The sequence below is a fragment of the Ruegeria sp. THAF33 genome, from assembly GCF_009363615.1.
In the GTDB taxonomy this organism is placed as follows: domain Bacteria; phylum Pseudomonadota; class Alphaproteobacteria; order Rhodobacterales; family Rhodobacteraceae; genus Ruegeria.
Genome location: NZ_CP045384.1, coordinates 432,501 through 541,691 on the forward strand (window position 1 = coordinate 432,501; position 109,191 = coordinate 541,691).

General features: G+C 58.3%; 127 protein-coding genes, 1 tRNA gene and 2 rRNA genes (2 of these 130 running past the window's edge). 75 read left to right on the forward strand and 55 right to left on the reverse strand.

Features of this window, described 5'->3' with window-relative positions:
* From FIU92_RS02145 to FIU92_RS02165, 5 genes are all read left to right on the forward strand, one after another.
* A 23S ribosomal RNA gene (locus FIU92_RS02145) occupies window positions 1–1,719 on the forward strand (it extends 1,147 nt beyond the left edge of the window).
* Window positions 1,720–1,905: 186 nt separating this feature from the next.
* Window positions 1,906–2,020: ribosomal RNA gene (gene rrf / locus FIU92_RS02150) — 5S ribosomal RNA — on the forward strand.
* 117 nt (window positions 2,021–2,137) lie between these two features.
* A tRNA-Met gene (locus FIU92_RS02155) sits at window positions 2,138–2,214 on the forward strand.
* A gap of 567 nt (window positions 2,215–2,781) precedes the next feature.
* On the forward strand, window positions 2,782–5,430 hold the full coding sequence (locus tag FIU92_RS02160; RefSeq protein ID WP_152456993.1) for an AsmA family protein: 2,649 nt from the start codon (window positions 2,782–2,784) through the stop codon (window positions 5,428–5,430).
* 368 nt (window positions 5,431–5,798) lie between these two features.
* Entirely contained in the window at window positions 5,799–6,398 is a 600-nt protein-coding gene (locus tag FIU92_RS02165; RefSeq protein WP_254705344.1) for a carboxymuconolactone decarboxylase family protein, read from the forward strand.
* A 127-nt stretch (window positions 6,399–6,525) separates the two neighbouring features.
* On the opposite strand, the gene FIU92_RS02170 is transcribed toward FIU92_RS02165, so the two are convergent.
* From FIU92_RS02170 to FIU92_RS02180, 3 genes are all read right to left on the reverse strand, one after another.
* The gene (locus FIU92_RS02170) at window positions 6,526–6,840 is read right to left on the reverse strand and encodes a DUF1244 domain-containing protein (RefSeq protein ID WP_152456994.1); all 315 of its coding nucleotides are present in this window, start codon (window positions 6,838–6,840) and stop codon (window positions 6,526–6,528) included.
* An 87-nt stretch (window positions 6,841–6,927) separates the two neighbouring features.
* Window positions 6,928–7,167: a DUF6868 family protein gene (locus tag FIU92_RS02175; RefSeq protein ID WP_152456995.1), complete on the reverse strand. Its 240-nt coding sequence runs from the start codon at window positions 7,165–7,167 to the stop codon at window positions 6,928–6,930.
* 87 nt (window positions 7,168–7,254) lie between these two features.
* The gene (locus FIU92_RS02180; protein WP_152456996.1) at window positions 7,255–7,992 is read right to left on the reverse strand and encodes an N-formylglutamate amidohydrolase; all 738 of its coding nucleotides are present in this window, start codon (window positions 7,990–7,992) and stop codon (window positions 7,255–7,257) included.
* A 142-nt stretch (window positions 7,993–8,134) separates the two neighbouring features.
* Between FIU92_RS02180 and pyk the strand changes: the two genes are divergently transcribed.
* A complete protein-coding gene (gene pyk / locus FIU92_RS02185; RefSeq protein WP_152456997.1) occupies window positions 8,135–9,580 on the forward strand; it encodes a pyruvate kinase in 1,446 nt (481 codons plus the stop codon).
* Window positions 9,581–9,592: 12 nt separating this feature from the next.
* Here pyk and FIU92_RS02190 read toward each other — a convergent pair whose 3' ends face one another.
* The gene (locus FIU92_RS02190; protein WP_174830357.1) at window positions 9,593–10,054 is read right to left on the reverse strand and encodes an Lrp/AsnC family transcriptional regulator; all 462 of its coding nucleotides are present in this window, start codon (window positions 10,052–10,054) and stop codon (window positions 9,593–9,595) included.
* Window positions 10,055–10,252: 198 nt separating this feature from the next.
* Between FIU92_RS02190 and FIU92_RS02195 the strand changes: the two genes are divergently transcribed.
* The 5 genes from FIU92_RS02195 (at window position 10,253) to FIU92_RS02215 (ending at window position 14,320) form a co-directional block, all read left to right on the forward strand.
* Window positions 10,253–10,690 (forward strand): universal stress protein, encoded by a 438-nt coding sequence (locus FIU92_RS02195; RefSeq protein ID WP_152456999.1) that lies wholly within the window; start codon window positions 10,253–10,255, stop codon window positions 10,688–10,690.
* A 13-nt stretch (window positions 10,691–10,703) separates the two neighbouring features.
* Complete coding sequence (locus FIU92_RS02200; protein WP_152457000.1) at window positions 10,704–12,254, forward strand: sodium:alanine symporter family protein; 1,551 nt, start codon at window positions 10,704–10,706, stop codon at window positions 12,252–12,254.
* Between the two features lie 183 nt (window positions 12,255–12,437).
* A complete protein-coding gene (rpmI, locus tag FIU92_RS02205; protein ID WP_010443552.1) occupies window positions 12,438–12,638 on the forward strand; it encodes a 50S ribosomal protein L35 in 201 nt (66 codons plus the stop codon).
* 14 nt (window positions 12,639–12,652) lie between these two features.
* Window positions 12,653–13,018, forward strand: coding sequence for a 50S ribosomal protein L20 (rplT, locus tag FIU92_RS02210; RefSeq protein ID WP_152457001.1), 366 nt, complete (start codon window positions 12,653–12,655; stop codon window positions 13,016–13,018).
* Between the two features lie 126 nt (window positions 13,019–13,144).
* Window positions 13,145–14,320 (forward strand): peptidase S41, encoded by a 1,176-nt coding sequence (locus FIU92_RS02215; RefSeq protein WP_152457002.1) that lies wholly within the window; start codon window positions 13,145–13,147, stop codon window positions 14,318–14,320.
* A 90-nt stretch (window positions 14,321–14,410) separates the two neighbouring features.
* Here FIU92_RS02215 and FIU92_RS02220 read toward each other — a convergent pair whose 3' ends face one another.
* On the reverse strand, window positions 14,411–15,802 hold the full coding sequence (locus FIU92_RS02220) for an aspartate aminotransferase family protein (RefSeq protein WP_152457003.1): 1,392 nt from the start codon (window positions 15,800–15,802) through the stop codon (window positions 14,411–14,413).
* Between the two features lie 221 nt (window positions 15,803–16,023).
* Here FIU92_RS02220 and FIU92_RS02225 point away from each other — a divergent pair, with 221 nt between their 5' ends.
* Window positions 16,024–17,652 carry an acyl-CoA synthetase gene (locus FIU92_RS02225; RefSeq protein ID WP_152457004.1) on the forward strand — a complete coding sequence of 543 codons (1,629 nt, stop codon included), beginning with the start codon at window positions 16,024–16,026 and terminating at the stop codon, window positions 17,650–17,652.
* On the opposite strand, the gene FIU92_RS02230 is transcribed toward FIU92_RS02225, so the two are convergent.
* The 8 genes from FIU92_RS02230 to hmgA form a co-directional block, all read right to left on the reverse strand.
* Window positions 17,631–17,984, reverse strand: coding sequence for a DOPA 4,5-dioxygenase family protein (locus FIU92_RS02230; protein ID WP_152457005.1), 354 nt, complete (start codon window positions 17,982–17,984; stop codon window positions 17,631–17,633). The two genes, FIU92_RS02225 and FIU92_RS02230, sit on opposite strands and share 22 nt — an antisense overlap.
* A gap of 86 nt (window positions 17,985–18,070) precedes the next feature.
* Entirely contained in the window at window positions 18,071–18,709 is a 639-nt protein-coding gene (maiA, locus tag FIU92_RS02235) for a maleylacetoacetate isomerase (protein WP_152457006.1), read from the reverse strand.
* 11 nt (window positions 18,710–18,720) lie between these two features.
* A complete protein-coding gene (locus tag FIU92_RS02240) occupies window positions 18,721–18,918 on the reverse strand; it encodes a DUF2783 domain-containing protein (RefSeq protein WP_171120365.1) in 198 nt (65 codons plus the stop codon).
* 5 nt (window positions 18,919–18,923) lie between these two features.
* A complete protein-coding gene (locus FIU92_RS02245; RefSeq protein WP_152457008.1) occupies window positions 18,924–20,534 on the reverse strand; it encodes an FAD-dependent oxidoreductase in 1,611 nt (536 codons plus the stop codon).
* Window positions 20,535–20,669: 135 nt separating this feature from the next.
* A complete protein-coding gene (locus tag FIU92_RS02250) occupies window positions 20,670–21,620 on the reverse strand; it encodes an MBL fold metallo-hydrolase (RefSeq protein WP_039541551.1) in 951 nt (316 codons plus the stop codon).
* Window positions 21,621–21,707: 87 nt separating this feature from the next.
* Window positions 21,708–22,964: a fumarylacetoacetase gene (gene fahA, locus FIU92_RS02255; RefSeq protein WP_152457009.1), complete on the reverse strand. Its 1,257-nt coding sequence runs from the start codon at window positions 22,962–22,964 to the stop codon at window positions 21,708–21,710.
* 21 nt (window positions 22,965–22,985) lie between these two features.
* Window positions 22,986–23,609, reverse strand: a complete 624-nt coding sequence (locus tag FIU92_RS02260) for a LysE family translocator (protein ID WP_152457010.1) — start codon at window positions 23,607–23,609, stop codon at window positions 22,986–22,988.
* Window positions 23,606–24,961, reverse strand: coding sequence for a homogentisate 1,2-dioxygenase (gene hmgA / locus FIU92_RS02265; protein WP_152457011.1), 1,356 nt, complete (start codon window positions 24,959–24,961; stop codon window positions 23,606–23,608). Before hmgA ends, FIU92_RS02260 begins: the two co-directional genes overlap by 4 nt.
* Before the next feature lie 57 nt (window positions 24,962–25,018).
* On the opposite strand from hmgA, the gene FIU92_RS02270 reads away from it, so the two are divergent.
* The 11 genes from FIU92_RS02270 to FIU92_RS23170 all read left to right on the forward strand — a co-directional run bounded on the left by FIU92_RS02270 (window position 25,019) and on the right by FIU92_RS23170 (window position 35,902).
* A complete protein-coding gene (locus FIU92_RS02270; protein WP_152457012.1) occupies window positions 25,019–25,471 on the forward strand; it encodes a MarR family winged helix-turn-helix transcriptional regulator in 453 nt (150 codons plus the stop codon).
* A gap of 60 nt (window positions 25,472–25,531) precedes the next feature.
* On the forward strand, window positions 25,532–26,782 hold the full coding sequence (locus tag FIU92_RS02275) for an adenylate/guanylate cyclase domain-containing protein (protein WP_152457013.1): 1,251 nt from the start codon (window positions 25,532–25,534) through the stop codon (window positions 26,780–26,782).
* A gap of 309 nt (window positions 26,783–27,091) precedes the next feature.
* Window positions 27,092–28,195 carry an MHYT domain-containing protein gene (locus FIU92_RS02280; protein ID WP_152457014.1) on the forward strand — a complete coding sequence of 368 codons (1,104 nt, stop codon included), beginning with the start codon at window positions 27,092–27,094 and terminating at the stop codon, window positions 28,193–28,195.
* 148 nt (window positions 28,196–28,343) lie between these two features.
* A complete protein-coding gene (locus FIU92_RS02285) occupies window positions 28,344–29,198 on the forward strand; it encodes a xanthine dehydrogenase family protein subunit M (protein WP_152457015.1) in 855 nt (284 codons plus the stop codon).
* A gap of 11 nt (window positions 29,199–29,209) precedes the next feature.
* The gene (locus FIU92_RS02290; protein WP_152457016.1) at window positions 29,210–29,704 is read left to right on the forward strand and encodes a (2Fe-2S)-binding protein; all 495 of its coding nucleotides are present in this window, start codon (window positions 29,210–29,212) and stop codon (window positions 29,702–29,704) included.
* Complete coding sequence (locus FIU92_RS02295; protein ID WP_152457017.1) at window positions 29,701–32,127, forward strand: aerobic carbon-monoxide dehydrogenase large subunit; 2,427 nt, start codon at window positions 29,701–29,703, stop codon at window positions 32,125–32,127. The genes FIU92_RS02290 and FIU92_RS02295 overlap by 4 nt, the downstream gene beginning before the upstream one ends.
* Window positions 32,128–32,186: 59 nt before the next feature.
* On the forward strand, window positions 32,187–33,062 hold the full coding sequence (locus tag FIU92_RS02300; RefSeq protein ID WP_152457018.1) for a MoxR family ATPase: 876 nt from the start codon (window positions 32,187–32,189) through the stop codon (window positions 33,060–33,062).
* Window positions 33,059–34,246 carry a VWA domain-containing protein gene (locus FIU92_RS02305; RefSeq protein ID WP_152457019.1) on the forward strand — a complete coding sequence of 396 codons (1,188 nt, stop codon included), beginning with the start codon at window positions 33,059–33,061 and terminating at the stop codon, window positions 34,244–34,246. Before FIU92_RS02300 ends, FIU92_RS02305 begins: the two co-directional genes overlap by 4 nt.
* A complete protein-coding gene (locus tag FIU92_RS02310) occupies window positions 34,243–35,028 on the forward strand; it encodes an XdhC family protein (RefSeq protein ID WP_152457020.1) in 786 nt (261 codons plus the stop codon). The genes FIU92_RS02305 and FIU92_RS02310 overlap by 4 nt, the downstream gene beginning before the upstream one ends.
* 103 nt (window positions 35,029–35,131) lie before the next feature.
* Window positions 35,132–35,584, forward strand: a complete 453-nt coding sequence (locus tag FIU92_RS02315) for a carbon monoxide dehydrogenase subunit G (RefSeq protein ID WP_152457021.1) — start codon at window positions 35,132–35,134, stop codon at window positions 35,582–35,584.
* 153 nt (window positions 35,585–35,737) lie between these two features.
* On the forward strand, window positions 35,738–35,902 hold the full coding sequence (locus FIU92_RS23170) for a hypothetical protein (protein WP_371419728.1): 165 nt from the start codon (window positions 35,738–35,740) through the stop codon (window positions 35,900–35,902).
* A gap of 71 nt (window positions 35,903–35,973) precedes the next feature.
* Here the strand turns inward: FIU92_RS23170 and FIU92_RS02325 are convergent, their stop codons facing one another.
* Window positions 35,974–36,783, reverse strand: a complete 810-nt coding sequence (locus FIU92_RS02325; protein WP_152457022.1) for a division plane positioning ATPase MipZ — start codon at window positions 36,781–36,783, stop codon at window positions 35,974–35,976.
* 217 nt (window positions 36,784–37,000) lie between these two features.
* Between FIU92_RS02325 and FIU92_RS02330 the strand changes: the two genes are divergently transcribed.
* Together FIU92_RS02330 and FIU92_RS02335 are read left to right on the forward strand one after the other, a co-directional pair.
* Window positions 37,001–37,888 carry an AEC family transporter gene (locus FIU92_RS02330; RefSeq protein ID WP_152457023.1) on the forward strand — a complete coding sequence of 296 codons (888 nt, stop codon included), beginning with the start codon at window positions 37,001–37,003 and terminating at the stop codon, window positions 37,886–37,888.
* 77 nt (window positions 37,889–37,965) lie between these two features.
* Window positions 37,966–39,573 carry an MFS transporter gene (locus FIU92_RS02335; protein WP_152457024.1) on the forward strand — a complete coding sequence of 536 codons (1,608 nt, stop codon included), beginning with the start codon at window positions 37,966–37,968 and terminating at the stop codon, window positions 39,571–39,573.
* Here FIU92_RS02335 and FIU92_RS02340 read toward each other — a convergent pair.
* The 3 genes from FIU92_RS02340 to rplS all read right to left on the reverse strand — a co-directional run bounded on the left by FIU92_RS02340 (window position 39,570) and on the right by rplS (window position 40,579).
* The gene (locus FIU92_RS02340) at window positions 39,570–39,797 is read right to left on the reverse strand and encodes a hypothetical protein (protein WP_152457025.1); all 228 of its coding nucleotides are present in this window, start codon (window positions 39,795–39,797) and stop codon (window positions 39,570–39,572) included. The two genes, FIU92_RS02335 and FIU92_RS02340, sit on opposite strands and share 4 nt — an antisense overlap.
* Before the next feature lie 165 nt (window positions 39,798–39,962).
* Window positions 39,963–40,184, reverse strand: a complete 222-nt coding sequence (gene rpmE / locus FIU92_RS02345) for a 50S ribosomal protein L31 (protein WP_050605278.1) — start codon at window positions 40,182–40,184, stop codon at window positions 39,963–39,965.
* Window positions 40,185–40,195: 11 nt separating this feature from the next.
* Window positions 40,196–40,579, reverse strand: a complete 384-nt coding sequence (gene rplS, locus FIU92_RS02350; RefSeq protein WP_152457026.1) for a 50S ribosomal protein L19 — start codon at window positions 40,577–40,579, stop codon at window positions 40,196–40,198.
* Between the two features lie 370 nt (window positions 40,580–40,949).
* Between rplS and FIU92_RS02355 the strand changes: the two genes are divergently transcribed.
* Window positions 40,950–41,750: a GH25 family lysozyme gene (locus FIU92_RS02355; protein WP_171120334.1), complete on the forward strand. Its 801-nt coding sequence runs from the start codon at window positions 40,950–40,952 to the stop codon at window positions 41,748–41,750.
* On the opposite strand, the gene FIU92_RS02360 is transcribed toward FIU92_RS02355, so the two are convergent.
* The 11 genes from FIU92_RS02360 to ffh all read right to left on the reverse strand — a co-directional run bounded on the left by FIU92_RS02360 (window position 41,747) and on the right by ffh (window position 49,084).
* Window positions 41,747–42,172 carry a hypothetical protein gene (locus tag FIU92_RS02360; RefSeq protein WP_117869920.1) on the reverse strand — a complete coding sequence of 142 codons (426 nt, stop codon included), beginning with the start codon at window positions 42,170–42,172 and terminating at the stop codon, window positions 41,747–41,749. The two genes, FIU92_RS02355 and FIU92_RS02360, sit on opposite strands and share 4 nt — an antisense overlap.
* Window positions 42,173–42,311: 139 nt before the next feature.
* Window positions 42,312–43,115 (reverse strand): tRNA (guanosine(37)-N1)-methyltransferase TrmD, encoded by an 804-nt coding sequence (gene trmD / locus FIU92_RS02365; protein WP_152457028.1) that lies wholly within the window; start codon window positions 43,113–43,115, stop codon window positions 42,312–42,314.
* Window positions 43,112–43,927, reverse strand: a complete 816-nt coding sequence (locus FIU92_RS02370) for a hypothetical protein (protein ID WP_152457029.1) — start codon at window positions 43,925–43,927, stop codon at window positions 43,112–43,114. Before FIU92_RS02370 ends, trmD begins: the two co-directional genes overlap by 4 nt.
* Complete coding sequence (rimM, locus tag FIU92_RS02375) at window positions 43,927–44,430, reverse strand: ribosome maturation factor RimM (RefSeq protein ID WP_152457030.1); 504 nt, start codon at window positions 44,428–44,430, stop codon at window positions 43,927–43,929. Before rimM ends, FIU92_RS02370 begins: the two co-directional genes overlap by 1 nt.
* A 148-nt stretch (window positions 44,431–44,578) precedes the next feature.
* The gene (gene bluB, locus FIU92_RS02380) at window positions 44,579–45,214 is read right to left on the reverse strand and encodes a 5,6-dimethylbenzimidazole synthase (protein WP_152457031.1); all 636 of its coding nucleotides are present in this window, start codon (window positions 45,212–45,214) and stop codon (window positions 44,579–44,581) included.
* A gap of 12 nt (window positions 45,215–45,226) precedes the next feature.
* Window positions 45,227–45,616 carry a 30S ribosomal protein S16 gene (gene rpsP / locus FIU92_RS02385; protein WP_010437590.1) on the reverse strand — a complete coding sequence of 130 codons (390 nt, stop codon included), beginning with the start codon at window positions 45,614–45,616 and terminating at the stop codon, window positions 45,227–45,229.
* Between the two features lie 40 nt (window positions 45,617–45,656).
* Window positions 45,657–45,953: a chorismate mutase gene (locus tag FIU92_RS02390; protein ID WP_152457032.1), complete on the reverse strand. Its 297-nt coding sequence runs from the start codon at window positions 45,951–45,953 to the stop codon at window positions 45,657–45,659.
* Window positions 45,950–46,489, reverse strand: coding sequence for a GNAT family N-acetyltransferase (locus FIU92_RS02395; protein ID WP_152457033.1), 540 nt, complete (start codon window positions 46,487–46,489; stop codon window positions 45,950–45,952). The genes FIU92_RS02390 and FIU92_RS02395 overlap by 4 nt, the downstream gene beginning before the upstream one ends.
* Window positions 46,486–47,037: a GNAT family N-acetyltransferase gene (locus tag FIU92_RS02400; RefSeq protein WP_152457034.1), complete on the reverse strand. Its 552-nt coding sequence runs from the start codon at window positions 47,035–47,037 to the stop codon at window positions 46,486–46,488. Before FIU92_RS02400 ends, FIU92_RS02395 begins: the two co-directional genes overlap by 4 nt.
* A complete protein-coding gene (locus FIU92_RS02405) occupies window positions 47,034–47,546 on the reverse strand; it encodes a GNAT family N-acetyltransferase (protein ID WP_152457035.1) in 513 nt (170 codons plus the stop codon). Before FIU92_RS02405 ends, FIU92_RS02400 begins: the two co-directional genes overlap by 4 nt.
* 41 nt (window positions 47,547–47,587) lie before the next feature.
* Window positions 47,588–49,084, reverse strand: a complete 1,497-nt coding sequence (gene ffh / locus FIU92_RS02410) for a signal recognition particle protein (protein ID WP_152457036.1) — start codon at window positions 49,082–49,084, stop codon at window positions 47,588–47,590.
* Between the two features lie 251 nt (window positions 49,085–49,335).
* Here ffh and FIU92_RS02415 point away from each other — a divergent pair, with 251 nt between their 5' ends.
* Window positions 49,336–50,223 (forward strand): sulfotransferase domain-containing protein, encoded by an 888-nt coding sequence (locus tag FIU92_RS02415; protein WP_152457037.1) that lies wholly within the window; start codon window positions 49,336–49,338, stop codon window positions 50,221–50,223.
* Here the strand turns inward: FIU92_RS02415 and FIU92_RS02420 are convergent.
* The gene (locus FIU92_RS02420) at window positions 50,220–50,744 is read right to left on the reverse strand and encodes a hypothetical protein (RefSeq protein WP_152457038.1); all 525 of its coding nucleotides are present in this window, start codon (window positions 50,742–50,744) and stop codon (window positions 50,220–50,222) included. The two genes, FIU92_RS02415 and FIU92_RS02420, sit on opposite strands and share 4 nt — an antisense overlap.
* Window positions 50,745–51,018: 274 nt before the next feature.
* On the opposite strand from FIU92_RS02420, the gene FIU92_RS02425 reads away from it, so the two are divergent.
* Window positions 51,019–51,549 carry a prolyl-tRNA synthetase associated domain-containing protein gene (locus FIU92_RS02425; protein ID WP_152457039.1) on the forward strand — a complete coding sequence of 177 codons (531 nt, stop codon included), beginning with the start codon at window positions 51,019–51,021 and terminating at the stop codon, window positions 51,547–51,549.
* On the opposite strand, the gene FIU92_RS02430 is transcribed toward FIU92_RS02425, so the two are convergent.
* Window positions 51,550–52,287 carry an aspartate/glutamate racemase family protein gene (locus FIU92_RS02430; RefSeq protein ID WP_152457040.1) on the reverse strand — a complete coding sequence of 246 codons (738 nt, stop codon included), beginning with the start codon at window positions 52,285–52,287 and terminating at the stop codon, window positions 51,550–51,552.
* A gap of 70 nt (window positions 52,288–52,357) precedes the next feature.
* Complete coding sequence (locus tag FIU92_RS02435) at window positions 52,358–52,939, reverse strand: FMN-dependent NADH-azoreductase (RefSeq protein WP_152457041.1); 582 nt, start codon at window positions 52,937–52,939, stop codon at window positions 52,358–52,360.
* 120 nt (window positions 52,940–53,059) lie between these two features.
* Here FIU92_RS02435 and FIU92_RS02440 point away from each other — a divergent pair, with 120 nt between their 5' ends.
* The 3 genes from FIU92_RS02440 to FIU92_RS02450 all read left to right on the forward strand — a co-directional run bounded on the left by FIU92_RS02440 (window position 53,060) and on the right by FIU92_RS02450 (window position 55,389).
* Window positions 53,060–53,938, forward strand: a complete 879-nt coding sequence (locus FIU92_RS02440) for a LysR family transcriptional regulator (protein WP_152457042.1) — start codon at window positions 53,060–53,062, stop codon at window positions 53,936–53,938.
* The gene (locus FIU92_RS02445; RefSeq protein WP_152457043.1) at window positions 53,935–54,849 is read left to right on the forward strand and encodes a DMT family transporter; all 915 of its coding nucleotides are present in this window, start codon (window positions 53,935–53,937) and stop codon (window positions 54,847–54,849) included. Before FIU92_RS02440 ends, FIU92_RS02445 begins: the two co-directional genes overlap by 4 nt.
* A 126-nt stretch (window positions 54,850–54,975) precedes the next feature.
* Window positions 54,976–55,389, forward strand: coding sequence for a universal stress protein (locus FIU92_RS02450; protein WP_152457044.1), 414 nt, complete (start codon window positions 54,976–54,978; stop codon window positions 55,387–55,389).
* Here FIU92_RS02450 and FIU92_RS02455 read toward each other — a convergent pair.
* Window positions 55,386–55,721 (reverse strand): helix-turn-helix transcriptional regulator, encoded by a 336-nt coding sequence (locus FIU92_RS02455; protein WP_152457045.1) that lies wholly within the window; start codon window positions 55,719–55,721, stop codon window positions 55,386–55,388. The genes FIU92_RS02450 and FIU92_RS02455 overlap by 4 nt on opposite strands.
* Window positions 55,722–55,952: 231 nt before the next feature.
* On the opposite strand from FIU92_RS02455, the gene FIU92_RS02460 reads away from it, so the two are divergent.
* The 6 genes from FIU92_RS02460 (at window position 55,953) to FIU92_RS02485 (ending at window position 59,558) form a co-directional block, all read left to right on the forward strand.
* Window positions 55,953–56,285: an AtpZ/AtpI family protein gene (locus tag FIU92_RS02460; protein WP_152457046.1), complete on the forward strand. Its 333-nt coding sequence runs from the start codon at window positions 55,953–55,955 to the stop codon at window positions 56,283–56,285.
* A 2-nt stretch (window positions 56,286–56,287) separates the two neighbouring features.
* The gene (locus FIU92_RS02465; protein WP_152457047.1) at window positions 56,288–57,046 is read left to right on the forward strand and encodes a F0F1 ATP synthase subunit A; all 759 of its coding nucleotides are present in this window, start codon (window positions 56,288–56,290) and stop codon (window positions 57,044–57,046) included.
* A gap of 48 nt (window positions 57,047–57,094) precedes the next feature.
* A complete protein-coding gene (locus FIU92_RS02470) occupies window positions 57,095–57,319 on the forward strand; it encodes a F0F1 ATP synthase subunit C (RefSeq protein WP_005981269.1) in 225 nt (74 codons plus the stop codon).
* Between the two features lie 86 nt (window positions 57,320–57,405).
* Window positions 57,406–57,957, forward strand: a complete 552-nt coding sequence (locus FIU92_RS02475; protein ID WP_152457048.1) for a F0F1 ATP synthase subunit B' — start codon at window positions 57,406–57,408, stop codon at window positions 57,955–57,957.
* Window positions 57,958–57,962: 5 nt separating this feature from the next.
* On the forward strand, window positions 57,963–58,523 hold the full coding sequence (locus FIU92_RS02480) for a F0F1 ATP synthase subunit B (RefSeq protein WP_152457049.1): 561 nt from the start codon (window positions 57,963–57,965) through the stop codon (window positions 58,521–58,523).
* A gap of 201 nt (window positions 58,524–58,724) precedes the next feature.
* Window positions 58,725–59,558: a hypothetical protein gene (locus FIU92_RS02485; RefSeq protein ID WP_152457050.1), complete on the forward strand. Its 834-nt coding sequence runs from the start codon at window positions 58,725–58,727 to the stop codon at window positions 59,556–59,558.
* Window positions 59,559–59,600: 42 nt separating this feature from the next.
* Here the strand turns inward: FIU92_RS02485 and FIU92_RS02490 are convergent, their stop codons facing one another.
* Window positions 59,601–60,371, reverse strand: coding sequence for a FadR/GntR family transcriptional regulator (locus tag FIU92_RS02490; RefSeq protein ID WP_152457051.1), 771 nt, complete (start codon window positions 60,369–60,371; stop codon window positions 59,601–59,603).
* A 150-nt stretch (window positions 60,372–60,521) separates the two neighbouring features.
* Between FIU92_RS02490 and FIU92_RS02495 the strand changes: the two genes are divergently transcribed.
* From FIU92_RS02495 to FIU92_RS02515, 5 genes are all read left to right on the forward strand, one after another.
* Entirely contained in the window at window positions 60,522–61,715 is a 1,194-nt protein-coding gene (locus tag FIU92_RS02495) for a PLP-dependent aminotransferase family protein (RefSeq protein WP_152457052.1), read from the forward strand.
* A 44-nt stretch (window positions 61,716–61,759) separates the two neighbouring features.
* Window positions 61,760–62,167 (forward strand): hypothetical protein, encoded by a 408-nt coding sequence (locus FIU92_RS02500; RefSeq protein WP_152457053.1) that lies wholly within the window; start codon window positions 61,760–61,762, stop codon window positions 62,165–62,167.
* A gap of 140 nt (window positions 62,168–62,307) precedes the next feature.
* A complete protein-coding gene (locus FIU92_RS02505) occupies window positions 62,308–65,763 on the forward strand; it encodes a chromosome segregation SMC family protein (protein WP_152457054.1) in 3,456 nt (1,151 codons plus the stop codon).
* Between the two features lie 53 nt (window positions 65,764–65,816).
* Window positions 65,817–66,167, forward strand: coding sequence for a hypothetical protein (locus tag FIU92_RS02510; protein ID WP_152457055.1), 351 nt, complete (start codon window positions 65,817–65,819; stop codon window positions 66,165–66,167).
* Window positions 66,168–66,302: 135 nt separating this feature from the next.
* Window positions 66,303–67,100: a class II glutamine amidotransferase gene (locus FIU92_RS02515; RefSeq protein WP_152457056.1), complete on the forward strand. Its 798-nt coding sequence runs from the start codon at window positions 66,303–66,305 to the stop codon at window positions 67,098–67,100.
* A 13-nt stretch (window positions 67,101–67,113) separates the two neighbouring features.
* On the opposite strand, the gene FIU92_RS02520 is transcribed toward FIU92_RS02515, so the two are convergent.
* From FIU92_RS02520 to cobD, 3 genes are read right to left on the reverse strand one after another with little or no spacing between them, the layout of a single operon-like run.
* Window positions 67,114–68,277 (reverse strand): lytic murein transglycosylase, encoded by a 1,164-nt coding sequence (locus tag FIU92_RS02520; protein WP_152457057.1) that lies wholly within the window; start codon window positions 68,275–68,277, stop codon window positions 67,114–67,116.
* Between the two features lie 12 nt (window positions 68,278–68,289).
* On the reverse strand, window positions 68,290–69,210 hold the full coding sequence (cbiB, locus tag FIU92_RS02525; protein WP_152457058.1) for an adenosylcobinamide-phosphate synthase CbiB: 921 nt from the start codon (window positions 69,208–69,210) through the stop codon (window positions 68,290–68,292).
* Window positions 69,207–70,172 carry a threonine-phosphate decarboxylase CobD gene (gene cobD / locus FIU92_RS02530; protein WP_152457059.1) on the reverse strand — a complete coding sequence of 322 codons (966 nt, stop codon included), beginning with the start codon at window positions 70,170–70,172 and terminating at the stop codon, window positions 69,207–69,209. Before cobD ends, cbiB begins: the two co-directional genes overlap by 4 nt.
* 185 nt (window positions 70,173–70,357) lie before the next feature.
* Between cobD and FIU92_RS02535 the strand changes: the two genes are divergently transcribed.
* On the forward strand, window positions 70,358–70,720 hold the full coding sequence (locus FIU92_RS02535) for a response regulator transcription factor (RefSeq protein ID WP_117869888.1): 363 nt from the start codon (window positions 70,358–70,360) through the stop codon (window positions 70,718–70,720).
* Here FIU92_RS02535 and FIU92_RS02540 read toward each other — a convergent pair.
* Entirely contained in the window at window positions 70,702–71,691 is a 990-nt protein-coding gene (locus tag FIU92_RS02540; RefSeq protein ID WP_152457060.1) for a glutathione S-transferase family protein, read from the reverse strand. The two genes, FIU92_RS02535 and FIU92_RS02540, sit on opposite strands and share 19 nt — an antisense overlap.
* A 213-nt stretch (window positions 71,692–71,904) precedes the next feature.
* Here FIU92_RS02540 and FIU92_RS02545 point away from each other — a divergent pair, with 213 nt between their 5' ends.
* Entirely contained in the window at window positions 71,905–72,258 is a 354-nt protein-coding gene (locus FIU92_RS02545) for a hypothetical protein (RefSeq protein ID WP_152457061.1), read from the forward strand.
* Window positions 72,259–72,423: 165 nt separating this feature from the next.
* Here the strand turns inward: FIU92_RS02545 and FIU92_RS02550 are convergent, their stop codons facing one another.
* A complete protein-coding gene (locus FIU92_RS02550; RefSeq protein WP_152457062.1) occupies window positions 72,424–73,596 on the reverse strand; it encodes a MalY/PatB family protein in 1,173 nt (390 codons plus the stop codon).
* A 94-nt stretch (window positions 73,597–73,690) separates the two neighbouring features.
* Here FIU92_RS02550 and def (FIU92_RS02555) point away from each other — a divergent pair, with 94 nt between their 5' ends.
* Genes def (FIU92_RS02555) through speB form a run of 6 tightly spaced genes read left to right on the forward strand, consistent with a single transcriptional unit; the run spans window position 73,691 to window position 76,980 of the window.
* Entirely contained in the window at window positions 73,691–74,209 is a 519-nt protein-coding gene (gene def / locus FIU92_RS02555) for a peptide deformylase (RefSeq protein WP_152457063.1), read from the forward strand.
* Window positions 74,206–74,700, forward strand: coding sequence for a peptide deformylase (gene def / locus FIU92_RS02560; protein WP_152457064.1), 495 nt, complete (start codon window positions 74,206–74,208; stop codon window positions 74,698–74,700). The genes def (FIU92_RS02555) and def (FIU92_RS02560) overlap by 4 nt, the downstream gene beginning before the upstream one ends.
* A 2-nt stretch (window positions 74,701–74,702) precedes the next feature.
* Window positions 74,703–75,617 carry a methionyl-tRNA formyltransferase gene (gene fmt, locus FIU92_RS02565; protein ID WP_152457065.1) on the forward strand — a complete coding sequence of 305 codons (915 nt, stop codon included), beginning with the start codon at window positions 74,703–74,705 and terminating at the stop codon, window positions 75,615–75,617.
* 6 nt (window positions 75,618–75,623) lie between these two features.
* The gene (locus FIU92_RS02570) at window positions 75,624–75,860 is read left to right on the forward strand and encodes a hypothetical protein (RefSeq protein WP_152457066.1); all 237 of its coding nucleotides are present in this window, start codon (window positions 75,624–75,626) and stop codon (window positions 75,858–75,860) included.
* A 1-nt stretch (window position 75,861) separates the two neighbouring features.
* Entirely contained in the window at window positions 75,862–76,098 is a 237-nt protein-coding gene (locus tag FIU92_RS02575; RefSeq protein ID WP_152457067.1) for a GlsB/YeaQ/YmgE family stress response membrane protein, read from the forward strand.
* Between the two features lie 60 nt (window positions 76,099–76,158).
* On the forward strand, window positions 76,159–76,980 hold the full coding sequence (speB, locus tag FIU92_RS02580) for an agmatinase (RefSeq protein WP_152457068.1): 822 nt from the start codon (window positions 76,159–76,161) through the stop codon (window positions 76,978–76,980).
* Window position 76,981: 1 nt separating this feature from the next.
* Here speB and FIU92_RS02585 read toward each other — a convergent pair whose 3' ends face one another.
* From FIU92_RS02585 to FIU92_RS02615, 7 genes are all read right to left on the reverse strand, one after another.
* On the reverse strand, window positions 76,982–77,584 hold the full coding sequence (locus FIU92_RS02585; RefSeq protein ID WP_152457069.1) for an alpha/beta hydrolase: 603 nt from the start codon (window positions 77,582–77,584) through the stop codon (window positions 76,982–76,984).
* Window positions 77,585–77,649: 65 nt separating this feature from the next.
* A complete protein-coding gene (locus FIU92_RS02590) occupies window positions 77,650–78,273 on the reverse strand; it encodes a trimeric intracellular cation channel family protein (RefSeq protein ID WP_152457070.1) in 624 nt (207 codons plus the stop codon).
* The gene (gene rnhA, locus FIU92_RS02595; RefSeq protein ID WP_152457071.1) at window positions 78,270–78,737 is read right to left on the reverse strand and encodes a ribonuclease HI; all 468 of its coding nucleotides are present in this window, start codon (window positions 78,735–78,737) and stop codon (window positions 78,270–78,272) included. Before rnhA ends, FIU92_RS02590 begins: the two co-directional genes overlap by 4 nt.
* Window positions 78,730–79,317 (reverse strand): class I SAM-dependent methyltransferase, encoded by a 588-nt coding sequence (locus FIU92_RS02600; protein WP_152457072.1) that lies wholly within the window; start codon window positions 79,315–79,317, stop codon window positions 78,730–78,732. Before FIU92_RS02600 ends, rnhA begins: the two co-directional genes overlap by 8 nt.
* A complete protein-coding gene (locus FIU92_RS02605; RefSeq protein ID WP_152457073.1) occupies window positions 79,314–79,766 on the reverse strand; it encodes a DUF3429 domain-containing protein in 453 nt (150 codons plus the stop codon). The genes FIU92_RS02600 and FIU92_RS02605 overlap by 4 nt, the downstream gene beginning before the upstream one ends.
* The gene (ispH, locus tag FIU92_RS02610; protein WP_152457074.1) at window positions 79,763–80,713 is read right to left on the reverse strand and encodes a 4-hydroxy-3-methylbut-2-enyl diphosphate reductase; all 951 of its coding nucleotides are present in this window, start codon (window positions 80,711–80,713) and stop codon (window positions 79,763–79,765) included. Before ispH ends, FIU92_RS02605 begins: the two co-directional genes overlap by 4 nt.
* Window positions 80,714–80,903: 190 nt before the next feature.
* Window positions 80,904–81,479 (reverse strand): NYN domain-containing protein, encoded by a 576-nt coding sequence (locus FIU92_RS02615; protein ID WP_117869875.1) that lies wholly within the window; start codon window positions 81,477–81,479, stop codon window positions 80,904–80,906.
* Between the two features lie 141 nt (window positions 81,480–81,620).
* Between FIU92_RS02615 and folK the strand changes: the two genes are divergently transcribed.
* The 11 genes from folK to FIU92_RS02670 all read left to right on the forward strand — a co-directional run bounded on the left by folK (window position 81,621) and on the right by FIU92_RS02670 (window position 89,877).
* Window positions 81,621–82,190 (forward strand): 2-amino-4-hydroxy-6-hydroxymethyldihydropteridine diphosphokinase, encoded by a 570-nt coding sequence (gene folK / locus FIU92_RS02620; protein ID WP_152457075.1) that lies wholly within the window; start codon window positions 81,621–81,623, stop codon window positions 82,188–82,190.
* Between the two features lie 94 nt (window positions 82,191–82,284).
* Complete coding sequence (gene rpoZ, locus FIU92_RS02625) at window positions 82,285–82,638, forward strand: DNA-directed RNA polymerase subunit omega (protein ID WP_117869873.1); 354 nt, start codon at window positions 82,285–82,287, stop codon at window positions 82,636–82,638.
* Between the two features lie 26 nt (window positions 82,639–82,664).
* Entirely contained in the window at window positions 82,665–84,797 is a 2,133-nt protein-coding gene (locus FIU92_RS02630; protein ID WP_152457076.1) for a bifunctional (p)ppGpp synthetase/guanosine-3',5'-bis(diphosphate) 3'-pyrophosphohydrolase, read from the forward strand.
* Between the two features lie 16 nt (window positions 84,798–84,813).
* A complete protein-coding gene (locus FIU92_RS02635; protein ID WP_152457077.1) occupies window positions 84,814–85,512 on the forward strand; it encodes a DUF2062 domain-containing protein in 699 nt (232 codons plus the stop codon).
* Window positions 85,505–86,251 (forward strand): pyridoxine 5'-phosphate synthase, encoded by a 747-nt coding sequence (locus tag FIU92_RS02640; protein ID WP_152457078.1) that lies wholly within the window; start codon window positions 85,505–85,507, stop codon window positions 86,249–86,251. The genes FIU92_RS02635 and FIU92_RS02640 overlap by 8 nt, the downstream gene beginning before the upstream one ends.
* Entirely contained in the window at window positions 86,248–86,871 is a 624-nt protein-coding gene (locus FIU92_RS02645; RefSeq protein WP_152457079.1) for a LysE family translocator, read from the forward strand. The genes FIU92_RS02640 and FIU92_RS02645 overlap by 4 nt, the downstream gene beginning before the upstream one ends.
* Window positions 86,871–87,341 carry a hypothetical protein gene (locus tag FIU92_RS02650; protein WP_152457080.1) on the forward strand — a complete coding sequence of 157 codons (471 nt, stop codon included), beginning with the start codon at window positions 86,871–86,873 and terminating at the stop codon, window positions 87,339–87,341. The genes FIU92_RS02645 and FIU92_RS02650 overlap by 1 nt, the downstream gene beginning before the upstream one ends.
* Before the next feature lie 4 nt (window positions 87,342–87,345).
* Window positions 87,346–87,765, forward strand: a complete 420-nt coding sequence (acpS, locus tag FIU92_RS02655) for a holo-ACP synthase (protein WP_152457081.1) — start codon at window positions 87,346–87,348, stop codon at window positions 87,763–87,765.
* Window positions 87,766–87,825: 60 nt separating this feature from the next.
* The gene (lepB, locus tag FIU92_RS02660) at window positions 87,826–88,665 is read left to right on the forward strand and encodes a signal peptidase I (RefSeq protein ID WP_152457082.1); all 840 of its coding nucleotides are present in this window, start codon (window positions 87,826–87,828) and stop codon (window positions 88,663–88,665) included.
* A complete protein-coding gene (rnc, locus tag FIU92_RS02665; protein ID WP_152457083.1) occupies window positions 88,662–89,354 on the forward strand; it encodes a ribonuclease III in 693 nt (230 codons plus the stop codon). Before lepB ends, rnc begins: the two co-directional genes overlap by 4 nt.
* A 4-nt stretch (window positions 89,355–89,358) precedes the next feature.
* Window positions 89,359–89,877 (forward strand): GNAT family N-acetyltransferase, encoded by a 519-nt coding sequence (locus FIU92_RS02670; RefSeq protein WP_152457084.1) that lies wholly within the window; start codon window positions 89,359–89,361, stop codon window positions 89,875–89,877.
* Window positions 89,878–89,879: 2 nt separating this feature from the next.
* On the opposite strand, the gene FIU92_RS02675 is transcribed toward FIU92_RS02670, so the two are convergent.
* Window positions 89,880–91,262 (reverse strand): multicopper oxidase family protein, encoded by a 1,383-nt coding sequence (locus tag FIU92_RS02675; protein ID WP_152457085.1) that lies wholly within the window; start codon window positions 91,260–91,262, stop codon window positions 89,880–89,882.
* Between the two features lie 159 nt (window positions 91,263–91,421).
* Here FIU92_RS02675 and era point away from each other — a divergent pair, with 159 nt between their 5' ends.
* From era to FIU92_RS02690, 3 genes are all read left to right on the forward strand, one after another.
* The gene (gene era, locus FIU92_RS02680) at window positions 91,422–92,330 is read left to right on the forward strand and encodes a GTPase Era (RefSeq protein WP_152457086.1); all 909 of its coding nucleotides are present in this window, start codon (window positions 91,422–91,424) and stop codon (window positions 92,328–92,330) included.
* Entirely contained in the window at window positions 92,327–92,656 is a 330-nt protein-coding gene (locus tag FIU92_RS02685) for a DUF1491 family protein (protein WP_152457087.1), read from the forward strand. The genes era and FIU92_RS02685 overlap by 4 nt, the downstream gene beginning before the upstream one ends.
* Before the next feature lie 110 nt (window positions 92,657–92,766).
* Window positions 92,767–93,090 carry a SemiSWEET transporter gene (locus FIU92_RS02690; RefSeq protein ID WP_152457088.1) on the forward strand — a complete coding sequence of 108 codons (324 nt, stop codon included), beginning with the start codon at window positions 92,767–92,769 and terminating at the stop codon, window positions 93,088–93,090.
* A gap of 56 nt (window positions 93,091–93,146) precedes the next feature.
* On the opposite strand, the gene FIU92_RS02695 is transcribed toward FIU92_RS02690, so the two are convergent.
* Window positions 93,147–93,518, reverse strand: a complete 372-nt coding sequence (locus tag FIU92_RS02695; RefSeq protein ID WP_254705345.1) for a VOC family protein — start codon at window positions 93,516–93,518, stop codon at window positions 93,147–93,149.
* A 306-nt stretch (window positions 93,519–93,824) separates the two neighbouring features.
* Window positions 93,825–94,076, reverse strand: coding sequence for a hypothetical protein (locus tag FIU92_RS02700; RefSeq protein WP_152457090.1), 252 nt, complete (start codon window positions 94,074–94,076; stop codon window positions 93,825–93,827).
* Between the two features lie 194 nt (window positions 94,077–94,270).
* Between FIU92_RS02700 and recO the strand changes: the two genes are divergently transcribed.
* The gene (gene recO, locus FIU92_RS02705; protein WP_152457091.1) at window positions 94,271–94,996 is read left to right on the forward strand and encodes a DNA repair protein RecO; all 726 of its coding nucleotides are present in this window, start codon (window positions 94,271–94,273) and stop codon (window positions 94,994–94,996) included.
* Here recO and FIU92_RS02710 read toward each other — a convergent pair.
* From FIU92_RS02710 to FIU92_RS02720, 3 genes are all read right to left on the reverse strand, one after another.
* Window positions 94,980–95,372 (reverse strand): META domain-containing protein, encoded by a 393-nt coding sequence (locus tag FIU92_RS02710; protein ID WP_152457092.1) that lies wholly within the window; start codon window positions 95,370–95,372, stop codon window positions 94,980–94,982. The two genes, recO and FIU92_RS02710, sit on opposite strands and share 17 nt — an antisense overlap.
* A 40-nt stretch (window positions 95,373–95,412) precedes the next feature.
* The gene (locus tag FIU92_RS02715) at window positions 95,413–95,967 is read right to left on the reverse strand and encodes a hypothetical protein (protein WP_152457093.1); all 555 of its coding nucleotides are present in this window, start codon (window positions 95,965–95,967) and stop codon (window positions 95,413–95,415) included.
* Window positions 95,968–96,216: 249 nt separating this feature from the next.
* Window positions 96,217–97,908 carry an acyl-CoA dehydrogenase family protein gene (locus FIU92_RS02720; RefSeq protein WP_152457094.1) on the reverse strand — a complete coding sequence of 564 codons (1,692 nt, stop codon included), beginning with the start codon at window positions 97,906–97,908 and terminating at the stop codon, window positions 96,217–96,219.
* A 144-nt stretch (window positions 97,909–98,052) separates the two neighbouring features.
* Between FIU92_RS02720 and FIU92_RS02725 the strand changes: the two genes are divergently transcribed.
* Window positions 98,053–98,817 (forward strand): sulfite exporter TauE/SafE family protein, encoded by a 765-nt coding sequence (locus tag FIU92_RS02725; protein ID WP_152457095.1) that lies wholly within the window; start codon window positions 98,053–98,055, stop codon window positions 98,815–98,817.
* A gap of 4 nt (window positions 98,818–98,821) precedes the next feature.
* Here FIU92_RS02725 and FIU92_RS02730 read toward each other — a convergent pair whose 3' ends face one another.
* The 3 genes from FIU92_RS02730 to FIU92_RS02740 all read right to left on the reverse strand — a co-directional run bounded on the left by FIU92_RS02730 (window position 98,822) and on the right by FIU92_RS02740 (window position 101,648).
* Window positions 98,822–99,376, reverse strand: coding sequence for a hypothetical protein (locus tag FIU92_RS02730; protein WP_254705346.1), 555 nt, complete (start codon window positions 99,374–99,376; stop codon window positions 98,822–98,824).
* 24 nt (window positions 99,377–99,400) lie between these two features.
* Window positions 99,401–99,691 (reverse strand): hypothetical protein, encoded by a 291-nt coding sequence (locus FIU92_RS02735; protein WP_152457096.1) that lies wholly within the window; start codon window positions 99,689–99,691, stop codon window positions 99,401–99,403.
* A gap of 358 nt (window positions 99,692–100,049) precedes the next feature.
* Window positions 100,050–101,648: a phosphoenolpyruvate carboxykinase gene (locus FIU92_RS02740; protein ID WP_152457097.1), complete on the reverse strand. Its 1,599-nt coding sequence runs from the start codon at window positions 101,646–101,648 to the stop codon at window positions 100,050–100,052.
* Between FIU92_RS02740 and FIU92_RS02745 the strand changes: the two genes are divergently transcribed.
* From FIU92_RS02745 to FIU92_RS02780, 8 genes are read left to right on the forward strand one after another with little or no spacing between them, the layout of a single operon-like run.
* Window positions 101,647–101,970 carry a hypothetical protein gene (locus FIU92_RS02745; RefSeq protein ID WP_171364564.1) on the forward strand — a complete coding sequence of 108 codons (324 nt, stop codon included), beginning with the start codon at window positions 101,647–101,649 and terminating at the stop codon, window positions 101,968–101,970. The two genes, FIU92_RS02740 and FIU92_RS02745, sit on opposite strands and share 2 nt — an antisense overlap.
* Window positions 101,971–101,991: 21 nt before the next feature.
* Window positions 101,992–102,696 (forward strand): response regulator transcription factor, encoded by a 705-nt coding sequence (locus FIU92_RS02750; protein ID WP_152457099.1) that lies wholly within the window; start codon window positions 101,992–101,994, stop codon window positions 102,694–102,696.
* A 32-nt stretch (window positions 102,697–102,728) separates the two neighbouring features.
* Window positions 102,729–104,447 carry a sensor histidine kinase gene (locus FIU92_RS02755; protein ID WP_152457100.1) on the forward strand — a complete coding sequence of 573 codons (1,719 nt, stop codon included), beginning with the start codon at window positions 102,729–102,731 and terminating at the stop codon, window positions 104,445–104,447.
* Window positions 104,448–104,451: 4 nt separating this feature from the next.
* A complete protein-coding gene (locus FIU92_RS02760) occupies window positions 104,452–104,922 on the forward strand; it encodes an HPr kinase/phosphorylase (RefSeq protein WP_152457101.1) in 471 nt (156 codons plus the stop codon).
* Complete coding sequence (gene rapZ, locus FIU92_RS02765) at window positions 104,919–105,800, forward strand: RNase adapter RapZ (RefSeq protein ID WP_152457102.1); 882 nt, start codon at window positions 104,919–104,921, stop codon at window positions 105,798–105,800. Before FIU92_RS02760 ends, rapZ begins: the two co-directional genes overlap by 4 nt.
* Window positions 105,797–106,189 carry a PTS sugar transporter subunit IIA gene (locus tag FIU92_RS02770; RefSeq protein WP_152457103.1) on the forward strand — a complete coding sequence of 131 codons (393 nt, stop codon included), beginning with the start codon at window positions 105,797–105,799 and terminating at the stop codon, window positions 106,187–106,189. The genes rapZ and FIU92_RS02770 overlap by 4 nt, the downstream gene beginning before the upstream one ends.
* Before the next feature lie 16 nt (window positions 106,190–106,205).
* The gene (locus FIU92_RS02775) at window positions 106,206–106,475 is read left to right on the forward strand and encodes an HPr family phosphocarrier protein (protein ID WP_152457104.1); all 270 of its coding nucleotides are present in this window, start codon (window positions 106,206–106,208) and stop codon (window positions 106,473–106,475) included.
* 39 nt (window positions 106,476–106,514) lie between these two features.
* Window positions 106,515–107,414, forward strand: coding sequence for a lysophospholipid acyltransferase family protein (locus FIU92_RS02780; protein ID WP_152457105.1), 900 nt, complete (start codon window positions 106,515–106,517; stop codon window positions 107,412–107,414).
* A gap of 52 nt (window positions 107,415–107,466) precedes the next feature.
* On the opposite strand, the gene FIU92_RS02785 is transcribed toward FIU92_RS02780, so the two are convergent.
* A complete protein-coding gene (locus FIU92_RS02785) occupies window positions 107,467–108,342 on the reverse strand; it encodes a 3-hydroxybutyryl-CoA dehydrogenase (protein ID WP_152457106.1) in 876 nt (291 codons plus the stop codon).
* Between the two features lie 163 nt (window positions 108,343–108,505).
* On the opposite strand from FIU92_RS02785, the gene FIU92_RS02790 reads away from it, so the two are divergent.
* Window positions 108,506–109,191: the 5' portion of a DUF6473 family protein gene (locus tag FIU92_RS02790; protein WP_254705347.1), read on the forward strand. The gene runs 118 nt beyond the window's last position; only the first 686 of its 804 coding nucleotides appear in the window; it begins with the start codon at window positions 108,506–108,508; its stop codon lies beyond the right edge, outside the window.

Genomic DNA, 109,191 nt, shown 5'->3' on the forward strand with positions numbered 1-109,191 from the left:
GGCGAAGATGTAACGGGGCTCAAGCCATGAGCCGAAGCTTAGGATGCCGTAAGGCATGGTAGCAGAGCGTAGTGTGACATAGAACTCATCCTGTATTGCCGCCGGTTATGTGGCGCGAGTAATCGCGCTCAAGTAGCCGAATAGGCGGTAGCGCAGGATAGAGTTCTTTCGATGAAGCCGGCCTGTGAGGGATCCGGTGGAGAGATCACTAGTGAGAATGATGACATGAGTAGCGACAAAGAGTGTGAGAGACACTCTCGCCGAAAGTCCAAGGGTTCCTGCTTAAAGCTAATCTGAGCAGGGTAAGCCGGCCCCTAAGCCGAGGCCGAAAGGCGTAGGCGATGGGAACTAGGTTAATATTCCTAGGCCAGGAGGATGTGACGGATTGCAGGTGTAGTTCAACCTTATCGGATTGGTTGGGCTGCTGAGCAGTTCCTGGAAATAGCCCTCCATCAGACCGTACCCTAAACCGACACAGGTGGACTGGTAGAGCATACCAAGGCGCTTGAGAGAACGATGTTGAAGGAACTCGGCAAAATACCTCCGTAAGTTCGCGAGAAGGAGGCCCGGTTCCTAGGCAACTAGGGGCTGGGGGCACAAACCAGGGGGTGGCGACTGTTTATTAAAAACACAGGGCTCTGCGAAGTCGCAAGACGACGTATAGGGTCTGACGCCTGCCCGGTGCCTGAAGGTTAAAAGGAGAGGTGAGAGCCTTGAATTGAAGCCCAGGTAAACGGCGGCCGTAACTATAACGGTCCTAAGGTAGCGAAATTCCTTGTCGGGTAAGTTCCGACCTGCACGAATGGCGTAACGACTTCCCCGCTGTCTCCAACATCGACTCAGCGAAATTGAATTGCCTGTCAAGATGCAGGCTTCCCGCGGTTAGACGGAAAGACCCCGTGCACCTTTACTACAGCTTCGCACTGGCATCAGGATTGTGATGTGCAGGATAGGTGGTAGGCTTTGAAACCGTGACGCCAGTCGCGGTGGAGCCTCCCTTGAGATACCACCCTTCGCACTCTTGATGTCTAACCGCGGTCCGTTATCCGGATCCGGGACCCTGCGTGGCGGGTAGTTTGACTGGGGCGGTCGCCTCCTAAAGCGTAACGGAGGCGCGCGAAGGTTGGCTCAGAGCGGTCGGAAATCGCTCGTTGAGTGCAATGGCAGAAGCCAGCCTGACTGCGAGACTGACAAGTCGAGCAGAGTCGAAAGACGGCCATAGTGATCCGGTGGTCCCGAGTGGAAGGGCCATCGCTCAACGGATAAAAGGTACGCCGGGGATAACAGGCTGATACTGCCCAAGAGTCCATATCGACGGCAGTGTTTGGCACCTCGATGTCGGCTCATCTCATCCTGGGGCTGGAGCAGGTCCCAAGGGTACGGCTGTTCGCCGTTTAAAGAGGTACGTGAGCTGGGTTTAGAACGTCGTGAGACAGTTCGGTCCCTATCTGCCGTGGGTGTAGGAGACTTGAGAGGAGTTGCCCCTAGTACGAGAGGACCGGGGTGAACGATCCACTGGTGGACCAGTTGTCGTGCCAACGGCAGTGCTGGGTAGCTATGATCGGACAGGATAACCGCTGAAGGCATCTAAGCGGGAAGCCCCCCTCAAAACAAGGTCTCCCTGAGGGCCGTGGAAGACCACCACGTCAATAGGCCGGAGATGTAAGCGCAGTAATGCGTTCAGTTGACCGGTACTAATCGCCCGATAGGCTTGATTTGATCCAGTAATGGAAAGACAAGACCAAAGCATACACCGACCTTGACAATGGATGATCGTGTCGCACCAAGCGACACTGTTGGTTGATAATTACAACCGTGCGGGAACGCGCATTCGCAAGCGAATACGCTGCCTCCCGCGCGTCGCCTTTTTGCAAAGCAAAAAGAGCGACGTGGGCTTTTCCTCGGTTTGGTGGTCATAGCGCAAGTGAAACACCCGGTCCCATCCCGAACCCGGAAGTTAAGCACTGCCGCGCCAATGGTACTTGGGCTTAAGCCCCGGGAGAGTAGGTCACCGCCAAACCTAGTAAAAGCCCACATCTCTCTAAACGATCAAAAAACAATACCCGGCCTTAAATAGCGCAAGCGATAGGCCAACCAAAGACCTCAAGTAGCGTAAGCGCTAGGTCACAAAAACTGTCGCGGGATGGAGCAGCCCGGTAGCTCGTCAGGCTCATAACCTGAAGGTCGCAGGTTCAAATCCTGCTCCCGCAACCAGCGCCACACTTCCAAAAACAAACCCTCAAACCAGAATCAATCCAACTGATCCACTGGATCAATGGCTTCTCCGCGACAGCCTCGCAAAACGAAACTCACAGACACAAAAGACGCATAAAACGATGCCAAAGGGCGAAATCTTATCGTTTAGATTTGGATAAATGCTCTTAATCCATGATTTAGCACCATACTGGGTGATATTAACGTTGAAGACGCTCGCGTACCGATTTCCATTGGCTTTTTGGTTTGGAGCCGACAACAAGCATGTCGACACTGCGGATAGATCGGCGCTTCCGACGATATTGCTGAGGGTGACAACTCTTCGCTTCTTTTAAATGTGACCCGCTCAAGCGGCGAAGTCATTTACGACCCGCTCGCCGCATGAACACCGATTGAACTATCGAGAAGACATCGCAACAAAAAATGCTCACTCAGCCAACGTGGTTATCGCTTTAGTGCACCTAAATCCATCATCCCAATGGATTACAGGCCGATGATGCACTAACAATCAACTTGGACCAGTCTGTTGAGGATGCTCAAGATGACTTGGAACCTTGGGAGAGAAGCGTGAGATACGTTGCCAAAGGTGTTTTCATTTGTTGCGCTGTTGCGCTTGTTTCTGTCTTTGCGGCCTGGCTATTCCTGTCCTCCGCGTTGTTTTCTTCTGTCAGGGCCACTTTTGTCGAGAAGCTGATCAGTAAGAAACTTGGTCAGGACGTCAGAATAGAAGATGAAGTGCGTCTCGGTCTGGGTCGGCAGTTGCAGATATCAGCGGCGGGGTTGGTACTACCGGGGGCGCCGGAAGCAGATGCGAAGCTGGCGGCAATCGACAAACTTGAATTCGAGGTTTCCGCGCGTGACCTCTGGAACAATAAGCTTTCTGTAAGTGGCCTCTCTGTCTCGGGTCTTCACCTGAACCTGATCACTGACAAGGATGGCGTTGGAAATTGGCACTCTGTTTCTCAACCGAATGCAGCAGCTTCGCAAACCGCAAAACCTCCGACGCTACCGGTCGCCGGAATTCTGTCGGACCGCACAGTTGACCTTACCGACATCACCATTTTTTATCAGAATGAATTGAATGGGCTTGAACTGAATCTGCAGCTTCCTGAACTGCTTTTGAAGCGTGACGATCAAACCAACACGGCCTCTGCGGCTGGGGAAGGTTCGCTGAACGGCGAGAGGTTTGAGCTCAGCGGAGCGTTTCCAGCGGAAGACCCGTTTCGGATAACAGCGGTTTTTGAACAAGTCTCTATTCTTGCCGAAGAAGTCCCTACGGAAGCCGGGCTTGAGGTGAGGACGACGATAGAGATTGTGGAACTTGGTCAGCTTCTCGATATCCTGAAACTTGATCGAGTATTGGAAGGCTCTGGGCGTATTGGCGCAACGTTCCAAACGGCTAACGGCACTTCCCGGATCGATGATCTGGCCGTGCTGGCGGATTTGGATGGTGGTCAAAGCCTCTCGCTGAACGGGCAAATCGGGGAATTGGGAAACCCCGAAGATGTATCGCTGACAACACGTATTCGGTTGTACCCGGAAAATGCTGAACCAGCCCCCGCCGCATCACGATATGATCTTAAACTTGTTGCGGTTGATATGGTAATGGACAGTGTTCCTGGGCAGGTTCCTCAGCGACAAATGGTTATCAAAACCAACGGGTTCACATTGGACACCTCGGGCGAAGGCCCGCCTCCAATCAAGTTTTCCGAGCTATCCAGAACACCCGAAGGCGCCTTGCGTGTTGGAAGCATCAACCTGAGAATTGGGAACCCCGCTGATCCGTTTGTCATTTTGAACGGATCGGTCGATGATGCGCTGAGGTTGCAAGGCATATCAGCTGAAGGTCTGATGGATATTCCGGCAAGCAGTCTGATCTCTCCAGAGTTGTTGGGGCCGGACGACCAGCTTGGCAGGTTTTCCGGCAACTTTCATTTGAACGGCGGCATCAATCAGCTGTCTCTAACGAATCTGGATGGCCAGACAAGCGAAACGGAAGTCTGGAATCTCGAGGTGCATGGCAAGGTCAAGAACGTGCTCAAATTCGAGGATCTGGATCTTGCAATTGATGTCGATGTCCCATCCGGGGCGGATCTGTTGGAGGCGCTGTCACTTGAACGTGTCGAAACCGGTCGTGCGCGGTTTGAAATCGGGCTTGTCAGCCAGGGCACTGATTGGAACGCAAATGCTGCTGTCGAGGTAGCCGACTCTGCCCTGCAAATCGTGGCCGACCTTGATGATGCAACAAGTGACCCTGTATTGCGGGGTACTATTGAAAGTGAGCTGATCAAGGTGGATCAGATTCGCACCATCATTCAGGCCGTCGCACAGTTGAGGAAGTTAGGCGGTTCAGAGGAGGACGAGGAAGATGCCGATCAAGAAGACAGTGCCACCGGTCCGCTGAGAGATGTGACGCTTGAACCTATCGGCCGTTCAATTCTCTTGTCCGGTATGGATATGGATGTTGATATTGAACTTCGGCATATCGAAGGCGCCAGAGGCATAAGCAGTTTGCAGAGTGATCTGACCCTCAACGAAGAAGAGCTTAAGGCCGGGCCGTTGAAGTTTGAATACGGAGGCGCCCATTTCGACGTCAGCGGGCAAATGGATCTGTCGAATGACGCGCATCTGCTTACGTTGACCGGCAAGGCGGGCGGCTGGCAGCTGGATGACATCCTCCACAATCTGAACTTCAAAAAGGGCGCCAGCGGTACGATCTATGCTGATTTTTCGGTGACCGGCGGAACTGATTCACCAAAACACTTTGCCAACACCATGAATGGCAGCGCCACAGTTTCAATGCGGGACGGCTCGATCGAAACGCAGCTTCTGGATCTGGCGGGCCTTGGGGTCTTGCCTTGGGTATTTACAAAAGAAAAACAAAAGGTTGCGCCAATCGTATGCTTGCGCGCGCCGATCAATATTTCAAATGGAAATTTTTCGACAAAACAAACCACCCTGGAAACAGATCATGTCCAGGTTGTTGTCTTTGGCGATGTTAATGTGGCGGGAAAATCTCTGGATTTGAATCTGCAACCCCGAAAGATTGGCGAACCCCTTTCGAAAAGCCCCTGGCCAGTGACTTTGAGGGGTCCATTGTCCAAGCCGAACGTCAAGGTCAAGGATGGGCCGAAAAGGCTGAAACGATCTGATGGTGCGGATAAAATGCCGGCTAAAAGAAAACTCTGTGTTCCGGATATTTTGCAGCTCCAATAGTGGGCGAGCGGCTCGGTACCTGACCGAACCCAGAGTTCGTGAAGGATCGTAATGTGACTGCTAAAGATGTCTGTTTTGGGCAAGGAGCGTGGATTGAAGGCCAAACCACGCTAGATGTCCAACGTCTTGTGGGCACCCGGAACCCCCGTGTTTGCGGCAATGGCTGGATCATCAGTCACAGGCTTCCACAGCTTCCAAAACAGGTCCAGGCAATCCGAGCATGCCTAAAGCTAGCCAACAGTTTGCGCACTCTGACACCGTGCAACGCGGCAATTGACTGCAATACTCGGGGATAACACCAACTACTCCATGCCGCCTTGCGACATGCAAAAGGTTGCTTGTTTGCGAAAGCCCGGAGCCCAGCTAGGATGCAAGATACTGATTTTCGAGAGGTTGAAATGAAAAACCTGTTTCCGTCCCTGCCCGAAGACGCGAATCTGGGCCACGTCTATCGCGCTTTCCCGGAGAAACTTGGACCTCTGGCAGAGTACCAAAATCGTGTCATGCGGGGCGACAGTGAACTCAGCATCGCAGAACGAGAGATCATTGCAGCCTATGTCTCCGGATTGAACGCCTGCGCTTTTTGTCATGGCGCGCACACCGTGCATGCCAAGGCTTTCGGCATTGATGTCAGCACCATCGAGGATTTGATGGATGATCTTGAAAGCGCGGATATCGACGACAGTCTAAAACCCATTTTGGCTTATTCCGGGAAATTAACAACCAGCCCCTCCCGCATGACTGAAGCCGATGCAAAAGCAGTCTACGATGCCGGCTGGTCCGAGAATGCGCTGTTTGACGCTATACAAGTTTGCGGTTTGTTCAACTTGATGAATCGTATGTTAGAGGGCACCGGAATTACCGAGTATCATTCAGATACTAATTCCGCCGGTGAAGACGTGCTCGACAACCTGCGTAGCAAAAGGTGCTACCTTGATTTTGGCAAGGCAAACGGGCTTTTCGCATGACTTCTGATCTGTCGGTCTGGGCCAGGGGCCTCGAATAAGCGTATGGCGGGCGTGGCACAACAGCTTGAAACGGTAACCCAAATCAACAGGCCCGCCGGATCGGCGGGCCTTTTTGAGCTCTGCGTTGTCAGTCTTTCGTGCCGACGTTTTCTTCGAACGCAACCTTGAAGGCGGCCTGTTTCTCGGGGCTGGCCTCGGTTTGATATTTCGATTTCCATTCATCCATCGTCATGCCGTAGAAAATCTCGCGGGCTTCATCCTTGCCCAGTTCGATTCCCTTTTCGTTTGCCGCTTCCTGATACCAGCGCGACAGGCAGTTGCGACAAAACCCGGCGAGGTTCATCATGTCGATGTTCTGAACGTCCGTGCGGTCTTCCATCAGGTGCTTTTGCAACCGGCGAAATGCGGCAGCCTGAAGTTCAATTTCGGTTTGCTTGTCCATGATCTGGCTCCGGATGGCGATTGAGTTGCTTCTGACCTAACAATCCAGTGGACCCGTTACAAGAAACGGACGTGCCGAAGCGCCTTTTCACATCAGTTTCAATGCCAGCCACGGCACGATGCAGAAAACCAGCGTCAGGATTTTGTAGTTCGCAAGATACCTGAAATAGGCGCGTTTCACATCCGGGCGTTCCATCCGAAACATCCTGCCGTGAATGTCGGCAATCCAATCCTGCAAAAGCAGAACCATCAGGGTGGTAAACAGAAGCACCGCGATATTGAGCACGGCCATCCAACCAAAAAACGTCGTCAAAAACTCTTGTGTCATGATGACTCCCTTTCCCAGTTGATATGGGAAATGAAGGCCGTGCTCACAACAGCGTGATGCGCGGAAAAGCACGCGCAGGACTTGCGGTCAAAGGTCGCTGGCTTCCAATGCATCTTGCAGGATCACCGCCAATCGCTCGGCCCATTCCCTTTGACCTGTATGGTCTGCGATCAAGTCGTTGCGCAGCTCGATCAGTGCGTTGGGGCGTCCGAACGCGGTACAATGTTTGTCAATCGCATCCCCCGGCAGAACTCCGGTATACGGCTGGTTGACGCCAACGCACAGATCATCCTCGGCCTGAAGCCTTTCGATCAGCGGGCCAGAGAACCGCTCGTCCGAGGTGTGCAGCACGCCAATGTGCCACGGGCGCGCCTCACGACCGCGCAGCTGGCGGGTGAAGGAATGCATCGAAACGATCACAGCATGGGGCAGGGCCGCCATTTGTGCCAGTGCCTCGTGGTAGGGGCGGTAGCACATATTCAGGCGACGTTCGCGCTCGTCATCATCTGCATGGCGATTTCCGGGTATGATTGACCCATCATAGAGCTTCATCAACAGCGTGGGATCGTCCTCACCCCGGTTCGGATCGATGACCAGCCGCGAGAAGTTGGCGGCAATCACAGGCGCGTTCAGGATCTCGCCCAAGTGTTTCGACACCTCATACGCGCCGACATCATAGGCGATATGGCGTTCCATATCTTCGCGCGGCAGACCGAGATCGCCGCCATTTACGTCAGGGGGAACAGTATTGGTTGCATGGTCGCATGTAATCAGCCAGCGAGACGGGTGATCCGCACCGTGGACGAAAAATGGAGTGTATGTCATGAGCCTGTCATCTTGTTTGCCGCTGGTGTAGGGCAGTTGCTTTGAAAAGGGAATTGCGCAATAAGCATCGAAACGATGTTTGCGGTAACATTTCGCGGAAGCCGATCTGCAAACTTGAGATGACGTAAGGAGGTCTATGCCAATGCGACGCCTAAGAAATGTGAAAATCGTGGCGACGCTGGGGCCAGCGTCAAATGACTATGACACGATTCGTGCCCTGCACGAGGCTGGCGCGGATGTCTTTCGTCTGAACATGAGCCATGGCAGCCATGATGAGATCCGCGAACGGCACAAGATTATTCGGCAGGTGGAAAAAGATCTGGACAGCCCGATTGCCATTCTGGCCGACCTTCAGGGGCCCAAGCTTCGCGTTGGTGTCTTTGCCAATGAGGCAGAGGAGCTGGAAGAAGGTGCGTCCTTCCGGCTCGACCTCGACCCTGCTGCGGGCGACATCAACCGGGTCTGCCTGCCGCATCCCGAGATTTTCGCGGCGCTTGAGCCGGGCGCGCGCCTGCTGGTGAATGACGGCAAGATCCGACTGATCGTTCAGGACTGCGGGCAGGATTTTGCAAATTGCACGGTCGAGGTGGGTGGCACGATCTCGAACCGCAAGGGTGTCAACGTTCCTGATGTGGTGCTGCCGTTGGCGGCTTTGTCGGCCAAGGACCGAGAGGATCTGGAGTTTGTCTGCCAACTGGGTGTGGACTGGTTGGCGCTGAGCTTCGTGCAGCGCGCCAAGGACGTTTTCGAGGCTCGCGCGCTTGCGGATGGCCGCGCAGCGATCCTGTCCAAGATTGAAAAACCTGCGGCAGTTGAGGCGTTTGACGACATTCTTGATGCGTCGGACGGGATCATGGTTGCACGCGGCGACCTGGGCGTGGAACTGCCTGTTTCTGCCGTGCCTCCGATCCAGAAACGACTGGTCCGTAAATGCCGTGGGGCAGCCAAGCCCGTCATCGTCGCCACACAGATGCTGGAAAGCATGATCGAAAGCCCGATGCCGACCCGTGCCGAAGTGTCGGACGTTGCGACGGCGATCTACGAAGGCACCGATGCCATCATGCTCAGCGCGGAATCGGCAGCCGGTGCCTATCCGATCGAAGCGGTGCAGACGATGAACAAGGTTGCCATCGAAGTCGAAGCCGACCCGACATATACGCAGATCATCGCGGCCTCGCGTACCGCCAAGGGAACCACCGTTGCGGACGGGATCGTTGCTGCCGCGCGTGAAATAGCCGAGAAAACCGATATCAAGGCGATCTGCTGCTTTACGCAAAGTGGCACGACAGCCGCATTGACCGCGCGCGAACGTCCCGGTGTTCCGATTATCGCGATGACGTCGCTGATGGGAACGGCGCGCAGACTCTGTCTGAGCTGGGGTTGCAACTGCGTCATGACGCCCGAGCTCGAACGGTTCAAAAGCGCGGTTGTAAACGCAGCGCGCGCCGCAAGGGCAGGGGGCTTTGCAACTGAAACCGACCAGATCGTTGTCACCGCCGGGGTGCCGTTCAACGTACCGGGTACCACCAACATTCTGCGCGTGGCGCCCTGTGACGAGCGACTGATCTACAGCACGGATCCCGAATAACCGGAACGGGTATCAAGGCCCGGACACCCGTTGGCCAACCGGCTCTTTCACGGCCTCCATGACCGTGAATGAGCTGGTTTGGTGAATCCCGGGCAGCTTGTTGATTTTCTCACCCAGTATCATCCGGAAATGCGCGATATCGCGGGTGCGGACTGTCAGAAGATAATCGAACGACCCTGCCACCATCAGGCAGCTTTCGATTTCCGGCACATCGCGTACGGCCTCGTTGAATTTTTCCAGGGATTGCTCGGCCGTTGCGGTCAACGACACCTGTACGACGGTCAGAAGGGCCAGCCCCATTCTCTCTTTGTCGACGATGGCGCTGTAGCCCTTGATATAGCCGTTCTTTTCCAGTCGTTTCACACGCTCGGAACAGGGCGTGTTTGTAAGGTTTACGCGCGCCGCAAGCTCAACTATTGAGAGCCGGCCATTGGCCTCAAGCTCGTGCAGGATGCGTTGATCGATATTGTCCAATTCTCTACTAATCAGTAAAACTTCCTGTTATTTTAGTGTAAAACGACAATTTCCACTGAATATAGACCAAAAAAATCCCCAATTCCTAGTGAAAATTCCTGATACTTACCAAAGGGCGGTCTTATTGAAAGTTCCAAGTTCCGGCTGCCCTGCCGGGGGCACGGGCCTCGGCCAAATGAAAAATAATGGAGGAACGACATGACAACAAAGATTGTCATAGGACTCGACGGGACAGAGACCGGTGAGCGCGTGATTACCTTTGCCAAAGATTTGGCAAAGTTGATCGGGTCGTGTGAACTGGTGGTCGCTTATGTGATTGAATGGTCCCCTTACACCTTTCAGACACCGGAAGAAAACGCGCAGCGTCACAAGCGACGGGAAGAAGAGGTTGATCTGGCAACGTCGCGGATCGTGACACCTGCCGTTGAGGCCCTCAGAGAGGCTGGTTTTGAAGCGCAGGGTGTTGTTCGCCACGGCGACGTGGCCGAGACCTTGAACGCCATTACAATGGAAATGGGCGGCTCGCAGATCGTTGTCGGCCGGTCTTCGGCGGACGGGATCAAGAAACGTATCTTCGGCAGCTCGACCCAGAACCTTGTGATGCATGCCGATGTTCCGGTCACGGTTGTGAACTGAAGGGAGGGACAAAATGAGAATGCTTAAACAACTCGGCGCCTCAATGGCAGCCGCTATTGTCGCCAGCCCTGCCTTTGCGCAAGAAGCTCCGGGGCTTGATGAAAAAATCAACCAGACTTTCGCTGATCTGACCGGTCCATTCGTCAGCTTCATCTTCGCGCCATTCCCCGGGACCAGTTTCCCATGGATCGTGATGTGGCTGGTGATCGCTGCGACGGTCTTCACGCTGTATTTTGCTTTTGTGCAGATGCGGTTTTTTGGCCACGCAATCAGTCTTGTCAAAGGTGACTATTCCGACCCCAATGATGCGGGCGAGGTCAGCCATTTTCAGGCTCTGGCCACGGCGCTTTCCGGTACGGTCGGTCTGGGGAATATCGCGGGTGTTGCTGTTGCCGTCGGCATCGGCGGACCGGGCGCAACCTTCTGGATGATCCTGGCGGGTCTTCTGGGGATGGCGTCGAAATTCACCGAATGTACGCTGGGCGTGAAGTACCGCAACGAGTACGAAGACGGCACCGTTTCGGGTGGCCCGATGTACTATATGTCCAAAGGGTTCAACGAACTGGGCTTGCCGGGTGGCAAGATCCTGGCGGTTTTGTTCTCGATCTTCTGTATCCTTGGCGCGCTGGGTGGGGGCAACATGTTCCAGGCCAATCAGGCGCATCAGCAGATCGCGGGAATCGTAGGTGACTATCCGGGCTGGATTACCGGGCTGGTCTTCGCAGCGGTTGTTTTCATGGTCATCGTCGGCGGCCTGAAGTCTATCGCACGGGTGACCGAGAAGGTGGTGCCATTCATGGGCATTCTCTATGTTCTGACCGCTTTGGTCATCATCTTGATGAATGCGGATATGATCGGCTGGGCCTTTGGTCAGATCTTCGCCGGCGCCTTCACCGGTCTGGGTGTTGCAGGCGGCATGGTCGGGGCGCTGATCCAAGGCTTCAAACGTGCGGCGTTTTCGAACGAAGCGGGTGTTGGCTCGGCAGCGATTGCGCACTCGGCTGTTCGGACCAAGGAACCGATCACTGAAGGCTTCGTTTCCTTGCTGGAACCGTTCATCGACACCGTGGTGATCTGCACGATGACCGCTTTGGTCATCATCATCACCCAGCAATTGATCATCGATCCGGAAACCGGCAACTACATGCTGAATGAGGCCGGCACGGCGATTGCCACTGTTGACGGCAACTCGGGTGTCAGCCTGACCTCTGCCGCCTTCGGCAGCGCGTTCGGTTTCTTCCCTTATATCTTGGCGGTTGCGGTGATCCTGTTTGCCTTCTCGACCATGATCAGCTGGTCCTACTATGGCCTCAAGGCCTGGACTTACCTGTTCGGTGAGGGCCACACCAAAGAGCTGGTGTTCAAGATCATCTTCTGCATCTTCGTCGTCATCGGTGCCGCAGCCAACCTTGGCCCGGTCATCGACTTCTCGGATGCGGCGATCTTTGCGATGGCGGTGGTCAACGTCTTTGCGCTCTACTTCCTGATGAAAGTGGTGCGTCAGGAGCTGGCCTCGTATTCCGAGCGCCTGAAAACTGGTGAAATCCGGAAATTCGAACACTAAACCCAATCACTGGGGCGGCCTTTGTCGCCCCAGTGCCCGATCAGCCGGCAAAAAGCGCAGAATCTGATCCAAACCCCCTTGCCAGTATGACCGAACTTGCGTAAACGGCGCTTCTGATCGCGTGACCGGCCGAGATGGCATGCCGAGTCGCGTCTGGAACCGAACCCGAAAAAGGAGACGGAAATGCCTAAGATGAAGACCAAGTCGAGCGCCAAAAAGCGCTTCAAGGTGACTGCGACCGGTAAGGTCCTTGCTGGCCAGGCCGGCAAACGGCACGGCATGATCAAGCGGACCAAGAAATTCATCCGCGACGCCCGTGGCAACACCACCCTGTCCGCCCCCGACGCCAAGATCGTCAAGGGCTACATGCCCTACGACCGCTAAGAGGAGATTAAGAGATGTCCCGCGTTAAAGGTGGAACCGTAACTCACGCCCGTCACAAGAAGGTCATCAAGGCCGCCAAAGGTTACTATGGCCGCCGCAAGAGCACCTTCAAGGTTGCCCGTCAGGCCGTCGACAAGGCCAACCAGTATGCAACCCGCGACCGCAAGAACCGCAAGCGCAACTTCCGCGCCCTGTGGATCCAGCGGATCAACGCTGCTGTGCGTTCGCATGACGAAGCACTGACATATTCCCGCTTCATCAACGGCCTGAACCTGGCCGGTATCGAGGTGGACCGCAAAGTTCTGGCCGACCTGGCCGTGCACGAACCGGAAGCGTTCGGCGCGATCGTCGCCAAAGCTCAGGCAGCTCTGACCGCCTGATCCTCTTTCGAGAGACAGTGAAAGAAAGGCCGTCCCATTTGGGGCGGCTTTTTTGTTTTCCATAGATTGGATGTCGGTGTTAAGCACACTCTGGACATCGTCCAGCAGTCGTGCGCACCTTAAACTATGTCGCTGGTACAAGACTTAGAGCAAGTTTTAGAAACTGCCTTGCCACGCGATCCCAGCTTTCGGCGGATCGAACAGACGGCGATAGACAGTTGCATTAGTGATGCCCGAAGATACGCTTCAGAAGGTCTAAAAGAGGCCTTTCTGTTTTCAACAATGCGCCTACTGGCACTTCCCGACAACGGGCACACACGGCTGATTCCGAATGATGCCATCTCGGTGCTCCCGCTGAGATTCGTGAGCATCGGAACTGCCATCCAGTTAGTTGGTACGGCACCAGAAACAACGGCGCCCAGAGGAAAGCTGGTTGCAGTCAACGGCACACCGTTAAGCCAAATCGAAGCCGCCTCAGAAACATTTCTGGCAGGAACGCGCCAAAGGAAACGGGTAATCGGATCGATTATACTCGTGTGGCCCTATGCTTTGGCTCGTCTCGGTTTTTCCTCAAAAGACGAAACGACCGAGTATCGCGTGCAAGACGAGAACGGTCAGATATCCGAATTCAAAGTGGAAAACGGTCATACGGTTCCTGCATCAACGCTCTACCCGAGAAACGAGCATGGCCGGGCCGATCCGGCTTGGACACCCGAGAGACTTGTGGAGACTAAGGGCTGGCGGGGACTTGGGCTTTCGATACTGTTGCCCAGTTTTCTCGATTCAGGAGAAGGTGCGCTGCCGAAAACCATCTCAGGTGCAGCAGAACAAGTGAGCGTTTGCTCGGAAAAAACGCTCTTGATTGACATTCGTGGAAACACCGGTGGCGACTTTCTGAAAACGATGCCCTTGATCGACGCCATCTCTGAAAACGCAAGCAGGCAGGTTGTTGTGCTTGTCGATAAATTCACGTTTTCGGCTGCGATAGTTTTTGTCGCCATCCTCAAACATCGATTGGGACCTAGGCTCAAGCTCGTAGGGGAGGAAATGGGTGACGGGTTGACGTTTTTTGCCGAGGGAGGTTCGCTCGATTTGCCAACCAGCGGGGCGGTCGTTCGATACTCATCGGCTTTTCACGATTGGGAGAACGGAACCAGCGATGAAACCACACCAGCCGAGATCGCGCGGCAACTAGTTCCGGCTGGAACACTGGATTTGGATTGGGAATTGATCACCGAACCTACCGCTGAAGATGCACACGGCGCGTTCTATAAACGAATTCTCAGAAGTCTGAGAAATTAGACGAATGGCAGGAAAGCCCGCGTAGATGCCACGCGAACGCAAAAAAACCGGCGCATTCAGCGCCGGTTTTCGTAAATTCATTGAGGGAACTCACCCGAACACACGCCCCAGCGCGCCATCGACCGCGTCGGTGATCTGGTCGATGTCATCAGCCGTGGCGATCAGGGCAGGCGAGAAGCACAGCGTGTTGTTGCGGCTTGGGATCGAGCGGTTTGTGACACCGATGATCACGCCCTGGTTCATACAGTCGGCCACTACCGCCTGTGCCAGTTTCTCGTCCACAGGCTCTTTGCTGGCACGGTCTGCAACCAGCTCGGCACCCAGGAACAGGCCCTTGCCGCGCACGTCGCCGATGACCTTGTGCTTTTCCATCAGTGCCTGAAGGTTGCCCATCATGCGGTCACCCATGGCCGCGCAATTGCCCAGCAGGTTTTCATCCTCGATGATGCGCATGTTTTCGATCGCAGCAGCCGGACCGGCAGTGCAGCCACCAAAGGTCGAAATGTCGCGGAAATAGCTCATCGGGTCCGAAGCATCATCCTTGAACATGTCAAAGACCTCCTCGGTGGTAACCATGCAGGCAATCGCGGCATAGCCCGAGGCCACGCCCTTGGCCATGGTCACGAAATCCGGCTTGATGCCGTATTGCTGATAACCGAACCATGTGCCGGTGCGGCCCACGCCGCAGACAACTTCGTCGATATGCAGCAGCACGTCGTATTTCTTGCAGATCTCCTGCACGCGCTGCCAGTATCCTTCGGGCGCTTCGATCACGCCGCCACCTGCGGTCACCGGCTCAAGGCACAGTGCGCCGACAGTGTCGGGGCCTTCGCGCAGGATGACCTGTTCGATCTGATCTGCGGCCCATTCGCCAAAGTTCTCTTCGGGGGCGCCGTCCAGCTCATGCTTGCGATATTCCATGCAGTGGGGCACGCGCACGAAATCAGGCGCAAAGGGGCCGTATTGTGCGGTGCGCTCGTCCTGACCGCCTGCCGACATCGTCGCCAGAGTTGAGCCGTGATAATCGCGGTCACGATACAGGATCTTGGTCTTCTTGCCGCCGTATTTCTTGTGCGCGATCTGGCGCACCATCTTGAACGCCTTCTCGTTCGCTTCAGAGCCCGAGTTGGTGTAGTACACGCGGCTCATGCCGGGCATCTTGTCGATCAGTTGCTCGGCAAAGATCGCGCCGGGGATCGAGCCGGCCGAATTGGCGAAATAGCACAGCTTCATCAGCTGGTCGTAAACGGCCTTGCAGATCGATTCGCGGCCATAGCCGACGTTGACAGTCCAGACGCCGCCGGAAACCGCATCCAGATGCTCTTTGCCTTTCTGGTCCCAGACGCGCATGCCCTTGCCTTCGACAATGATGCGGGGGTCATTGGTTTCAAAGGGTTTGTGCTGGATCAGATGATGCCAGATATGGGCGCGGTCGGCTTCGACCACGCGGGAAAGATCGTTTTCGTTGAACGTGCCGTCCATGACAAGTCCTTTCAGTGAGGTGCGGTGCACGGGGTGCGGAAATGGCGTGCCCCGGCATATGTTTAAGATGCTTCAGATCACCGCGAATGGCCGGATCTAAGTAGGGCCAGATCGCACCATCCCGTATTGCCAGTCAATAAGGGTATCGTAATACTACGGATTTGTCAGAGCACCAAGTTTATGCTCAAGTCGCGCAAACCGAGTGCAGGGAGGATCAGCAGTTGGCAGCGACCAATATCTATGAGCGTCATTTGGACAAATGCCGGGCGAATTACACACCCTTGTCGCCCCTCTCGTTCATTGAGCGCACAGCGCAGGTTTATCCCGATTACCCGTCGGTCGTTTATGGTGAGCGGCGGTATACTTGGGCTGAAACCTATGCCCGGTGCCGCCGGCTGGCGGGTGCCCTAAATGCGCGGGGTATCGGAAAGGGTGATACCGTTTCAATTATCGCCGCAAACATCCCCGAGATGTACGAAGCGCATTTTGGTGTGCCCATGGCGGGTGCCGTTTTGAACGCCATCAACACGCGTCTGGATGCTCCGATAGTCGCTTTCATCCTGAACCACGCCGAAGCCAAGGTCTTGTTGGTTGACCCCGAGTTTTCCGGCGTCGTGAAAGAGGCGCTGGAGCAGGTTGATCATGATATTCTGGTAATCGACATCGAGGATCCCAGCTTTGAAGGCGGTGAAAGGCTTGGCAGCCTGACCTATGACGCCCTGATATCAGAGGGCGACCCGGAATTTGACTGGTCACTGCCCGAGGATGAATGGGACGCGATCACGCTGAACTATACGTCCGGCACAACGGGCAATCCCAAGGGCGTGGTTTATCACCACCGCGGCGCCACCCTGAATGCGCAATCGGATTTGCTGGACTGGGATATGCCCAAGCATTCGATCTATCTGTGGACCTTGCCGATGTTTCACTGCAACGGCTGGTGCTTCCCCTGGGCCATGGCCGCCAATGCGGGCGTGTCCGTCTGTCTGCGCGCCGTGCGTGCCGAGCCGATCTATGCGGCATTCCGCGATGAGAAGGTCACCCATTTCTGCGGTGCTCCCATCGTTTTGAACATGTTGGCCCACGCGCCGGATGAACTGAAAGATTTTGACCATCAGATCAAGGTGATGACCGCGGGCGCTCCGCCGCCGGCCGCCGTGATCGAAGCGATGGAGGCGATGGGGGTCGAGGTCACGCACGTTTATGGCCTGACCGAGACCTATGGGCCCTCGGTCGTTTGTGCCTGGAAGGATGAATGGAACGACAAGGGACCCGAAGACCGTGCTGCCCTGAAAGTAAGGCAGGGCGTGCGGTATACGGCACTGTCTGGCCTGATGGTGGCCGATCCCGAAACGATGGAGCCCGTGCCCGCGGATGGCGAAACCATGGGCGAGATCTTTATGCAGGGCAACGTGGTGATGAAAGGGTATCTCAAGAACCCTGATGCAACCGATGGGGCCTTCAAGGGCGGCTGGTTCGCATCCGGCGATTTGGGCGTCATGCATCCGGATGGCTATATCGCGCTCAAAGACCGGTCCAAGGACATCATCATTTCAGGCGGCGAGAATATCTCCTCCGTCGAGGTCGAGGGCATTCTCTACAAACACCCGGCAGTCATGGAAGCGGCGGTTGTGGCCCGGCCAGACGAGAAATGGGGCGAAACCCCCTGTGCCTTTGTCGAGCTGAAGCCCGGCACAACCGCGACCGAGGCAGAGCTGATTGCCTTTTGCCGGGGCAACATGGCCCATTTCAAAGCGCCCAAGACCGTGGTGTTTGGCACCCTGCCGAAGACTTCAACCGGAAAGGTGCAGAAATTCGTTCTGCGGGATCAGGCGCGGGCGCTGGGCTGAAGCGTGTCAAAGATCGACAGGTCCAGATCCAGCATTTCACCCATCCAAATCGCGCGATCGCGGTGATCGGCCAGATGGTCGCCGGTTTCCGGGTGGGTGAAAACGGTAAGGCCCCGCCGGTTCAGCATCAACCACGGAGTGACCTGATCGAAGGCATCAGCCGCAAAGCTCAATTGGCAGCTCCAGCGCGGGTGGGGGCCGACATTGCGGCTATGCATGCGTCCCATCCGGACGGGGAACAGACGGGCGGCCTCTTCGCAGACCTGTTGCGCCGTGTGCTGCGTGTCGGCGTCGAAATAGACATGGGCGTGGTATCCGGTGATCTCGGGCATCAGAACCTCTTTTGCTTTGATGAAGCAAAGCTAAGTCCGATTGCGACGAACGCCTAGGCACACCGGCACACAGGACCTGTGCAAGCTTATTGGGGTGCGTGCCTGTCAGGATGCGCCGCGACAAATGCGGGGTGATCGGCACAGGCCTTTTCGACACCCAGCAGACGGGGCATGTCCGACAGGTCGACCTTCCACCGGCGCGCATTGTAGATCTGCGGGATCAGGCAGATGTCGGCGAGGCCGGGCTGTGAGCCGACACAATAGGGGGTTTGTTCAAACTCACCCAACATGGTCTCGAAGGCCTGCAACCCCGGCCGTATGAAGTGCCGCATCCACTCTCCGGGCATGTCGGTCGGGTCTTTGCTGAGGGTGGTCGCATGGCGAGCAACTGAAAGGTTGCAAACAGGGTGAATGTCCACCGCAATCGCATAGGCCAGCGCCTGCACGCGCGCGCGCCCTGCTGCATCGTCGGGCAGAAGGTTCAATTCACGTGTCTTGTCCAGATAGTCGAGAATGGCCAGAGACTGTGTCAGCCGCTGCCCGTCAATATCCAGCACCGGAACCAACCCTTGTGGATTTCGCGCGATATGTGCATCGCCCTTGTGTTCGCCGCCCATCAGGTCGACGACAACCGCGCGATAGTCGATCTCGGCCAGATTCAGGGCGATCCGCACCCGATAGCTGGCCGAGGACCGCCAATAGTCATAAAGGACGGTTTTGCTCACATTCGAATCCGTCACTTGTCGGCCAGGGTGGCGGCGCGAATAGCGTCAGACAACACCGCCTTGTCGCCGATGTGATTGGCCAGCACCAGAACCAGTCGGGCGTTCAGCGCGTCACTGTCGGCTTTTTCAAGCCCTTCATGCGCGGCCAGCAGCTCGGCATAGAAGTCGTCAGCATCGTCGATATTCGGGGATAGGATCAGGTCAGACATCGCGCTCACTCCTTGCCACAGGCTCTGCGGATAGCATGGCGGAAACTGTTTTCTTCATAACTGTCCCGGCGCGCCGCCACGTGCTGATCAGGACGGATTAGATAAACTGCGCTGGTTGCGTCGCCCAGATAGCGACGTTTCAGCGCCAGGGTCTGGTCATCCTTGACCGACAGCGCCAACCGCGTGACCTCGACTCCGTCTTCTTCCAGCACCTCTGGGGCATCCGCATCAATCGTCAAAAGGGTGAATTTGCCTGCCAGTTTGGGCAACAGAAACGCATCACCCAGCGGCGCGTCCGGGCAGGCCGAGCCGGGGCGCGTCTCGGCTGGGCCATCCAGCGCGTCGGCAGAATTCAGGGTCGAGCCGTCATAGGTGCAAGGTTGACTCAGGCGTCCTGAATTCACCAAAGGACGCGCAAATTCGTACTTCTCGCTCAGGTCCAGAACCGCATCCCGCAGAACCCGCGACATTTCGGATTTCGGCGTGATGAAATCGGTGGACCGGCTGGATTTCTGGATGTTCTCATCAGCCCCGTGCACGCGTTCCGCGTCATAGCTGTCCAGCAGGCTTTCTGGGGCATTCCCATCCAGTACCAGTTTCAGTTTCCAGCACAGGTTGTCAGTGTCTTGCAGGCCGGAATTGGCACCGCGCGCGCCAAAGGGGCTGACCTGGTGCGCGCTGTCGCCTGCGAATAGGACACGCCCTTTGCGGAAGCTCTCCATGCGGCGGCACTGGAACGTATAGATCGAGACCCACTCCAGCTGAAACTCGACGTCATCGCCCAGCATCGCCTTGAGGCGCGGGATCACATTCTCGGGGCGCTTTTCGCGTTCCTTGTCGATGTCCCAACCCAGTTGCAGGTCAATACGCCAGACATTGTCGGGTTGTTTGTGCAAAAGCGCGGATTGCCCGCGATTGAACGGCGGGTCAAACCAGAACCAGCGTTCCGAGGGGAAATCGGCATCCATGATCACGTCCGCGATCAGGAAATTGTCTTCGAAAACACGCCCTTCGAAATCGATGCCCAGCATGCGCCGGGTGGGCGACGCGGCGCCATCGCAGGCGATCAGCCATTCGGCCTCGAGTGTATAGGGGCCTTCGGGGGTTTCGACCTCCAGCCGAACGTGATCTTCGTGCGTACCGATTGCGTCAACCTTGTTGCGCCCGCGAATTTCAATCGGTGCGCCTTTTGCCTGCAACTCGCGCACGCGTTCCACAAAGAAGTTTTCAAAATGGTATTGCTGCAAGTTGATGAAGGCCGGGTTGGCATAACCTTCGTCCGGCTGAAGGTTGAAATCATAGACCTGACGGTCGTCGAAAAAGACCTTGCCCCGGTCCCAAAGCACGCCTTTGTCGACCAATCGCTGGCCGCAACCCAGCCGGTCCGCAATTTCCAGCGTGCGCTGAGAAAAACAGATGGCGCGGCTGCCGAAGCTGACTTTGTCATTCTCGTCCAGAACCACAACTTCGACCCCTTGCTGGGCCAGATCGATGGCGGCGGCCAGACCAACCGGCCCCGCACCGATCACGATGACCTTGTGCCTGACGGGCGTCGGGCTGTCCTGATCCGGGCTGCGTTCATATCCGTAAAGCGGCGTTTCAAAGATCTTGTTCATGGGCTCCCCCCCGAAACAGATGCACCGATGTGCTGCATGTCCTGTCCCCCGGCGACGGGCGCCGGAGGTCTTAGTTTATGGTTCCATCGAATCCCGCCGCAAAAAACGATCTGGATCAAACTCGACCGTTTTTCGTCAGCCTTGCAGGGCTTCCCACATCTCGAGGTCGCGCTGGGCGGTCCAGATGCGGGGCGTGTCAATGCCGCGCGCCTCGTCATAGGCGCGGGCCACGTTGAACGGCAGGCAGTGCTCGTAGATTGCGTAGTCGGCGAACTTCGGATCACATTCAGCGCGGACTGCGTCCCAGGCCTCTTTCAGGGACCCTCCGCGCGCCGCGACCTTCGCCGCCGGCCGGTATGTGCTTTCGACAAAATCGCGGGTGTTCTCGATGGCCGCATTCACCATGTCCTTGCCAACCAGCGCGTCACCGCGCCCCGGTGCGATGGCGTCGACATCGAACCACTTGATCTCGTCCAACGTGTCACCCCAATCGCTGAAATGACCGTCGCCGCAATAGCAGGCCGAGTGGTATTCGACGATATCGCCCGTGAACATCACGTTCTGATCCGGCACATGGATGACGATATCGCCTGCCGTATGCGCGCGGCCCAGATGCATCAGGTCGATCCGGCGGTTGCCAAGATACACCGTCATCGTATCGCTGAAGGTGGTGGTGGGCCATGTCAGGCCGGGGATGCTTTCATGCCCTTCAAAGAGGCGCGGGAAGCGCTGGAATTCGCTGTCCCAGTCTTCCTGACCCCGCTCGACGACCATGGCGCGGGCCATGTCCGACATCAGGATCTGCTGCGCGCCGAACGCGCTTGCGCCCAGAACACGCACTGCGTGGTAGTGGGTCAGGGCCACATGCGTGATCGGTTTGTCGGTGACGGAACGCACGCATTCGATAACCTTATTTGCCAGACGCGGAGTCGCCTGCGCCTCGACGATCATCACGCTGTCGTCACCGATGATCACACCCGAATTCGGATCGCCTTCGGCGGTAAAAGCATAGAGCCCTTCTCCGACTTCAGTAAAGCTGATCTTTTTTTCCGACATGTCCCCTTGGGACGCGAATGCCTTGGCCATCTTGGGTTTGTCCTTTTTCGGTTGCGCGGAAGGCAGAGGTTGGATGCCTCCGGCGGCAGTATTTGGGAAAAGATGAAGATCAGTGCGTCATCTTTCGTAGGGGTTCTCGAGTGCGGGCAGCAGCTTGCCCACACAATCGCCGAAACCGATCGTGTAGCCATCGCCCTTGGCAGCACCTTTGAGGGTCAGGGTATCGCCGTCCTCGATGAAGCTGCGGGTTTCGCCTGTATCCAGCGTGATCGGTTCCTTGCCGCCCCAGCTGAGTTCCAGAAGGGAACCGCGGCTGTCCTTCGTCGGCCCCGAGATCGTGCCCGATCCCAGCAGGTCGCCCGTGTTCATGGGGCATCCTGATGTGGTGTGATGCGCCAATTGCTGCGCAGCGGAATAGTACATCTGGTTGTAGTTGGTCCGAGCAATCGTCGTGGCGGGTTGCCCGGCAGGTGCCATGGTGATCGCCAGATCGATGTCATAGAGCATCGGCCCGCAATCCTTGAGGTGATCCAGCAACTCGAACTCGCGGGGTGGCGTGTCACAGCGGAATGGCTCGAGCGCCGCCTTGGTCACGATCCACGGGCTGATCGAGGTTGCCGTGGCCTTTGCCTGAAACGGGCCCAGCGGCTGATATTCCCATGCCTGGATGTCGCGCGCAGACCAGTCATTCAGAAGCACGTAGCCGAAGATATTGTCATCCGCTTCCTGCACGGTGATCGGACCATCCGAGGGTGTTCCGACAATCGCGCCCATCTCAAGCTCGATGTCAAAACGGCGACTGGGCAGGAAGGCGGGCAAGTCCTGATCGGGGGCTTTCAACTGACCCCAGGGGCGGCGAATATCCGTGCCTGAGACCACGACCGAAGATGCGCGGCCGTTGTAACCAATGGGAATGTGCAGCCAATTCGGCGGCAGGGCGTTTTCCGGCCCTCGGAACATGGTGCCCACGTTGAAGGCATGGTTTCGGCCTGCGTAGAAATCGGTGTATTCGCTGACCGCAAAGGGCAGATGCATTTCCGCATCGGCCTGTTTGAAAAGCAGCGGTTCGACCTTGGCTTGTTCATCTGACCCTTCGGCCAGCAGGCTGATCAGCCGCGCGCGCAGCGCGGTCCAGACGGCTGGGCCTTCCTCCATCAGAGGGTTCCAGAACGGCATGTCGAACAGCGGCTCATCGCTCAGGGTGATCAACCCCTCGGCTTCGGCGGCCGTGACGTCGAGGATCATGTCGCCGATGGCCACACCGCAGCGGGGATCATCACCTTCGGTCGAGAAGACACCATACGGCAGGTTATTCAGTGGGAACGGATGTGTCGCGTCATTGGCCGACGCCACCCAGGATGTCATTAGAGGCATACGATGTCCCTGTTTTGTTGGTTAAGCAGAAGGGCGAAGGGATTTCAGCCCCAACAAGATAGCAGCGAGGATCATGAAGCTGCCGCCAATGCGGTCAAGCCACAGCTTTGCCGGACCTTGCAAACGGCGAGCCAGCCAGCTTGCGCTGCCGCCATATGCGGTCAGGAACATCCCGTCCATGACCAGATAGGTAGACGACAGAATGGCGAATTGCGGCCAGAAGGGCAGGGCTGCGTCAATGAACAGCGGAAACAGTGCTGCAAAAAAGACCACGGCCTTGGGATTTGCGGCGGAAGTAATGAACCCCTGCATCCAAAGCGATTTACGGCTGGCCTTGGGCGCGGTTTGCGTTTCAGACATACGGGCCTTTAGGATCTGCTTAATCCCTAGATAAACCAGATAGGTGACACCAAGCCACTTGATGACCGTCAGTGCGGTTGCAGATGTGGCGATCAGGGCGGCTAGGCCCAGCCCCGCCGCCAGCATTTGCAGAAAGTTCGCCGTCAGATCTCCGGCAGCGGTGAACAGCCCGCGCCGAAGCCCGTTTGTCGCTGAGTTTGACAACATCAGCAACTGGCTGGGTCCCGGTGTGCTCATCAGCAGCAGGACCGTTGCCACATAGGTGATCCAGATATCCAAGCTCATTTCTTGCCCGGCGTTCCGTCGAACTTCTTCTCAAGCGATGTCCAGCAGTCGATGTAATCATCCTGCAACGGCGCTTCGGTGGCGGCAAACGGGGTCAGGTGCTGCGGGAAGCGGGTTTCGAACATGAACGACATTGTCTGGTCCAGCTTGTCCGGCCCCAGGTTGGAGTATGACGCCTTGTCGAAGGCTTCCCTGTCGGGGCCATGCGGGATCATCATGTTGTGCAGGCTTGTGCCGCCGGGAACAAAGCCCTGAGGTTTCGCGTCGTACTGGCCGTAGATGTTGCCCATCAGCTCGGACATGATGTTCTTGTGGTACCACGGCGGGCGGAACGTGTCTTCCATCACCATCCAGCGTTCGCGGAACAGGACAAAGTCGATATTGGCCGTGCCGGGCTGGCCGGACGGAGCCGTCAGAACGGTAAAGATCGACGGGTCGGGGTGGTCAAACAGGATCGCGCCGACGGGGCAATAGTTGCGCAGGTCGTATTTATAGGGCGCATAGTTGCCGTGCCATGCCACGACATCCAGTGGGCTGTGGCCGATCTTGGTTGTGTGGAATTGCCCGCACCATTTGATTGTCACGGTAGAAGGGGTTTCACGATCCTCATAAGCGGCCACCGGTGCCTTGAAGTCGCGCGGGTTGGCCATGCAGTTGGCACCGATTGGTCCGCGCCCCGGCAGTTCAAACTTCTGACCGTAATTCTCGCAGACAAAGCCGCGCGCAGGGCCTTCCAGAACCTCGACCCGGTACAGCAAACCGCGTGGAATGATCGCGATTTCCTTGGGTTCCAAGTCGATGATTCCCAGTTCTGTCGCAAATCGCAGGCGCCCTTCCTGTGGCACAACCAGCAATTCGGAATCAGCCGAGAAGAAATAGTCATCCACCATGGATTCCGTGACCAGATAGATGTGGCTTGCCATGCCGACCTGCGTGTTCACGTCACCTGCGGTCGTCATGGTCCGCATACCCGTCATCCAGTTCAGACCTTCGTCGGAATGCGGGATGGGATCCCAGCGGTACTGGCCAAGGCTGATCACATCCGGATCAATGCAGGGGGCCGATTTCCAGTAGGGCAGGTCAATTTTTTCATAACGATGTGAATGCTTTACGGATGGGCGAATACGATAGCACCAGGTGCGCTCGGGTGGGTTGGCGGTAAAGGCCGTGCCACTCAGCTGCTCTCCGTAAAGACCATAGTTGCACCGTTGCGGGCTGTTCATGCCTTGCGGCAGGGCCTCGGGCAGGGCCTCGGTTTCAAAGTCGTTCCCAAAGCCTGGCATATAGCCTGCATGAGTTCCGACAGGCGTCGCGGCCTGTGTCAGCGTATGCGGATCAGTCGGACGATTCATTGCGTTTTCCTCCGTTTGCTGCTTGTCGGTTAATAGTTGATTTTGTAACTAACAAGCATGACACACGATGAATCCGAAAAAAATGATGACTTTTATCTGCAAAATTTTCTGCCCTTCCTGCTGAATCAGGCGGCCGAACGGGCTTCGCTAGAGTTTCAGGCAGTTTACAAGGGCCGTTACGGGATGCTCAGAACCGAATGGCGCGTATTGTTCCATTTGGGTTTGTTTGGCGAGATGACCGCCAAGGAAATCGGTGAGCGCGCCAGAATGCACAAAACCAAAATCAGCCGCGCTGTCGCCAAGCTGGAACAGCGTCGATACCTGAAACGCACACGGGACGAAGCGGATCGGCGGGCGGAATGGTTGACACTAACACCAGCAGGGCAATCTGTGTATCGTGACCTGCGCGGCGTTGCTGCTAATTACGATGCGAAACTGTCAGGCCTGTTCAAACCGGAAGAGGCCGCGTTGTTGCGACAAATGCTGCAAAGGTTGGCTGGTTTGGACTGACCTATGGCAATTGACGCTGCCTGCCCCCAAATGGGGATCATACTTGATACGGACAACAAAATGACATTGCCAGATTCCGCTTCAGTTTTCTCACATTCCCTGATTGATTGGCTGGTCAACAAGGGGCTAGAGGGCGCCGGGCAAGAAGAGCTGTTGGAAGGGTTTTGTGCCCGATTGGTGGAAATGGGTATTCCGTTGATGCGCTTTCATGCGGCGCAGTCGACCCTGCATCCGGTTTACGGAGGTACAGGTTACAGCTGGTACAACGGCGCGGGCGGTGAATCCGAGAAGTTTGAATACACGGAAACGCCCAGCGAAGTTTGGCAGCAAAGCCCACTCTATGCGCTGCTGAACGATGATCTGGATGAAATCCGGGTCAAACTGGTCGACCATAATGAACCCAGCCGCTTTCCTTTGTTGAATGATCTGCGTGAAATCGGAGCGACAGACTATTATGCCACCGGCTTGTCATATGAAGGGGCCAGTCAACTGCGCCCCGACGGCACGAAGAAGGTCAGCGATGGTGTTCTGATGTCCTGGACCAGCGACGCACCGAACGGATTCGAAGACAGCGATCTGAACAAAATACAAACTGTACTGCCGCATCTGGGGCTGGCGCTCAAATCCGCCAAGAACCAGGATCTGGCCAAGGATCTGATGCGGGTTTATCTGGGGCGGGATGCCGGTCGCCGGGTTCTGTCGGGTGAAATTCGGCGTGGGTCTTTGCAGCAAATCGATGCTGTGATCTGGAATTTCGACCTCGAAGGCTTCACCACGCTGTCCGAAGACCTGCCTGGCCATGAGATCATCGACATGCTGAACGACTATCTGGCCGTCGCGGTGGGTGTGGTGCATGACAAGGGCGGCAACATCCTGAAATTCATGGGTGACGGCCTGATGGCAATGTTCGATGTCGGAGAGATCGACGAAGACGCCCGTGCCGCGCTTGATGCTGTGCCTTTGTTGCAGTCCCGCATGGGTGAACTGAACGCAAGGCGCCGCGCGCAAGGTCTGCCGGTGGCCAACTATACGCTGGCCCTACATTCGGGCGAGATTCTCTATGGCAATATCGGGTCCGAGACCCGGCTGGACTTCACTGTGATCGGCCCGGCTGTCAACCAGGCCGCCCGCATTGCGGGAATGCACCGGTCTTTGGGTCAAAGGATCCTTATCTCGGACGATGTCGCCCGCGCTGCACAGCCCTGCGCGCAGGAGCTTGTCTCGGTCGGCCGCTACATGCTGCGCGGCGTGAATGAGCCGAAAGAGTTGTTTACGGTATACAGTCCCGGCGGGCCATCAGAATCCGATTGAGACAGCGGCTATTCCTTCCAGCGGTTCCGAAACTGAAAGTCTTGATGGAACGCATTTAACTCGCCGGGTTTGAGCGGCGGTTTGGACCGAATGTTCGACTATAGTGTGGATATGAACACTAAGCTGGTTAGAGCCCAAAGCCGTCGATGGCTCATCTCACAGCAGTCCTGCCCAATGAGCGATAAACGCTGAGGTAGACTCTGGTCCTTGCTTGCAATGGCCGTGCAGGAATTTGTTTCCGCCGGATGAACCTTTGCCAGGTAAAGGCAAAGATTGAATTAAGAAATCCGCTGCGGCATTGTCCGGCCCATGGAATTTCTGGACTTCGGACATAACCCTTGGTTGGTGGTTACATCGTTCGTTGTGGCGCTAGTTGCTGGGGCCACGGGATTGTCTTTGACGAGGGATTTGTCCGAAAAGTCGCTTTCACAACGCAGGTTGGCCATCGCGTTGGGTGCCGTTGCTTTGGGTGGTGGGATCTGGTCAATGCACTTCGTGGCTATGCTTGGCCTAAGGCTGCCCATCCTGTTTTACTATGATGCTGCAATTACGCTCGCATCTGCGCTTATTGCGATCCTTATGGTCGCCTTGGCGCTTGTCCTTTTGCATTTCACTGAGCGTTCCAGGGGGATCATCATAGCTGCCGGAGCAATCGTAGGCGCGGGCATCTTGGCGATGCACTATGTGGGAATGGCTGGCATGCAGCTTTGCAAACCCGTTTATACCCTTCAAGGGGTGCTCGGGTCGTCAGTATTGGCTATTGTCCTGTGCATTCTCGCGATCGGCGTTGCCTATAATGAGCGTTCCAACAGGACCATCGCGATCGGCACGCTGTGTTTTGGCGTAGCTGTCTTTTCAGTGCATTTCCTGGCCATGGCAGGAACCAATTTTGTAGCCTTGAAAGATATCCGAGAGTTTGGGCCCGTCATCAGCAACGAAGTCATGGCCGTTGGGGTGATCTTGTCGAGCTTTGTTATCTTCGGCGCATTTTTGTGGGTTGGCACAACTTATCTTGTGCCTACGCAAGCCACAGAGATCCCGATGACAGGCGTGGCCCAAGACGAGCCTTCAGCAAACCAGACCCCACCTATTCGCATCCCCTGTGAAAGAGACGGAGGCAAGGTCTTTATTGCCGCGCCTGACGTTGCATTCGTCAGGGCGGATGGTCACTACACGCAAGTCTACACCCGCACAGAAAAGTACTTTTGCGTCTGGCCGATCACTGAAGCGGTCAAACGGCTAGAGCCAACCGGCTTTTTGCGCGTGCATCGCAGCTATATCGTGAACCCCAAAAAAGTCGCGCGGTTTGAACGGACCAAAGACAAGGGACAATGCACCTTTGGTGAGGCCGATCTTCCCCCGGTGCCGGTCAGCCGATCAAACCTGAAAGCAGCACTGACCGCCTTTGGGTAACGCGTGGTAATTCAGGCAGCGCAACTCGTGCGTCCTGAAGCGCATTTCGTGCAAAATTAGCGAAAACAAAGTGTTTTCCCGGGTCAACAACCCGACGTCGCGCGAGCTTCTCTAACAGCCAGAACAGTTGCTGCAGGGAGGAGAGGCAATGATTCCAGCTGCCTTTGAATATTATAGACCTAAGGATTTGGCGGGCGCCCTGTCCGTACTTGTGGAGCACGGAGATGACGCACGGGTCCTCGCAGGGGGGCACAGTCTGATACCCATGATGAAGCTCCGCATGGCCGAAGTGCCACATCTGATCGACTTGCAGGATGTGGAGGGATTGAGCGGCATCTCCATTGAGGGGGATAGCATCCGCATCGGGGCGATGACGACGCAACATGACATCATCGACAACGCTCAATTGGCGTTGGCTGCTCCGATCATGCGCGAGGCTTCTTTGCAGATCGCAGACCCGCAAGTGCGTTATATGGGCACGGTTGGCGGCAACGTTGCAAACGGCGACCCGGGTAATGACATGCCGGGCTTGATGCAGTGTCTGGACGCGACTTTCACTTTGGTCGGGCCGGATGGCCAACGCAAAGTCGCGGCCCGTGATTTCTACGAAGCGGCTTATATGACTGACCGTGAGGATGAAGAGATCCTGACAGCGGTGGAGTTCGATGCACCAAAGGGCGGGTACGCCTACGAAAAGCAAAAGCGCAAAATCGGCGACTACGCCACTGCGGCTGCTGCGGTCCTCTTAACTAAAGAAAATGGGACTTGCACCTCGGCTTCCATCGCGATGACCAATCTGAGCGATACACCGGTTCATTCTGAAAAAGCTGGCGCTGCGCTTGTCGGCACGTCCCTGGATGATGCGGCAATCAAAGCGGCGGTGGACGCGATGTTGGGCGACATTGACCCCACACAGGACAACCGCGGTCCCATTGAATTCAAACGTCACGCAGCGGCGATTATCTTGCGCCGTGCGATCGAAAACGCCTGGGCCAGAGCCTGAGGAGAGAGATCATGTCAAAGAAGAAACATTTCACTCTAACAGTGAATGGCGAGGAGCAAGAGTTCTTGGCTGAACCGCGCGAACTGCTGATTCACACCCTGCGCGAACGACTGCGCAAGACCGGTCCGCACATTGGTTGCGAGACCTCGCATTGCGGCGCTTGCACCGTGACCATGAACGGCAAATCGGTGAAGTCCTGTACCGTGTTCGTAGCACAGGCTGACGGTGCCGAAATCACCACGATCGAAGGGCTTGGTAACCCGGACAGCCTGCACGTGCTGCAGGAAGCTTTCAAAGAACACCACGGTCTTCAATGCGGCTTCTGCACACCGGGTATGATCACCCGCGCATCCAAGCTTTTGGAAGAAAACCCGAACCCAACTGAAGAAGAGGTGCGCTTTGGCATGGCGGGTAACCTCTGCCGCTGTACCGGGTATCAGAACATCGTCAAATCTATCCTCGCCGCCGCGGCCGAGATGAACTCTGCGAAGGAGGCGGCACAATGAATAAGGAACTGACCCGCGAAGAACGCACCGACGCACTGGGAGGAATGGGTTGCAAGCGCAAGCGCGTTGAAGATGCCAGGTTTACCCAAGGCAAAGGCAATTACGTTGACGACATCAAACTGCCCGGCATGCTGCATGGTGATTTCGTGCGTTCGCCCTATGCCCACGCCAAGATCGTGTCGATCAATGCCGAGGCGGCATTGGCGCTGGACGGCGTGATTGCCGTACTGACGGCCGAAGACCTCGCCCCCCTTGGTCTTCACTGGATGCCGACGCTGGCTGGCGACAAACAGATGGTTCTGGCTGACGGCAAGGTGCTCTTCCAAGGTCAGGAAGTGGCATTTGTTGTGGCAAAGGACCGTTATATTGCAGCCGATGCAGTCGAGCTGGTCGAAGTGGAGTATGAAGAACTCCCCGTTTTGACCGATCCCCACGAAGCATTGGAATCCGACGTGGTTCTTCGCGAAGACCTGATGGGCGAAGGTGGAGCGATTCCAGATGGGGCCCACGGCCCACGCAAACACCCTAACCACATCTTTACCTGGGAGGTTGGCGAGAAGGATGCGACCGAGCAGGTAATGGGGGAGGCTGACGTGGTCGCTGAAGAGATGGTGTATTACCATCGCACGCACCCATGTCCGCTCGAAACTTGTGGCTGCGTGGCTTCGATGGACAAGGTCAACGGCAAGCTCACGCTGCACGGCACGTTCCAGGCGCCTCACGCTATTCGCACAGTGGTCAGCCTGATCTCGGGCATTGAAGAGCACAATATCCGCGTGATCTCGCCCGACATCGGTGGCGGCTTTGGCAACAAGGTTGGGGCTTACCCCGGCTATGTGTGCTCGGTCGTGGCCTCGATTGTCACCGGTGTTCCGGTGAAATGGGTCGAGGACCGTATGGAAAACCTGATGACCACCGCTTTTGCCCGTGACTACTGGATGAAAGGTAAGATCAGCGCCACCAAAGAGGGTAAAATCACCGGTCTCTGGTGCCACACGACCGCAGACCACGGCGGCTTTGACGCCTGTGCCGACCCGACCAAGTTCCCGGCTGGGTTTATGAACATCTGTACCGGGTCTTACGACATTCCGACTGCGTATTTGGCAGTGGACGGCGTTTACACCAACAAAGCGCCGGGCGGGGTCAGTTATCGCTGCTCCTTCCGTGTAACCGAAGCCGCTTACTTCATTGAACGCATGATCGAGGTTCTGGCGATAGAGTTGAACATGGACGCGGCCGAGCTGCGCCGGATCAACTTCATCAAGAAAGAGCAGTTTCCCTATCAGTCCGCGCTTGGGTGGGAGTATGATTCCGGCGACTATCACACTGCTTGGGATAAGGCGCTAAATGCCGTCGATTACGAAGGGCTGCGTGCAGAACAAGATCAACGGATCGAGGATTTCAAGGCGGGCAAAACCCGAAAGCTGATGGGCATCGGCCTGACGCATTTCACCGAAATCGTCGGTGCTGGACCCGTCAAAAATTGTGATATCCTTGGTCTTGGCATGTTCGACAGCTGTGAAATTCGCATTCACCCGACCGGCTCAGCGATCGCACGCCTTGGCACCATCTCGCAAGGCCAGGGCCATGCCACGACCTTTGCACAGATCCTCGCAACCGAGATCGGTCTGCCGGCGGATAGTATTACCATCGAAGAGGGTGATACGGATACCGCGCCCTACGGTCTTGGAACATACGGCTCGCGCTCGACGCCTGTAGCGGGTGCCGCGACCGCGATGGCAGGGCGCAAGATCCGCGCCAAAGCACAGATGATCGCGGCCTACCTGCTGGAAGTGCATGACGATGATGTCGAATTCGACGTGGATCGTTTCGTGGTCAAGGGCGCGCCTGAAAAGTTCAAGACGATGAAGGAAATCGCCTTTGCCGCCTACAATCAGGCCATTCCGGGCATCGAGCCGGGTCTGGAGGCGGTCAGCTACTATGACCCGCCGAACATGACCTATCCCTTTGGCGCCTACGTCTGCGTGATGGACATCGATGTGGACACCGGTGTGACCGACATTCGCCGCTTCTATGCGCTGGATGACTGCGGCACGCGCATAAACCCGATGATCATCGAGGGCCAGGTGCACGGTGGTTTGACCGAGGCGCTGGCCGTCGCTCTGGGGCAAGAGATCGCCTATGACGAGATGGGCAACGTCAAGACCGGCACATTGATGGATTTCTTCCTGCCGACCGCATGGGAAGTGCCGAATTACGAGACCGATCACACCGTTACCCCCAGCCCGCACCACCCAATTGGCGCCAAAGGAGTCGGCGAAAGCCCCCATGTGGGCGGCGTGCCCTGTTTCTCCAACGCAGTGAATGATGCCTTCCGTGCCTTTGGCCTGCGTCACACCCATATGCCGCACGATCACTGGCGGATCTGGAAGACAGCAAACGAACTGGGCCTTCACGGCTAAGCTTCCGGCGCGCGCGGCAGGGATGGCTGCGCGCGCCTCATAAACCACTTGAGGCTCTGATGACTTGGACCGATCTCCAATCTGCACTTGTAGAACAGAACTACGTCGCCTCAGACGATCTGGCGGTGTCGCTGCATTTGGCTTTGTCATTGCGCCGCCCTCTACTGCTGGAAGGCGCGGCGGGCGTAGGAAAAACCGAAGTTGCCCGAGTACTGGCTGCGGCCCAGAACACGCAGTTGATCCGCCTGCAATGCTATGAAGGTCTGGACGCCTCTCAGGCGATCTACGAGTGGAATTACCAACGACAACTACTGGCGATCCGTGCGTCCTCTGAAGCAGGCGAGGCCGGCAAGGCGGTCGAGGATCGGATATTCTCGCGTGAGTATTTGTTGGAGCGCCCCTTACTGTCGGCGATCACGCAAGACGTTTCTCCGGTTTTATTGATCGATGAAATCGACCGCGCAGACGAAGAGTTCGAAGCTTTCCTGCTCGAAATCCTCGCTGATTACCAAATCACCGTTCCGGAGCTTGGCACCATCAAAGCCACCACTGTGCCAACAGTTATACTGACCTCGAATGGCACCCGCGACTTGTCGGACGCGCTGAGGCGTCGCTGCCTTTTCAATTATGTCGATTATCCCGACCGGACAACGGAACTCGCGATCCTAAAAGCCCGGTGTGCTGGGATTGAAGCGCAGCTGGCCGATCAGGTGATCGAGTTCGTCCAGACGCTGCGCAAGGAAGAGCTTGAGAAGGTGCCCGGAATCGCGGAGACACTGGATTTTGCCGCCGCGCTCATGGGGTTAGGGATTGCTGATCTCACGGAAAACCCGGCAGCCCTCCAAGCCACACTCACGACACTTCTAAAAACTCAGAGCGATCGCGCACATATCACTAGCGAAGTGGCACAACGCATCGCGGGGAAGGCCGCATGACCCGCGTGACCCGCTTTGCTGGCCGCGATCCCGGCGCCACGGCGCGCATGGCAGGGTTCCTGGCCCATTTGCGGGAGAATGGCCTGCGCCTTGGCGTGCAGGAAACCGAAGCAGCTCTGACGGCGTTGACCTGTGTTGAGGCAGCCAACCCTGAAGAGGCGCGTTGCGCACTCAAGGCCGTTTGCACGGGATGCAAGGACGACGCGCAGAGGTTTGATTTGTTGTTTGACAGTTTCTGGATGGATGCCAGTCGCGTGCGAACAAAGGTCATGCCGAAAATGTCGACCCACCCCAAGGGCGACGACAGCGTACATTCGTCACGAGATGCCAAAGGAGAAGACGTTGGAGGCGCTGGCGATGCGACAGCGCCAGATGGAGGTGACGGTGATGCTGAAAGTGATGGCGACGGTAAGCTGATCGCCACCGAAATGCGGAACCTGTCCCGGCGCGATCTACGTGATCTGGTACGGGCAGAAGAGATTGCCGAGGCCGAAGAAGTTGCTCGCCGCCTCGGACAAGCGCTGCGCGACCGCCGCTCCCGCCGCCGCATCGCGTCTCGTAAGGGAGACCGCCTGCATTTCCGCAAAACAATCCGGCGCAGCTTGGCGACAGGGGGCGAACCCATCCGACTCATCAAGCGCAAACGCCCTGATCGTAGCCGTAAAATCGTAGCGCTATGCGATGTTTCCGGCTCTATGACCGTCTATGCGCAAGTATTCCTGGCCTTTTTGGCCGGCCTGATGCGCGGTGATCCAACCGCCGACGCATACCTGTTTCACACACGCCTCGTGCGGATAACCGAGGCTTTACGCGATAAGGACACGATGCGCGCCATCGGACGGATGTCCTTGATGGCGGATGGGTTCGGCGGAGGTTCCAAAATCGGGGAAAGCCTGGATCGATTTGCATCTACCTACGCGCGCCGTTTCGTCGATGGGCGTTCAGTCGTGATGATCCTCTCGGACGGCTATGACACCTCTTCCCCTGACCACATTGACGCGGCGCTGACCAAGCTGCGCAAACGCGGCTGCCGCATTCTTTGGCTGAACCCGCTTAAAGGCTGGCGCGACTATGCGCCCGTCGCAGCGGGCATGACGGCAGCCTTGCCTCATTTGGACCTCTTTTCCGCCGCCAACACGCTGGCGGACCTCGCCGCGCTGGAGAAGGAGTTGGTATCGCTATGACCCCCGCTGAGTTGTTTTCATCTGACCTGGCAGAAACAGCCCAATCCCTGCGCGCCAAGGAACAACCTTTTGCCTTTGCAACAATCGTGCGCACTGCCGGAACCACCGCGGCGAAACCCGGCGCAAAGGCAATCATTGGTGCGGATGGCACCATATTGCACGGGTTTCTTGGTGGCGGCTGCACCCGTGGTGCTGTGAGGCGAGCCACCTTGGAAGCCCTCGAAACCGGCGCACCCAAGCTTGTGTCGGTTGCGCCGGAAGACTTTTTGAACGATATCGGCGTCAGTGCCGGAGCAATGGTGGAGGGCGTATTCTATGCGCGCAACGGTTGTCCCTCTCGTGGCACCATCGACATTTTTATTGAGCCCTGTCTTCCGATGCCAGAGTTGACAATACTCGGAAACTCGCCGGTCGCAGAGGCTTTGGCACAAATCGCACCAGATTTTCACTGGTCAATCTCACGTGCCGTGGATGAGGAGAATGCACTTGGAAAGATGAGTGCGATCGTCGTGGCGACGCAAGGGCAGGGTGATCTTGACGCCTTGCGCGACGCGCTTGCTTGTGAAGCAAACTATGTCGCCTTTGTGGGCAGTAAGAAGAAATTCGCTGCCCTGTCTGAAAAGCTCTCCGAAGCCGGTGTGCCCGAGGTCACACTCGCGATGGTTTCAGCCCCAGCTGGTTTGGACATTGGTGCTGTCACACCTGAAGAAATCGCGCTTTCCATCCTGGCGGAACTGATCACCGTGCGCAGGAATTCCGTAGAAAGGAACCCAAATGCGTAAACTTTTCAAAATCTTAACTCGTGGTTTCAAGCCATCTACAGAGCAGGCTGAGGTGCTTGCCACGATTAAATACCCCTGTTGCTGAACAAAGAAAGGAACCGCTATGGAACTGGCCGACGAAATTATCATCGATGCCCCTAGGGATGTGGTTTACGCAGCTTTGAACGACCCCGAGATACTTAAACGTTGTATTCCCGGGTGCGAAGAACTGATCAAGAAATCCGACACCGAACTTGAAGCCAAAGTTGTACTCAAAGTTGGCCCCGTGAAAGCGAAATTCAGCGGAGATGTGGTGCTCAAAACCGATGGCGCGCCAGAGACGTTTTCGCTGGAAGGCCAAGGCAATGGTGGCCCGGCTGGACATGCAAAAGGCGGAGCCGACGTCACACTGACTGAAAATGGGTCTCAGACCATTCTGCGCTACGAAGCCAAGGCCGTGATCGGCGGCAAGCTGGCGCAACTTGGGAGCCGTCTTATCCAGAGTACAGCAAAGAAACTCGCCGCCAAATTCTTCAAGTCCTTTGCAGACGTCATGTCGGAAGAACCCGTTTCTTGATCCACACATCCTGAACACCGGGTTGATGTCCTTGGCCATGCAGATGGCCTGCTAAACGCTGGTAAGCAGTTTGTTCTGATCACATCGATCAGTATCAAGGGCTGAGCGGCGCGCGAAGTAGGTTCGCTCGCCGTTGTCTCTTCAAGCGGGAGGATGGTCGGCTATATCTCCAATGGCTGCATTGACCGGGACATCCGACTACAGGTGGTCTCGGTGCTTGAAACGGGCGGCACGGCCAAAAAAGGATCCGATACGTTGAAGGCTCTTCTTTCTTTGCTCTCAAGCTCCCATGCGGGACGTCTTTGCAGCTGTCTCTGAATGCTAGTCCAGAACCAAAGAACATTCATACTGCCTAAAAAAGTCCGCATAGCGGCCGCCGGGACAGCTGATCAGAAGTCAATCTCCACACCCGGCAGATTCAGCTCTTTCATCATGTCACGCAGTTCTTGCCGGGCGGCGATGTTCGAGATGTTCAGCTGTTTGACGCCGATGTCCTTCAGGTCCAACAGGGTCAGTCCGCGTGGAAATAGTTCGCGGAAGATAACCCTCTCGGAAAAGCCCGAGGCGACGCGGAAGCCGATGCGCTGGGAAAGCATCTCGATCGCGCGCTGCATCTTTTCCTTGTTGACCATGCGCTGCGTACCGACCCGGTTGCGGACAACGACCCAGTCGATCGGCTTCAGCCCCGCCTGTGCCCGCAGTTGACGAGCGTTCCAGACCATTTCGGAATAGACGGACGGGCCAAGGATTTTTTCGCCCTTCGAGTCGATCCGCGCCAAAAGGTCAAAGTCAATGAAACTGTCGTTCAACGGGGTGATCAGCGTGTCGGCCAGCGAATGTGCCACCTGACTCAGACGGGTGTGAGAACCCGGGCAGTCGATCAGAATAAAGTCGCTGTCGCTTTCCAGCTGGGATACGGCAGCAGACAGGCGATGGTCATAGATGTTCTCGCCCGGTTTCAACGTCGCGGCATCGATCTCGGGCAGGTCGTGATGGCGCGGGCTGGGCAGGGTCAGGTCCGAGCTTTTGAGGAAATTGTTGCGGTTCTCGAAGTATCGTCCCAGACTGCGCTGACGCAGGTCCAGATCCAACGTGCTGACCTTGTGTCCCAATCGGGCCAGCGCGGTCGCCACATGCATCGACACGGTCGATTTGCCTGCGCCACCCTTTTCGTTCCCGACCACAATGATATGTGCCATGCTTGTATTCCCAAGTCCCGCCGTGCTTCACTACACGTTGTTGTCAGCCACTATATGTTGTGTCGGCGGCGAAGGAAAGAACCTCAAGCGGCGCTTTCGGGCAATATCAGACTCTATTCGGGAAAACCTAACGCTGCGCACGAGTTACACAGAGCGCTTGCCATTGCAATGGCACTGATTCACTGTCGACAAACGGTTTCGGCAAGGAGATTTTTGCTTGGAGCACCTGTTCCTGAACGTTTTGAACGTGGTTCTGCCCGTCCTGATCTGCGCTGGAATTGGCTATGTTCTTGCCGTGATTCAGGCGCCTTTCGACAACAAGGTCATTGGTGGGATCGTTTCAAAAGTAGGCTATCCGACATTGATCATTTCTCATCTGTCGAACACCAAACTGGCCGTGGGCACGTTTCTTGACATGATGGCGGCCGCTGCCCTTGCGGTGGCCGGTTTCGGGGTGTTGGGGTATGTCGTGCTCAAGGTTCTTCGCTTGCCGGTGAGGGCATTTCTGACGCCGTTGATGCACGGGAATGTCGGCAACATCGGCCTGCCAATCACTTTGCTGGCGCTGGGCGATGCAGGTATGGCCTATACCATGGCGTTCGTGGTGGTTGTGCTGATCAGCATCTTTACCGTCGGCATGTGGATCCCGGCCGGAGAATTCTCGCCCAGGAAATTGGCGACGTCCCCGATTATCTACGCCGTGGGCCTCGCCCTGATCCTGATGGCAACGGGGCAAAGCCTGCCGCAACCGGTCGCAAAGTCCTTTGACATCTTGGGTGGATTGTCGATCCCGCTCATGCTGCTGACCCTGGGGCATACGCTCGCGACGCTGCGTGTGAAAAGCCTGGGTCGCGCGGTTCTGCTGACGGCCCTGCATCTGGCGATGGCGGTTGCAATTGCCAGTGTTCTGATCTGGTTGTTTGGTTTCACGGGAACCGAGCGGGGTGCGCTGATCCTGTGTTGCCTGATGCCTTCATCCGTGGCGACTTATCTGTTTATCGACCAGCATGTTCCGGAATACGGGCCGGATGTGGCGGGGTTCATTCTTGTCTCGACGCTCAGCACTTTGCTGGTGCTGCCCGTTGCGCTGTCATACTGGATCTGATGCAACCCTATGCGCAGGGCCAGAAATCGTTAAACTGATGATGTTTGTATTCAAACTTCTTGGTCAGTGGGTGTTTTATGGGCGATGAGAGCTCGGTCAGTGTATCTCCGCAGTCCCGCGCCCGTGTGGTGCTGGCGATGACGGCCATCTGCATGATGGTCGTGGGGTTCAACACCACTGCTGTGACCACCATATTGCCCAATCTCAGGGCCGAATTCGATTTGACCCCGTCAGGTTTGCAATGGGTTATGGCCACGTATTCCGTGACCAGCGCCACGCTTGTCTGCATCGTCAGCCGGCTGGGTGACATTACCGGCAAGATGGGCGTGTTCTTTTTTGGCATGATCGTCTTTGCAATCGGGTCTGCCTTTGCCCTGTTGGCGCAGGACGGGGCGATGCTGCTTATCGGGCGCGGCGCGCAAGGCGCGGGCGCGGCTGCTTTGTTCGGCACGTCCCTGTCATTGTTGACGGCGGCCACGCCCGAAGAGCAGCGCGCCAGCGTTACCGGCATCTGGGGGGCGATTGTCGGTCTGGCGATCGGTGTCGGGCCCATCGTCGGTGGCGCTTTCGGCCATTATGTCAGCTGGCGCGCCGTCTTTGCAGCCGACCTGGTTCTGTTGGCTGTGGCCTTTGCCATCGGGCTGCATGTCAGCAAACGGAAATACGTTCCCGATACCCGTCTTGCCGGGGCAAAGTTCGATTATGCGGGGGCCGTTGCCATTCTGTTTTTCCTCGGGCCATTGTCCTTTGCGCTCAGCAACGGGGAAAACGGCGGGTGGACTTCGCCTTTGACACTGGTGCCGCTGGTCGTGGCGGCCGTGTCGACAATTGCCCTTGTCATCGTATCCCGCCGCAGCGACGACCCTTTGATCGAGCTTCGGTACTTTCGCCATCCGCGTTATCTGATGGCCGCGGCGGGGATGTTCTTTACTGGCTTCACGCTGTTCTGCTTCTTCGTCTATTTCAATACATTCGTCCAATCGCCCGATGCCTTTGGGTATTCGTCCATCGATGCGGGTCTGGCGATCATGCCGCTCAGCCTCAGCATGTTTGTGATCTCGGTCACCGCACCCCGCTTTCTTGCCCCCTACAGCTTTCAATGGCCGATCGCCATTGGCCTGGGGGCGATGGCCTGCGGGTTCCTGCTGCTGATGACAACAACGAACACAACGCAGTTTTCCGAAATCTGGTGGAAGTTGCTGATCGTCGGTGTCGGGTTGGGCATCTGCTTTTCGCTGTTGCCACGTCTGGGCCTGCGCCTGCTGCCCGAGCAGCATGTGGGGCAGGGTTCGGGGGTCATCAACGCCTGTCTCTATTTCGGAGCAACTCTTGGTGCCGTGGTGGGCGGTCTGGCCGAAGCGATCACCAAACGCCGAGGTCTGTCCGAGGTGATCGACGCGCTGCCTGCCGGGTCAATCCAGCGCGAGGATCTGGCCCATGCGCTGGCACATGGAACGCCGAACCAGATACAGCAATTGATCTCGGGGATGGATCCGTCTGCGGGAGATACATTTGCGAAGGCCCTGCGGGATGTGCAGGACAACGCCTTTGACAATGCCATGTTGGTTGCCGCGATTGCGGCGCTGGCCGGAATGACGCTGGCGCTGATGTTGCTGCGCGGACCGGTTCCCCCTGTACACAGTGCGGCGGAATTGACCCGCAATCCGCGACAACCAAGCTCCTAACCGCCGAGGTAAACCCCTTTCTGAGGGCGAAAAAAGACCTTCTGATCGTGTAGCTTGCCCAGAAGTTCGTGAATACGCCGCAACGTGTCTTCCCGGTCGGTCCTGCTATCCTCTGGTTCATCCGAAGCGGCATGTGACAACGAAGCGATCGAGTCGCGCAACGCCGTTTCAATCAGATCCATATCATCGACTGAAAGCTCGATCATGTCGTTGTACTGGGGCATGTCCGGGTCTCCGTGGAAGCTGAGGGTTGTTCACACGGAGTGTAACATCACTGGGTCTTTGCAAAAACGCATCTTGTCCGGTTTCGCGTCCATAAGACACATGGAAGCTTCCAGAAAAAAGGCCGCCCCCAAGGGACGGCCTTTCGAAATCGAAACAAGTCAGACTTAGAAGCCCAGACCTTCGTATTTCTTTTTGAACTTCGACACGCGGCCGCCGGCGTCCATCAGGCGCGACGAACCACCAGTCCATGCAGGGTGCACGGAGGGGTCGATTTCCAGAGCCAGCTGGTCGCCTTCGGCGCCCCAGGTGGATTTCATCTGAACCACTGTGCCATCGGTCATTTTGACGTCGATGACGTGATAATCGGGATGGATGTCTTTTTTCATCTTTCCGTTCCTTACGCTTCGGCGCCAGCCTTGGGCTTGTAGTTCGTGACCTCTGCGATACGCGCGGACTTACCGCGGCGGGTGCGCAGATAGTACAGTTTGGCGCGACGAACGCGGCCACGGCGGACAACGGTGATGCTGTCGATGTTGGTCGAATACAGCGGGAACACACGCTCCACGCCTTCGCCGAACGAAATCTTGCGAACGGTGAACGAACCGGCAATGCCATTGCCGTTGTTGCGCGCGATGCAGACGCCTTCGTAGTTCTGCACACGGGTGCGCGACCCTTCGGTCACCTTATAGCCGACACGAATGGTGTCACCGGCCTTGAAGTCGGGGATGTCTTTCCCCAGGGCGGCAATCTGTTCCGCCTCAAGCTGTGCGATAAGATCCATCGCAGGTACTCCTATATGCTCGTGGTTGGCCCACGAAGTTTGGGCACGGCCTGAGAGCTCTTGGTCTTCACCGGGTCCTGCATGCAGCCCGCCAGAGGTCAGATCGAATGTTCCTTTGGTCTGGTTTGATCTGACACATCCCCGCCGAAGAAAGCCGGGCTTTAAGCCGATAATCAAACCAATAGACCGGAGTCGCAGAATACGGCACCGGATTGCGGTCGTTTAAGGGTATTGAGTGCCGGGATCAAGAACAAATCGTATGACGAAGCAGTGGGAATCCGCCTTTCGAAAATCCCACCGTTGCCACGGCGGTCAGATCAGGCATTCTGAAGGAAATTGAAAGAGCAGAAATTTCAGACAGGACCTCATGATGCGAATTGCACTTATGCTGACGATTGCAGCCGCTTTGCTTATGTCGTGCGGGCGCGGCGGCCCGAAACCGCAGGTCGTGGAACCCACGCCGGGTGTGGACAGGACAGCGCCGTCCGTAATCTATCCTGATTTTGGGGACGCCGATCCGCATGACTGGGAGGGCCGTCACCCCGGCTTGTATCCGATCCACGGGCTTGACGTCTCGCGCTGGCAGGGACCGATAGACTGGCGCACAGCCAAAGCTTCGGGCGTAAGCTTTGCGTTTTTGAAAGCAACCGAAGGCGGCGATGTGGCGGATCCATTATTCGACGACCACAGGCGCGGTGCTCAGGCGGCGGGCGTGCCGTGGGGGGCTTATCATTACTATTATTTCTGCCGATCGGCCCGGGAACAGGCGCGTTGGTTCATTCAGAACGTCCCGAAAGGGGCAGATCTGCCGCATGTTCTTGACATGGAGTGGACGCCGCATTCCAAGACCTGCACGTTGCGGCCCGATGGCAGAACCGTCCGCGCCGAAGCGCAGCGCTTTCTGGACATTCTCGAACGGCATTATGGCCGGCGTCCCATCGTCTATACGACAGTGGATTTCTTTGCGGATACGGATATCGGGCGTTTGCCCAAAACCGAGTTCTGGTTGCGATCCGTCGCAGGCCATCCGCGTCAGGTCTATCCCCGCACGGTCTGGCGGTTTTGGCAATACACCGGCACCGGGCTGGTGCCGGGGGTTCAGGGCAGGGTGGACATCAACACGTTCAACGGCACCCCAGAAACTTGGGCCAGCTGGAAAGCGCGCCGCTAGTTTTGTGACGTTCCGTAGGTTTCGATAGTGCCGCCCCCGACCAAGTGGTCCAGCCGCCGTTCGCGTTCATCACCAAAGGCGTTGCGCACCCAGAACGATTCACCCGCGGTCAGTTCGCGCCGCTCGAAACCGCGTGCGCGCAGGCAGCGATCAACCTGATCGATTTCGCCCTGTTGGCGCAGTTCGTCCTGAAATGGCGCGGTGACCGCAGGCCCGATGATGATGCCCCAAAGCAGGATATTTGTTGCATAACCGCCGATTACGGCGCTGTTGCCGCCCTCGTCAGCTTCCTGAGAGCAGGAGTCAACGGCAACCTTCGCAGAGTGCAGATTGTGACCGGCTTGCGTCGGAACCGACATCCCAAGCGGTTTGGTGGTACAGGCGGAGGCAACCAGTAACGTGCCAAGCAATAACTTTTTCATAATGCCTTCTATTTCACTTCTTATTACCCAAAAACTAATGGGGCATGGAAGTGAATAAGTTCAGGTGCGTTCAACTTCAAATGGCATTCTGACAAACATCGAAACTGAGGCATCCCGGCCACAACGAGCGGGTCTAGCCCTAGGATTCTGATCTGGCTTTGACGTATTCTGCCCAGATATCAGGACGCCGTAAGCGCGTGATGTCTTGTGCCATTTTTTGCCGCCATTCCGCGATCCGGCCATGATGGCCCGACATCAGAATCTCGGGGATCGGGCGCCCTTTCCAATCTGCGGGGCGGGTATACTGGGGGTGCTCCAGCAAACCCGAGGCAAAACTTTCTTCTTCGGTCGAAGCCTGATTTCCAAGCACTCCGGGAATCAGCCGTACCGTGGCATCGATCAGGGCTTGTGCCGCGATTTCGCCGCCGGTCATGACGAAATCACCCAACGACACCTCTTGCACGCCATAATGTTCCAAAACGCGCTCGTCCACGCCTTCAAAACGACCGCACAGAAGGGTCATGCCGTCACAACGAGCAAGATTCTGCATCATGCTCTGGTCCATGCGACGCCCGCGCGGGCTGAGGTAGATCAGCGGCCAGTTCCCTTGAATGCCCGCCATCGCATGTTCGATCGCGTCACCCAGAACATCGGCCCGCAGAACCATGCCCGCGCCACCCCCGGCCGGGGTGTCATCAACGTTGCGATGTTTGCCTATACCGAACTGTCGCAGATCCACTGTTTCCAGTTGCCAAAGCCCTTCCTGCAAGGCTTTGCCTGTCAGGCTTTCGCCAAGAACACCGGGGAAGGCGGACGGGAACAAAGTGATGATCTTGGCTTTCCAGACCCCGTGCAGATTAGGGCTCGGAGTCATCAGCTCGCGTGGTTTCAGGGAAGGACGGATCGCCTTGCGGCCATGGGATCTGCTGGGTTTCTCTGTCATGTCTGGCGGGCCAGTTCGTTCTGTGCGGATTGAATCAGTGCTTTCTTCTGGGTGATCATGGCGGCGTCGTCCAGCGAGGATCGGTTCAGCGCCAGGATTTCCTGTAGCACATCGTCTGAAAATGTTGGCGTGCCATGTGCAGGCCCGACAAGTTGTGACGAAAGCTCGGGTGGCAGGTTCAGAAATTCGGCCAAGGGCGCACCTGCACCAAGGCGGTGGTTCTGCAACGCCTCCATCCACTCTGTTCTGACCGTGACGGATGGCAACCGATTCCGGACGGCATCAGCGGTTTCCTGAAGCGATGGCAAATGGGCAAGGTCAGAGGAAAAGGCGTCCAAGTCCTGCACCATGCGTGATTTCTGCAAGTCGTGTGCCCACAGGCTCCGCAGCCATTGATCGCGGGCGCGCAAGGATATGTAGATCGTGATGTCGGTTTCATGACCCAGGAACCGACGCCGCACGACGCTGATCAGAGTTTCCGCCAGTTCCGGCGCGGCACCGTAACCTTCACGCTTGTTTCTGCTGGGGCGCAAGCCTGCGAAATTCTCTTCGCTCAGGATCAACCCCCGGCGTGCGCCGAAATCCAGATCGTCCAGAAACGCATGCAGGTGACTTCCAAAACCCGCCAATGTGGAATCCAGCCGGTAAAGCGAGTGACGCGTGGCCGCCTCGCTCAAGCCGCTGTTGCGCGTCTTGTAGGGCAGAACCAATGCGAAGCGGGGCCAGATCAGTTTCCGGTTTTCATGGAGGAAGGACTGTGCTGCGGTCATGCCTGTTTTGTGCAGGCCCAGATGCAGCAGGACCCGCCGCATCAGATCAGGCCTTCGGGCGGGTCGGCCACGATACGGCCTTGTTCCAGATCTACCGTGGGTACAACTTGCATCGTGAAAGGCAGCAAAACCGTGGTTTTCAGGCCCGGCCCGTGCAATTCCAACAAGTCCGCGGCGCCGTGGTTCTGCACCGATTTGACCTTGCCCAGCAGGGTGCCTCCGGTGTCATAGACATCCAGCCCGATCAGGTCGTTGTGGTAGAATTCATCATCGGGCAGCGACGGCAGCTGATCGCGCCTTGCATAAAGGCGCAACCCATTCAGGGCATCCGCCTGTTCCTTGGTTTCAACGCCACCAAGGCGGGCCGCGAATCCGTTCTTGATGGTGCGCGTCAATACCACCGGATAACGCTCTTTGCCCGCTTCATCGGTCAGCGGCGAATAGGTCTCGATATCTTCGGGAACGGCGCAAAAGCTTTTCAGCCTCACCTCGCCTCGCACACCGTAAGCCCCCGCGATGCTGCCGACGCAGATCAGATCACTCATTGGCTGCCCCAGTCGTCAAACATATCCCGTTTCTCCATTCGCCAAGCCCGTTGCAGGCTTCGCGCTGGTTGTTGCGCTCGAAGAACACGCCCACAATAAAGGCGATCAACAGCAGAATGGGAAGTCGTATCAATCCGAACATGAGGCCTTACCGTGTTTCGATCGTCAGGCCCTGCGCCCGGGTTTCCCAGCCGACCTGTTCCAGTTCAGGTGTATCCGACATCTGTTCCGGCCGGCCGACACAGAAATAGCCGATCAGGCGCCAGGTTTCAGGAACATTCAGATCGCGCTTCATCTGGTCGGGGTCCAGAATGGAAACCCAGCCCAAGCCCAGCCCTTCCACCCGAAGTGCAAGCCAGAACAAAGTGATCGCGGACACGACAGAGTAGCGCCGCATCTCGGGCATCGTGCCGGCGCCCAGCCCCAGCCCTTTTTCGGTGCTGTCGTCGCAGAAGACGGCCAGTTGCACAGGTGCTTCCTGCATCCCGGAAAGCTTCAGCCTGCTGTATAGCTGCGCCTTGTCCCCCGAGTAGCCCGCCAAAGCGTGGTCATTGGCGGTGCGAAAATTCTTCAGCGCTGCGGCCCTTGCCGCTTCGCTTTCGACGCGGATCACGCGCCAGGGTTCGCTGAGCCCCACTGAAGGGGCCAGTCGAAATGCGTCGAGGCAGCGCGCCAGCACTGCCTCGTCAATCGCATCGGTGCGGAACCGGCGCACATCCCGCCGGAGCCGCAACAACAGGTCGAACTGCGTGCGAAAATCGTCTGTAAAGGGGTGATCCCGCACGCGTGCGCCTGCTTATTCTTCTGCTGCAGCTTCTTCTGCCGGAGCAGCAGCGGCTTCGGCTGCTTCAGCGGCCTTGGCGGCTTTCTCTTCGGCGCGCTCCTGGGCTTTCTTGCCCGGAGTTCCCTTGTTGGGGTTGTTGCGCTCGGCTTTGTCACGGGCACCGGCCGCTTCCAGCATACGTGCGATACGGTCGGTGGGCTGTGCGCCCTGATCCAGCCAGTACTGGATGCGCTCCATGTTCATTTTCACGCGCTCTTCGCTGTCTTTCGGCAGCAGCGGGTTGTAGGTGCCCAGTTTCTCGATGAAACGGCCATCGCGCGGCATACGGCTGTCAGCCGCAACGATGCGATAGAAAGGACGTTTTTTCGAGCCGCCGCGGGCGAGACGAATTTTCATTGCCATGGTGGTATCTCCTTTGAATGGCGTTACTGGGATTTCCCAGTCAATTCTGGTGTTTCTTGTGGTGTCGGATGACTTCCTGAATGATGAAATTCAGGAAAGCCTTGGCGAAATCGGGGTCCAGGTCGGCCTCATTCGCCAGGTCTTCTAACCGTGCGATCTGCGCAGCTTCGCGCGAGGGATCGGACGGGGGAAGGTCGTGTTCGGCCTTGAGCTTGCCAACGGCCTGCGTGTGCTTGAACCGCTCGCCCAGCGTATAGACAAGGATCGCGTCCAGCCTGTCGATGCTTTCGCGATGCTCTTTCAACAGCGTGGCAGCCTGTGTCACGGGGTTGGTCATTGGCCGGTCCTTTCGGTGGTCAAGTCAATCTGCGGATGGCGCCAGATCTGAGCGTGCTTGCCCAGAAGTTCGGCATTCTCAAGCTCCAGCGTTGCACCAAGCCGTTCAGCCAAAGCGCGCGAACGATCATTTGCATGGGCGATGTACGAAATCACGCCGTTCAGGCCATGATGCCGGGCGGCATGATCACGCGCAGCCGATGCAGCTTCAAAGGCCAGCCCCTTGCCTTCGGCCTCTGCCATCAGCGTCCAGCCCAGCTCGGGCTCCGCCCAGCCGGGTACGTAGATCATGCCTGCCCAGCCGACGAATGTGCCGCCGGCCTTTTCGGTCAGGTGCCACAGGCCATAACCCCGCAACGCCCAATGACCCAGCCGGTTCGACAATGAGCTCCAGCATTCGCGCGCATCCCTGGGGCCGCCCACCATATGGCTGCGCTGGGTCGCGAAGAATGCGGTCATCGCGGGCAGGTCATCCAGATGCGGCGCGCGCAGGATCAGGCGTTCGGTTTCAATTGTGGGAATGGTGAAAGAGGTCATGCGTATGCCTCCATTCCGCCATTCACCAGATCCGAGGGCGCCGGGTGCCGCCAGATTTCGGATTTTCCGAACTTGGGGTGGTCATAGTGATACTCGAACTGCGCGCCCAGACGCTTGGCCACGGCCTTGCTGGCGTGATTGTCCAGGTCGATCAGTGAGATCGCGGTTTCCCAGCCCAATATATCATAGGCGTAGGCGCGTGCAGTCAGCGCGGCCTCGGTCGCATAGCCCTTGCCGGTGGCGTGGTTCAACAGGGTCCAGCCAACTTCGGGTTCCGGCCAGCCTTCGGGAAACCAAAGCCCGATCCGCCCGACATAGGTGCCAGTGTCTTTTTCATCGACGCTCCAATACCCATAGCCGCGCAAGGCCCAGTGCCCCAGCAGCGAGGCGACCACCCGCCAAACCTCGTCCCTGCGCAGAGGGCCGCCGACGAACTTGGCCGCATCGCTTGCAAAGAAGGCGGTGTCCGCATCGATATCGGCCTCGGACGGCGCGCGCAGGATCAGGCGTTCGGTTTCCAGCGTCGGGATCGGCATCGCGAATGTCATGCCTGCACCTCGCGGTAGCGCCAGACATGCTGGGTTGGCCCAAAGGCGCTTTCTGCATCGGCATCACGCGCTGCGCCCAGTCGTTGGGCAAGCGCGTTCGAACGGGTGTTGGATTGCGAAACATAGCTTACGAACTGCCCCGATCCCAGCAGGTCAAATCCGAAATCACGCACGGCGGCGCAAGCTTCGGTGGCATAGCCCTGCATCCGGTGTTCAGCGCCGAACATATAGCCAAGTTCCGGTTCGCGATCATCCCATTCCAAGCCCAGAACGACGAAGCCAATTGCCCGATCATCACCCTTGAGCGTGACCGAGAACAGGCCGTGACCATGCAGAAGCCAGCCCGCGGTATAATAGGAAAACTCGGTCCACGCGGCTTGCGCTGTGTCACCAAAGCTGTCCTTGCAGATCGACGTCCACACCGGCAGGTCGTCCAGAGTGGGCACGCGCAGGACCAGCCGCCGGGTCTGAATGACCGGCAGGGCTGCGCGATTTTGCGCTGCTGCCATCGCCGCCTTTCCGGACGGGGGCTGGGTACAGCGTGCGGGGGTCACTTTTTCTTTCCGAACCCGCTCAGGCCCGGTGGCAGACCCATGCCGCCGCCCAGACCGGGCATCTTGCCGCCCATGGCCTTGGCTGCCTGTTCCAGCGCCTTGGGATCCATGCCTGCGGCCATCTCCTCGGGGCTGGGGCCGCCTTTGCCGAACATGCCTTTCATGGCCTGTTTCAGCATCTTGCCTTTGCCCATCTTGCCCATCTTCTTCATCATGTCCGACATCTGCCGGTGCATCTTGAGCAGCTTGTTGAGGTCGCTGACCTCCATCCCGGACCCCGCCGCGATGCGTTTCTTGCGGCTGGCCTGAAGGATCTGCGGGTTGGCGCGTTCGCGCTTGGTCATCGACTGGATCATGGCGATCTGCTGGCGCAGGATCCTGTCGTCCAGACCGGCCTGATCCATCTGCTTGGCCATCTTGCCCATGCCCGGCATCATGCCCATCATGCCCTGCATGCCGCCCATCTGGATCATCTGTTCCAGCTGCATCTTCAGGTCGTTCATGTTGAACTGACCCTTGACCATACGCTTCATCATGCGCTCGGTCTGTTCCATCTCCATCGTTTCCTGGGCCTTTTCGACCAGGGCAACGATGTCACCCATGCCCAGAATCCGACCGGCGATCCGGTCCGGCTCGAATGTTTCGAGCGCATCCATCTTCTCGCCCAGACCGACAAAGCGGATCGGCTTGCCGGTAACCGCGCGCATCGACAGGGCCGCACCACCGCGCCCGTCGCCGTCCATCCGTGTCAGGACCACGCCCGAGATGCCGACCTTGGCGTCGAACTCCTCGGCCACCTCGACAGCGACCTGACCGGTCAGGCCGTCGACCACCAGCAGCGTCTCGCGCGGGTCAACGGCGTTGCGGACCTGTTCGACCTCATCCATCAGGACTTCGTCGATGTGCAGACGACCCGCGGTGTCGAGCATGTACACGTCGTAACCACCCAGCGTCGCCTGCTGTTTGGCGCGCTTGGCAATATCGACAGGTTTCTGGCCGGGAACGATCGGCAGCGTATCGACGCCGACCTGCGTGCCCAGAACGGCCAACTGATCCATCGCCGCCGGGCGGTAGACGTCCAGCGAGGCCATCAGGACCTTTTTGCCCTCTTTCTCTTTCAGACGTTTCGCCAGCTTGCCGGTGGTCGTTGTCTTACCCGAACCCTGCAAGCCGACCATCAGGATCGGCGCGGGCGGGTTGTCGATCTTCAGCGCACCGGGGTCTTCCTCGCCACGCAGGGTGTCAACCAGAGCGTCATGCACGATCTTGACGACCTGCTGACCGGGGGTGATCGACTTGGTAACGGCCTGACCGGTGGCCTGGCTTTGAACTTTCTTGACGAATTCCCTTGCAACCGGCAGCGAGACGTCGGCCTCAAGCAGGGCAACGCGGACCTCACGCAGGGCGGTTTTGACGTCTTCTTCAGACAGGGCGCCCTGTTTGGTCAACCGGTCGAAGACGCCAGAGAGGCGTTCGGATAGATTTTCAAACATGCCTGCGGCCTCCTTAGCCGGTTCTGATTTGGCGCCCCTTAGATAAGGGCAGACGGGTCAATGCACAAACGCCCCCACGGGCGAAACTCGCTGGTGGGGGGCGATCCCTGAACGACTCAAGGGACCGGAAGATCGAAAGGCTTCCGGATGTTGGGGCGTCATCTACGCCTCTGGGCCGTGTGAGTCAAGATAAGCTATGTGAGTGTCACATTGCGGGCTATTCTGCGTGATTGAAGCTGAGGGAGGGGGCGATGAAGAATGGTCTGCCGCGAAAGACGACCGACTATGTCGGCGAAGTGACCAACACCGATATATGGTCCGGATTCGAGATCCGGCCCAGCGACGTCTTTGTGTGCACACCGCCCAAATGCGGTACCACTTGGACGCAAACACTGGTGCGCATGCTCATCACCGAAACGGCCGACCCCGGCGTGTACGACAACAGGGTCTCACCGTGGCTTGATTGCAGTTTTCGCGATCGGGTCGCGCAGGCGGATGAACTGAGCGCGCAAAGCCATCGGCGCTGTATCAAAACACATACCCCGCTTGATGGAATCGCATTCTCGCCAAATGCGCAATATCTGGTTGTTCACCGTCATCCGGTTGACGTTCATTTTTCGATGCGCCGCCATGTCGAGAATATGAAGCATAACTGGCTTGATTACCTGTTCCCCAACGATCTGTCGGAAGCTTTCGACATGTTTTTGAACCGGCCCGCGTCATCCAAGGGCACAGATGACCTGACCCTCAGATCGATCATTCATCACTTCCATTCCTTTTGGATGTATCGCGACCTGCCCAACATCCATTTTCTGCACTATGCCGAGCTCAGCCGGGATCTTCCGGGACAGGTCGCGCGGCTTGCACGGATCATGGACATCGAAATTAACCCGGATCTGGTCAAGGACATAGCCGGGGCCGGCAGTTTCGGATCGATGAAAAACAATGCCATACGTCTGGAGCAAACCCCCGGATTCACCAGTGGGTTTCACGACTTTGCGCAGTTCTTCTCTTCGGGCACAAGCAACAAGTGGGAAGGCAAACTGACCGAGCAGTATATGGCGCGATATGACGCCTGCATGTCCCGGCTGGTCTCAGCCGAAGAACGATTGTGGTTGGAACGCGGCCTGGCCTCTTAATTCGTCCCGACTTCACGACGGTTTTGGCCGGTCTTAGATGGAAGCCAGTCATTCACCGCCTCGGCCAACCGGTGAGAGCCGGAGCCGCTGGAAAACGCTTCGACAATGGGATGGCGACCCGCGCTCATGCCTTTCTCAAGAACAAGGACCGGGCGATACAGCGTCGAGGTGCGGTTTTTGCCACGGGATGTCGTGCTTTCGATTTCTGCGTGGGACAGGTTGGACAGTTTGTGTTCAACCGCTTCATACCCAAAAACCGATTGGCGGCGGATCAGGATACTGTCTTTGTGCCGATCCAGAATGATCTGAACCCGTCTTACGAAAGCGCAAAACGCACCAAACCCAAGACCGCCTCCGCCAAGGGCGAAGATCAGGCCGAACCAGATGCCTTCGCCGCCCGTGCTCATCAGAAAAATACCGGGGCCGACAAAGGCCAGAATGAAAATGACCAGCGTGATACCGATGAACCAGGGCGTATTGGCGATGATCAGTTGGTTCGGGGTGTCTCGGGTCACTTTCATGGCGGTACGCTAGCACCGTTCCAACACCCTGTTCCAGTTTGTTTCATCACCGTCTTGCGTGAAATCAGGCTGAAACGCGCAGGGCCAGGGCAGCGCCGTCCTTGATCTCGGGCCGTGTGGTTGGCGGGGTCAAGGCCGGGTTCGGCGCGCCAGACACTGACTGCGCCTGTGATACGACCTTCATTCGGGCGGGTCTCACCCACGCAATTGTATGTCTCGCGCTTGAATTCCAAGTTTTGTTGCGCGATGAGCAATCCAAAAAAGCGAGGGCTTCATGGACGCTTCATCCACCTATCAGGACACTTTGCCGCTGAGTTCGGACGCATTGCTTGCGCAGATGGAAGATTGGGGGCTGACCTATCGCCTGCATACCCATGTGCCATTGCGTACGGTCGAGGATGCAAAGGCGGTCGAAGACCAGTTCATGACACCCGGAGAGAACGCGCTGAGGGTCAAGAATCTGTATTTGCGCGACAAGAAAAAGCGCAATTATCTGGTGACCTTGGAACAAAGCCGCGAGATTGATCTCAAAGCTTTGGGGGCCGAGTTGGACATAGGCAACCTGTCCTTCGGCTCGGCGGACCGGCTGTTTCAGAATCTCGGCATACGCCCCGGCGCGGTCAGCCCGCTGGCGATGATCAACGGTGTTCAGAATGATGTCAGGTTCTTCATGGACGCGGCCGCACAGCAGGCCGAGGTGATTTACATGCACCCCCTTGTCAACGACCGCACCGTGGCCCTGACGCGGGCCGACATGATGGCCTTTTTCGAGCGCATCGGCTGCGCGGTCACGTGGTTGCCCTGATTACATCAGCGCCTCTTTCAATGCGGCGGCAACATGCGCGGCTGACGGGTTGACGAACAGATGCCCGTCAGCTTCGAACACCGGATCGTCCAGGTGGTTGGGAAAAGCCAGTGGAAGCTCGGTACAGGCCAGCAGGATCGCGGTTCCGGGGCTGGCGTGCTTGTCGCAAAACGCCAGCAGTCTGGCGCGGGCGATGTCAGACGCACCACCGTAGAAATCACTGTCGATCATGGCCTGCATCTGGGAAATCTCGGGTTCGGGCAACCGTTCATTCGCCGTAATGCCTTCGGCGGCCAGTCGATCCGCATAGTTGGTGGCCTGCATCGTCACGGTTGTTCCCAGGACCAGAGCCCGTGATGCGCCGGTACCTGCCGTCGCCTCGGCGGTTGCGTCAAAGATGCTGAGGATCGGCATCGAGACACCCTGCCGTATCGCGTGAAGCCGCGCATGGGGGGTGTTGGACGCGATAATGCCAAAATCGCACCCGGCGCGTTCGAGAGTCAGCAGGGCGTCGCGGAACACCGCGTCAAAATCCGCCCAGCTTGCCTCATCACCGGCGACACCGCGCAGGGCGCGCGTTCTGGCCTGCGTAACGGATTCGATGGTCATTGGTGGGATCGGCAAAGGCGAACCATGGCCGCGTTCCGCGTGATAACGCCCGGCCCCTTCGGCAATCGCCCGGTAGTAATCGACGGTCGAGGCCCAGCCCACACCGCCCAGAATGCCGATTTTCTTCATGTGGCCCATCCAGTCTGCCTGTTTGCTCGCATGCAGACTGGACGTTTCCACGCTCGTTGGCCAGAGGCGATCAGGCAGCAAGCTCCGCAAGCGCCTTGTGGGCACTTTCCAGAGCCGCATCCGGGTTCACGGCCATCTGATCCGCGGCGATGACGTCGACGTCATGAATGCCGATGAAGCCCAGAACGTGGCGCGCGTAATTGGTGGCGAAATCAGCTTCGGATCCGACAGGAACACCGCCCGATGCGATAGCCAGAATGGCACGTTTCCCTTCCAGCAGGCCTTTGGGCCCGTTTTCCGTGTAGGAAAAGGTCAGGCCCGCGCGCGCCACGAGGTCGACCCAGGCCTTGAATGCGGCAGGCACCGAAAAGTTGTAGATCGGCAGGCCGATGACGATGGTGTCGGCCTCTTGCAGTTCGGTAACCAGTTCGTCCGACAGGGCCAGCCGGTCGCGCTGTAGATCGTCGCGCTGCTCGGCGGGGGTGAAATTGGCGGCGATCCAGTCTTCTGTCAGCAGGGGCAGGGGGGTGGCCAGATCGCGGCGGATGATACGGTCTGCGCCCAGTTGCTTGACCACACGGTCAGACAGATCGCGCGTGGTCGAGTTCACGCGGCGGGCGGATGAGTCGATGTGAAGGATCGTTTTGGTCATTGTTTTGGTCCTTTCGGTCAGGGGAATCTTGTCCTGCGTCCAATATGATTGTTGCGTTGATGAACAAAACTCGGATACATCAACAGTTATTGTTGGAAATTGCACAGTGACGACATTGCCATGGATAATTGGGATGAAGTGAGAACCGCCTATCAGGTGGCGCGCATGGGGACGGTCAGCGGCGCGGCAGAGGTTCTGGGTGTTCACCACGCCACCGTGATCCGCCACATAGATGCGATCGAGGCGCGATTGGGTGTCAAACTGTTCCAGCGCCATGCCCGCGGGTACACGCCGACCGAAGCAGGCGACGATCTGTTGCGCGTGGCACAGGCGACCGAAGATCAGTTCAACCAGCTTGTCGGCCGGATGAAGGGACGCGGAGACGATGTCTCGGGTGAATTGGTCGTGACATCCCTGGGGTCTCTTGCCCCGTTGGTGGTGCCGACGCTCACCGCGTTTCAAAAGATGCATCCGGACTTGATCGTGCGATACCTGACGGGCGACCGGCTGTTCCGGTTGGAATACGGTGAGGCGCATGTGGCGATCCGCGCCGGATCGGCCCCCGATCAACCCGACAATGTCGTCCAGCCTTTCCGACAAGAGGAAGTTGGTCTTTATGCCAGCGCCTCGTACATCGAACGGTTCGGCAAGCCATCCGGAATCGAAGATTTTGCACGCCATCACTTCGTCAGTTCCGATGATGAGACCAGCCGCGCGCCGTTCACCCGCTGGCTGCGCGCGACAGTACCCGCCGATCGCATCACCTTCCGCTGTACCAACAACTTCTGCATGCGCGAGGCGGTTCTGGCCGGTGCCGGCATCGGTTTCATGGCCCGTTGGGAGGCCGCCCGCCACGACAATCTGGTCGAGGTGATTGATCCGCTGCCGGAATGGTTCGGCAATCTGTGGCTGGTGACCCACGTGGATTTGCACCGCACCACAAAGGTACAGGCGTTCCTGAGCTTTTTGAAAGAAGAAGCCAAAGGCTGGCAGCCATGAGCCCGCAGATGCGTGGCCATCTGGCCATGCTTGCCTTTTCAGCCCTTGTGGCAGGCAGCTTTTCGTTGGGGTCCATGATCGCCAACGAAATCGCGCCAGCCGCCCTGAATGCGGTTCGCTTTGCGATTGCGGCTGCCGTGATTGGTTTGGCCGCACTGGCGACAACCGGCCTGCCGCGCAGCGCCGCGCAGGCCCCTTGGCGCTATCTGGTGCTCGGGGCTTTGTTCGCCACCTATTTCGTCCTGATGTTCTATGGGTTGCAAACCGCCCCACCTGTCAGTGCGGCAGCGGTGTTCACCCTGACACCAGTTGTCTCTGCCATGGCGGGGTGGGTCTTGTTGCGCCAAATCACGACTCCGCGCATGGCGCTGGCCCTGACCATTGGCGCTGTGGGGGCGCTTTGGGTGATTTTCCGGGCCGATTGGCAAATGTTCCGCGCCTTTGAAATCGGTGGCGGCGAAATCATCTATTTCTGGGGCTGCGTCGCCCATGCGATCTATACGCCCATGATACGCAAGCTGAACCGAGGAGAACCCGCCGTGGTATTCACCTTCGGTACGCTGGTCGCCGGGTGTCTGTTGTTGGTCGTGTTCGGCTGGTCAGACCTGATGGCAACCGATTGGGCCGGGCTTCCGGCTATTGTCTGGATCGGTCTGTTCTATATTTCGTTCTTTGCAACGGCAGCCAGCTTCGTGCTGGTGCAGTTTTCTTCCTTGCGGCTGCCGTCGGCCAAGGTCATGGCCTATACCTACCTGGTTCCCAGCTGGGTCATTCTGTGGGAGATTGCGCTGGGCAAAGGCGTGCCAACCGGTTTGATCCTGGGTGGTGTGGCGCTGACAATCATCGCCCTGCTGATGTTGTTGAAAGAGGAAGTTCCGCCCTCGGTGCCAGTGCGCCGCGCCATGGAATAAGCCACGTCTTCGCTGGAAAAACCCGGCAGATCCAAGATGTATTCCAGCGGTGGAATTTGTTGAGCCAGATCAAGGCACCCCTGTGGGCCCTTCCATAACCTCTTTGGCAGGCAAATGGAGGAGATCATGTTCAAACATATCATGTTGCCGGTTGACCGGCATCTACCGCCCGAAGTTCGCAAAGCAGCCGATGTTGCCGGGCAGATTGCAAAGTGGCAGGGCGCCAAAATCACTCTGGTCAGCGTCACCGGGGCCCATATGGGTGAATCCTCGGAAACCGAGGCCGAGATCGACAAGGAATTGGCGGGGTTCACCGAACAGTTGGCCGCAGAAAGTGGATCAGACGTTTCGATGCGCAAAATCCACTCGGTCGACGTTGCCGCTGAGGTGGACAGCGATCTGACCCGCGCGGCCGAGGAGATCGGCGCAGATCTGGTCATTGTCGGCACCCACGCGCCCCGGATCACCGACTATATTTTTTCCAGCCACGCCGGTTATCTGGCGAAACACGCCAGCATGTCAGTCTTTGTGGTGCGCTAGGCCTCGCCCGACTTTGGCAGTTCAGTTTCCAGAAACCGTTCGAACGCGTCCAGATTGACGGGCTCGAATTGTCCGAATCCCTGCATCCAGACCGAAGCGGCGCGCAAGGCGTCGGGTTCCAGCTTGCACCATTTTACCCGCCCGCGTTTTTCCTGACTGATCAGACCGGCCTTGGTCAGTATGACCAGGTGTTTGGAGATCGCCGCCAACGACATCTCGAACGGTTCGGCCACATCCGTCACCGCCATGTCATCCTCCAGCAGCATCGCCAGAATGGCGCGGCGGGTGGGGTCGGCGAGGGCTGCAAAGACGGTGTCGAGATCGTTGGACATGAGTCCGCTCAACCATAGCCGCCGGGATTGGTCAACCATTTGGTTGAATATGCGGATTCTGGGCTTTGGCGGCACAACGGTGGCCCTCGAAACTAATGACACGCCCTGTGACTTCTGAAAATCATAAAATTTTCAATGCTTTAGGCTGCGTCAATGAGGGCATTCAAGGTCGTTGACTCTGCGCGCTTCGCGCCTTAGCACCATGCCCAAGATTGTACGAGGGAAACGCCCGTGACCGATGATGACCAAAAGCAGCGTATGGCGCAGCTTGAGGCCAAGATCGAAGCGGCGAAAAAGGCCAAAGCGCCAAAGCCTCGTGCGGATGCTGACGTGTCCGGTGGTGAGCTTGCCTGGCGGATGGTCATCGAAATGGTATCCGGTCTGGGGATCGGATTTGGCATCGGATACGGGCTGGACAGCCTGCTCGGGACGATCCCGATCTTTCTGGTGCTGTTTACATTGCTGGGCCTTGTCGCGGGCGTGAAGGTTATGCTCCGCAGCGCGAAAGAGGTTCAAGAGAAACAAACGGCGGCAACGGCTGCCGAGAAGGACGAGAGGGACTGAACGTGGCAACCGAGACCACCGCAGCAGAAGGCAGCAGCCTGGTATTCCACCCGATGGATCAGTTCATTGTCAAGCCGCTGTTCGGCGACGGTGCAGTAGGCATGTTCACGGTCACCAACGTGACCCTGTGGTTGTTCTTTGCAGTGCTGGCCATAATCGCTCTGCTGGTACTGCCCACCTCGAAACGCGCCATCGTTCCGACCCGTATGCAGTCGGTGGCCGAGCTGGCCTATGGCTTCATCTACAAGATGCTGGAAGACATCTGCGGCAAGGAAGGCGTGAAATACTTCCCCTATGTCATGACCCTGTTCATGTTCATCGTCTGCGCGAACTTCCTGGGGCTGATCCCGACCTCGTTCACCACCACGTCGCATTTTGCCGTGACCATCCCGCTGGCGCTGGCCGTGTTCCTGACCGTGACCGTGCTGGGTTTCGTGAAAAACGGCGCCGCATTCCTGGGTCTGTTCTGGGTCTCCAGCGCGCCTCTGGCGCTGCGCCCGATCCTGGCGATCATCGAGCTGATCTCGTACTTCGTGCGCCCGGTCAGCCACTCCATTCGTCTTGCCGGCAACGTCATGGCTGGCCACGCGGTTATCAAGGTTTTCGCGGGCTTCGCCGCGATTGCCGTGATCTCGCCCGTGTCGGTTCTGGCGATCACCGCTATGTATGGTCTTGAGGTCCTGGTGGCCTTCATTCAGGCCTACGTATTCACCATTCTGACCTGTGTTTATCTGAAAGATGCGCTGCATCCTTCGCACTAAGGTCCGATACCCCAACATCGAAACTTCCAATTCGTAAGGAGATACATCATGGAAGGCGATCTCGCACACATCGGCGCAGGCCTGGCAGCAATCGGTTCCGGCGCAGCCGCAATCGGGGTGGGCAACGTAGCAGGCAACTTCCTGGCCGGCGCCCTTCGCAACCCTTCGGCGGCTGCTTCGCAGACCGCAACCCTCTTCATCGGTATCGCGTTCGCAGAAGCCCTGGGGATCTTTGCATTCCTGGTCTCGCTGCTGCTGATGTTCGCCGTATAATCTGCGGAACCTGATCCTTACGCGCAGGTGGGTCCAAGCCATAGCGGCCCACCTGTTGTAAAGACAAGTTTCCGACGGAGGATATCATGGCGACTGAACCCCTTACAAAAGAGGTAGCTGGCTCGTGCGTCGACTCCTATGGCTCTGCCATCGGGATGCCACAGCTCTGCTTCGATTGGTTCCCCAACCAGATTTTCTGGCTGGTCATTACGCTGGTCGTCATCTTTCTGGTCCTGTCCCGCGTGGCCCTGCCGCGCATCGCGGCAATCCTGGCTGAACGTCAGGGGACCATTACAAATGACCTGGCTGCGGCCGAAGATCTGAAGGCCAAGGCGGTCGAGGCCGAAGAGGCCTATAACAAGGCGCTGGCCGATGCCCGTGCCGAAGCGCAGCGTATCGCTGCCGAAGCACGCGCTGAAATTCAGGCTGGACTGGATGACGCGATTGCCAAGGCGGATGCGGAAATCGCTGCCAAGGCGGCTGAATCGGAAAAGGCAATCGCCGAAATCCGTGCCGGTGCGCTGGATAGCATTCAAGTGGTTGCCAAGGATACGGCGGCTGAACTGGTCACCGCACTGGGCGGCGAGGCAGATGCCAAAGCCATCGACAGTGCAGTAGACGCACAGACGAAAGGATAAGTGACATGCGGAACACTCTTGCCCTTATCCTGACCGTTGGTGCCGCCAGCCCCGCGCTGGCTGCAAGCGGCCCGTTCTTTTCGCTTGGCAATACCGACTTTGTCGTCCTTCTGGGCTTCATCGTCTTCATCGCGGTCCTGTTCTACTTCAAGGTCCCCGGTATGATCGGTGGCGCGCTGGACAAACGTGCCGAAGGCATCAAATCCGAACTTGACGAAGCCCGTGCTCTGCATGAAGAAGCCCGCAGTTTGCTGGCCTCGTACGAGCGCAAGCAGCGTGAAGTTCAGGGGCAGGCCGATGCGATCGTCGCGGCAGCGAAGGAAGACGCGGCCTTGGCGGCAGAACAGGCGAAAGCTGACTTGGAAAAGTCGATCGAGCGTCGTCTGGCCGCAGCTCAGGACCAGATCGCTTCGGCCGAAGCGTCTGCACTGAAGGAAGTGCGTGATCAGGCCGTATCGGTTGCGGTTTCGGCGGCCAGCTCAGTTCTGGCAAAGCAAATGACCGCAGCGCAGGCCAACAAGCTGATCGACGCATCGATTGCAGATGTGGATGCAAAGCTGCACTGACGGGTGACCCCGACAGACACGTGATACAGACGACCCGAGAGCTTTTGGCTGTCGGGTCTTTTGTTTTTGCCATGCTTCTGTTTCTGTTGTTTCAAACACTCCGAATCCTACGACCTGCCGGGGATCAGGTTGATAGGAGCGCCCTGATGGGGGCGTGAAAACAACAGGGAAAGACAGGCGGTGTCAGGCAACGCAGTTTCGATGAATATTGTCGGCGTCGTTCGAAATGGCGGGTCGGCGCTGATCGACACGATCAACAGAATCGAAAACCTGTCTGCGCAGTTGCACCGGTTCACCGTCACCATTGCCACGAACGACAACACGGACGGTACGGATCAAGTGTTGTCCGACTATGCGGGTCAAAGCCGGCATGTCGATATCCTGCGACTGGATGGTCTTGCGTCAGAATTGCCAAACCGGGTCGAGCGTATCACGGCGGCCAGAAATGCAGTTCTCAAAAAACTCGAGGATCAGGACACGGACCTGGAGTTGACGCTGGTGTTGGATCTGGATGGTCCGAATACCTGCCTGGATGCCCAGGCGGTTCTGACAGCAGCGCAGCGGGTCGCCCCGTTGTGGGAGGGTGTTTTCGCCAACCCAAAACCAGCATATGACGATATCTACGCTTTGCGTTGTTCGGGTTGGTGTGATGAAGACGTGTGGCAACGCATTCAAAGCACGCGCAGGCCGCTGTTCGGGCGTCGCAAGTGGCGCCGGTCTGTCATGAAGTCCGCTGTTTTTGACCGCCAGTTCCACATTCCTGCCGATACGCCCCTGATCCCGGTCGACAGCGCATTCGGCGGCGCCGGTTTGTATAAATCCCGCGCGTTGCGAGGGTTGCGCTATTCTTGCCGGGACGAAAAAGGCCAACAGGTGTGCGAACATGTAATGCTGCACAAACGTCTGAGAGATCGCGGCGCAAGGCTGTTCATCGACCCGGCGCTGACGACACTGGCCGCGGAGAACCGAATGGGAGAAGGCAGCGGCGCGCCGTTCCCCCGACATCTGCTGCCAGCCGCGTCAGGCGCTGCCTAGTCCCGGCCTTGCCCTGCCAAGTCTGCAAAATCCGGACCGCGCTCAGCCCCGCCCGGTTTCGTGTTGCAGCCTTTGTTGCGCAATAGCTTCGTTCCGATCGGCCTTTTGCTGGTCCGCCATGCAGCGTTCCACAAAATCCAAATGGCGTTCGATTGCATTTCGGGCGGCCAAGGGATCACGCTCTTGCAGCGCCGCATTGATGGCGCGGTGCTGATCCAGGATGGCCTCGCGGGTGGCGCGCTGACGGAACATGGTCTGACGGTTGTAGAACACCCCCTGCACCAGAAGGTCATACATCGAGCGCATCATGTGCAGCATCACCACATTGTGGCTGGCTTCGATGATGGCCATGTGGAACTCGGCGTCCAGCTGCGCCTCGTCATTCGCAGCGTTTCGGTTATGGGCCGCCTGCATCTTGTCAAAGATCGCCTGAACGACCTTCAGGTCGCTGTCTGACCCTAGGCGCGCGGCCCGTTCCGCCGCCAACCCTTCCATGTCACGGCGAAAGGACAGGTAATCGAATACGGCTTCTTCATGGCTGCCGAACAGACGGATCAGTGCCGGGGAAAAGGCAGAGCCCAGAACCTCGGCCACATAGATCCCGGATCCGGCCTTCGCGGTCAAAAGCCCCTGTTCCTGAAGGTCGGAAATCGCATCTCGCAGGGACGGGCGCGAAACGCCCATGCGCTCTGCCAACTCCCGCTCGGATGGCAGGCGCTCGCCGGGGCGCAGGATGCCTCGCAGGATCAAAAGCTCGATCTGGCGAACGACTGCGAGCGACAGCTTTTCCGTCTGAACTTTGTGAAATGGCATCTCATCTTCCGAAATTGGTCAATTCATTTGACCATGGACGTCGGTGCTGTTCAAGAATCCCCGGTCGCATCCATTGAATAATTAGGTCAGTAATATTGACTTTAATGGTGGGGAGCTTAGGCTGCGCCGAATTGAGATCGGAGGAGCCTCATGTCCCAACACCCTTTGTTTGCCACCCGGGCCTCGCGAATGAAAGCGTCAGAGATTCGCGAATTGCTGAAGCTGCTTGACCAACCCGGCATCATTTCCTTTGCCGGTGGGATTCCTGATCCCGCACTGTTTCCCGCCGATGCGTTTGCTCAGGCGTTTCAGCAGGCCCTGGGGCCGGATTTGCAAGCGCAGGCGCTGCAATATTCGGTCAGCGAAGGCTATGTCCCATTGCGGCAGTGGCTGGCGCAGCACATGCGCGAAATCGGAGTGGCCTGTGACATCGACAACATCCTGATCACCTCGGGGTCACAGCAGGCGCTGGACTATCTGGGCAAGCTGTTCCTGTCCCCCGGTGACACGGCCCTGGTCGGGTGGCCCACTTATCTGGGCGCGCTGGCTGCATTCAACGCCTACGAGCCACGCTTTGACCGGCTCAATGGCAATCAGGGGGCCAAGGAATACAAGGCCGCAACGGGCGCAGGCGCAGTGAAATTTGCCTATCTGTCGGCGGATTTTGCGAACCCGACGGGAGAAACCGTGGACTTGCAGGGCAGAGATGCTCTGCTGGATCTGGCCGAGGAACTGGATTGCGCGTTGATAGAGGACGGAGCCTATCAGGCTCTGCGCTATGACGGGGATCCGATCCCCCCCATACTGTCATTGGAGCAGGCGCGCAAAGGGTCAATCGAGGACTGTCGGACGATCTATTGCGGCAGTTTCTCGAAAACGCTGTCGCCGGGTTTGCGCATGGGATGGGTCGTTGCGTCCAAGCCAGTCATTTCCCAGATGGTGCTGTTGAAACAGGCAGCCGACCTTCATTCCGCGACCATCAACCAGATGGCCGTGCATCAGGTGGCGCAGGCCTGTTTCGACACCCATATTCCGAAAGTACGAAACGTCTATCGCGCCCGTCGTGATGTGATGCTGAACGCGATGGAACAGCATATGCCTGGCGGGGTGGAATGGACACGTCCCGAGGGGGGAATGTTCATCTGGGTCACGTTGCCCGAGGGGATGGTTGGCTCTGACCTGCTGGCGCGTGCGCTGGACACCGTCAAAGTAGCTTTTGTTCCGGGGCAGGCGTTTTTCCCGGATGGCAGCGGGGCAAACACGATCCGTCTCAGTTTTTCGAATTCTGACGAGGCGACAATACGCGAAGGCATTCGCCGGCTGGGAGAGGTGCTGCGGGCCTGACGTCCGGAAAGGTTCTGTTAACCAAAATGCTGCAACTCTGCGGCATGATCCGGTTTCTCGCACCTCTGTTGCTGGCCGCCTGCGCCGCCGGTACTCCGCATTTCCGTGACGTTCCCGCCACGCGCGTGGCTGTGAATGGCAGTGTCTTTGATGTGCGTGTGCGCGGCGACCTGGCCGAGGCTGTGCGGATCAACGTGCAATACGCCCCTCGGCTGGGCCCGGTCCGGGATCGCGCCGCTTTGGCGATGGCACAGGTTTCGGGATGTCCAATTCTGGACATGCTGGGGGATGCAGCCGTGACCGTTGGGGTTTTGGGGTGTGACCGTGATGCGGGTGAGCGGCTTTTGCTGACGGCCGTCTCGACCCCCAATTACGAATGCATCGACTTTGGTCTTTATGAAAACGTCGGTGGGGAAAACGGGTATCAGGTCTTTGAATGCACGCCGTATTGAGATGCGCGCGTTCTTGCGTATTTCGGCAAGATGTTGTGGATAACTTGGGGTGATATCCCATATCCTGCGCAACTCCGTTGACTCAGACCCCATCCCTTGCGCAGACTTCCAATGCACAGGAATCATGGGGCACGCAGCCATTGCGTTTCAGCAAGCTCAAACTGACCGGCTTCAAAAGCTTTGTTGATCCGACCGATTTGATCATCGCGGACGGGTTGACCGGTGTGGTGGGCCCGAATGGTTGCGGCAAATCCAACCTTCTGGAAGCTTTGCGTTGGGTGATGGGTGAAAACCGCCCCAAATCCATGCGCGGTGGCGCGATGGAAGACGTGATCTTTGCCGGGGCCGCCACGCGACCCGCGCGCAACTTTGCCGAAGTTGTCCTGACCATGGACAACTCGGAACGTCTGGCGCCGTCGGGGTTCAACGACAGCGATCAACTGGAAATCGTTCGCCGCATCACCCGCGATGTGGGCAGTGCCTACAAGACCAATGGCAAAGACGTTCGTGCGCGCGATGTGCAGATGCTGTTTGCCGATGCTTCGACCGGTGCGCATTCGCCCGCGTTGGTCGGACAGAACCGCATTGCCGAGTTGATCAACGCCAAGCCGCGCGCCCGGCGCCGCATTCTGGAAGAGGCCGCCGGGATCTCGGGCCTGTATCAGCGTCGCCATGAGGCCGAGCTCAAGCTGAAAGGCACCGAAGCCAACCTGACCCGCGTCGATGACGTGCTGGAGCAGTTGGGCGGACAACTGGCCCAGCTTGCGCGTCAGGCCCGTCAGGCGGCCCGCTATCGTGAAATTGGCGAACAGCTGCGTCAGGCCGAGGGGATGCTGCTGTATCGACGCTGGAAAGAGGCCGACATGGCCCGCCAGCAGGCCGAAGAAAAACTGCGTGAGCGGATCACCGAAGCCTCCCGTGCCGAGGCTGAAGCCCGCGCTGCTGCCGCAAAACGTGCCGAGATCGAGGAAACCCTGCCGCCGCTGCGTGAGGAGGAGGCCATCGCCGCCGCCGTGCTGCAACGCCAGCAGGTGCAGCGCGATCAATTGTCCGATCAGGAAACCCGCGCCCGTCAAACGATCGAGACGCTGACCAACCGAATCCAGCAGCTGTCCAACGATATCGAACGCGAAGCCGGATTGAACCGCGATGCGGGGCAAATGATTGAACGGCTGGAATGGGAAGCGCGCGAACTGGCCAAGGCGGCAGAAGGTCACGATGAGAAAGTGGCCGAAGCGGCGGAAATCGCCCGCGAGGCAGCGTCGATCCTACAGGAACGCGAAGACCACCTGTCGCAGCAAACCGAAGATATGGCCCGTCTTGTCGCCCGGCACCAGTCCGCCCAGCGTCTGGTCGAAGACAGTCGCAAGACACTGGCCCGATCCGAGAGTGAAGAGGAAGAAGCCCGGAAAGCCGTGGACGAGGCCAAGACGGCCCTGATCCGCGCCAGCGAGGCGTTTGAAGACGCCCAATCGGGCGAAGAAGAAGCCCGTGAAGCGGTGGAAGCCGCCGAAGAGGCGCTTGCCGCGGCGGATGAACTGCGCAACGAAACGCAAGCGCGCGAAGCCGAGGCCCGGGCAAGACGGTCCGAGGCAGAAGGCGAGCTGGGCGCGATCCGGGCCGAAACCACGGCGCTGGCCAAGCTGGTGGAGCGCGACACGGCGGAAGGCGGCCAGGTGCTGGACCTGCTGCGCGTCGAACCCGGTTATGAAAAGGCTTTGGGTGCTGCTCTGGCCGACGATCTTCGCGCGCCGCTGGTCGAGGGTGACGGGCCATCCGGCTGGGTGCAGGTGGCTGGATATGACAGCGACCAGCCATTGCCTGAAGGGGCCGAGCCTCTGGCGCTTCATGTATCGGGCCCCGATCGTCTCAGCCGACGCATTGCGCAAATCGGGTTGGTGGATGCGGATCAGGGCGCACGGTTGCAGGCATCGCTGAAACCCGGCCAGCGTCTGGTGTCCCGCTCGGGCGACCTTTGGCGCTGGGACGGGTTCCGTGCCTGGGCCGAAGACGCGCCAAGTGCTGCTGCTCTGCGGTTGGAGCAGCTCAACAGGCTGGAAGCACTGAAACAGGACCTTGCCCGTGCCGAAGCACAGGCTGACGGCGCCCGTGCCGCGCATGAGGCGCTGTCTCAGCAATTGGCGGACGTGACCGAGGCCGACCGGCGCGCGCGTGAGGCCCGCCGTGCTGCTGATCAGCGCATGGCCGAAACCGCGCGCGCACTATCGCGGGCCGAGGCCGACCGCAATCTGGCCCAGGGCAAGCTGGAAACTCTGACCCTCGCCGTTGACCGCCACAAGGACGACGCCATGGCCGCCCGCGCGCAACTGCGCGACGCCGAAGCGGCTTTGGCCGGTCTGGGTGATCTCGACAGTGCCCGCGCACAGGTCGAAGACATCAAGCAGACGGTCGAGGCGGCGCGGATCACCATGCTGACCCACCGTTCGACCCATGACGAGCTGCGCCGTGAGGGGGACGCCCGCACGCGTCGCAGCCAGGAGGTCGCGAAAGATCTCAGCGGGTGGCGCCACCGTTTGGAAACGGCTGAAAAGCGGATTTCCGAACTTGCCGAGCGCAAGGAAAGCTCGGAAGAAGAGCTGACCGAGGCCATGGCCGTGCCCGGCGAAATCGCCGAGGCGCGTGAGGAGCTGAACGAACAGATCGAAGCCGCCGAAGCACGGCGCGCCGAAGCCGCCGACAAATTGGCCGAAGCCGAGGCTATGCACCGTGAAATCGTTCTGGCCGAACGGGAAGCCGAGCGTCTGGCATCAGAAGCGCGCGAAAGCCGTGCCGCGGCCGAGGCGCGCTGTGACGCGGCCAAGGAAAGTGTTGTCGCGGCGGCCGAACGGATTGCCGAAGATCAGCAACTGACCCCGAACCAATTGCTGAACCAGCTGGACGTGAACCCCGACCAGATGCCGGCTGCGGACGTTCTGGAATCCGAAGTGAACCGTCACAAACGTCAGCGCGATGCGATGGGTGCGGTGAACCTGAGGGCCGAGGAAGACAGCAAGGAAGTTCAGGAAGAATTCGATACGCTCAGCAGCGAAAAAGCCGATCTGGAAGAGGCGATCAAGGCGCTGCGCAGCGGGATCGCCAGCCTCAACCGCGAAGGGCGCGAGCGTTTGCTGACCGCGTTTGAACAGGTGAATTCCAACTTCGCCATGTTGTTCAAGCATCTCTTTGGTGGCGGCGAGGCCAATCTTGTGATGGTCGAAAGTGACGACCCTCTGGACGCGGGTCTGGAGATCATGTGCCAGCCGCCGGGCAAGAAGCTCTCGACTCTCAGCCTGTTGTCGGGCGGTGAGCAGACCCTGACGGCGACCGCGCTGATCTTCGGCGTCTTCCTCGCCAACCCCGCGCCGATCTGTGTGCTGGACGAGGTCGACGCGCCGCTGGATGACGCCAACGTCACCCGTTTCTGCGACCTGCTGGACGAGATGTGCCGCCAGACTGACACGCGGTTCCTGATCATCACCCACCACGCGGTGACCATGGCGCGCATGGATCGCCTGTTCGGTGTCACGATGCAGGAACAGGGCGTCAGCCAGCTGGTTTCGGTCGATCTGAAGAAGGCCGAACAGATGGTCGCCTGACCGCTCACTGGAAGTTTATGACGGTTGCGGCTTTATCGCGCTAACCTGAGCGCATGACGCGCTTTTTGATCCCCGCCCTCATCGCCGCCGGCCCTGTTTTTGCAGCCGACTGGCCTGTCAAAACCGGGGACACGCCCCTTACAGCCGCAGAGCTTGATGCTTTGGCGGGGCAGACGCTGACCTTTTACGACGACGGACAGGCCAAATTCTCGGCCGGGGGCGCCTATTCCTATACATATGCAAGCGGAGATTCTGCCTTTGGAACTTACGCGATTTCCGATGATGGCAGCGTGTGCATCGCGTACCGCAATGGGTTCAGCCGATGCGATTTGTATGTGCGCAACGGGGGCAGGTTGATCCTGATTGACGAAAAAGGCGATCGGTATCCGGTGCGTAGTAAGTGAAATTGATCTGAAATTTTTGCAATTTCCGTGCATTTGATAGGGAAAACCCGACAAATCGGATGGTGTATGGGAGAAAAACTGACAACCAAGGTGGTATCGTCCCGAAAATTTTCACTGACGGACGGAGACAGGCACATGTGCCGATTCTTGGCTTGGGTTGGGCAGCAGCGATATCTGGACGAACTGGTCCTCGAGCAAGAACAATCGCTTGTCATTCAAAGCCGAAATGCATTGATCGGAAAAACTCCGATAAACGCGGATGGGTTCGGTCTGGCATGGTATTCTGATCGTGACACGCCGTGTTTTTACAAGGACACCCATCCGGCGTGGTCCGATGCCAATCTGAAGCAATTGGCGCATCACACGAAATCCCGGCTGTTTCTGGCCCATGTACGGGCCTCGACGGGTACGGCGACCTCGCGCAACAACTGTCACCCCTTCGGCGTCGGCAGGTGGAGTTTCATGCATAACGGTCAGGCTGGGGGTCATGAACGAATCCGGCAAGAGCTTGATGCCATGATCCCGGCGCATCTGTACCTGCATCGTATGGGCGCAACCGAGAGCGAGGCGATCTTTCTCATCGCTCATGGCGAGGGGCTGGACACCGATCCTGTGGGTGCAATGGCGCGTGCGGTCGGTCGGGTCGAAGCCCTTTCCAGGCGCCGCGGAGCATCACCCTATCTTCGGTTTGCCGCCTGCTGGTCGGACGGCAAACGGGTTTTTGCGGCCCGATATGCCTCGGATCGGTTTGCGCCCAGCTTGCACTACAAGGCCTGCAAAGACGGTATCATCATTTCGTCCGAGCCATTGGATGCCATCAACGAGGGATGGCTCGAGATACAGCCCAACACGGCAATCGAAACCGAGGGTGCCACGGTGACGACGCGCGCCTTTGCGCCTTGTGTTCCGCAGCAACGGGAATGGGTCGCGTAAGCGTGATTGCTGCCTAAAGCCGGTTCAATAGATCCACTGTCGGCCACGCGTCGGCCGGCAGGCCAAGCCGCTTCTGTTCCGCCTGCACGGCCGCCCGCGTGCCAGCGCCCAGGATCCCGTCGACATTGCCAACGTCATACCCTTTGGCCTGAAGCTTACTTTGCAGCTGCTTCATCTGTGCACCGTTCAGACCCTGTGCGGGATTGCCGGCATCGTAGATCTGCGCCCCTTCCAGACGTGTTCCGAAATAGGCGGCGGTCAGGACATAGACAAAGCTCTGGTTCCATTCGAAATAGACGTCGAAGTTGGGATAGGCCAGAAAGGCCGGGCCTTTGTGCCCCTGGGGCAGGATCAGCGAGGCAGGCAGGTTTGCGAGCGACCCGCTGCGTGCCTGAACGCCCATGGCCTGCCAATCGGCCACAGACCGGGGCTTGCCGGGGCCGGACAGAGACCAGTCCATCTGCGCGGGCACCGTGACCTCTTGCAACCACGGTTCGCCTGCGCGCCAGCCCAGATGCGACAGCATCTTGGCGCCGGACATCAGCGCATCCGGGGCCGAGGTTTTCAGGCGGACACGCCCGTCGCCGTCACCATCGACACCGTTTTCCAGAATGTCACGCGGCAGCATCTGGACCATACCGATTTCGCCGGCCCATGCGCCCGTTGTGCGGGCCGGGTCGAAATCACCATTCTGATAAAGTTCGATGGCGGCGAAGATTTGAGGGCGGAACAGGTCGGGGCGACGGCAGTCATGGGCCAAAGTCACCAGTGCATTGCGGGTGTTGAAGTCGCCCTGAAATGATCCGTAATCGGTCTCGAACGCCCAGAAGGCCAGCAACACCCCGCGTGAGATGCCGTATTGCTTTTCGATCCGGTCAAACACCGCGTCGTATTTGCGCGACATCGCCTGCCCGCGTTCGATCCGATTGGCCGAGATCAGCCGCCGGGAAAACTCGATAAAGGGTTTCTGAAACACCCCCTGCGCCCGATCGGCCTTCAGCACGGCGCTGTCCTGCTGCACGCCTTTGAAAAACGCGTTCACGGTGGATTTGTCAAAGCCTTGCTGCACGGCCTCGGTCTTTAGCCCTTTGACAAAGGAATTGAAGCCACCACCACATTGGGCCAGGGCAGGTTGGGCAAACAGGGTGGCGGCGATCAGGCCGGAAAGAAAACGCATGACAAATGTCCGTCAGAAAATCAGGTCGAACCCAACCGACACCGACACGAGCCCAAGCGCAAGCCCCCAAACACGCCACAACATGCGACATGCGCGGAAAATGTCCAAAGCTCCGATCTCGCGCTGAGCATTGCCATTGACCCATGCCAGATCCCGCACCTTGCCGTCATAGCTGCGCGGCCCGGCTAGGGCGACGTTCAGCGCGCGGGCCATGGCGGCCTCGGGCCAGCCCGCATTGGGCGAGATGTGACGGTGCGCATCTGCCAAGATTTCGCGCCAGCGCGACCACTGGCCCGACAGCGCCACGATCATCACGCAGGTCAGGCGGGCCGGAATCAGGTTCAGCAGGTCGTCGAACCGTGCCGAAGCCCAGCCGAACGCGCGGTACGTTTCATTGCGATATCCGATCATGCTGTCGGCCGTGTTCACCGCCTTGTAGACCAGCAGCCCCGGCAACCCGGCAATCAGAAACCAGAAAGCAGGCGCGATGACGCCGTCGCTGACGTTCTCAGCGGCGCTTTCGATGGCCGAGCGTGCCACCTGTGCCTCGGTCATGTCCCGTGTATCGCGCGAGACGATCATGGCCACCCGTGCCCGCCCCTCTGACAGCGAGGCCATCAGCCCTTCGCCCACGGCGCGCACATGGGTGACCAACGATTTTTGCGCCAACAGGATCGCGCAGACCAGGATTTCGATCACCGGCCCCAACAGGGACAAACCCCAGCCAAGCGCCCCTGCGCCGCAAACCAGCAGGACAAGCACACCCACCCCTTTTGAACGGCGCTGGGCCCCGTGGTTCAGGCGTGTATCCAGCCAGCCTATCAGGTTGCCGATCATCACCGCCGGATGCCTGACGCGCGACCAGAGCCAGTCGGGTTCCCCCAGTGCTGCGTCCAGACACATGGCACAGACCAGCATCAGGCCAGGGCTCACAGGGCGGCCTCCAACCTGTTCCATCCATCCTCGGGCGGGAGCCCAAGGCGCAGATAGGTTTCAGAATAGGGGAAGATGCGGCTCCAGATGTGGGACTGTGCCAGACGGCCTTGCCAATGGGCGGCGTTGTCGACCTGATAAAGTCGGAACAAGCTGGTGCCGCCGATCACCTTGGCCCCCTTTCTCGTGACCAGCGCATCCAGCCTTGAGGCCTCGTCAGCCAGACGCGCACGCGTGGCGTCCGCCCAGCGGTTGTCCATCAAAGCCTGTGTGCCGACCCGCAAGGCCGGGCCTGATACCGACCAAGGGCCGGTCAGATCGTTCAACCGACTGATCATATCCGGCCGTCCGATGGCAAACCCCAGCCTTACCCCGGCCAGCCCCCAGAATTTGCCAAAACTCTTCAGCACGATCACGCCGGGGCGGTCTGCCAGATGGATCAAGGACTTGTCCGGCATGACGTCGCAAAAGCTTTCGTCAATCACGGTAAGTGGTGCCGATACGTCGCTTTCCTGCCAGATTCGCCCGTCCGGGTTGTTCGGATGTACGATCACGCGGGTGTCGCTGGGCGCGTCTTGCCGTACCTTCCACCCCTGCGCCGAAAAGGCGGCGGCGTGTTCGTTATAGGTGGGCGGCGTGATCTGTACCGTACCCGTCGCGGCCAGAGCCGGCAGACGCGCGATGATCGCCGACGCTCCGGGCGCGGGCAGGATCGCGGCACGCTGCGGCACGTTCCAGAACCGGCGCGCGGCATCGCTGAGCCGTTCAAACGCCCCGTGATCCGGCAATTCGGCCCAATCCCCGGCCGTCAGGCCGGACACGGGATAGGCATGAGGATTGATGCCGGTGGACAGATCGATCCAGTCGGTGCGTTGCCCGCCATATTTGACAATCGCCTTGTCCAACCCGCCGCCATGGTCACGAACCGCGCGTGGATCCAGATCTTCGTCCAAAGTGTTCATCTGCTCTCTCTGCGAGAAATTACCGCTTTTGGACCGCTTCAAGCGGATTTTCGCCTCTTACACAAGCAAATCCGCCTGTTCACGGGCCTGTGGGGCTGCTGTTAACACTTTGTTAAGGAAATAACGAGATCACGGACCACGGGGGTCGGCACCACTCACCATACCAAGTGCCGAGGTTGTTGCAAATGAAAGTTCTGATTGTTGAGAGTAATCCCGACCTTGGTCGGGTCTGGAAAAGGCATCTGGAACGGCAGGGCGCCGAGGTCACGCTGGTCGAGACGCAGGAAGCCGCCATTCTGGCGCTGTACGGCACGGATTTCGAAATCATCGTGCTGGATCTGGTTCTGGAAACCGGAAGTGCATTGGCCGTGGCCGATTTTGCAAGCTATCGCCGCCCCCAGGCGCGGGTGATCTTTGTGACCAACACCACCTTCTTCTCGGATGGATCGATATTTGCCCACAGCCCGAACGCCTGTGCTTATGTGCAAAGCGAAACACCGCCAGAGGATCTGGCGGCGATGGTCGAGCATTACGCAGCAGGGCGCTGATCGCGGCGGTGCGGTTCTGTGTAATCCAGCACCGGGTTCACCGGAATGATCCGGTGCGGATTGATGCCGTCATGGCTGTAGTGGTAGTGGCGCACGATATGGTTCATGTTCACGGTGGGCGCCACGCCGGGCCATTGGTACAGTTCACGCGTATAGGCCCATAGGTTCGGGTAATCGATCAGGCGCCGCTTGTTGCATTTGAAGTGCAGATGATAGACCGGATCAAAGCGGATCAGCGTCGTAAACAGCCGCCAGTCAGCCTCGGTGATCCGATCCCCCATCAGGTAACGGTTCCGGGCCAGACGATCTTCTAGCCAGTCCAGCGTGTCGAACAACGGGCCCACGGCGGCGTCATAGGCCGCTTGCGAGGTGGCAAAGCCGGACTTGTAGACGCCGTTGTTGACGTCTGAATAGATGCGCGCGTTGACCTCTTCGATTTCAGCGCGCATCGCTTCGGGCCAGTAATCATCGGTATTGCCGGTGACCCCGTCGAAGGCCGAATTGAACATGCGGATGATTTCCGAGCTTTCGTTCGACACAATGGTTTCCTGCCGTTTGTCCCACAGGATCGGCACGGTAACGCGCCCCGAATAGGCTGGATCGGCTTTGGTATAGATCTGGTGTGCAAAGCCCAGCCCGTAAAGGTCATCTCCGGTCGCGCCGTGGGCGTCTGTTTCAAAGGTCCAACCCTGATCCAGCATGTCCGGATGCACGACCGACACCGAGATCAGATCGCTCAGCCCTTTCAACTCGCGAAAGATCAGCGTGCGATGGGCCCAGGGGCAGGCATAGCTGACATAAAGATGATAGCGCCCGGGTTCTGCTTTGAACCCGCCTTTGCCTGATGGCCCCGCCTCACCGTCAGCTGTCAACCAATTGCGAAACTGCGCGGCGCTGCGCTTGAATGCACCACCCGTGGATTTGGTATCATACCAGGTATCGTGCCATTTTCCGTCGACCAGCAGGCCCATGTCTTTTCCTCCGCATGTGCGTTTCAAAAAACATAGGGCCAGGGCTTGCATCTTCCTATGCGAGCGCCCGCGCAAATGCTCTGCATCCGCGCACAGTCGAGTTCGGGATTTCTGTGCAACAAACCTCGGCCGGATCGTGTTTCTGTGACGTGGTTCACTGGATTTTTACAACTTATCCCGCACAATAGAAGTCATTCACGGGGGAACGGATTAATGAGTACCTATGTTTCAAAGGAAATACGCGCCGAGTTGGACGCGGCCCGAATCGCCACATTGAAAAAAGCCAGCCGTTTACGGGTGGAGATGGGCGACAATACCTACAAAATACTCAAATTGTGGAAAGACGGTTTTACGGTTGAAGCGGAAACCACGCCGCGCCTGCGCGGGCTTGTTGATATCTTTGACGGGGCCAACCACCTCTATCAATGCCTCATCGTCGCGGATGAGGATGAAGGCGGTGAGATGCGGTATGAATTCAAACGCAGCACGGCCGCCCATGACAGTGCGCCGCTTGACTTTTTCCGCGCGCCCGATGCGCCGATCGCCCTGCTGGGGCATGACGACTAGGGGCGAATTTCAACCGGTATTCCGATTTGGCTGAGGGTTTGGTCGATGCCAAAGGCCAGCGGTGCCAGCCTAAAGACAGGCACGCGCGGCCCAAAGCGGCCTCAACCAAGGCAACCGGCACCTGTGGAAACAGGGCAGGGTTTGCAAGCCCCGGCCGGCACGTACTTATTGCAGATCCCCGAAGGCTCGTTTCAGCCGCAGGCAAGCTTCCTCGACCCGCGCCCGTTGCGTGGCGAGGTTGAACCGTTCAAACGTTTCTCCTCCAGTGCCAAAGCCCGGGCCTGACGATGTCGCGATCCGCGCGTCCTCGCGCAACCGGCGGACAAATTCAGCGTGATCCATGCCGGTGCCCGAGAAATCGACCCAGGCCAGATAGGTCGCCTGCAAGGGCATCGAACAGAGCCCCGGAATCTCGGTGATGGTCTGATCGAACAGACGCCGGTTTCCCTCCAGATGCGCGATCTGGGCATCTACCCATTCGGCCCCTTCGGGGCTGTACGCGGCGGTGATCATCGCCACGCCCAACGCGCCGGGATCGTAGTCCAATGTTTGCAGCCGTTGCTTCATGGCCGCGCGAAGTTTGGGATCGGGAATGATCATGTTGCCGGTCCGCTGCCCGGCGATGTTGAAGGTCTTCGACGCCGCAGTCAGCGTCACGGTCCACGGACGTGCATCCGGAGCTGCCACGTCCATCGGCACAAATTTGGCGCCGGGATAGACCAGATCGTGGTGAATCTCGTCCGATACCAGTATTAAACCGTTCCGTTCGGCAAACGCAGCCACGGCCTGCAACTCGTCGGGCGTCCAGACACGACCCGACGGGTTTTGCGGCGAACACCACAGTAGCATCTTCTCGGACCCGTCCAACCGGGACTGGGCGTCGTCCAGATCCAGGCCGTAACTTTCCCCGTCCCGAACCAAAGGGCATTCCACGACCCGGCGGCCCGATTTGTTCACCTTGTGGGCAAACTCATGGTAAACGGGGGTGAAGATCACGATGCCATCACCGGGATCGGTCCAGACATCCAGCGACAGGGCGATTGCATTGCCCAAGCCCTGGGTCGTCAGAATCCAATCCGTGTCGATTTCCCAATCATGGCGGGTTTTCATCCACCATTGAACCGAGGCCAGATAGTCCGGGTGCATCCATGAATAGCCGAACACGCCGTGATCTGCAGCCTTGCGCACGGCCTCGATCACGCAGGGTGCCGTCTGGTAATCGGAATCGGCCGTCCACATGGCCAGACCGTCCTCGGGCGAGACGCCATACAGCATCTCCATCTTGTCCCATTTTGAACTGTTGGTGCCCCGGCGGTCGATCAGGTCGTTGAAAGTCATGTCTGCTCCATTTTCTCGACCGAAAGCTAACCGCAAATCGGGCAGGTGCAAGGGGGGCGTTGCGGCGCGGGGCGGGATGGCCTAAATCAGCCTCATGAAACGCACTATCCTGATCCATCCCGATCCCCGCCTGAAAAAGGTCTGCGCGCCCGTATCCGACCTGACGGACGAGCTGCGCACGCTGGCTGACGACATGCTGGAAACCATGTATGACGCGCCCGGGATTGGCCTTGCCGCGCCGCAGATCGGTGTGCTGGAACGGTTGATCGTGCTGGATTGCATCAAGGAAGAAGGCGAGACCCCGCGCCCGCTGATCATGTTCAACCCCGAGGTCATCGCCTCTTCCGAGGAAAACAATGTTTACGAGGAAGGGTGCCTGTCGATCCCGGATCAATATGCCGAAGTGACCCGCCCCAAGGTGGTCGATGTCACCTGGATGGACGAGAAGGGAAACCTGCGACAGGAGACTTTCGACGGGCTTTGGGCCACTTGCGTGCAGCATGAAATCGACCATCTGAACGGCAAGCTGTTCATTGATTACCTAAAACCGCTGAAACGGCAGATGATTACCCGCAAGATGCAAAAGCTCAAACGTGAACGGGCGCGCGCATGACCGTCCGCACCTGTCTGCCCTGGCCCGACAAACGCTTGCGCACAAAGGCGGATGAGGTGACTGAAATCACCGATGACATTCGCCGGATTTGGCAGGACATGATAGACACGATGGAGGCCATGCCCGGTGTCGGTCTGGCCGCGCCGCAGATCGGAGTGATGTTGCGTCTGGCCGTGGTCGATGGGTCGGCCGAGCGGGGCAAGGCCGTGCGTCTGGCGAACCCGGAAATCCTGCACAGCTCGATCGAACTGCGTGAACATGAAGAGGCCAGTCCGAACCTGCCGGGCGTGTCGGCCACGGTAAAACGCCCGCGTGCAGTGACTGTCAAATTCCTGAACGAGCAGGGCGTGGTGGACCGTCGCGATTTTGTCGGCATCGAGGCCACCAGTGTCCAGCACCAGATCGACCATCTGAATGGCCGGATGTATTTTGACCGGCTCAGCAAGGTCAAACGCGACATGCTGCTGCGCAAAGCCAAGAAACAGGGGTAAAGATGCGCGTTGTTTTCATGGGAACCCCAGACTTCTCGGTGCCGGTTCTGGATGCGCTGGTCGAGGCCGGGCATGAGATTGCCGCCGTCTATTGCCAGCCCCCGCGCCCAGCGGGGCGGGGCAAGAAGGATCGCCCGACACCGGTTCACGCGCGGGCCCAGGCGCTGGGTCTGGACGTGCGTCACCCAACCTCGCTGAAACCGGCCGAGGAACAGGACAGTTTTGCGGCACTGAACGCGGATGTGGCGGTGGTTGTGGCTTATGGGCTGATCCTGCCCCAGCCCATCCTCGATGCGCCGGCTCATGGCTGCCTGAACATTCATGCCAGCCTGTTGCCGCGCTGGCGCGGGGCGGCTCCGATCCACCGCGCGATCATGGCGGGCGATGCGCAAACCGGCGTCTGTATCATGCAAATGGAGGCGGGCCTTGATACCGGCCCCGTTCTGTTGCGACAGGCCACCGATATCGGGCCCGAGGAAACCACTGCGGAACTGCATGACCGGCTCTCGGCGATGGGCGCGGCTTTGATTGTCGAGGCGTTGGCAAAGCTGCCCGGCCTGACCCCTGATCCGCAGCCCGAGATTGGTGTCACCTATGCCGCCAAGATCGACAAGTCCGAGGCCCGCGTGGACTGGTCGCTCCCCGCGGTCGAGGTCGATCGGCAGATCCGCGGCCTGTCGCCCTTTCCCGGGGCCTGGACCGAGATCGAAGGCAACCGGGTAAAACTCCTCGCTTCGCGTCTGGCCGAAGGGCAGGGCGCGCCGGGCGAAGTTCTGAATGACGATCTGTATGTAGCTTGCGGGCAGGGCGCCATAGAGCTGCTGCGCTTGCAAAGGGCGGGCAAAGGCGCGCAGGATAAGGAAACGTTCCTGCGGGGCTGGCCAATCCCGATCGGCACCCGGATGTCTTCGGAGTAAAGCCATATGTTCATGGTGATGATGGGCACTGTCGTGATTGCCGGGATCGTCGGGTATCTGTCCGAACAGACCGGTTTCACCCATAACGGCTATTTGCAATCCATCATCATCTGTGTGGGCGGGGCGTTCCTGTTCTATTTCGTCCGCATCATGTTCGGCATCAGCTTTGGTCCTCCGGGGCTGGATTCGGTGATTTCCTCTGTTGGTGCCTTGATCATCGTGCCGACCCACTGGAGGAAGTGACATGCCAATCGTCGCCCTGATCATCATCGGTGCAGCGGCAGGGTTTCTGGCCACCCGCCTGATGCGGATCGAGGCGGATATCCCGACGACCATGCTGATCGGTATCGTGGGGGCTCTGATCGGAGGGATGCTGCTGCGGTTTCTTGTAACCGTTATGGGGTGGCTGTCTGGTTTTGTCGGGGCGGTTCTGGGCGCATTGCTGGTGATTTGGATCTGGCAGACCTACCTGCGCCGTTAACCCCTTGACCCGGCGTCTTTCCTCCGTCCAGATCGCCTTCAACGAAAAAGGGGAATAATGATGCCGCATGATTTGAAGCCGGGTGACGTCGCTCTGATGGGCGTTCCTTTGGATCTGCATTCCTCGTTCCTGCAAGGGCCGGCCTTCGCCCCCGGACGCATCCGCGAGGCGCTGCATTCCGGTGCCGCCAACCTGACCGCCGAAGATGGTACCGATCTGGGTGCAAGCGCCAAATTCAGGGATACCGGCGATCTGGATGTGTTCGAAATGCGCGGGCAGGAACCGATTGACCGGATCGAGGCCGAAGCCGCGAAACGGATCGCAACCGGCGCGCGCCTGTTGTCGCTGGGCGGTGACCATTCCGTGGCCTATCCGCTGATCAAGGCCCATGCGGATCGGTACGAAGGGCTGAACATCCTGCATATCGACAGCCACCCTGATCTGTACGACACGCAGGATATCGGACCGCTCGGCCATGGCTGCCCCTTTGCGCGGGTGATGGAGACCTGCCCGGTCAAGCGTCTCGTGCAGGTCGGCATCCGCACCATGAACGCTCATCAGCGCGAACAAGCCGACAAGTTCGGGGTCGAGGTGATCGACATGCGCAACTGGCGCCCCGACTTGCAGATTTCATTCGATGGCCCGGTCTACCTGTCACTTGATCTGGATGCGCTGGACCCGGCCTTTGCGCCGGGCGTCTCGCACCATGAACCCGGTGGGCTGAGCACGCGCGAGGTTATCGACCTGATCCACCGGTTCAAAGGTCAGCTGGTCGGGGCGGATATCGTCGAGCTCAACCCGCATCGCGACCCCTATGGCATGACGGCGATGGTGGCCGCGAAATTCGTCAAGGAAATCGGCGCGCGCTTGCTGAACGGCTGACTTACCGTTCGTCGCAAACCGTCGCAGACCCAAGTGCCGGAGCACCCCTGGTGGACAAATCGAACCGGTTCGCCTCGGCAGTGGTCATCCAGTGCATACTGTCGGCCGGGGCTGCGAACAGGGTGTACCAGTAAAACTCCTCGTCCACGCCGATATCCTTGAAATAGTCCAGGTATCGGTCATGTTCTGGATCGTCCTCGGGCAAGTCGGTCGCCACCAGACCCGACCCGGCCCAGCTGTGGACACCGACACAGGCCCCCGGTTGCAGCACGCGGCGGTTTCCGGCCAGGAACAGGTCGGTGCCACCGCTGGCCACCAGCCCGTTCGATGGAACAACGGTATCGAACCCGGCCCTGTGCACTTCGCGGGCGAAGATGACATTGGCGTCATCATCAACCGATCCTTCAATGTATTGCAGAACCAGAGTGCGGGCTTCGGGGTTTTGGGCTGTCACTTCCTCAAAGGCAGACAGCGTTGTCTCGTCAATCGTGCCCGAGGCGATGATCTGGTCGCCCTGCGCAACAAAACTGACAGGGGTGTAATACGCGCCGCATGAGGCGAGCAGGGCCAGGCAGGCTGTGATGGATGCAAGTCTAAGTGTCACGTTGGCCTCCGGGCTGTGCTTTCAAAAGGGGTATCAGCATGCCGCTTTGGCGTCCACTGTCGGGCTCAGTTGCGCGGCGGACGGCTTTTGTAGACCGGCAATTGCCAGCCAAACATCAACGACCCGGCGCGCAACGCCCAGCACACCAAGGCGCAGAGAGCCAGAGAAAACGCAGGCTCTGCCCCCAATCTGGCAGCCAGAACCGCCGTCAGGGCACCTGTAAAGGCGCAGGACACATAGAGCTCACCTTGTTTCAGCACCAGCGGCACTTCGTTGCAGACCACATCGCGCATCAACCCGCCCAGGCATCCGGTCGTCACACCCATCAAAACGACAATGACCCCAGACTGATCCAGCGACAACGCCGCGCCGGTTCCGGCCGCGACAGCCACTGACAGTGCAAAACTGTCCAGCCAGACCAGCCAGTTATAGCGGCTTTCCACCAGATGTGCGGTAAAGAACACCAGGACCGACGCCGCGACTGCGATCAGGATGTAATCCGGCTGCCCGACCCAAAAGATCGGGTGACGGTCCAGCAAAAGGTCTCGTACAGTGCCGCCCCCGACGGCAGTCAGGCAGGCCATGAAGGCAAATCCCACCAGATCCAGCTGGGCACGGCTGGCCACCAGTGCCCCCGTCAACGCGAAGATCAGAACCGAGGCATAGTCCAGCAGCGTCAGCGCGGTCACGCCTGTGCCTTTTTCGGTTTGAACGGCGCCATTCCGGCCCGGGCCAGCTCATCAGCTTTTTCATTCTCGGGGTGGCCTGCGTGGCCCTTGACCCATTCCCATGTCACATCATGCCGTTCTTGCGCCTCATCCAGACGCTGCCAAAGATCGACATTCTTGACCGGTTTCTTGTTCGAGGTTTTCCAGCCGTTGCGTTTCCAACCGAAAATCCAGCCGGTGACGCCGTTCTTCACATAGGCGCTGTCGGTGACGACGGTTATCTTCGACGGTCGCTCCAGCGCTTCAAGGGCGCTGATGGCGGCCAGCAACTCCATCCGGTTGTTGGTCGTCTCGGCTTCGCCCCCGTTCAGCTCACGCTCTTTCAGAACGCTGTCCCCGTCCATCGCGCGCAACAGCACACCCCAGCCTCCGGGGCCGGGGTTTCCGGAACAGGCACCATCCGTATAGGCAAACAATTCAGGCATGGGCGAACACCAGAATATATCCGTCATACGATCCGGCCAGGCCTTTGCCCATGCCATGGACTGCGCGGTCAATTGTGAACCCGGCCTTGTTCAAGGCCTCCTCGATCTCGGCCTCCGTGTAATAGGAATAGTAACGATCCAGATCATCCCGATGTTCACCAGTGCCCAGCTTCATCCCCAGAAACAGCTGTCCACCGGGTTTCAGAGCCCTTTGGATCGCTGTCAGATGTCGCTGGAAATCGGCGCGCGGCGCGTGCAGCAGGGAAAAGCTGGCGTAAACACCGTCATATTCGGCCGTCTCGGTGACGTCATCGAACGTACCCAGATAAGCATCCACACCGTTTTCCCGCGCATGTTCGACAAAGGCTGGCGTGGCATCCAGCGCGCGAACCTTCAGCCCTTGACGCATCAGGAACCCGCTGTCTGACCCCGGCCCGGACCCCAAATCCAGTACATAGCCGCCTGCGCCGACCGCATCGGCAAAAGCCTGACGGGCCTCAAGCTGCTCGGGCGGCAGGGGGATTTTCAGATATTCGGCCACCTTGTTTGTATAGGCGTTGATCGTGCGTTCATCGGTCACAGGTACACTCCGACTGCAAGACTGGCCAATACGACCGCGGTCAGCAGGATGCGCAACCGCATCCACCAGACCGGTGTCAGGCGCCAGTAGGAAAACAGGGCATCCAGCAACAACAAACCAGCGAACCCATACATCAGATTGGTGCCCGCATTGACCGGCCCGCCGCCTGTCATGGCAAAGGCCCAAAGCGCGGGCAGAACCGACAACAGATAACACAGGGCCGCTTTGCTGCCCGATGTCTTGGTGGCAAAACCCCAGAGAACACCGGACATGAAGCTGAGGATGACCGATCCATAGAACAGTTGCACATAAGGCCCCACGAAACGTGGGCCAAAGGTTTGCGCGCCCCAGGCATTCAGGTCGCTGTTCAGATAGGTCAGGGCGCCCCAGACAAACGGGATCAGTCCCGCCAGCCCCAGATAGAGAGGCGCTTTCGGCACTCCGTTCACGCCGGTTGCCTCAACACGCGGGGGACTTTGAACTCGACGTTTTCAACGGCGGTTTCGACCGGCTCGACGGTGACATCATAATGCGCGCTGAACGCTTCGATCACCTCGTTTACCAGAACCTCCGGGGCCGACGCGCCTGCGGTGACAGCCACGGTCGAGATACCCTCGAGCGCGCGCCAGTCAATCTCGGTGGCGCGCTGGACCAGCTGCGCGTACTGACACCCCTCGCGCGAGGCAACCTCGACAAGGCGGCGCGAGTTCGATGAGTTCGGCGCGCCCACAACCAGCAAGGCATCCGCCTTGGGGGCCACGGCTTTCACCGCTTCCTGCCGGTTGGTGGTGGCGTAACAGATATCTTCCTTGTGCGGTCCGACAATGGCCGGGAATCGGGCTTGAAGGGCGGCGATGATATCCTTGGTGTCATCGACCGAAAGGGTGGTTTGGGTGACAAAGGCCAGCTTATCCGGGTCACGCACCTGCACCGTGGCCACGTCGTCCACGGTCTCGACCAGCAGCACATCGCCCTCGGGCAACTGCCCCATGGTGCCCACGGTTTCGGGATGGCCTTTGTGGCCGATCATGATCATCTGCAACCCCGCGTCCGCGTGGCGCTGCGCCTCGACATGCACCTTGGAAACCAGAGGACAGGTGGCGTCCACATAGATCATCTCGCGCTGGGCAGCCTCGGCGGGAACGGATTTCGGCACCCCGTGGGCGGAAAAGATCACCGGGCGGTCATCGGGGCATTCCTGCAATTCCTCGACGAAAACGGCCCCTTTGGCGCGAAGGCCGTCGACCACGAATTTGTTGTGCACGATCTCGTGGCGCACATAGACCGGTGGGCCCCATTTCTGCAAAGCCATCTCAACGATTTTGATGGCACGGTCCACACCGGCGCAGAACCCGCGCGGGGCGGCAAGGTAAAGTGTCAGTGGCGGCTTTTTCATCAGGCTGTCTCCTTGAGGCACAGGTAAGTCTTTTCCCGGCCTTGGTCCAGACAGGACATTGTCATTCATCTGACACGAATCGTTGCTACTCGGGTGATGTTTAAGCACCTGTACCTTGTTAAAGAAGCGCGGCCAGGACCGATGTCCTGACCGCGCGATTTTTCCCCATCATGACAGGCCTGTCGTCTTGTCAGCTGTTGCTGGCAACAGCGACGCTGCGATGCTCCGTCGGCATTTCACGCGGCGGGCGACCGATGACATCGCGCAAATCCTCCAGCTCGATGAAATTGTCGGCCTGGCGGCGCAGTTCGTCCGAGATCATCGGCGGTTGGCTGCGAATGGTCGAAACCACCGATACGCGCACGCCCTGCCGTTGCAGGCTGGCGATCAACGGGCGGAAATCCCCATCACCCGAGAACAGCACGATATGATCGACGCGCGGCGCCAGTTCCATGGCATCGACGGTAAGTTCGATATCCATATTTCCTTTGACTTTCCGACGCCCCATGCTGTCGGTGTATTCCTTGGCCGGTTTGGTGACCATGGTGAAGCCGTTGTAATGCAGCCAGTCAACCAATGGACGGATCGGCGAATACTCGTCGTTTTCCAGCAGCGCTGTATAGTAGAAGGCCCGAAGAAGCTTGCCGCGGCGCATGAATTCCTGCCGCAGAAGTTTGTAGTCAATGTCGAAACCGAGTGCTTTTGCCGCGGCATAAAGATTCGAGCCGTCGATGAACAGCGCTAGCCGTTCGTCTTTATAAAACATAAATGTTCCCTTCCGGTATAATCCAGTGCGTGCCGCGTTACGTGAGTGAGTGAGTGATAAAATGACGCGCTCTGGTACGCCTATAATTAGAACTTCTGTCGATTATCGCAAGTATGCAATGGGTCGAATGTAGGGTATCACATGAGCAAATCCATGCCAAATGCCGTTGTTGCGCTGGGCGCAAATCTCGATTTGAGAGGAAATGGTCCCGCTGTAACACTTCAGAACGCGCTTGACGCGTTATCGCGTCACGATATGGTGATTCGCTCCGTCAGTCGTTTTTTTTTCACCCCGTGCTTTCCCGCCGGGGCCGGCCCGGACTATGTGAATGCCGCGGCGCTGATTGCAACCGAGAGGTCTCCTTCGCAGCTATTGCAGGTGCTGCACGAGGTGGAGCAGGAATTCGGGCGCGAACGGGTGCAGCGCTGGGGGATGCGGACGCTGGATCTGGATCTGGTCTGTTTCGAAGATCAGGTCCTGCCGGATCGCGCCACGTTTGATCGCTGGCGGACCCTGCCGACCGACGCGCAAAGGCAAGAGGCACCGGATCAGTTGATCTTGCCGCATCCGCGCCTTCAGGATCGCGCCTTTGTCCTCGTGCCGATGGCCGATATCGTGCCCGACTGGCGCCATCCGGTTCTGGGTCGCACGGTCGGCGAGATGATCCAGACCCTTTCCGCGGCAGAGGTTGCGGCGGTTACGGCGTTGTGATCCGTGCAAATGCAGCATTTCCTGCTTGTCAAGGCGCGGATTCGCGCTTAGATAGACCCCTTCCTGACATGGATTCAGAAACGGAGAGCGCCCAATGGCCCGCGTGACGGTTGAAGATTGCGTAGACAAGGTTCCAAACCGGTTCGAGCTGGTGATGCTCGCCGCCCATCGGGCGCGTGAGATTTCCGCCGGTGCAGCGATTACCGTTGACCGCGACAACGACAAAAACCCTGTCGTGTCTCTGCGTGAGATCGCCGACGAAACCCAAAGCGCGGACGAACTGCGCGAGCGCCTGATCGAGGCCAACCAGACCCAGATCGAGGTTGACGAGCCCGAAGAAGATCAGATGGCGCTGCTGATGGGTGCCGAAACGGACAAACCCGCCATGGACGACATGTCGGAAGAGAAGCTCCTGCGCGCTCTGATGGAGGCTCAAGGGCAGGGGTAAGCCCTGAAGACGAAGGTGCGGACCGGATGATTTCTGCTGACGATCTGATTGCGCTGGTCCGCAACTACAATCCCAAGACGAATGCTGACCGCATTGCGCTGGCCTATGAATTTGGCCAACAGATGCACGAAGGGCAGTTTCGCCATTCAGGCGAGCCCTATTTCTCGCACCCCGTTGCCGTTGCCGCCATCTTGACCGAACAGCGTCTGGATGATGCGACGATTATTACCGCCCTGCTGCATGACACGATCGAGGATACCAAAGCCAGCTATGGCAAGGTGGCCGATCTGTTCGGGGACGAGGTTGCCAAGCTGGTTGATGGCGTCACCAAGCTGACCAACCTGCAGCTGTCCAGCCGCGAGACCAAGCAGGCTGAGAATTTTCGCAAGCTGTTCATGGCGATGTCCAAGGATTTGCGGGTCATTCTGGTCAAGCTGGCCGACCGTTTGCACAACATGCGCACCATCAAGGCGATGCGCCCGGAAAAACAGGTGCAGAAAGCGCGCGAGACGATGGACATCTACGCGCCGCTGGCGGGCCGGATGGGGATGCAATGGATGCGGGAGGAGTTGGAAGACCTCGCTTTCCGCGTCCTGAACCCCGAAGGCCGCCAGTCGATCATCCGCCGCTTTATCACGCTGCAGCGCGAAACCGGGGATGTGATTCACCGCATCACCGGCGACATGCGGCACGAGTTGGAAAAGGCCGAGATCGAGGCCGAGGTTTTTGGCCGCGCCAAGAAACCCTATTCGATCTGGCGCAAGATGCAGGAAAAGGATCAGGGCTTTTCGCGTCTGTCCGACATCTATGGCTTCCGCATCATCACCGGGTCCGAGGAAGATTGTTACCGTACCCTCGGCGCGATCCATCAGCGCTGGCGGGCTGTTCCGGGGCGGTTCAAGGACTATATCAGCCAGCCTAAGTCGAACGGCTATCGCTCGATCCATACTACTGTGTCAGGGCGTGACGGCAAACGGGTCGAAGTGCAAATCCGTACCCGCCAGATGCACGACGTGGCCGAAACCGGGGTCGCGGCGCATTGGTCCTATCGCGACGGTGTGCGCACCGAGAACCCGTTCGCCGTCGACCCGGCCAAATGGATTTCCAATCTGACCGAGCAGTTCGACAACGAGGAAGATCACGAAGACTTCCTCGAGGCCGTCAAGCTCGAGATGTATTCGGACCAGGTGTTCTGTTTCACCCCCAAGGGCGACGTGGTGAAGCTGCCGCGTGGCGCGACGCCGATCGATTTTGCCTATGCTATTCACACCCGGATCGGTCATGCCTGTGTCGGGGCCAAGGTTGATGGTATCCGCGTTCCGCTTTGGACGCGGCTCAAAAATGGCCAGTCCGTGGACATCATTACCGCCGATGGTCAGACGCCACAGGTCACGTGGCTGGAGATTGCAGTCACCGGCAAGGCCCGTACCGCCATTCGCCGCGCCCTGCGCGAAGTGGATCGGGAACGATTCATCAAGCTGGGCAAGGAACTTGCGCGTTCCGGGTTCGAGCATGTGGGCCGCAAGGCGACCGACAAGGCGCTGGATACCGCGGCAAAACACCTGCGCCTGAAAGATCGGCACGAGCTGCTGGCCCGTCTTGGCAGTGCCGAACTGACTGCGCACGAGGTGGTTCAGGCCGTCTATCCCGAACTTGCCAAGGACGACGGCGACGCCATTCCGTTGCGCCGTGCAGTGATTGGCCTTGAGCCGGGGCAGAAGTTCGACCGGGCCCCCTGCTGTCAGCCGCTGCCGGGGGAACGTATCGTCGGCATCACCTATCGGGGCAAGGGCGTGGTCGTGCATGCCATCGATTGCGACCGGCTTAGCGAGTTCGAAGGCGAACCTGACCGGTGGGTCGATCTGCACTGGCACTCGGGCACGCACCCGGCCGTCTATGGCGCGACGCTGGATCTGACCATTGGCAACGATGCCGGGGTTCTGGGGCGTATTTGCACATTGATCGGCGAGAAAAAGGCCAATATCTCGAACCTCGAGTTTGTCGATCGCAAACCGGATTTTTACCGCCTTCTGATCAATGTCGAACTGCGCGACCTTGAACAGCTTCATTCACTCATGCTGATGCTGGAGGCGGAAAGCGATGTTGCTGCGGTCGAACGGTATCGGGATCAGGTCAAAACTTCGGTTGCGGCTGGCTGAGAAGGGGTGATCACGGGTGGTATTCAAGCGCCGAGACCGACGCTCTCCAGTCCAGATCGCATCGGATTTCGTCTATCCGCGTGGCGGATGGACCCGCGCCTTCCATTACGTGAAACACCGCGTCCGGCGCTTGCCGGATACCCCTGACCGGATCGCGCGCGGCATCGGGGCAGGGGTGTTTGCCGCCTTTACGCCGTTTTACGGGTTGCATTTTCTTGTCGCCGCCATCGGTGCCCGGCTGATCAAGGGAAACATTCTGGCCGCGCTCAGCGGCACGTTTTTCGGCAACCCGCTCACTTATGTTCCGATCGGGGTGATCTGTCTTCAGACCGGGCATTTCCTGCTGGGTACCGAATACGAAGAAGGCGACACACAAGGGCTGATGGGCAAATTCGCCAGCGCCATAGGGGATCTCAAGAACAATTTTCTGGCGTTGTTTACGGATCGCGTGGCCGACTGGCACGGGCTGTCGCAGTTCTACGATGACGTCTTCTATCCCTACATGATCGGTGGGATCATTCCGGGCGTCGTTGCGGGGGTGATCTGCTATTACCTCAGCCTGCCGCTGATCCTGACGTATCAGCAGCGCCGCCGCGCCAGGATCAAGGCGAAGTTCGAGGAAATCAAGCGTTTGGCCGAAGATTCGGCTGCCGTTTCTTCGGCAGAGCCTCTAGGCTCGGGCAAGAACATGCAAAAGGAATCGAGTGATGTCTGAGAACCATCTGCGTCTGGGTGTGAACATCGATCACGTGGCCACCGTGCGCAATGCGCGGGGTGGGGATTATCCAGATCCGTTGCGCGCTGCCAAACTGGCGGAAGAAGCGGGGGCGGATGGCATCACCGCGCACCTGCGCGAAGATCGGCGCCATATATCGGACGTCGATATCGACGGGCTGATGGAGGTTCTGTCGGTGCCGCTGAATTTTGAGATGGCCGCAACGCCCGAGATGCAGAAGATCGCCCTGCGCCACAAACCGCACGCGGTCTGCATCGTGCCCGAAAAGCGCGAAGAGCGCACCACCGAAGGCGGGCTTGAAGTCGCGCGCGAGGAAAACAAGCTGGCGCATTTCATCGCGCCTCTGCGTGAGGCTGGCTGCCGCGTGTCGATCTTCATTGCCGCCGATCAGCGTCAGATCGAAGCTGCGCATCGCATCGGTGCCGAAGTGATCGAGCTGCACACCGGCGCCTATTGCGACGCCCATGCCGAAGGTCGCATGGAAGATGTCGAACGCGAGCTTGAGTCGCTGCGCCAGATGTCCACCTTCGCCCATTCGCTGGGGCTCGAGGTTCATGCGGGCCATGGCCTGACCTATGACACCGTAAAACCGGTTGCCGCCTTCCCAGAAGTCAAAGAGCTGAATATCGGTCATTTCCTGATTGGCGAGGCGATTTTTCTGGGCCTGACCCCGGCCATTCAGGAAATGCGTCGCCTGATGGACGAGGCGCGCGCGTGATCACGCCCGGCTTTGTCGCCATCTGGCTGGCCTGGCTGATGGCGGGCGGCTCTCCGGGGCCTGCCACGATGGGCATTGCCGGAACCGCCATGAACGAAGGCCGCCGCGCCGGTCTGGTCTTTGCGCTGGGCATCTGTGCCGGGTCCGCCGCCTGGGGCATTGCCGCAGCGCTTGGCTTGTCGGCGATCATGCTGGCCAATGTCTGGGTTTTCGAGGTGATCCGCTATATCGGCGTGGCCTATCTGGGTTGGCTGGCCCTCAAGGCCCTGCGCCGCGCGATGACAGCGGATGAGGTCGCTTTGGGCAAACCGGCCACAGGTTCGCTGCCGACGATCTTCGCCAAAGGTGCCGCCATCCACCTGACGAACCCCAAGGCGATCCTCAGCTGGGGCTCGATCTATGCCATCGTCGCGCCCAATGATGCCAGCCTGTCGATGCTGCTGGGCTATTTCGCCATGCTCTATGCTGGATCGTTGATGATCTTTATCGGCTATGCGTTTCTGTTTTCATCCGAGCGCATGGTCCGAACCTACCGCCGCGCCCGCCGCTGGTTCGATTTCGCCTTTGCCGGGTTCTTCGGGGTGGCGAGTTACAAGATTTTGACAGTGCGGTTGTCGTGATGAAACTTTGGACACCCGAACAGAAAACCTTGTTTTTTAACCGGGTTGGATACGTGGCGTTGTTCATGATTTTTCTTGTGTCGTCGGGAGGTTCAGGCTTTGCCGAAGAAAAACTGGGCCTGAAAGGTGTTTTTTTCTTTCCGCTCGATGCCTTGGTATTCCCCGTTATTATGGCGTCGTTGGTCCAAACTCTTCTATGGTCTAAGCGGCTTACTCAAGCGAATCCAAACGCTACGCTATGGTACAACGCCACTTACATGGTTGGTCTGTCATTGTCGGTTTTTTGGGCTGCTCAAATCTCAGTATTGGTTTACGGATTTGGGCATTGGCATAGAATTGACTTCTGGGACCTGATCCTGAGAAACGTCTTTTTACTTTTCTGGGCAGGGGTTGCCACAGCTATTTGTCGTGCTGTGTTGGGACAAGCTATGCAAACAAAGCAAACGCTTTTTGGCGAAAAAAGAAACTGAGAAAATGATCCTCGGCATCGGCACAGACCTCGCAAACATCGACCGCATCCAGGGCACGCTCGACCGGTTCGGCGACCGCTTCCGCAATCGTGTCTTCACCGACACCGAACAGCGCAAGGCCGAACGCCGTGCCGATACGGCCGGAACCTATGCCAAGCGCTGGGCCGCGAAAGAGGCGTGTTCCAAGGCGCTGGGCACCGGTCTGCGCATGGGCATCGCGTGGAAGGATATGGCCGTCACCAATCTGCGCACCGGCCAACCGGTGATGCACGTGACCGGCTGGGCCGCCGAGCGCCTCAGGGAAATGACCCCCGACGGGCACGAGGCGATCATCCACGTCACCCTGACCGATGATCACCCCTGGGCGCAGGCTTTTGTGGTGATCGAGGCGCGTCCGGTTCAAGATCAGGCCGCGCAGCCTTGACTTGCCCCCATCCCCCCCGCATGTAGCAGCGAAGCCAAGCAAAGAACTGGAGCGAGCAGAATGGCCGAGGACGCCAAAACCGGAAATCCCGTCTGGGAGACGATCAAGACCATCGTCTACGCGCTGCTGATTGCCGGCGTGTTCCGCACCCTCTTCTTTCAACCGTTCTGGATCCCCTCGGGCTCGATGAAGCAGACGCTGCTGATCGGTGATTTCCTCTTCGTCAACAAGATGGCCTATGGCTATTCCTACGCATCCTGCCCCAGCCTGATCATCCCCAGCGTCGGCCTGAACGTGGATGCCGAAGATATCTGTGGCTGGATGCAGGGCGAAGACAATACCCGTATCTGGGGCGGTGATCCCGAACGTGGCGATGTCATCGTCTTTCGCCATCCGGTCACCGGACGTGATTATATCAAGCGCCTGATTGGGTTGCCGGGCGACCGGATCCAGGTCCGCAATGGCCAGATCATCCTCAATGGCACTCCGGTTCCTCAGCAGCCCGACGGCGTGTTTACCGAAATTGCCGAACCGCAAGGCCCGCAGCGCCTGCGCCCCCGCTGTGAAAACGGCCCTGTTGGAATAGGCGGCACCTGTGAAAAGTCGCGCCTGATCGAAACCCTGCCCAACGGTGTGTCTTATGACGTGTTGAACATCGGCAACCAGGCATCGGACAATACCGGCATCTATACCGTGCCCGAGGGCCATTATTTCTTCATGGGTGACAACCGTGACAATTCCAGCGACAGCCGTCTGCCGCAATCTGCCGGTGGTGTCGGATACGTGCCTTACGAAAACCTGATCGGTCGTGCCGACCGGATCATGTTCTCGTCCGCAGGTCGTTCGATGCTGTTCTTCTGGACATGGCGCAGTGATCGGTTCTTCAAGGCGGTCAATTGAAGCTCTCGGCTGAAATAAAGGCGTTCCAGCGGCGATTGGGGTATGAGTTCAAAAACCCCGAACTGCTGGTGCGCGCGCTGACCCATGGCTCGGTGTCTTCGTCCACCCGACCCGACAATCAGCGGCTGGAGTTTCTGGGAGACCGCGTTCTGGGCCTGGTCATGGCCACTGCGCTGCTTGAGGCCGACAAAAAGGCGTCCGAGGGTCAGTTGGCCCCACGGTTCAATGCACTGGTCCGCAAAGAGGCTTGCGCTGATGTAGCCCGTCAGATTGATCTGGGCGCGGTGTTGAAACTCGGCCGGTCCGAGATGCTGTCCGGTGGCCGTCGCAAGCAAGCGCTGCTGGGCGACGCGATGGAGGCCGTGATCGCCGCCATCTATCGGGATGCCGGGTTCGAGGCTGCCCGCGATGTCATTCTGGCGCTTTGGGGGGACCGCATCCACAAGGTCGAGGCAGATGCGCGTGACGCCAAGACCTCTTTGCAGGAATGGGCGCAGGCGCGTGGGCAAAAGCCGCCCTCATACGTCGAGGTTAAACGCAGTGGCCCGGACCACGCCCCGATCTTCACCATTGCGGCCCGCCTTCAGGACGGCACCGAGGCGCAAGCCACTGCAGGATCCAAACGTCAGGCCGAACAGGCGGCGGCGAAAGCTCTGCTGGAACAGCTCAGCCCGGCCGGGTCTTCCTAGGTACATGCGGCTCAGACCAGCCCGGAAATCGGACGCCGCCAGCCTGGCGGCGCTGTCGATCGAAGTCTGGATCAGCACCTATCTGCGCCATGGCGTGAGCGCCTTCTTCGCCGAGTTTGCACTGTCCGAGTTCACCACTGCACGGTTCGAAGCGCTGCTTGAAGAAGGCAAGGACCTTCTGATTGTTTCGGAAAACCGCGATGGCATAGATGGGTACATTCGGTTGGCAGAGGGCCGTCCTGCCCCGATCGACGGGCTGTCCGATCTTGAGATCGTGACCTTTTACGTGCAGCCGCGTCACCACGGAAAGGGCATCGGGTCAGCTTTGTTGCAGGTGGCCATCGACCATTGCCGCAACAAAGACCGCACCGAAATTTGGCTGACGACCAATTCCGAAAACGCTCCGGCCATCGATTTCTACCTGTCCAAAGGCTTCCGTCAGGTCGGCGTCACGGATTTCCGTATCGCGGACCAAGCCTATCCGAACCACGTTCTGGCGTTGAACCTGCCACCACTGGGCTAGTGTCAAATCACCCGGATGAACCCGGTCAGCCCGGTTTTCTGGTGTTCGATCACGTGGCAATGAAACGCCCAGTCGCCGGGATTGTCCGCGACCAGCCCGATGTCGACGGTCTCGTCTTTCAGCAAAAGCATGGTATCGGACAGCAACGGTGGCAGTTTGCGCAGGTTCGACGTCAGCGGAACGAAGGCCAGCCCGTGCAGGTGGATCGGGTGCAGATTGGGCGATTCATTGCGCAGTCGCAGAACATAGCTCTTGCCCCGTTGCAGTACAGCCAGCGGCCCGGTTCCCTGCGCCGCATCGCCCGGCCAGGGCGTGCGGTTGATCGACCAGAAACTATAGCCCAAAGACCCGCAGAACCCGTCATTCGGGGCGCCGCCTTCCGGGGTCCAGCCGAACACGAACTCATGCAACTCGGCCTGATCAAGATCAGGGCGCGCGACAGGGTTTGCCTGCAATGGGCGCAGCTCTCGCAGATCACGCGCGATGGAGTGTCCCGTGGCCCGCAACCGGACCATGGCGCGGTGTTTCTGCCCGGGAAACTTTGCCATCAGCAGGGCTGATTGCCCTTCGTCGTCCGGCATCCGAACGGCCAAATCCACCCGTTGACCCGGGGCCAGCAAGAGCGGCTGGGCTGCTGTGGGCCGTGTCACGTCTGTTTCTACCGGATGTCCGTCCCATGCGATGATACGGGTCTGGGCCCCTTCGGGATGCAAGTTGTAGATACGGGTCGTGTCCGTGTTGACCACCCGCACGCGCACCAGGCTGCCCGCGGCGTGGTCATATACTGCCTCGCTCTGCCAATTGGCGGTCTGCACGTTGCCGAACGTGCCGGCCCGCGCCGCGCCGCGGGCGGTATAGGCCGGCAGAAACGCGTCGTCTTCGTCCAGCCGGAAATCCCGCAGATTGATCACCTGTTCGCTGTCGAATCCCGGGTCTTCCGGTTCGGCAATCACCATCACACCGGTCAGCCCTCGGGCCATCTGGTCCATCGTCATGCAATGCGGATGATACCAATACGTGCCCGCATCCGGCGGCGTGAGTTCATAGGTAAAGCTCTCGTTCTCGCCGATGGGCATCTGGGTCAGATAGGGCACACCGTCCATTTCGTTGCGGATGCGCAGCCCGTGCCAATGCATCGCAGTATAATCGGGCAGGGTATTGCGCACCGTCAGGCGCAATGTTTCGCCCTGGCGCCCGTAAAGAACCGGCGGCGGCGCATCCGGTGACAGGCTGACCATCCCCGTGGTCCGCTGACCGCGCAACCGATAGCTGGCAGGTTGCACCACCAGTTCCCGAACGGGATCGCTGGCCGCCAGAGACAACCCTCCCAAACCCAAAGCACCGGCGGCGGCGCTGCTTCCAAGAAGAAACTCGCGACGTTTCATGAGAACCTCACTGAACGGATCTGATGCCGGGCTGGGATTGGCTGGGCGTCCGCGTCCATCTGACACCTCAAGCGCAAGGCTGCAATGCGACAAATCCCTCTGGTCCGCCGGACCTTTCTGCTATAGGGGTGCGCACCTGCAAACAGGATCGCCAGACTCATGACCACACGCGCCGGATTTATTGCCCTGATCGGAGAGCCCAATGCGGGCAAGTCCACCCTGCTGAACCACATGGTCGGGGCCAAGGTGTCGATCGTGACGCATAAGGTGCAGACCACCCGCGCGCGTATCCGTGGCGTGGCGATGGAGGGCGACGCGCAGCTGGTTTTCGTCGACACGCCGGGCTTGTTCAAACCCCGCCGCCGCTTGGATCGCGCCATGGTCGCCGCCGCATGGGGCGGGGCCGCGGATGCCGACATCGTTGTGCTTATGGTCGAGGCGCATCGTGGCATTACTGAAGGCGTTGAGCGCATCCTCGAAGGTCTCGAAGAGATCGGGCAAGGCCGCACGATCGCGTTGGCCATCAACAAGATCGACAAGGTGCCGTCCGAGAAGCTGCTGGCGCTGACCAGTGACCTGAACGCACGCTACCCGTTTGCCGAAACCTTCATGATCTCTGCTGAAAAGGGACACGGCGTCGAGGACCTGCGCAAATGGCTGGCCTCTGAATTGCCTGAGGGCCCCTGGCTCTATCCCGAAGACCAGATCGCCGATCTGCCCCTGCGCATGATCGCCGCGGAAATGACGCGCGAGAAGCTGACCCTGCGCCTGCATCAGGAATTGCCCTATCAACTGACCGTCGAGACCGAAAACTGGGAAGAGCGCAAAGACGGCTCTGCCAAGATCGATCAGGTCATCTATGTCATGCGTGACGGCCACAAAGGCATCGTGCTGGGCAAAAAGGGTGAGACGATCAAAGCCGTCAGCCAGGCCGCGCGCGCCGAGTTGGAAGAGTTCCTCGACCGCAGGATCCACCTGTTCCTGCAAGTGAAGGTCCGGCCCAATTGGCTGGAAGAATCCGAGCGGTATTCGGAAATGGGGCTGGATTTCAAAGACGGAAACGCATGACGCGGCTGACGGCGGAATTCTGGGTTCACGCCTATCTGGCGCGGCTGCGATTTCAGGATATCCCGGCCTATGTGGTGGCCCATGGCGATGACACCGCAGGCGCAGTTCTGGTCAAGCTGAACACACTGGACGGGCAGGCCGTTGCCTTCCAACGCAGCTTTGATCTGATGAGTGGCGAACGGAAATGGGTCGAACTCTCGTCCGGTCTTGAAGGTGACGTGGACCAAGCCATCCAGCGCCAACGCAGCTTTGACCCCGACCTCTGGGTGATCGAGGTCGAAGACCGGCAGGGGCGGCACCTGCTGGGCGAAGAAGGGCTGGAGTGACCAGTACTGAAGGGTCTTTGACGCAGAGACCAAAATGACTATTTTACCCCGGCAATTACACTGGCAGGGCTGGCTTGCCCTGTGGACAGGCGCAACCAAGAGGTGCTTTCGTGGCTGAAACGCTTGCTGAGAAACTGGAAAAATCGGAACTCGGCCACTGGATGCAGCGGTTCGAAAGCTTCATGGTCTTTGTCGGGGTTGTTGGTCCTTTTGCCACGCTTCCGCAACTGGTCAAGCTCTACTTTACCCATTCAGAACACGCTACTGGTCAGTCGCTTCTGTCCTGGTCGCTTTATGCCGGGCTGTCCTTCCTGTGGTTTGCGTATGGTCTGGTGGTGGGCAAGTTGCCCATCTATGTGGGCAACGGTATCTCGATGGTGCTGAACCTGCTGATGGTCATAGGAATTCTGGTTCATGCGGGTGTGACGTTCTGAACTTCACGCTGGCTTGGGTCTTTCTTGTTCGCGGTCGCAGACGATGCTCGGGTCCATCAATCCGCGTCGCCAAAATAGACAAAGCTCATCTTGTTCCCGTCAGGGTCGCGTGCGTAGGCACCAAAAAAGTTTGGGCCATATTGGGGGCGGTCCCCCGGATCACCTTCGTTTGTTCCGCCATTTGCAAGCGCGGCCGCGTGCGCATCACGCACTTCCTCTGTGCTTTGGCACAACAGGCCAACCATGTTTCCGTTGCCGATTGTCGCGTCTTTTTTGTCGAACGGTGTCGCGACCCATATGCATCCGCCGCCGCGCAGCTCATAGCATACAGCATGCGGCATATACTCGGCGACGACCTTTCCGCCGATCCGGGGCATAACCGCGTCGTAATAGCTGCGTGCCTTGGCAACGTCGTTGGAACCGATCATGACGTAATTAAGAGACATTTTGGGAATCCCACTTTAGAACATAAGAAGAACATTATGGCCTGAACGGGATTAAAGCAACGCATTCTTTTGTACGCGTCTGGCGATACCCCGGACGACAGACGGGGTTTCCATCGGCCAAGGGGCAGCAGGCGCGTTCTGCCGGGGCATTGGTGATCTGAAGAATGGCGGCGGGTTCATGTTGAGGCACAACGGAAACTACCGTGGTCAGGTCTGGTCGCTATATCGTGCCGGACCGTTGCAATGAAAAGCCGATGCTCTGCCCTTCAGTCTTTGCATGTCTTGGGATCACGCGCCATGTCCGCCGTTCCACCCGTCTTCGTACTCGCCCAACACCCTGGACAGGTGCAGCAGAGACGCAGAAAAGCGTGCGTAGACATCCCTCGACAACATCGGCTTGTTGTCATCCAGCACCTGCACAAGTTCGACAACGGTCGACGCAAACGTCTCATAGACCTGCATGTCGGCCGCCGTTGGGTCCGGTGTCCAGATTTCGCGTTCGTCGTAGTATGTGGCGGGTTTCGGTTCGTCATCGATCATGGTGCGGCCCCTTCTGTTGAAGCGCAGTTGGGGGTCGTAAAAACGCGTACAAGCCGGGTGGCGCGAAGTCACAAAACTATGGCGGCTTTGGAAAAGAACGCGCGCTGAAAAGGGGTTGAAGCACTTCCGGTCTTGCGCGCCAACGTCGCTTGGGATTTTCTGCGAACCAACCAAACCAGCAACAGGGTCAGGTTTTGGACTGGCGCGATCACGGAATACTCCTGACATTACGCCGCCATGGTGAAACAGCGGCGATCATCGAGGTCTTTACCGAAGGCCACGGGCGTCACGCCGGTGTGGTGCGTGGCGGGACCAGCCGCAAAATCGCGCCGATCCTGCAACCTGGGGCGCAACTGGACGTGCTGTGGCGCGCGCGGCTGGAAGAACATATCGGCACCTTTCAGGTCGAACCCCTGCGGTCCCGCGCGGCAGCCGCGTTTTCAGGGCGGCTGGCACTGTCCGGGCTGAACGCTGTCGTTTCTCTGCTGTCCTTCTGCCTGCCCGAACGGGAACCACACCCCGCGCTTTTTTCCCGGACGGAACAGTTGATGGATCTGTTGGGGCAGGATGAAGTCTGGCCTCTGGCCTATCTGCGGTGGGAGCTCGCGTTGCTTGACGAACTTGGCTTTGGCCTTGATCTGACAGCCTGCGCCGTGACCGGTGTGACCGAAGGATTGATCTATGTATCCCCCAAAACAGGCCGTTCCGTCAGCGCCAATGGCGCCGGGGAATGGGCGGACAAGCTGTTGCCCCTGCCGCCTTGTCTGCGAGGTGAAGGCCCTGCGCCCGATGTCGAGGTCGCAGAGGCCCTGCGCACGACCGGATATTTTCTGGAGCACCGCGTTGCTCCGTCTTTAGGGCATAATCCGCTGCCCGAAGCGCGGGCTCGGTTCGTGGATCAGGTCACTCGGCGGCTGTGAACACCATCTCGTGCCCGTCCTCATTGCGCAGGATCAGCACATTGCCTGACACCTCGGATTGGGTCATGGCCATGAGGGCGGCAAAGTAGAACCCTTCCGCTTCGAGCCCCGCGCAGGCGGCGCGCGTCGCGTTGAGGTTCTGAACCTCAAACCACGGGTAGGGCGCGTTGAGTGTTCCGTCATAGCTGTTGCACGGAGCGTTCCCGGTAATCCTGCCTTCTTCGGGAAACCGCAGTAGAGCGCTCGCCTCATAGGGCTGACCATCGATCTCCCTCAGAACCCAGGTCTGGTCCGCCGCACCATAGGCGGCGACGGTTTCGTCTTTGTCGCATTGGAACAGTGCCAACAAGGGCAGGGTCAGGATCAGGCGAGTCATGGCTGGGTCTTAGTGCATAGGGGATGTCGTTGGAACCGGATCAGTAGGGAAGAGACCCGTTCAGCAGTTGCGCACGCACTTCCTGCCGGGGTTTCCAGTTATAGCGCGTATCTTCACGCACCGGCGCCCAGAACAACGCGCCACTGTTGCGCCAGGGATCAAGGATGATGCCGTCATACATCGAACCCCCCTTGGCGCTGATCAATGCCGAATGGTGGATGATGCGAAAAGACGTCGGTGGCGACGTGGCCCAGTGCAGATCCAATGTTCGAAAGTTTTCCTGCCGCAGCCGCTTGGTCATGGCTTCTGCCCAATCGTTGCACAGCCCCTTTTCGCGGAACCCGTTGATGACCTTGGCGTTGTGGATGATGGCGGGGTCGGTGACATTCCAATCCCGCGCCAACTGCTGCGAGTAGGAATAGGCGATGGTGGCCGCTCTCTGAGCCTCGGCCGGATCGACATCCGGCCCGAGCATTCGGATCGACTGGGCAAGCGCTTCGACATCGCTCTGATCGGCCGTTGGCGCAGGGGTGGTGCAGGCCGCAAGAACGAGCACCGCCAAAGTGGCGCAAAGTGCAAAGAAGGATCGGGTCATGCGATGTACCAGGTGCTGATCGGGTTTCGGTCGGGTCAATCTGACGCTCTAACGGCGAATGGGCCGGGATCAAAGGGGAAGTTTGGATTGGTGCGGACACAGCTCGTCGTTGTCCTGCCGGTCAGAGATGCAGAAATAGTGAGTACAAAACGGAAGGTCTGCGGGTAGGAGGCGTACAAAACCTCAAAAATCAAGAAAAAGACCCGGCGCAATGGCCGGGTCAGTTGGGGAAACGGGCGCCGGTTCCGGTCACCCGAGCAGACGTCGTGCGATGACCTGTGCCTGAATCTCGGCCGCCCCTTCGAAAATGTTGAGAATGCGCGCGTCGCACAGAACGCGGCTGATCTTGTATTCCAGTGCAAAGCCGTTTCCGCCGTGGATTTGCAACCCGTTGTCGGCGGCTGCCCAGGCCACACGGGCGCCCAGCAGCTTGGCCATGCCCGCCTCAAGGTCACAGCGTTGGCCGTGGTCTTTTTCCCACGCGCTGAAATAGGTCAGCTGGCGCGCGATCATGATCTCGACCGCCATCATCGCCAGCTTGCCCGAGACACGCGGGAAGTGGATCAGCGATTTGCCGAATTGCTTGCGGTCGATGGCATATTGCATGGCGATATCCAGCGCGCTTTGCGCCACGCCGATGGCGCGCGCGGCGGTCTGGATGCGGGCACTTTCAAAGGTTTCCATCAGCTGTTTGAAACCCTTGCCTTCTTCACCGCCCAGCAGGTTTTCACCCTTGACGTGGAAGCCGTCAAAGCCCAGCTCGTATTCCTTCATGCCGCGATAACCCAGAACCTCGATCTCACCACCGGTCATGCCGGGGGTGGGGAAGGGATTGTCGTCCGTGCCGGGTGTCTTTTCCGCCAGGAACATGGACAGGCCGCGGTGATCGGTGCTGTCGGGATCGGTCCGCGCCAGCAAGGTCATGACATGGGTCCGCGCGGCGTGGGTGATCCAGGTCTTGTTGCCGGTGATCCGGTAATCACCGTTCTCGTCCTTCACGGCACGGGTCCGCAGGCTGCCAAGATCCGAACCGGTGTTGGGTTCAGTGAAGACAGCCGTCGGCAGAATTTCGGCGCTGGCCAGTTTTGGCAGCCAGTTGGCCTTTTGCTCTTCCGTGCCGCCGGCGATGATCAACTCGGCCGCGATTTCCGAACGGGTGCCCAGCGAGCCCACGCCGATATAGCCACGCGACAGTTCTTCGGAAACGACGCACATGGATGCTTTGGACAGTCCGAAACCGCCAAACTCTTCGGGGATGGTCAGCCCGAAAACGCCCATTTCCGCCAGTTCTTCGATGATTTCCAGCGGGATCAGCTCATCCTTGAGGTGCCATTCATGGGCATACGGTTCGACCTTTTCCTGCGCATAGCGGCGGAACTGGTCGCGGATCATTTCAAGTTCTTCGTCCAGACCCGACGCGCCGAACATGGTGGCGCCGGCCTGATCCTGCATCAGCTCGACCAAACGGCTACGTGCGGCTTGTGAATTCGCCTGCGCCATCAAGGTCTGTACTTCGGACGACTGAAAGCCCGACAGCGCATCCCAGCCGAGGCCCATATCCTGAAGGCGCACGACTTCGCCCTGGTTCATCGGGATGCCACCTGCGACCTGATGCAGGTACTCGCCAAAGGCTATCTGGTGAAGCAACTGCTCGAGTTCGCCGAACTTGCCTTCGGCCTGAAGTGCTTCGGCCCAGCGCTGCATCTGTTGCAGCGACTGGTTGTACGTGGCCAGCCATGCCAGTCCATGCGCGGCGGTCTGGTTTGCCTCGATCAAAGCACCAGAGATACGGCCATCCGCCGAGACCATGCCGCGCACGGATTCGCGGGCTTTTTCAAAAACGGCTGCTACCGCGGGTACGGCAGCCCGGGTCAAGTTCAGAAGATCGGGCAAAACTGCAGCAGTTGTCATCTCGGTCATATCCTGTCCGTCGTGGGCCATGAATCGCGTCCTTTCCTCGGTCGTCTGGTCATATCATGCTGCACGTGCAGCGCAACAAAAATACTTATTACGCTACGAAAAAGTTCAAATATTACCCCAACATTTTTGCAATGCAGAAGAAAATCCAGATGATATCTAGGGGACATGACCCTGTTTTCCATTCTTTCCCCGCAGGAACTGCTGTTGGCTATGGCAATCGCGTTTGCCTCTGGATGGGTCAAAGGCATGGTTGGTTTCGCGATGCCCATGATTTTGGTGTCGGGGTTGAATTCATTTCTGCCGCCGGATCTGACCCTGGCGGGACTTATTCTGCCGACGCTGGTGACCAATGGGCTGCAGGCCCTACGCGGTGGCCGTGTCGCCGCGATCGCCTCGATTCGGCGCTTTCGGGTTTTCCTTGTTGTTGGCGGTCTTCTTCTGCTGCTCAGCGCACAGTTGGTCGCATTGATCCCGGGGTCTGTCTTTCTGGTTCTGATGGGCGGCTTTGTGTCAGTTTTTGCGCTGTTACAAGTTCTGGGGTTCAGAATGGCGCTGAACCAACCCTCGACCGCAGTCGAGGCTGTGGTAGGTGGCGTGGCGGGGTTTGTCGGCGGCATGTCAGGAGTTTGGGGGCCTCCGACAGTTGCCTATCTGACGGCGCTGAACACCCCCAAGACCGAACAGATTCGAATTCAGGGCGTAATCTACGGTTTGGGGGCGGTTTTGTTGCTGGTCGCACATCTTGGATCAGGCATTCTGTACGCAGAAACACTTGAGTTTTCGGCAGCCCTGATCGTTCCGGCCCTGGCCGGGATGTGGATAGGCATGAAGCTGCAGGACCGTATTGATCAGGCAAGTTTTCGCAAAGCGACCTTGTTCGTTTTGCTGATTGCGGGCCTGAACCTGCTTCGACGCGGTTTGGTGGGGTAACGCGTCAGCCCGAGCGCTTGTCGGCAAACCGGAAAGCAAAATACAGGCCCATCATTAGGAAGAACAGACCCGAGATATCGCCGATCAGGAATGCGATATATTCCACCGTCGCGCTGCCAAAAGCCAGGTTGGTCAACCCGGAGACAAGGAAGGACGTTACGATTCCGACGCCCATCACACATATCCAACAGGGTTTGCGATCCGGACGGGGAAACAGATCCCACCCGATTGCCTTCAGAAGATAAAACACGGTCGGGACCGTCAGAACCGCAATCGCCATGGCCATCAGGCGGCTGGGCAGGAACACATCCGTTCCACCCAAATAGGCAAAAACGATGAACACGCCGGGCAATAATGCGAAAACGGCGCGCCACCCCAACAGCCAGGCTGTCAGAACCCGCACGCCATGCGGCAGAAACAACAGGCTCGCGCGGCTTGGGTATTCCGGGAAAAACACGTTCTGCAACGGCATCAGGACGGCGAATGTAAGGAACGACGCCAGCACATAGGCCAAAGAGGCCAAAAGCGTTTCAGTAGCCCACCCGCGCAAAGTTATCACGGCTTCTTGCGCGGGTGGATCGCATCATTTGGGTGCATGAACGATGTACCGTCCCCGGTTGGCGCTGCCGCTTTGAGAAAGATAGCCTTTTTCGACCAGCGATTTCAGCGCGCGAAAGAATGTTGGGCGCGAAACACTTTGAACCAACGTGTGCTCGATCAAACCGAATGTGCGCACTTCCTGATCGGACTTGGAAAGCTCTTCGGCGGCATAGTAGATGTCGCGTTCAACCGGAGATAGTTTCTCCAAGCCTAATGTACGCTCCATGCTTTGCATCAGCTTGCGCAGTTCGGTGAGTTTCGAGATCTCAGTCATAATGTTACCTATCGTTTGCCGTGCCATTTGCCGCCTAATTGCGACTGTTTGAGCCATGCTGAATGACGCGCAAGTCAGCAAGTCTCGTATTGACACTCATCCCCTCTCGCTTAGACTAGGTGACTGATTAGGTTGCTCAATCCAGCGTTGTGAGTGTGCGCATATGAGCGACCCCCAATCTAATTTCAGTCAGTGCCCGGCGCAGAAGTGCCGGGTTTTTTCGTCTCAGCGACTATCAGGGCTAGCGCAAATTGCATTTTGAAACAACGCAATTGTATGTGCTTTTTGCGACAAACAACCTTAGCAAGAAGTACAGTGGGCGAAATAAAAAAGGGGCGCTGTGGCCCCTCTTCCTGTCTTATCCAATTGCGACGGCTTTGATGTCGTCGTCGATGAAGGGCAGATATTGTTCAAAGTTCTCGGCAAACATCTGCACCAGTTTTTCGGCCTGTTTGTCGAAGGCTGCCTGATCGTCCCAGGTACGGCGCGGGTCCAGCAGAACTTCGGCAACCCCCGGCACCGAGACCGGAACGTCAAAGCCGAAATTTGCATCCTTGCGGAACTCGGCGTCGCGCAGAGACCCTTCCAGAGCGGCGGTCAGCAAGGCGCGTGTCGCGCGGATCGGCATCCGGCTGCCCACGCCATAGGCGCCGCCGGTCCAGCCGGTGTTCACAAGCCAGCAGGTCGCGCCGTGCTGGGCGATCTTGTCCCGCAACAGGTTGCCGTATTCCTCAGGGCGACGGGGCATGAACGGCGCGCCGAAACAGGTCGAGAATGTCGGCTGCGGCTCGGTGATGCCGCGTTCGGTCCCGGCCACTTTTGACGTGAAACCCGACAGGAAGTGATACATGGCCTGGGCCGGCGTCAGCCGCGCGATCGGTGGCAGAACGCCAAATGCATCGCAGGTCAGCATGATGATATTCTTCGGGTGACCACCCAATGCGCTTTTGGATGCGTTCGAGATATACTCGAGCGGATAGGCGCAGCGCATGTTGGCGGTCAGCGAGTCATCGTCGAAATCCAGTTCCTTGGTTTCGGGGTCGAAGACCATGTTTTCGATCACGGTTCCGAACTTCGAAGTGGTGGCATAGATTTCCGGCTCTGCCTCGGCATTCAGGTTGATGGTCTTGGCATAGCAACCGCCTTCGAAGTTGAAGGTGCCGCGATCGGACCAGCCGTGCTCGTCATCCCCGATCAGTATGCGCGAAGGATCGGCGGACAAGGTGGTCTTTCCGGTGCCGGACAGGCCAAAGAACACGGCCGTATCGACCGGGTTGCCAACAGCATGGTTGGCCGAACAATGCATCGGCATCACGCCTTTTTCAGGAAGCATGTAGTTCAGCAGGGTGAAAACGGACTTCTTGTTTTCACCGGCATATTCAGTGCCGCCGATCAGGATCAGTTTGCGGTCGAAATTCATTGCAATCACGGTCTCGCTGCGGCAACCGTGCTTTGCCGGGTCGGCCTGAAAGCTGGGGCAGTTGATGACGGTGAAATCGGCCGTGAACTCATCCAGGTCTTCGCGGTCCGGGCGACGCAGCAGGTGGCGGATGAACAAGTTGTGCCATGCCAGTTCGGTAATCATTCGTACATTGATTGCGTAAGCCGGGTCCGCGCCACCGACGAGGTCCTGCACAAAATAATCGCGGCCCTTCATGTGGGCCAGCATGTCTTCGTACAGTGCGTCAAAGCCCTCGGGGCTCATTTCGGCATTGTTTTCCCACCAGATGGTTTCGGCAACGCTGTCGGTCTTGACGACGTGTTTGTCCTTGGGCGACCGGCCGGTGAACTTTCCTGTGGTAACTAGGAACGCTCCACCATTGCCAAGTGTGCCTTCGCCGCGCTTTAGCGCCTCTTCGATCAGCGCCGGTTCCATGAAGTTGTAATAGACATTGCCCAGACCCTCGATGCCCTGATCTTCGAGGCGGAATTGCGGGTTAACCCGTCCAGATGTCATGTGTGTCTTCTCCTGTGGCGGCGCGAAGGTCGTTGGCCATTGCGCCTTTGGGGCAGTGAGCCGGGAAAACCGGCGGCTGAGCGCGTCTTATCACGGTCGTTCATGGCATGAACAGGCGGGTTTGACGCAGTTAGCGCAACCAAGTTCGGGTTTAGCGCCATCAGAAATTCAATGTCGGAAAAGCGGGCAGATTTTTGCGGGCATCAAGGCAAATTTGCCGCAGACCTGCCGCAACAAAGGCATGATTCGCAGTTACGGATTGATTCGGCGTCTTAAAACCGCCAACAATGCCTTACAAATAAGCGAATTATTGCGCGAGTGAGCAGGAATAGGGGTGAGCCCGATGTCAAAGATTGCACTTGTGGATGACGATAGAAACATTCTTACGTCTGTATCCATGACCCTCGAAGCCGAAGGTTTCGAGGTTGAAACATATAATGATGGCCAGGCCGCGTTGGATGCGTTCAACAAGAAACTGCCGGACATGGCTGTTCTGGATATTAAGATGCCGCGGATGGACGGCATGGATCTGTTGCAACGGCTGCGTCAGAAGACGCAGATGCCGGTGATCTTCCTGACCTCGAAAGACGATGAGATCGACGAGGTACTGGGCCTGCGCATGGGCGCGGATGACTATGTAAAGAAGCCTTTTTCGCAGCGTTTGCTGGTCGAACGCATTCGGGCTTTGCTGCGCCGCCAAGAGGCGACAAGCGGCGATGCGGTCGCATCCAACAGCAATGACACCAAAGTCATGGAACGCGGCGACCTGAGGATGGATCCGCTGCGCCATGCGGTCAGCTGGAAAGGCACTGATGTGTCCCTGACCGTGACCGAGTTCCTGCTGCTTCAGGCCCTGGCCCAACGTCCGGGATTCGTCAAAAGCCGCGACCAGTTGATGGATGTCGCCTATGATGATCAGGTCTATGTGGATGACCGGACGATCGACAGCCACATAAAGCGTCTGCGAAAAAAGATGCGCGCGGCTGATCCCGAGTTCTCGGCGATTGAGACCTTGTATGGTATCGGTTACCGGTACAACGAAGAATAGGCGCGGCCGCCTGCAAGAGGTAATGGGGTCTCGTGCGCGACACCGAACAAGCCAGCGAATTGCGCGACGGTGACGTCGTTCTTGGGGATGACTGGGTCATTCCCCAGGACCCCGAGTCAGCGGAGCTGAGGGAAAAGCGATCGCGGAGAAACCTGTTTTCGCTGCGCGGTTCACCCCTGGCGCGCAAAATCATCACGTTCAACCTGATTGCTCTGGTGATCCTGGTCACCGGGTTGTTGTATCTGGACGACTCGCGAAAAGAGAAGGTTCAGCAGACCGCCCGCAATCTGCTGGGCGATGCGCAACTTGTCAGCAACGTTTTTGAAACCCAGTTGCGTCAGGGCGCACAGCAATCCGGGCAGAATGCCGGGAACCTGGACGTCAAGGATACCCTGTCTGGCCTCACCTTGCCCGAAGGGGGCGAGGTTTTTGTTTATGACGCCAGTGGCACGCTGATCGGCTGGACACGTGGTGCCCCGCAAGCCTCTGACATGCCGGTTCTTCTGCAATCCGAGGCCGAGATGCAGACCGGCAGTACGGTGATCAGCGACACGCTGAATGCCGTTTGGACGGGTTTGTCAAACCTGCTCAACTGGTCGACTGAAACCGAAGCACCGACGTTGGCGCAGCGTGTTCAGACCATTATTCCACAAGCGATTGCCGGTCAAAGTCAGGTGCAGGCGGTACAGGATGGCGCGGGTGAGACGGTCATCGTGGCTGCCGCACCAATTCTTTATCAGGATGTACCCGCCGGCGCGGTGGCGATTACCGGCCCGGCTGGTGAAATCGACGCGCTTGCCCGCCGCGAGCAGGAGCGCATTCTTCAGATGTTTGTCGTGGCGCTGCTGGTTTCCGTAGGCCTCAGCCTTGTCCTGGCCTCGACCATTGCCAACCCGCTGGCCGATCTGGCATCCGCGGCAGAGATGGGCAAAGACCGGGGCACGGGTGTCAATCCCGGGCGTATCCGCATTCCCGACCTCAGCGCCCGTCCTGATGAAATTGGACGCCTCAGCCGCGCATTGCGGGGTATGGTGACCGCGCTCTACAACCGGATCGACGCAAACGAACAGTTTGCCGCCGATGTCGCCCATGAAATCAAAAACCCGCTGGCCAGCCTGCAATCCGCCGTGGGAACGCTGCGGATGGTCAAGCGCGAGGATCAGCGCGACAAGCTGCTGGACGTGATCGAGCATGACGTACGGCGTCTGGACCGGCTGGTCAGCGACATATCAAATGCGTCGCGTCTGGATGCGGAACTGGTCAAGGAAGAAGAGCAGCCCTTTGACCTGCTCAAGCTGCTGGGCAATCTCGGCCAGTATCTGGGTGAAGATGCACGCTCCAAGGGCATCGATTACATTACGGATCTGCCCTCTGAGCCAATTGTGATCAACGGGCTGGAAGCGCGTCTTGCGCAGGTCTTTGTCAATCTGATCACCAACGCGATTTCGTTCTGCGAAGAAAATGACGCAATTCGCGTCTGGGTCCGGCAGCGGGACAACCGCGTGCTGGTGGTTGTCGAAGACACCGGCCCGGGGATTCCCGAACAGGCGCTTACCAAAGTGTTCAAGCGATTCTACTCGCAGCGTCCGGCGGAACATTTCGGCAATAATTCTGGCCTCGGCTTGGCGATCTCCAAGCAGATTGTCGAAGCCCATGGAGGGGTGATCTGGGCTGAGAACATCCGCCCGACAGAGGCCGATATCACATCGGATCCGCTGGGTGCCCGCTTTGTCGTGGGGTTGCCCGTCTAAATCCATGCATATTGATTCGTTGTCACTCGCGAAAGATCAGGACAGCGCCTGTGTTCATGCCTCCTGCGTTTCGGTTGCCGGACGCGGGCTTTTGATCATCGGTGCGTCCGGCACAGGGAAGTCCGGGCTGGCGTTGCAAATGATGGCGTTCGGCGCGAAATTGGTCGCCGATGACCGCGTCAATCTAGAGATGCGGCAGAATCGGGTGATCGCCTCGGCCGTGTCGCAGATACGCGGCTTGATCGAGGCGCGCCAAATTGGCCTGGTCAAAGCCGAACCCAGTGGTCCGGTTCCGCTGGGTTACGTTGTGGATCTGGATCAGCCAGAGCCCGAGCGTCTGCCCGACCCTTTGACGGTTTCCGTGCTGAGGCAAACTGTTCCCTTGCTTCGGGGCGCGGGCGTGCCCAACTTGGCTGTAGCGATGATGCAGCTTCTAGGAAATGGGCGCGTAAACCCGGAATGGCCGAATACATGACATCGCAAAGGCGGATCGTACTTGTCACGGGGCCCTCCGGGGCAGGAAGATCCACGGCCATTCATGTGCTGGAAGATCTGGGCTTTGAAGCCATCGACAATCTGCCGATGGGTCTTTTGTCGCGCTTGCTCGACAGTGCTGACAGCGACCGTCCGATGGCATTGGGTATAGATGCCCGCAACCGGGATTTCTCGACGATCGGTTTCATAGAATTGGCTGAAAAGCTGGGCCGCTTAGCGCAGGTCGATCTGACGGTTCTGTATCTGGATTGCAGTGATGATGTTCTGGTGCGCAGGTTTTCGGAAACCCGAAGGCGGCATCCCGTCGCCAAGAATGCCAGCCCGGAAACCGGCGTTCAGCGCGAAAAAGAGCTGCTGGCGCCGATACGTGAGATTGCGGATACACTGATCGACACCAGCCTTCTGAACGTGCATCAGCTGCGGGAAGAGGTCGAGAACTGGTTCGCCCCGCAAGGCGGGCGGCATCTGGCGGTTTCCATCGAATCCTTTTCTTACAAACGCGGTCTGCCGCGCGGATTGGACATGGTGTTCGATTGCAGGTTTCTGGCGAATCCATACTGGCGCCCGGAATTTCGCGCAGCGGATGGTCGAAACCCTGACGTTGCGCACTATGTGCAGTCGGACGCTAACTACTTACCGTTTTTTGAACGTGTGCTGGACTTGCTGACCCTGTTGCTGCCGGCCTTTCGGGCCGAGGGCAAAGCGCATCTTTCCGTGGCGTTTGGGTGCACAGGGGGCCAGCACAGATCAGTTGCCCTGGCAGAGGCCGTTGCAAAGGCCCTTGCGGAAGATGGGCAGCAGGTGGCAATTAGGCATCGCGAGATGGAACGTCGGTCGTTGAATGTGAGGTCGGATTGATCGGAATTGTGATCGTTGCACATGGTGGGTTGGCTCAGGAATACCTGGCCGCCACACAACACGTGGTCGGACCACAGGCCAGCCTCGTGGCGGTCGCGATCGAGGCTGACCATGACCGGGACGAAAAACAGGCCGAAATCTGCCGTGCCGCTGATGAAGTGGACACCGGAGATGGTGTCGTTGTTGTCACCGACCTCTTTGGCGGAAGCCCCTCGAATCTCAGCCTGCGTGCCTGCGCGCCTCAGGATCGGCGTATTCTGTATGGGGCAAACCTGCCGATGCTGATCAAATTGGCCAAAAGTCGCCACTTGCCCATTGGTGATGCCGTCCGTCAGGCAATGGAGGCTGGACGGAAGTACATCAATGCGCAGAATGTGACATTGGATTAAAAACGGATTATTGAATATGACGAGCCGAAGCCTGAAAATTATCAATGAAAAGGGCCTGCATGCACGCGCCTCGGCAAAGCTGGTTGAGGTTGTCGAGGGTTTCGATGCACATGCTGAGGTGTCAAAAGACGGACTTTCTGCATCAGGCGACAGCATCATGGGTCTTTTGATGTTGGCAGCATCGCGCGGAACAACTATTGACGTCGAGACGTCCGGGCCGGATGCTGAGGCATTGGCAGAAGCTCTGGAAACGCTTGTGAACGACAAGTTCGGAGAGGGGTTCTAAGCCACCCCGCCGGGACAGGAAGAACGGGAAGACCAGGAATTGGCGGAAACGACGCACGAGACCAAGACAAGCCCGGTGGTGGATGGGACCACAGATCAGGGTGAGATCTACGACCGTAGAACGCTGACCTATGCGAATTCATTCGACGATGCCTGGACAGCGACCGCCATTCGGGCCATCGAATGGTGCACAGGCAAGCTGACCATTTTGCGCATGGTCAACAAGTTCGAAAAAAAGAACGAATACTACCGCGGCCAGCGGTTCTGGGGCGGTGCCCTCAAGACTATGGGAATCGACCTGACCACACCGCAGGAACAGATTGACCGCATTCCCAAGACCGGCCCGGTTGTTGTCGTCGCCAACCACCCGCACGGTATGGTTGATGGCATGATTCTGGCGGAACTGATCGGCCGGGTACGCAGCGATTACCGCATCCTGACCCGTTCGGTTCTGACGGGTCTGGACGAAGCGGCCACGTCATTCATGATTCCGGTTCCGTTTCCCCACGACCCCGAGGCGCAGGCCAAGATGCTGGAAATGCGCGGCAAAGCTATGGAGCATCTCAAAAACGGCGGCGTTGTGGCGCTGTTCCCATCCGGTGTTGTGATGTCCTCGGATGATTGGTTCGGGCCTGCGATCGAGCGGGAATGGAACGTGTTCACTGCCAAGATGATCCGCCGTTCCGGCGCGCGCGTGGTGCCGATTTTCTTTCCGGGCTGCAATTCACGTTGGTATCAGATCGCCAACCGTGTCTCTGCAATTCTACGGCAGGGACTGTTGCTGCATGAGATCGTCCGATCCTGCAACAAACCCCAGTCGCCGGTGATCGGCGAACCGATTTCGGACCACGATATGGAGCTGCTGGAGCGCGATCCGCGCGGTTTCATGGCCTGGCTCAGAAATCACACCATGTCTCTGGGTAGGTCGGAGCAGACCTGATCCGCGTCTTCATCTGGCCAAAAATATCCCGGGGGCGAGGGGGCCGGCCCCCTCAGCGTGTCGGCACCGGAACTTCGCCTCGGTAATCATAAAAACCGCGCTCGGTCTTGCGCCCCAGCCACCCGGCCTCGACATATTTCGTCAGGAGAGGGCAGGGACGATATTTGGTATCGGCCAACCCGTCATGCAGCACGTTCATGATCGCCAGACAGGTATCCAACCCGATGAAATCCGCCAATTCCAACGGGCCCATGGGATGATTCGCCCCAAGTTTCATTGACTGGTCGATGGATTGAACGTTCCCCACACCTTCATAGAGTGTGTAGACCGCCTCGTTGATCATGGGCATCAGGATCCGGTTCACGATAAAGGCCGGGAAGTCCTCGGCGCTGGCCGCCGTTTTGCCCAACCGATCCACCACCGCTTTGCAGGCGTTGAAAGTTTCTTCATCCGTGGCGATGCCGCGGATCAATTCCACCAATTGCATAACAGGGACAGGGTTCATGAAATGAAAACCCATGAACCGTTCGGGCCGATCCGTGCGGCTTGCCAGGCGGGTGATGGAAATCGAGGATGTATTTGACGTCAGAATCGTATGCGGCAGCAGGTGCGGTTGGAGGTCCTCGAAAATCGCCTGCTTAATCGTTTCCCGCTCGGTTGCTGCCTCGATAACCAGATCGGTTTGACCCAGTTTCGGCAGATCAAGAGTGGTCGTAATCCGTTTCAGCGCAGCCTTCATCGCCTCGTCGGTGATTTTGCCACGCGACGCCTGCCGCGCCAGGTTACCTTCGATCGTGGCAATGGCGTTTTCCAGAGCATCCTGGCTGACATCGTTCAGCAAGACGTCGTATCCCGCCAACGCCATAACATGGGCAATGCCGTTGCCCATTTGCCCCGCGCCAATCACCCCGACCGATTTAACTTCCATGTTCAGCTGCCTTTGCCCTGTAGGATACCGCGACAGTATCGGCAGACCGGGGCAGGCGGCAAGAGGATCAAGGCGGTCAATTTCGCTTCAAATGCGCGCATTAGGAAAATCTCAATATCTATGACCACAAGATGGCACCGGGTGAGAAAACGGGGGGCTTGATATGAGCTTTCATCAGACAAACAGCGGTAGGGAGTCCACCTGCCAGTATGCCAATTCGAAACTTTGGTTCCGGGGTCCACCCGGCACGTTGGATCAGCCCTATGTGGCCTGTCTGGGAGGAGAGGAAACTTTCGGCAGATTCGTCGATTACCCGTTTCCTGCCGTGCTTGAGAAGCGATTGGGAAAGCCATGCGTCAACTTCGGCAGCCTGTTTTGCGGAATCGAAGCGTTGTCCACTGATCCCGGGGTGCTGAATCTGGTCAATCAGTCAGACCTATGCGTGTTGCAGGTGCCCGATCTTCTGCGCCAATCGAACCGGTTTTACCGCGTACACCCGCGTCGCAACGATCGGTTCCTAGAACCCACCGCGGACTTGCTGAGGCTGTACCCGGATGTTGACTTCACGGAAATCCATTTTGTGCGCCATTTGTTGGAGCAACTGAGCGCAACAGAAGACGCCCGTTTCGAAGTCGTAGCGCAGGAACTGCGAGAGGTCTGGATACGCGCCACCGGGGACTTGATAGAACGGATCGAACCCGGCGTGGTTCTGCTTTGGCTGCTTGTGCAGCGGCAAACCGGATCGCATGTCGACCATATCGTGCCCGATGCCGACTTGATCGAACAGCTACGCCCGCTATGCGCTGATGTCGTCGAGGTTTCGGTCGCTGTATCCGCTCGATCGGATGC

Excerpts from the sequence above, each read along its gene's own strand:
- FIU92_RS02165 (WP_254705344.1), top strand. The coding sequence starts at position 5,799 with ATGCAAGATACTGATTTTCGAGAGGTTGAAATGAAAAACCTGTTTCCG.
- FIU92_RS02170 (WP_152456994.1), bottom strand. The coding sequence starts at position 6,840 with ATGGACAAGCAAACCGAAATTGAACTTCAGGCTGCCGCATTTCGCCGG.
- FIU92_RS02175 (WP_152456995.1), bottom strand. The coding sequence starts at position 7,167 with ATGACACAAGAGTTTTTGACGACGTTTTTTGGTTGGATGGCCGTGCTC.
- FIU92_RS02180 (WP_152456996.1), bottom strand. The coding sequence starts at position 7,992 with ATGACATACACTCCATTTTTCGTCCACGGTGCGGATCACCCGTCTCGC.
- pyk (WP_152456997.1), top strand. The coding sequence starts at position 8,135 with ATGCGACGCCTAAGAAATGTGAAAATCGTGGCGACGCTGGGGCCAGCG.
- FIU92_RS02195 (WP_152456999.1), top strand. The coding sequence starts at position 10,253 with ATGACAACAAAGATTGTCATAGGACTCGACGGGACAGAGACCGGTGAG.
- FIU92_RS02200 (WP_152457000.1), top strand. The coding sequence starts at position 10,704 with ATGAGAATGCTTAAACAACTCGGCGCCTCAATGGCAGCCGCTATTGTC.
- rpmI (WP_010443552.1), top strand. The coding sequence starts at position 12,438 with ATGCCTAAGATGAAGACCAAGTCGAGCGCCAAAAAGCGCTTCAAGGTG.
- rplT (WP_152457001.1), top strand. The coding sequence starts at position 12,653 with ATGTCCCGCGTTAAAGGTGGAACCGTAACTCACGCCCGTCACAAGAAG.
- FIU92_RS02215 (WP_152457002.1), top strand. The coding sequence starts at position 13,145 with ATGTCGCTGGTACAAGACTTAGAGCAAGTTTTAGAAACTGCCTTGCCA.
- FIU92_RS02220 (WP_152457003.1), bottom strand. The coding sequence starts at position 15,802 with ATGGACGGCACGTTCAACGAAAACGATCTTTCCCGCGTGGTCGAAGCC.
- FIU92_RS02230 (WP_152457005.1), bottom strand. The coding sequence starts at position 17,984 with ATGCCCGAGATCACCGGATACCACGCCCATGTCTATTTCGACGCCGAC.
- FIU92_RS02240 (WP_171120365.1), bottom strand. The coding sequence starts at position 18,918 with ATGTCTGACCTGATCCTATCCCCGAATATCGACGATGCTGACGACTTC.
- FIU92_RS02245 (WP_152457008.1), bottom strand. The coding sequence starts at position 20,534 with ATGAACAAGATCTTTGAAACGCCGCTTTACGGATATGAACGCAGCCCG.
- FIU92_RS02250 (WP_039541551.1), bottom strand. The coding sequence starts at position 21,620 with ATGGCCAAGGCATTCGCGTCCCAAGGGGACATGTCGGAAAAAAAGATC.
- fahA (WP_152457009.1), bottom strand. The coding sequence starts at position 22,964 with ATGCCTCTAATGACATCCTGGGTGGCGTCGGCCAATGACGCGACACAT.
- FIU92_RS02260 (WP_152457010.1), bottom strand. The coding sequence starts at position 23,609 with ATGAGCTTGGATATCTGGATCACCTATGTGGCAACGGTCCTGCTGCTG.
- hmgA (WP_152457011.1), bottom strand. The coding sequence starts at position 24,961 with ATGAATCGTCCGACTGATCCGCATACGCTGACACAGGCCGCGACGCCT.
- FIU92_RS02270 (WP_152457012.1), top strand. The coding sequence starts at position 25,019 with ATGACACACGATGAATCCGAAAAAAATGATGACTTTTATCTGCAAAAT.
- FIU92_RS02275 (WP_152457013.1), top strand. The coding sequence starts at position 25,532 with ATGACATTGCCAGATTCCGCTTCAGTTTTCTCACATTCCCTGATTGAT.
- FIU92_RS02280 (WP_152457014.1), top strand. The coding sequence starts at position 27,092 with ATGGAATTTCTGGACTTCGGACATAACCCTTGGTTGGTGGTTACATCG.
- FIU92_RS02285 (WP_152457015.1), top strand. The coding sequence starts at position 28,344 with ATGATTCCAGCTGCCTTTGAATATTATAGACCTAAGGATTTGGCGGGC.
- FIU92_RS02290 (WP_152457016.1), top strand. The coding sequence starts at position 29,210 with ATGTCAAAGAAGAAACATTTCACTCTAACAGTGAATGGCGAGGAGCAA.
- FIU92_RS02295 (WP_152457017.1), top strand. The coding sequence starts at position 29,701 with ATGAATAAGGAACTGACCCGCGAAGAACGCACCGACGCACTGGGAGGA.
- FIU92_RS02300 (WP_152457018.1), top strand. The coding sequence starts at position 32,187 with ATGACTTGGACCGATCTCCAATCTGCACTTGTAGAACAGAACTACGTC.
- FIU92_RS02305 (WP_152457019.1), top strand. The coding sequence starts at position 33,059 with ATGACCCGCGTGACCCGCTTTGCTGGCCGCGATCCCGGCGCCACGGCG.
- FIU92_RS02310 (WP_152457020.1), top strand. The coding sequence starts at position 34,243 with ATGACCCCCGCTGAGTTGTTTTCATCTGACCTGGCAGAAACAGCCCAA.
- FIU92_RS02315 (WP_152457021.1), top strand. The coding sequence starts at position 35,132 with ATGGAACTGGCCGACGAAATTATCATCGATGCCCCTAGGGATGTGGTT.
- FIU92_RS23170 (WP_371419728.1), top strand. The coding sequence starts at position 35,738 with ATGGTCGGCTATATCTCCAATGGCTGCATTGACCGGGACATCCGACTA.
- FIU92_RS02325 (WP_152457022.1), bottom strand. The coding sequence starts at position 36,783 with ATGGCACATATCATTGTGGTCGGGAACGAAAAGGGTGGCGCAGGCAAA.
- FIU92_RS02335 (WP_152457024.1), top strand. The coding sequence starts at position 37,966 with ATGGGCGATGAGAGCTCGGTCAGTGTATCTCCGCAGTCCCGCGCCCGT.
- FIU92_RS02340 (WP_152457025.1), bottom strand. The coding sequence starts at position 39,797 with ATGCCCCAGTACAACGACATGATCGAGCTTTCAGTCGATGATATGGAT.
- rpmE (WP_050605278.1), bottom strand. The coding sequence starts at position 40,184 with ATGAAAAAAGACATCCATCCCGATTATCACGTCATCGACGTCAAAATG.
- rplS (WP_152457026.1), bottom strand. The coding sequence starts at position 40,579 with ATGGATCTTATCGCACAGCTTGAGGCGGAACAGATTGCCGCCCTGGGG.
- FIU92_RS02355 (WP_171120334.1), top strand. The coding sequence starts at position 40,950 with ATGCGAATTGCACTTATGCTGACGATTGCAGCCGCTTTGCTTATGTCG.
- FIU92_RS02360 (WP_117869920.1), bottom strand. The coding sequence starts at position 42,172 with ATGAAAAAGTTATTGCTTGGCACGTTACTGGTTGCCTCCGCCTGTACC.
- trmD (WP_152457028.1), bottom strand. The coding sequence starts at position 43,115 with ATGACAGAGAAACCCAGCAGATCCCATGGCCGCAAGGCGATCCGTCCT.
- FIU92_RS02370 (WP_152457029.1), bottom strand. The coding sequence starts at position 43,927 with ATGCGGCGGGTCCTGCTGCATCTGGGCCTGCACAAAACAGGCATGACC.
- rimM (WP_152457030.1), bottom strand. The coding sequence starts at position 44,430 with ATGAGTGATCTGATCTGCGTCGGCAGCATCGCGGGGGCTTACGGTGTG.
- rpsP (WP_010437590.1), bottom strand. The coding sequence starts at position 45,616 with ATGGCAATGAAAATTCGTCTCGCCCGCGGCGGCTCGAAAAAACGTCCT.
- FIU92_RS02390 (WP_152457032.1), bottom strand. The coding sequence starts at position 45,953 with ATGACCAACCCCGTGACACAGGCTGCCACGCTGTTGAAAGAGCATCGC.
- FIU92_RS02395 (WP_152457033.1), bottom strand. The coding sequence starts at position 46,489 with ATGACCTCTTTCACCATTCCCACAATTGAAACCGAACGCCTGATCCTG.
- FIU92_RS02400 (WP_152457034.1), bottom strand. The coding sequence starts at position 47,037 with ATGACATTCGCGATGCCGATCCCGACGCTGGAAACCGAACGCCTGATC.
- FIU92_RS02405 (WP_152457035.1), bottom strand. The coding sequence starts at position 47,546 with ATGGCAGCAGCGCAAAATCGCGCAGCCCTGCCGGTCATTCAGACCCGG.
- ffh (WP_152457036.1), bottom strand. The coding sequence starts at position 49,084 with ATGTTTGAAAATCTATCCGAACGCCTCTCTGGCGTCTTCGACCGGTTG.
- FIU92_RS02415 (WP_152457037.1), top strand. The coding sequence starts at position 49,336 with ATGAAGAATGGTCTGCCGCGAAAGACGACCGACTATGTCGGCGAAGTG.
- FIU92_RS02420 (WP_152457038.1), bottom strand. The coding sequence starts at position 50,744 with ATGAAAGTGACCCGAGACACCCCGAACCAACTGATCATCGCCAATACG.
- FIU92_RS02425 (WP_152457039.1), top strand. The coding sequence starts at position 51,019 with ATGGACGCTTCATCCACCTATCAGGACACTTTGCCGCTGAGTTCGGAC.
- FIU92_RS02430 (WP_152457040.1), bottom strand. The coding sequence starts at position 52,287 with ATGAAGAAAATCGGCATTCTGGGCGGTGTGGGCTGGGCCTCGACCGTC.
- FIU92_RS02435 (WP_152457041.1), bottom strand. The coding sequence starts at position 52,939 with ATGACCAAAACGATCCTTCACATCGACTCATCCGCCCGCCGCGTGAAC.
- FIU92_RS02440 (WP_152457042.1), top strand. The coding sequence starts at position 53,060 with ATGGATAATTGGGATGAAGTGAGAACCGCCTATCAGGTGGCGCGCATG.
- FIU92_RS02445 (WP_152457043.1), top strand. The coding sequence starts at position 53,935 with ATGAGCCCGCAGATGCGTGGCCATCTGGCCATGCTTGCCTTTTCAGCC.
- FIU92_RS02450 (WP_152457044.1), top strand. The coding sequence starts at position 54,976 with ATGTTCAAACATATCATGTTGCCGGTTGACCGGCATCTACCGCCCGAA.
- FIU92_RS02455 (WP_152457045.1), bottom strand. The coding sequence starts at position 55,721 with ATGTCCAACGATCTCGACACCGTCTTTGCAGCCCTCGCCGACCCCACC.
- FIU92_RS02470 (WP_005981269.1), top strand. The coding sequence starts at position 57,095 with ATGGAAGGCGATCTCGCACACATCGGCGCAGGCCTGGCAGCAATCGGT.
- FIU92_RS02475 (WP_152457048.1), top strand. The coding sequence starts at position 57,406 with ATGGCGACTGAACCCCTTACAAAAGAGGTAGCTGGCTCGTGCGTCGAC.
- FIU92_RS02480 (WP_152457049.1), top strand. The coding sequence starts at position 57,963 with ATGCGGAACACTCTTGCCCTTATCCTGACCGTTGGTGCCGCCAGCCCC.
- FIU92_RS02485 (WP_152457050.1), top strand. The coding sequence starts at position 58,725 with ATGAATATTGTCGGCGTCGTTCGAAATGGCGGGTCGGCGCTGATCGAC.
- FIU92_RS02490 (WP_152457051.1), bottom strand. The coding sequence starts at position 60,371 with ATGCCATTTCACAAAGTTCAGACGGAAAAGCTGTCGCTCGCAGTCGTT.
- FIU92_RS02495 (WP_152457052.1), top strand. The coding sequence starts at position 60,522 with ATGTCCCAACACCCTTTGTTTGCCACCCGGGCCTCGCGAATGAAAGCG.
- FIU92_RS02500 (WP_152457053.1), top strand. The coding sequence starts at position 61,760 with ATGATCCGGTTTCTCGCACCTCTGTTGCTGGCCGCCTGCGCCGCCGGT.
- FIU92_RS02510 (WP_152457055.1), top strand. The coding sequence starts at position 65,817 with ATGACGCGCTTTTTGATCCCCGCCCTCATCGCCGCCGGCCCTGTTTTT.
- FIU92_RS02515 (WP_152457056.1), top strand. The coding sequence starts at position 66,303 with ATGTGCCGATTCTTGGCTTGGGTTGGGCAGCAGCGATATCTGGACGAA.
- FIU92_RS02520 (WP_152457057.1), bottom strand. The coding sequence starts at position 68,277 with ATGCGTTTTCTTTCCGGCCTGATCGCCGCCACCCTGTTTGCCCAACCT.
- cobD (WP_152457059.1), bottom strand. The coding sequence starts at position 70,172 with ATGAACACTTTGGACGAAGATCTGGATCCACGCGCGGTTCGTGACCAT.
- FIU92_RS02535 (WP_117869888.1), top strand. The coding sequence starts at position 70,358 with ATGAAAGTTCTGATTGTTGAGAGTAATCCCGACCTTGGTCGGGTCTGG.
- FIU92_RS02540 (WP_152457060.1), bottom strand. The coding sequence starts at position 71,691 with ATGGGCCTGCTGGTCGACGGAAAATGGCACGATACCTGGTATGATACC.
- FIU92_RS02545 (WP_152457061.1), top strand. The coding sequence starts at position 71,905 with ATGAGTACCTATGTTTCAAAGGAAATACGCGCCGAGTTGGACGCGGCC.
- FIU92_RS02550 (WP_152457062.1), bottom strand. The coding sequence starts at position 73,596 with ATGACTTTCAACGACCTGATCGACCGCCGGGGCACCAACAGTTCAAAA.
- def (WP_152457063.1), top strand. The coding sequence starts at position 73,691 with ATGAAACGCACTATCCTGATCCATCCCGATCCCCGCCTGAAAAAGGTC.
- def (WP_152457064.1), top strand. The coding sequence starts at position 74,206 with ATGACCGTCCGCACCTGTCTGCCCTGGCCCGACAAACGCTTGCGCACA.
- fmt (WP_152457065.1), top strand. The coding sequence starts at position 74,703 with ATGCGCGTTGTTTTCATGGGAACCCCAGACTTCTCGGTGCCGGTTCTG.
- FIU92_RS02570 (WP_152457066.1), top strand. The coding sequence starts at position 75,624 with ATGTTCATGGTGATGATGGGCACTGTCGTGATTGCCGGGATCGTCGGG.
- FIU92_RS02575 (WP_152457067.1), top strand. The coding sequence starts at position 75,862 with ATGCCAATCGTCGCCCTGATCATCATCGGTGCAGCGGCAGGGTTTCTG.
- speB (WP_152457068.1), top strand. The coding sequence starts at position 76,159 with ATGCCGCATGATTTGAAGCCGGGTGACGTCGCTCTGATGGGCGTTCCT.
- rnhA (WP_152457071.1), bottom strand. The coding sequence starts at position 78,737 with ATGCCTGAATTGTTTGCCTATACGGATGGTGCCTGTTCCGGAAACCCC.
- ispH (WP_152457074.1), bottom strand. The coding sequence starts at position 80,713 with ATGAAAAAGCCGCCACTGACACTTTACCTTGCCGCCCCGCGCGGGTTC.
- FIU92_RS02615 (WP_117869875.1), bottom strand. The coding sequence starts at position 81,479 with ATGTTTTATAAAGACGAACGGCTAGCGCTGTTCATCGACGGCTCGAAT.
- folK (WP_152457075.1), top strand. The coding sequence starts at position 81,621 with ATGAGCAAATCCATGCCAAATGCCGTTGTTGCGCTGGGCGCAAATCTC.
- rpoZ (WP_117869873.1), top strand. The coding sequence starts at position 82,285 with ATGGCCCGCGTGACGGTTGAAGATTGCGTAGACAAGGTTCCAAACCGG.
- FIU92_RS02630 (WP_152457076.1), top strand. The coding sequence starts at position 82,665 with ATGATTTCTGCTGACGATCTGATTGCGCTGGTCCGCAACTACAATCCC.
- FIU92_RS02640 (WP_152457078.1), top strand. The coding sequence starts at position 85,505 with ATGTCTGAGAACCATCTGCGTCTGGGTGTGAACATCGATCACGTGGCC.
- FIU92_RS02650 (WP_152457080.1), top strand. The coding sequence starts at position 86,871 with ATGAAACTTTGGACACCCGAACAGAAAACCTTGTTTTTTAACCGGGTT.
- acpS (WP_152457081.1), top strand. The coding sequence starts at position 87,346 with ATGATCCTCGGCATCGGCACAGACCTCGCAAACATCGACCGCATCCAG.
- lepB (WP_152457082.1), top strand. The coding sequence starts at position 87,826 with ATGGCCGAGGACGCCAAAACCGGAAATCCCGTCTGGGAGACGATCAAG.
- FIU92_RS02670 (WP_152457084.1), top strand. The coding sequence starts at position 89,359 with ATGCGGCTCAGACCAGCCCGGAAATCGGACGCCGCCAGCCTGGCGGCG.
- FIU92_RS02675 (WP_152457085.1), bottom strand. The coding sequence starts at position 91,262 with ATGAAACGTCGCGAGTTTCTTCTTGGAAGCAGCGCCGCCGCCGGTGCT.
- era (WP_152457086.1), top strand. The coding sequence starts at position 91,422 with ATGACCACACGCGCCGGATTTATTGCCCTGATCGGAGAGCCCAATGCG.
- FIU92_RS02685 (WP_152457087.1), top strand. The coding sequence starts at position 92,327 with ATGACGCGGCTGACGGCGGAATTCTGGGTTCACGCCTATCTGGCGCGG.
- FIU92_RS02695 (WP_254705345.1), bottom strand. The coding sequence starts at position 93,518 with ATGATCGGTTCCAACGACGTTGCCAAGGCACGCAGCTATTACGACGCG.
- FIU92_RS02700 (WP_152457090.1), bottom strand. The coding sequence starts at position 94,076 with ATGATCGATGACGAACCGAAACCCGCCACATACTACGACGAACGCGAA.
- FIU92_RS02710 (WP_152457092.1), bottom strand. The coding sequence starts at position 95,372 with ATGACTCGCCTGATCCTGACCCTGCCCTTGTTGGCACTGTTCCAATGC.
- FIU92_RS02715 (WP_152457093.1), bottom strand. The coding sequence starts at position 95,967 with ATGACCCGATCCTTCTTTGCACTTTGCGCCACTTTGGCGGTGCTCGTT.
- FIU92_RS02720 (WP_152457094.1), bottom strand. The coding sequence starts at position 97,908 with ATGGCCCACGACGGACAGGATATGACCGAGATGACAACTGCTGCAGTT.
- FIU92_RS02725 (WP_152457095.1), top strand. The coding sequence starts at position 98,053 with ATGACCCTGTTTTCCATTCTTTCCCCGCAGGAACTGCTGTTGGCTATG.
- FIU92_RS02735 (WP_152457096.1), bottom strand. The coding sequence starts at position 99,691 with ATGACTGAGATCTCGAAACTCACCGAACTGCGCAAGCTGATGCAAAGC.
- FIU92_RS02745 (WP_171364564.1), top strand. The coding sequence starts at position 101,647 with ATGTGTGTCTTCTCCTGTGGCGGCGCGAAGGTCGTTGGCCATTGCGCC.
- FIU92_RS02740 (WP_152457097.1), bottom strand. The coding sequence starts at position 101,648 with ATGACATCTGGACGGGTTAACCCGCAATTCCGCCTCGAAGATCAGGGC.
- FIU92_RS02750 (WP_152457099.1), top strand. The coding sequence starts at position 101,992 with ATGTCAAAGATTGCACTTGTGGATGACGATAGAAACATTCTTACGTCT.
- FIU92_RS02760 (WP_152457101.1), top strand. The coding sequence starts at position 104,452 with ATGCATATTGATTCGTTGTCACTCGCGAAAGATCAGGACAGCGCCTGT.
- rapZ (WP_152457102.1), top strand. The coding sequence starts at position 104,919 with ATGACATCGCAAAGGCGGATCGTACTTGTCACGGGGCCCTCCGGGGCA.
- FIU92_RS02775 (WP_152457104.1), top strand. The coding sequence starts at position 106,206 with ATGACGAGCCGAAGCCTGAAAATTATCAATGAAAAGGGCCTGCATGCA.
- FIU92_RS02785 (WP_152457106.1), bottom strand. The coding sequence starts at position 108,342 with ATGGAAGTTAAATCGGTCGGGGTGATTGGCGCGGGGCAAATGGGCAAC.